The following is a 103,488-nucleotide window of genomic DNA, read 5'->3' on the forward strand; positions in this document are numbered from 1 at the left end:
GGACTCATAGCTCAGCTGGATAGAGTACTCGGCTACGAACCGAGCGGTCGCAGGTTCGAATCCTGCTGAGTCCGCCACTTTCTTGAAGTGGTTCTGCTTGCAAAGCCATTTCAGTCAACCAGTGGTAACCTGGTCTAAAACTACCATCACGGACTCATAGCTCAGCTGGATAGAGTACTCGGCTACGAACCGAGCGGTCGCAGGTTCGAATCCTGCTGAGTCCGCCATACCCCATCAAAAAGCCCGCTCAATAGAGCGGGCTTTTTGTTTGTGCGCCAATGAATTCTTGAGCCTGTCGATCTACGCTCTTCTGTAATGATTGCGGTGTAGTCTTGAGCCGCTGAGCGGCCTCAAAAATCAAATGTGCTTTCTCATCCACAACAACCGTCGCACTGATAGCTTCGAGCGTTGTCCCAGCTTTATCACGCAAACGATTGTTCTGGCCAAAAATTTAAGCGATCTGACAGCTTTAGCAGTGTATGATTGCGCCCGTCAGCCCCGCCGGGGCTTGTGGAAAACCACCATGGACTTACCCAGTAGTTACTCGCTAACACGATTCATACAGAAAGATCTGACCGATTGATTCCCTCGGCGTGCTCCGCTGCTGGGAGTGGAGTTCGCCTATGACCGAAGTAGAAGTTAAAAAAGCGCAAGAAAGCCTGCAGGATCGCCTGGCCCAGGTGGTTGAACTGCTGCAGCGTCAGCGCATGGTCGAAGACCTGACCCATCGCCAGGAAGGCGCGCACAATGACCTGGTGGAAAACCTGGTCCACCGCCAGAACCTCGTCGAGCTGCAGCGCAAGCTCGATGACCTGCACCCCGCCGACATCGCCTACATCCTCGAAGCCTTGCCCCTGGAAGATCGCCTGACGGTCTGGCAGCTGGTGCGCTCGGAGCGCGATGGCGACATCCTGCTGGAAGTTTCCGATTCGGTTCGCCAATCGCTGATCGCCGACATGGACGATCACGAGCTGCTGGCTGCCGCCAAGGAGATGGACGCCGACGAACTGGCCGACCTCGCCCCAGAGCTGCCGCGTGACGTTGTTCACGAGCTGATGGAAACCCTCGATGCCCAGCAACGCGAGCGAGTGCGTTCGGCGCTGAGCTACGACGAGGAGCAGGTCGGTGCGCTGATGGACTTCGAGATGGTCACCATCCGCGAAGATGTCAGCCTGGAAGTGGTGCTGCGCTACCTGCGCCGCCTGAAAGAATTGCCGAACCACACCGACAAATTGTTCGTGGTCGATTACGACGGCATCCTCAAGGGGGTATTGCCGATCAAGCGCCTGCTGGTCAACGACCCGGAGAAGAAGGTGGCGGAGGTCATGGCGACCGACCCTGTCTCCTTCCAGCCCGAGGAAGATGCCTACGATGCAGCGCAGGCTTTCGAGCGTTATGACCTGGTATCCGCCCCGGTGGTGGACAAGAGCGAACGCCTGATCGGCCGTCTGACCATCGACGAAATGGTTGACCTGATCCGTGAGGAAAGCGAGAGCGAAGTCCTCAACATGGCGGGTCTGCGTGAAGAGGAAGATATTTTCGCCTCGGTCTGGCGTTCGTTCCGCAACCGTTGGGCGTGGCTGGCCATCAATCTGATTACCGCGTTCGTTGCTTCGCGAGTGATCGGGTTGTTCGAAGGTTCGATTGAAAAGCTGGTGGCGTTGGCTGCGTTGATGCCGATCGTTGCGGGTATTGGTGGCAACTCTGGTAACCAGACCATCACCATGATCGTCCGCGCCATGGCCCTGGACCAAGTGTCGCCAGGCAATACCAGCCGCTTGATGCGCAAGGAGTTGGCGGTGTCGCTGATCAACGGCCTGGTTTGGGGCGGCGTGATTGGTGCGGTGGCTTTCTGGCTGTATGGCAGCTGGTCGCTGGGGGTGGTGATGACCGCAGCGATGACCTTGAACTTGTTGTTGGCAGCGCTGATGGGCGTGCTGATCCCGATGACATTGGCTCGCCTGGGGCGCGACCCTGCGATGGGGGCGAGCGTGATGATCACTGCTGTGACCGACAGCGGTGGTTTCTTCATCTTCCTTGGGCTGGCGACGCTGTTCCTGTTGTAAGCCGATCCTCCCTGTGGGAACGTCCCGCAGGGAAATGCCTTTGCTGCCAATCAGTCATCCACAAAAAAGCCAGCTTACGCTGGCTTTTTTGTGTTCGCTGCAGGCCTCAGGAAGCGTCTGCGGCCATTTCCACATCGTGAGCGATGAGGGCGACCAAGGCGTTCTGCTGGCGGTGGGACAGTTGGCGGAAACGCTGCAGCAACTCGCGCTCATGCAGGGACAGCTCGGGGCTGTCCAGGCGCATGCTCAGTTCGTCACCCAGCGCACCTTCCTGGATAAGGCTCTGTTCCAGGCGTGCAATGATCTCGGAGTTCATGCTGCGGTGGTGGTTGCGTGCTACCTCGGCAATGCGCTCACGCATTCCGTCTGGCAGGCGGACGACGAACTTGTCAGCGGTGCGGCTCGAATAAATAGCCTGTTTCATTGGGCGCATATAAATTGACCAGAGTTTGGTTCAGGGGAAGCGGTTCTCAAATTGGCCGCACGGGATGGAAGTACGACCGTGGCGACGACAAAATGTTCAACCGCCAGTGAAAAATGGATGCTCATCTTGCCTCATGGTCGCCGTTTGCTTGGCGTCAATTATGTGACAAATAGTGAGCCGGATAAAGGCTTTATGCCAGTACCAATTATCAGAAATGAGCACTGGTTTGAAAAGTTTTACATGCTCTGGCTAGCCTGGCCGTCAGTCTTTTGCCGTCAATAATCGGTAAAACGCAGAAAAATGCCCAGAAAAGCCCTAGAATGCGCCGGTTCTCTCCATAGAGCATAGTGGCTATGCAACATGACGCAAGCGACCGCCGATCAGGGACGGGCCGGTTGATATTTCTGGTGGGGCCGTCGGGTTCCGGGAAAGACTCCCTGATCGACGCTTCGCGTGAGCAACTGGCCCTCGCCGGGGTAGAAATTGCCCGCCGGGTCATCACCCGTTCGGCCGAAGCCAAAGGCGAAGCTGCCCAAGGGGTCACGCCTGAGCAGTTTGAGACCTTGCGTGCGCAGGGTGCGTTTGCCATGCACTGGCGGGCCAATGGCCTTGACTATGGCATACCCCGGCAGGTGGACCAGTGGTTGGCGGCGGGGAGGGCAGTGCTGGTGAATGGCTCGCGGGCTTATCTGCCAGAAGCCCGTCAGCGCTACCCGGATTTGTTGGCCGTGTTGGTCAAGGTCAAGCCTGAGGTGCTGCGCCAGCGCTTGCTGGCCCGGGGCCGGGAAACTGCAGAAGAAGTGGAGCAGCGCCTGGTGCGCAGCGCACGCTTGCAAGCTGCAGCCGACCCGTCGGTGCATGTGCTGGATAATTCTTCCACACTGGAGGCGGCGGTCGCCGCATTCGTTTCGCTGCTTCGCCATCAGGGCGTGCTACCGCGGGGATAGCAGCCGCAGAAAAGGATTACGCGAAAAAGCCCAGTTGAGGCATGACAAACGCCAGCATGCTGGTTAACATGCTGGCCATCCCGCTGTGCAGCGCTCGCTGCCGGTCGTAGCGTCTCAGTAGCTCAATTGGATAGAGCATCCCCCTCCTAAGGGGAAGGTTGCAGGTTCAATTCCTGCCTGGGACGCCATATATTTCAGTGCTTTAGGTGCTCTGCAGAGGGCTCGGTTTACTTCTGCGGGTGCAGGATGAATGCAGTAGAGCATTCTCTATCACTACACCAGCCAGCATGGATTGCTCGGATTTCTCTCCAGCAAGGCTGCCTGTGCAACCAATACGCATTTCCTAAACGACCCTACTTAATTCGTTCACGCACTTCTTTGCGCAGGCGATGGCCAGCGGTGCCTACGATGACGATTACTGGGCGCATTTTGGTGCCGCTCTCTACCGCAGCGTGGATCAGATGCGGGGGGAAGATCTGTACGTTTCATCGTTCAGTGAAAGGCCGGATTTGTTGAGCCAGTGGCGGGGGTACTGTCCTGGTGGAAGTGGCTACTGCATTGGTTTTGATCAAGCGCTATTGGCGGAATACTGCGAGGAGCAGGGTATTAGGCTGGAGAAATCTCTCTTCAAGCATGACGACCAGCTAGGTGCCGTAGCGAGAATAATCTCAGCTGCTAGAGACGCGTTTCCGTCGATCCCTTACACCGAGGATGTGTTTCACTCCCTCCCACCCAAGGAAAAGGTCGAGTCGATGTTCGAGCTACAACGCCGGCTCGACGGCGAGCTCAAACCTGAAGCGGACGTAGTAATTGAAAGAGCTTGCGAACTGCTGTTGGGCCTTGCCTCATTGTTCAAGCACGAAGGATTTCACGAGGAGGCGGCGAATAATCGCCAGTAAGCCGACACAGGAGGTCTGCTTCCGACCAGGGCCGTCATATGTCATACCTTTCATCTCGTTGGATATGCTCAAGGCTAAGCCTGCGGCACTCAAGAAAGTGATAGTAGGACCAAACCCAAACCTGCGGCGAGCCGTCAAGGCTGCGGAGATCTTAGTGGGGAAATATGGGTATGACGCCGACATCGTGACCTCTTCAGCCATACCGTTCAATAATTGGTAATGTAGACGAATCTCGTATCTGCAGCAGGGTCGTGGTGGAGCAGTTAGCGTGCCGTCGCTCGGACACCCATGCCGGTCGCCAGCAATTTCTTCACACGCTTGTGCAGGCCGGCGTCTACAGGAAGCCCTTGGGATCTGCCCTGAGCCTTCGCTTTCTCAATGTCCTGCGCCTGACGCTCCCGGCGCTGCTCATAAACCTTCTTGGGGATGTCAAGATTTGAGCCCGCGCCTTGAAAACCGTGTGGTGTTATTGGCAAAATTCCACCAGTACCCCCGTGATTCCCCCCATCTAGGCGCTATCGCGCAGGTCGGGGCTCTGCCACGTTGCGGGTTCGCCTCCCGGCTGCCCCCTCATGGAGCGTGAGAGGCGCTAGTCAGCCAGATAGCCGCATACGCCTTTCAGCCCTGTAAGCATGCATGGAGCAAGCAGTGAGTGATTTCATCAGTAACAATTGGCTATCAATTGCATCCATCCTCATTGGTGTACTTGTAGCTTATGTTTTTTATCGGCTTCAACAGAAAGACTCGGCTTCAGCTGCTTCTGAGAGGACTAAGCACGCCACCTCAGATCTACTCGATGTGGTTGAAAGCTATGTCATCAATAAACAAGACCTGTCGCGCACCTTGATCGACAACCTCATTCAAGCCGCTGAGCGGTTTCACAAAGTTTCACTCAGCTCCTCGTGTACACCTATCACACTGCTCCAGGATGTTTCCCTACGGCTTCAAAGAAGCCGACATCTTGACATCCCCCAGAAATCGAACTATTCAACTAAAATCGAAGAACTTATCAGCGATGTAAGAACTGAGCTGGAGCCTTTAACCTGGGAGCGTATGAGGTTCGATAGTTCTGAGATCATCACAGAGGTGCTCGCCGTCGTTCCCGTAGAACACAGGCAACAAGTTGAAGAGGATCTAAATAAACTAGGTATGATTGGGGAGATTGCCAAAAATGAAGGTGCATTAACCCAGTACAGCGAGAGGCTGGGCAAAATGAGTTGGTTATCTGTCGCAACCACCGCCCTGTCGGGTGTTGCAGCAGCGATGGTTGTGGCCACTATAGGGAATAAACTATTTTTCGATAGCGTAATAGTGACCCCTGGTCAGGGCAGGCTCATTTCTACATTGACCATCACGTCAGCTCTTATTATCACCACATTTTTTGTTTCGTACGCGCTGCGTTGGCTTGGTAGATATCGCGCGGCTGCAGAAAACAACTGACTCTCAGTTTCAATTGACGACTTGAAGACTATCATTTTCTCGGTAGACGGCCTGCACTAGCTCGTCAAAAGCCTAGCGGCGCCGCGACATGGATTGGGTTGGAAAGGGGAACCTGCTACAGCTCCTGTACGACTTCCCCGGCCAAGTGCCTGAGATTAACCGCGAATGGCGGTGCACGCTCACGGGGTGACACCACCGCCAATAAATTCTGCTTGATCCTCACAGGTTGGATCGGCGTTTCAGGCTTCAATTGAATTGAGACTTTCGCCGTTCAAGGACGTGATTAAGAATTTAATCTGTTTCATCGCTTACTGCTTTTTTCATTAAACAGTCTCCTTTCGCTTGTAGTGTCTCCGATGCTTTAAATACTTCTTTCAAACTCTCATGCCACAGCCAAAGAAACTTGGTATTTACAGGTGTCTCTTCATCTGGAAGTGCTAAGATAAGCGCAGTTGTGGCGTTAATTAGCGATAGGCAGGGTGCACTGCATTGGTTCCAACAATCTTTCGTTTGATGGTCCAGTCAGTAACAGATCTTCTCCTGATATCGAGGTTCCTAGTTTGAAACCAATACTATCGATTCCAGTATGTACATACTGGTGGGCAAACCCAAAGTGATTCCTCAGATAGCCAAGCCCAACAAAATCCTAAGTTTCGTTAAGTTTGATTTCCGATTTGTGTTTTTCAAGCTTTCCCAAGGCTTTGTTTGCCCAGTCGAAAGTTTTTGCAAAAGCAGGCTTTTACCTCAAGCATCTGTTTTGCTCAAGTTCAAATCGCTCTATCTGTTGAGGCGTGATCGCCTCGAGCTGGAGATCATTATTCGCATTATAATGGATCGCCCTTTTCAATTGCAGAACGCTTTGGTAGTCGGTGAATCTGGTCGAAAGGTCCTCATCACCTTCGCATATAAACTTAGTTATTAAAGAGGTCTCATGAAGCGTCCGCCACCTGTCGTCAGTTCCGCCAGAGACTGTGGCGCTACCGCATGTGCCGCCGAGGCAGCTGCTGGGATAATGCGCCGATGGAGCGAGTATTTCGTAGATTGAAATCAGAGTGGATACCGACCACTGGCTACCTGACCGGGCAGCAAGCTCAACGAGACATTAGCCAGTACCTGATGGGCCACTACAACTGGATCCGACCCCATCACTTCAACAATGGACTGGCTCCGGCGAAAGCTGAAGAAAAACTCAAAACCGTGTCCGGGATGAGTTGACCACTACACTGCATCCACAAGGCCAAGAATATAGCCTTCCGCTTTGCCTCCGGTTTCGCGAAAATCTTGCTCAGTGGTGCTGCTGTGGATGTCGTCTACTAGTCGCTTCCAGCATGCGGCCTGGCGCTTACCGATAGCATCGTTAGAGAATGACCTGAGAAAGCATCGAATTTATGAGGTTTTGAGGGGCCGTGATTATAAGCCACAGCCCAGTCTTCCTTTAGGCAGAGATAGAGCTGCTAGTCTTTTTCTTTTTGGATCGTGAGTTTGAACTTTTTATTGAAAGGTAGTTTCGTTCGTAGGTGTCCAGTAGGGAGTTCATTTGTTTGTCCACGGCATCATGTTTTTCGGGGTTTCGAAGCTTTAGCAGTAGTTTGCAAAGGTACTTTGCTGGGAGTTTTATGATCAAAGATTGATGCCCGTGGAAGATTTCTTTGACCCAATCAAGGTCTTTCCCGTTGTGAAGGTTCTCATCTAGGTCTCTATTAATTATGAAGCCAAGCTTGCCATAGCTACCGGTTAGGTATGATTGAAGCTGGCGATATTCGTCGGGGCCAAGCTCGCCGTAATTTTTTGCGTCGAATACTACTTGTCTGCACTTGTAGTCTGAGTAAACGCGTCGCCAAAAATCAGAGCTCTCATTGTTTGTTCCTACTATATCTCTTCGCTGGACGGCAGCCCCATTCGGATGAAGTTGCAAGTTTATGAGGTGTGCAGCGAATACAATCCGTAGACTTTCCAGGCACCATGCTTCAAATGCCCTGTCACCTTCTCGGCCACTAGGAATCTTGTCAAGTTGGGATATAACTTGCCCGATTTTCGTGCTGCGGATTTCAGGGGTCGAGGACTGAACCGTGATATCGTACTCATCATTGATTTCCTCAGCCTCTCCCTCGGTGAGGGCATTCTTACTCAAGTTCAACCCTAACCAGTAGCATGGGTGTATCAAAATCTTATCTTGGTCTGAAAATCCCTTGTCTGGAGTTCGACCGTCATGGCAGAAGGAATATGAGGATGAGTTGCTGTCATGCACGCCAATGAAGCCTACACTATATAGTGACTGAAGGACTCCGCTGGGCTGTAAAATACGTGCTTCAGCTAGTGCAGCATGCTCGCCCGAATCTTCAAGCTGTTCGAAGGCAGAGCTTAAGGTGAGTAAGGCATGACTTGCTGATAATTCAGGCTCACCATCTTTAAAGCAAGACGTTGCGCTTTGTATGGCAGGGAATATTTTTTGATATTCCTTCCAGAGATCTTCTAGTCTAGCTAGTGATATGGATTGGGCAGCATACTCTAGATCCGAGATGATTGCGGTGTCCCGGTTCTGGCGGGCAGCGCAAAAGAACGCCTCATTGAGAAGCGACAACAAGTCTCTCGGTCTGTACAAAGTGAATTGGAGGCACTTTTTGAATCCTTCTCTTCCTTGAAGTTCACCCGCTGTACACCTATCCCATACTCGTTGATCCTTCTCAATATTGAGATTGAAGGATATTTTTAACCTGCCAGTCGCCAGCATTAGCAGCTGCGCCCAATCCCAGTGGAGGCGTATAACTTGGCCTTCAATATTGCGCGAATAATCTGGGTCTTCTTTGGCTAAAGCCCGATAAATGTTGTCTCTTAAAAAGACAATGGGGCGAATTTGATCGGATTTTTTGTTGAGTTCAATTGCTGCGTACGCCAGCCCAGCAATTATTCCTATTCCGACCGCATCTGGCTCATATCCTTCGTCAAGGCGATCCATAAGTATGACGATACGTTTCTTGGCTTTGCCTAAGAGATCGATGACCTTTTCTTCAACGGATTCAAGTTCTAAATTGCCAGATAAGTCGCCGACAGCTTCTTCGCATGAATTAGCAGTTAAGAATTCTTTTGCGATTTTGCGGCACTTCGTAAGAAAGCTACCTTTAACAGAGTTCCATCGGTCTATGTGTGCTCTTAGTTCGTTGTCTTTGTCGACGAGACTTGACGTTTTATAGTTGCTCGCAATGTAAGATGCCATTTCCATTAATAGAGAGTAACGCCATAGAAGCCTTGTAGCTGCACGGGATAGGTTAAAAGATTCTGAGAAAGGCTTCATAAGAGACCGAAATCCGATAATTTCGCTGTCCTCTGGAGCGAAGCTAAGAACTACAATCTGTTTGTCTCGCTCCCAGTGCTTCTTTAGTTGCAAAAATAAAGCACTCTTGCCTGTTCCTCTTCGACCTACCACAACTGTCCGATCATCCGATTCGATCAGAGTACGAAAATCACCTGTAGCAACAAAAGCGCCGTTTAACATTTTGTTGTCGTTCTCGGCAGTTATGTCGCCGAGAGGGTTGGATCTAAGCACATGCTGCATATCAAGCTTTCCTTGCCTGCTATCTCTTGTTGGCTCACATAATGGAGGATTGGTTTTATGATTCACAGTTGTACCTCCATCGTACGTCTGACAGAGGTTACGTCAGAATCGCAAGTGTTTGCTATATAACATTGATTGTAAGAATATGTTTCTTATAGCGATCGGGTATAGCGGGCTGAGGTGATTTATGGCGCCATGGGAGCCTTGAGTAGTGCCGTCTTAGTCAACCCTATGTGGTATGCGAGGGCTGCGGTATGCCTACGCGAGATGGCGAAGGCAAGATTCAATACGGGGCGATGCATGTGTTTTGGTGCAGGCTGTCATGTCACAGCGGGGAAGAATATGAGCTTCATCTCTGTGAAAGCTGCTTTTTCGCTCAGGCGGCGGAAATGATGCGGGTGCGGTGGCTCGCTGCTATGGATTCTCCGATCAAGTCAGCACAGGCCATCTGACCTGTGCTGAAATAGCCCTCCGTCCAACTGCCCTCTACAAGCCCGTCATCCCATGAGTCAGATGAGCTTTTCCGATTTCGAGTACGCCGGTAAGCGCAAGCAAACCCGCCGTGAGCGTTTTCTGGCCGAGATGGAGCAAGTCGTACCGTGGAGAGTTTTGCTTGCATTGATCGAACCGCATTACCCAAAGGCTGGCGGTGGCCGCAAGCTGTAGCCACTGGAAACCATGCTGCGTATCCACTTACTGCAAAACTGGTTTTCGCTGAGCGATCCGGCCATGGAAGAAGCACTGTACGAAATCACTTCGATACGCCACTTTGCTCGACTGACGCTCAGCGCGCCGATTCCCGAAGATACGACGATCATGAATTTCCGGCACCTGCTGGAGAAGCATCAGCTGGCGTCGGGCATTCTGGAAACCATCAACAATTATCTGCGAGACAAGGGCCAGTCGTTGCGCCAGGGCAACATTGTCGATGCCACCATCATCCACGCACCCAGTTCGACCAAGAACAAGGAAGGCAAGCGCGATCCTGAAATGCATCAAACGAAGAAGGGTGGCCAGTACTTCTTTGGCATGAAGGCGCATATCGGTGCCGAGGCGGAGTCGGGCCTGGTGCATCACGTTCACGGCACTGCAGCGAACGTAGCTAACGTGACAGAGGTCGCTCAACTATTGCATGGCGAAGAGAATGTCGTGTGTGCGGATGCGGGCTATACAGGCGTGGAAAAGCGACCAGAACACGAGGGACGGCAGGTGATCTGGCAGGTCGCTGCCCGCCTTAGCACCTACAAACACTTGAACAAACGCAGCGTGCTCTACAAAGCCAAGCGCAAGATCGAAAAGGCCAGGGCGCAAGTACGTGCGAAAGTGGAGCACCCGTTCTGGCTGATCAAACGCCAGTTCGGCTATGTAAAGACTCGCTTTCGTGGCTTGGCCAAAAACACGGCGCAACTGACCACGCTATTTGCGCTGTCGAATCTGTGGATGGTGCGCCGGCAATTATTGGCCACTGCAGGAGAGCTGCGCCTGTAGCGCGCAAAGAGCTAGGGCAAAGCCCTGGTTTTAAGCCGACTGAGGACTGAAAAATTGGTTGGGCGGCGTCAAAACGTCGCTCACTGCGCGTTCAAGGCAACTTGTTCGGAGTTTCCCTAGGCCATGTATGAAAGAGATGTCGTAAACACCGCATAGGACAGGCGAGCGAGATCATAGCTGTATAGCGTTTTGCGAGTTTGTGGAAACGTGTCATGAATCCTCCGATTCTTACTTCAGCGGCAGGCTCCTCAGGCCCTATTTTTTCCGGCGTCAGAAGAGGATTGAATTGCAGACACTGCGGTCGAGTCCATCTATCCGGGTTTGCAAATAGATCAAGCCTTCCTCATTCCGTTTGAGGTGCAGGGTTTGAGCATCCGATCGAATGCCCCCTGACTTCCCCAGCCCCAGAAACCGTTGATCCCAAGTCGACGTGCGCTGGCATGTCTCGCCACGCAGTTTCCTGGCAGAGAACTGGGAGCACACGATCGAGCATCAGGCGTTTGGGCGTGGCAGCCCCAGCCCTAGGGCTTAATGAAGAGATCCGAAGCCACAACCCTGGTCTCGTCCGAAAGTTCGTAATGCAATGTCGATAGTTCAGGTTGAGTCTTGCGTTCAGCGGGATGTTAAACGCATGAGGGCAACGTGCAATGGCATTTCAGAGGGGGGCTCCAACCTAGCAGGGCGTTTCCGATGACGCCATACAATTGCCTTGCGATGTTCATGAGCCGAACCATTGCGAAGGCTGTGAGGAATGCGTTCACACTCCCCAATAGATGATTGCTCCAGTTTCCGGTGCCTCAGGGGCTGTTTGTAGCTTCAACAGGCGTCTAGCCTCATGTTCAGGTGTGAGGCTAGACGCAGGAATTATTTCTAAAAATCAACAAGCTAGAGTGGGATGAATGGCGCTAGATAGGGTACCACCCCGGATAATGGTTCAATTCCAGCCTGGGACGCCATTCTTGTCATTCCTATTATTGTCTCCGTCGCCTTTGTCGCCGTCGTGCTGCTGTTGACAGCACCTGCGCTTGGCCAGCGCTGTCATGCATCACGTTCGTGGCATAACGCCGCGCTTGGGGCCAGCCGCTGACGCATCAGGAAGTACCCCGCCACCACCAGCAGTACCGTCAGCACCGTGAACCAGAATTGGAAACGCGATGCCGGGTCGAACGCCTGGGTGCCGATGACTGCCAGCAAGGCGAACAGCGCAATGATATTGGTGTAGGGGAACAGCCAGGCACGGAAGGCGTTTGGGGCGACCGCTTCGTGGCGGGTTTTCCTGCGCATCGCCACGTGGGCGATGATGATGAAGATCCATACGACCATGACCAGGCTGCCGGTACTCTTGGCCAAGGTCATGAACAGGTCGCCGCCACTGACAAAGTGTACGGTCAGGATCATCGTGCAGATCGACAGGCTCAGCAGCAGTGCATTGATCGGTACGCCCTTGGCACTGGTGCGTGAGAACAGCTTGGGCGCGTGACCGCGCTGGCTCAGCGAGAACAGCATGCGCGAGTTGGAGAACATGAACGAGTTCATCACCGACATGAACGAGACGAACAGCACCAGTTTCATGGCCACTGCAGCACCACCGAACCCGGCCAGGCTGAACAGCGAAACATAGGGCGAGGCCAGGTTGGCCTTGTCGGTCCAGGGCAGGCAAAGGATCAGGATCGACACAGAGCCTACGTAGAACAGCATCACCCGCAGGATCACGCTCTTGATCGCGCGGATCACGTTCTGTCGCGGGTTCTCTGACTCACCCGCGGCCACAGCGGCAATTTCGCTGCCGCCCAGGGAGAAAATCACCACGATAACGCCGGCCATCACCGGTGACAGGCCGTTGGGCATGAAGCCGTCATGGGCGGTGAGGTTGATCAGGCCGGGGGCGGGAATCTCACTGTGCAGGCCGAGCAGGATCGAGACGCCCAGCACCATGAAGATGAGGATGGTGGCGACCTTCATCGCGGCCAGCCAATACTCGACTTCGGCAAACGAACGCACCGAGTAGGCGTTGCTGGCCATGAGTGTCACCAGCATCAGGAAGGCACCTGCCCAGATCGGCAGCCAGGGTAGGAAGTCATGCAGGATGGCGCCCAGCAGTACCGCTTCCAGGGTGATGGTCATCATCGACTTGAACCAGTACAGCCAGCCGACCGTAAACCCTGCCCAGTCCCCGAGGTAGGTGTTGGCGTAGGTCGAGAACGACCCTGCATCCGGGTTGCGGCAGGCCATTTCGCCCAGCATGAACATGACCAGGGTGACCACCAGGCCACCAATGAAATACGACAGTATGGCCGCGGGCCCTGCCGATGCGATCAGTGAGCCCGAGCCCATGAACAGCCCTGCACCGATCACCCCACCCAGCGCGATCATGGTGATATGCCGCTGCTTGAGGCTTTGCTTCAAACCGTGTGATTGCATTTCCTTGTCCTCTCTTATTTTAGGGGGGATCCGACATCGTTCCCCTACGCAGGCATCGTCATGCGCCTGCGTCCACGCGTGGCAAATAGCTACCAGCCTGCCACCCTGGACAATAAGGCCAAGGATCTCAAACGAATTCTCTGCACAACATCCTGCCGATTTTTCCTGAGACCGGTGATGGCGCCGGTAGCGGTGCAGTTGACGAAGCCATGCACCACCTGACCATCGACGCCACCGGACACCGGTCAGGCTGAAGCGCCTTGGACGAACTGCGGCGCTCTCCTTACCGGCCGCTTCCACTGCTTCATATCGGGCTTGCCGCTTGTTGCTCTTCATCCAGGCCGCCGTCCGCTTTGGCGATCTGCTCTTGCGCTTTCTCCTCGATCTTGCGCTTGATGTCTTCTTTCATGCGCTGGGCGATCAACTCGTCGACCTTTGCTTTCATTTCGGGCGGCAGGGCGTCGTACTCTTCTTCGGTCAAGCCTATTTCACGCAGCAGTTTTTCCTTGATCATCTCGCCGGGCGACTTGGACATGAAGTCGTGAAATTCCTGCCGGGCAGTCTTGGGCGGCAGAGGTTCTCCGATGACCGGCTCGGTGGTCGCAGAACTCAGGTTTTGCAGCATCACCTTGAATTTGGCAAAGGCTTCTGCACGAGCATCCTCTGCATTTTGCTGAGCGGTGCTGCCTCCATTCTGCTGTTGGCTCGCCGTGTTGGCGGTGGATATTGGCGTGCGGACAGGCGCAATCTGGGCCACTGCCTGCTCATCGCTGGTGGACCGAGGCTGATGGAGCGTGGGCTGCCAGCTCACGCCGTTAGCGGCGATTATCATGTTTCCTCCTTGGAAATCTCGTTGGCAGGTACCCAGCGCAAAAGCCATGCCAGCGCTGTGCCGGTCGAAATCAGGGCGTTGGCGCTATTTCGGTTGCACACGGGTGGGCATATGCTTGCCCGTGATAGGCATCATCTTGCCGCTCGCGGCAATCAACACCACTGTCGGCAGCCCCTTGATCGGAGCGCAGTTGCTGGGCATCAGGGAGAGCGTCCATGAGTCAAGAAACCCGGCCGGTACCTGCCGGCTTCAGTGAACAGCAATTGCACACCTTGTTCGACTTGATCAGCGATGGCATCTGGGACTGGAATGCCAATACCGGTTACGTTTATCGCAACCCGGGCTGGTACAGCATGCTGGGTTATGCCAGTCACTCCATGGCCAACTCGGTATTTACCTGGGAAAGCGTGATCCATCCCGAAGACTACCCCCGGGTAATGGCCCATTTCGAGGCCTATATCAATCAGCGCAACGAGCGCTACCGCATTGAATACCGTTGCCGTTGTCAGGACGGCAGCTACATCTGGATCGAAGACAGCGGCTACGTCATCGCGCATAACGAGGACGGTTCCGTGGCACGCATGCTGGGTGCGCATCGCAATATCGACGCTGGCAAGCGCTTGGTGACACAACTGGAACAGAAGAACCAGTCGCTGGAATTTCAGGTGGCCGAACGCACCCGTGAGTTGTCCTGGGTGAATCAGCAGTTGCAGCGGCAACTGGACGAAAACCGTGAATTGGCCGAACGCGATGCGTTGACCCGTGTTGCCAACCGTTACCGGCTGGAGAGCGCGTTGCAGCGGGAGTGCCAGCGCGCCCAGCGCTTCCGCCAGCCGTTGTCGCTGATCGCCATGGACATGGATGATTTCAAACCGATCAATGACCGCTACGGTCACGCCCGTGGCGATGCGGCGCTGGTTCGGGTGGCCGAAAGCCTGCGCACCTGCTTGCGCGAACTGGACCTGCTGGCGCGCTGGGGCGGCGACGAGTTCGTCATCGTGCTGCCGCAGACCGCGTTGGGGGAGGCGCTGGATGTGGCGGCGCGCTTGCGCCAGGTGCTGGAGCAGGTGGAGCCGGTGGGTGATTGCCGGCTGACCATGAGTTATGGCGTGGTGCAATGGCTGGAAGGGGAGGACCCGCACGCGCTGCTGGCGCGTGCCGACAAGGCGCTCTACAGGGCCAAGGGTACAGGCAAGAATGCAATTGCCGAGTAGCTAGTGTGGTGTTTCACAAATAACGACCATAACTCGCGGCGCTTTTTGCGCTCATGCGGCGTTGTCGCTCCTCGCCGTTGCTGGGCTACGCCTCGTCGCGACGCCTTGCCTGAGCGCAAAAAACGCTCGCGGTTTATTGGCCGTATTTGCAAAACACCACACTAGCCCCTTAAAGAGCGTGCAGTTTTCTGAAGGCTTGGATGGCCTGAATGAAAAAAGACCCGCAGCGCCTCTCGGCGCAGCGGGCCAAATCGGCCTCGGCCGCTTCAGTGTCAGATATGCAAGGCGTGGCCCAACGCGCGCAGGGCGGCTTCTTGCACCGCTTCACCCAACGTGGGGTGGGCATGAATGGTGCCGGCCACATCTTCCAGGCACGCGCCCATCTCCAGCGATTGGGCAAACGCGGTGGACAGCTCGGAGACCGCCACGCCAACCGCCTGCCAACCCACGATCAGGTGGTTGTCACGGCGCGCCACCACCCGCACGAAACCGCTTTTCGACTCCAGGCTCATGGCCCGGCCATTGGCGGCAAACGGGAACTGCGCGACGATGCAGTCCAGGCCCTGCTGGCTGGCTTGTTCCGGGGTCTTGCCGACCACCACCACTTCCGGGTCGGTAAAGCACACGGCGGCAATCGCTGCCGGCTCGAAGCGTCGGGCCTTGCCGGCGATGATTTCGGCGACCATCTCGCCTTGGGCCATGGCCCGGTGCGCCAGCATCGGTTCGCCAGCGACGTCGCCAATGGCCCAGACGTTGTGCATGCTGGTATGACAGCGCTCGTCGATGGCAATGGCGGTGCCGTTCATCTTCAGGTCCAGGCATTCCAGGTTGAAGCCCTTGGTGCGTGGCCGGCGGCCCACGGCCACCAGTACCTGATCGGCTTCAAGACGCAGTTGCCCACCCTTGCCGTCGCTGGCCAGCAGGCAGCCATTTTCGTAGCCCTCGACGCTGTGGCCCAGGTGCAACGCGATGCCCAGTTTCTTCAGCGACTCGGCCACCGGGGCGGTCAATTCGCTGTCGTAGGTCGGCAGGATGCGTTCGCGCGCTTCCACCACACTCACCTGTGCACCCAGCTTGCGATAGGCAATGCCCAGCTCCAGGCCGATATAGCCACCGCCGACCACCACCAGGTGTTGCGGCAGGGCTTTCGGCGCCAGGGCTTCGGTCGAGGAAATCACCGGGCCACCCAGCGGCAGCATCGGCAGTTCGACACTGGTGGAACCGGTCGCCAGCAACAGATGCTCGCACTGGATACGCTGGCCATCGACCTCGACCTGCTTGCCGTCCAGTACCTTGGCCCAGCCATGCACCACTTTCACCCCGTGCTTTTTCAGCAAGGCGGCAACACCGGTGGTCAGACGGTCGACAATGCCGTCCTTCCAGGTGACGCTCTGGCCGATGTCCAGGCGCGGCGAAGCCACGCTGATGCCCAGCGGCGAGGGTTCGGTAAAGCGCGAGGCTTGGTGAAACTGCTCGGCCACGTGGATCAGCGCCTTGGACGGGATGCAGCCGATGTTCAGGCAGGTGCCGCCCAGTGCCTGGCCTTCCACCAGTACGGTAGGAATGCCCAGTTGCCCGGCGCGGATGGCTGCTACATAGCCGCCAGGGCCGCCGCCGATGATCAACAGGGTAGTCTGGATAATCTGTTGCATGCTCACTCCACGAACAGGCAGGCGGGTTGTTCGAGCAGGCCACGCACGGCCTGGATGAACAGGGCGGCGTCCATGCCATCGACCACGCGGTGGTCGAACGAGCTGGACAGGTTCATCATCTTGCGCACGACGATCTGGCCATCAATCACCACCGGTCGTTCGACCATGCGGTTGACCCCGACGATTGCCACTTCCGGGGTGTTGACCACCGGCGTGCTGACAATGCCACCCAAGGCGCCGAGGCTGGTCAGGGTGATGGTCGAGCCGGACAGCTCCTCGCGGCTGGCCTTGTTGTTACGTGCAGCGTTGGCCAGGCGCGAAATCTCGCCGGCATTGGCCCACAGGCTGCCCGCTTCGGCGTGGCGCAGCACGGGTACCATCAGGCCGTTGTCACCCTGGGTGGCAATGCCCACATGCACCGCGCCATGGCGGGTGATGATCTGCGCTTCGTCGTCGTAGGTCGCGTTGATCTGCGGGAAGTCACGCAGCGCCACGACGAGGGCGCGCACCAGGAATGGCAGCAAGGTCAGTTTGCCGCGGCTGTCGCCGTGCTTGCTGTTGAGTTGCTGGCGCAGGGCTTCCAGGGCGGTGACGTCGATTTCCTCGACATAACTGAAGTGCGCGACCCGGCGTTTGGCGTCCTGCATGCGCTGGGCGATCTTGCGGCGCAGGCCGATCACCGGCACCTGCTCGCTGTCGGTGCGCTTGGCATAACCATCAGGTGCTTGCCCGGCATTGCTTTGCGGCTTGCTCATGAAGGCGTCGAGGTCTTCGTGCAGAATGCGCCCGGCCGGGCCGCTACCATGCACATAACGCAGTTCGATACCGGCGTCCAGGGCGCGTTTGCGCACGGCCGGCGAGGCCAGCGGCTTGTCGCCCGGCTGGCGCGGCACGATGGGCGCAGCTTCGTGGTTGGCGGGCGCCTGGTACACGGCGGGTTTTACGTCTTTCTGCGGTTCCGGCTTGGCTGCAATCGGGGCGGCCGGGGCCTCTACCGGTTTTGGCTGAGGCACGTCCACATGGTTGCCGCTGCCTTCCACTTCGATGCGGATCAGTTCGCTACCGACCGCCATCACTTCCCCGGGCTGGCCACCCAGGGCCAACACCTTGCCGCTGACCGGCGAGGGGATTTCCACGGTGGCCTTGTCGGTCATGACGTCGGCCACCACCTGATCCTCGGCGATGATGTCACCGACCTTGACGAACCATTCCACCAACTCGACCTGCGCGATGCCTTCGCCAATGTCCGGCATCTTGATGACGTGCGTGCCCATTCAGACCTCCATGACCTTTTTCAGTGCCGCACCTACCCGCGAAGGGCCGGGGAAGTAAGCCCATTCCTGTGCGTGAGGGTAGGGGGTGTCCCAGCCGGTGACGCGCTCGATCGGCGCCTCCAGGTGGTGGAAGCAGTGCTCCTGCACCAGCGACACCAGCTCGGCACCGAAGCCGCAGGTGCGGGTGGCCTCGTGCACCACCACGCAACGGCCAGTCTTTTTCACCGACTCGACGATAGTGTCCAGGTCCAGCGGCCACAGGCTGCGCAGGTCGATCACTTCGGCATCGACGCCGCTTTCTTCGGCGGCCACCTGGGCCACGTACACCGTGGTGCCGTAAGTCAGTACGGTCACGTCATTGCCAGGGCGGGTAATGGCGGCCTTGTCCAGCGGTACGGTGTAATAGCCGTCGGGCACGGCGCTGTGCGGGTGCTTCGACCATGGGGTTACAGGGCGGTCGTGGTGGCCATCGAACGGGCCGTTGTACAGACGTTTGGGCTCCAGGAAGATTACCGGGTCGTCGCATTCGATCGAGGCAATCAGCAGGCCTTTGGCGTCATAAGGGTTGGACGGCATCACGGTGCGCAGGCCGCAGACCTGGGTGAACATCGCTTCCGGGCTCTGGCTGTGAGTCTGGCCGCCATAGATGCCGCCGCCGCAAGGCATGCGCAGGGTCAGCGGGGCAATGAACTCGCCGGCCGACCGGTAACGCAGGCGGGCCAGCTCGGAGACGATCTGGTCGGAGGCCGGGTAGAAGTAGTCGGCGAACTGGATCTCCACCACCGGGCGCAGGCCATAGGCGCCCATGCCTACGGCGGTACCGACGATGCCGCTCTCGGAGATGGGCGCGTCGAACACGCGCGATTTGCCGTACTTGTTCTGCAGGCCTTCGGTGCAGCGGAACACGCCGCCGAAGTAACCGACGTCCTGGCCGTACACCACCACATTGTCGTCGCGCTCAAGCATGACATCCATGGCCGAGCGCAGGGCCTGGATCATGGTCATGGTAGTGGTGGCCATGGCGGTTTCCGGGTTGATGCTGTTGTTGTGGTCGTTCATCTCAAACCCCCAGTTCCTGGCGTTGACGGCGCAGGTGTTCGGGCATCTCCTTGTACACATCCTCGAACATCGAGGCGGCGCTCGGGATGTGCCCGTTAGCCAGGGTGCCGTACTGCTCGGCTTCTTTCTGTGCGGCAATCACCGCAGCTTCGAGCTCGGCCGTGACGGCTTGGTGTTCTTCTTCGGACCAGTGGCCGATCTTGATCAGGTGCTGCTTCAGGCGGGCGATCGGGTCACCCAGCGGGAAGTGGCTCCAGTCATCGGCAGGGCGGTACTTGGAGGGGTCGTCCGACGTCGAGTGCGGGCCGGCACGGTAGGTGACCCACTCGATCAGGCTTGGGCCCAGGCCGCGGCGGGCGCGCTCGGCAGCCCAGCGCGAGGCGGCGTACACGGCGACGAAGTCGTTGCCGTCAACCCGCAGCGAAGCAATACCGCAACCCACGCCACGGCCGGCAAAGGTGGTCGACTCGCCACCGGCGATGGCCTGGAAGGTGGAAATGGCCCACTGGTTGTTGACCACGTTGAGGATGACCGGGGCGCGGTATACGTGGGCAAAGGTGAGGGCGGTGTGGAAGTCTGACTCGGCAGTAGCGCCGTCACCGATCCACGCCGAGGCGATCTTGGTATCGCCCTTGATCGCCGATGCCATGGCCCAGCCGACCGCCTGCACGAACTGGGTCGCCAGGTTGCCGCTGATGGTGAAGAAGCCGGCTTCGCGCACCGAGTACATGATCGGCAACTGGCGGCCCTTGAGGGGGTCGCGCTCGTTGGACAGCAGTTGGCAGATCATCTCGACCAGCGATACGTCGCGGGCCATCAGGATGCTTTGCTGGCGGTAGGTCGGGAAGCACATGTCGGTGCGGTTCAGCGCCAGCGCCTGGCCACTGCCGATGGCTTCTTCGCCCAGGCTTTGCATGTAGAAGGACATCTTCTTCTGGCGCTGGGCAACCACCATGCGGCTGTCGAAGATCCGCGTCTTGAGCATGGCGCGCATGCCTTGACGAAGGATCTGTGGGTCGATGTCTTCGGCCCAGGGGCCTTGCGCATCACCTTGCTCGTCGAGCACGCGGACCAGGCTGTAGGACAGGTCGGCAGTGTCGGCAGCATCGACATCGATCGCGGGTTTACGGGCTTGACCTGCATCGTTGAGGCGCAGGTAGGAAAAATCGGTCTGGCAGCCTGGCCGGCCGGTGGGCTCGGGCACATGCAAACGCAGGGGGGCGTACTCGTTCATGCTTTTTACGCTCGCTCGGGTATTTGTTTTTGTGAGCTCTGAAGCGGCCGCCGCTGAGTACCGGCTTGTGACTGGTAAGTCAGCGTCACCTACATCTTAGTGGGCCGGCAGGAGAATTTTTCTCTCAAGTTGATTGCCTTTGCTGAGCGGGGCAGATAAAAATTCCGCATAAACACAAAAAACCGGTGATTTTGTCTTATGCGCAAACTCGATCGTACTGATATCGGCATTCTCAACAGCCTGCAAGAGAACGCCCGCATCACCAATGCCGAGCTGGCACGCTCGGTGAACCTGTCGCCCACGCCGTGTTTCAACCGGGTGCGGGCCATGGAAGAACTGGGGGTGATCCGCCAGCAGGTGACCTTGCTGTCGCCTGAGGTGCTGGGGCTGGATGTGAATGTGTTTATCCATGTCAGCCTGGAAAAACAGGTGGAGCAGTCGTTGCATCGGTTTGAAGAAGAGATCGCCGAGCGGCCCGAGGTGATGGAGTGCTACCTGATGACCGGGGACCCGGATTACCTGTTGCGGGTGCTGCTGCCGAGCATCCAGGCGCTGGAGCGGTTTCTCGATTACCTGACGCGCTTGCCGGGGGTGGCCAATATTCGATCGAGTTTTGCCCTGAAGCAGGTGCGCTACAAAACGGCGTTGCCGTTGCCAGCCAATGGCATGACCTTGCGGGAGTAGGGGGGGCTGTGCCGGCCTGTTCTCGGGTGAACCCGCTCCTACACGGGTCGCACCCACCTGTAGGCGCGGGTTCACCCGCGAAGAGGCCGGCACAGGCACCTCTATAGGCTGCTTGATATTTTAAACACCCGCAGCCTATGTTGTTGTCAGCCTACAACAACAAGGACAAGCGTCATGAGCACCGCTCAGCTCCAGGGCATCGATGAAATCGAATGCGTCACCCCCGACCTCAACGGCGTCCCGCGCGGCAAGGTGATGACCGCCGACGGCTTCCTCGAAGGCCGTCGCCTGCAGATGGCCCGGGGTGTGCTGCTGCAGTGCATCATGGGCGGCTACCCAGCAGCGAAATTCTACGGCAGTGATGACGGCGACCTGGCACTGGTGGCCGAACCCAGTCAGGTCCACCGCCTGCCCTGGAGCGATGACGGCCGCGCCTTGGCCATCTGCGATGCCAACGAGCTGGATGGCCGGCCCTCGGCACTGTCCACCCGGGGCCAGCTGAAGGCCGTGATAGCCCGCTATGCGGCACTGGGCCTGGCGCCGGTAGTGGCAACCGAGCTGGAGTTCTTCGTCTTTGCCCCCAACACAGACCCGCAGCAACCCTTCCTGCCGCCTGTAGGCAGCGATGGCCGCCGCGAGCTGGGCCATTCGGCGTTCAGTGTCAGTTCCAACAACGGCCTGCGCCCGTTCTTCAAGGAGGTGTACCACTGCATGGCCGCGCTCGGCCTGCCACGTGACACCTTCATGCACGAAATGGGTGTCAGCCAGTTCGAGATCAACCTCCTGCACGGCGACCCGCTGCTGTTGGCCGACCAGACCTTCCTGTTCAAGCACCTGCTCAAGGAAGTGGCGCTCAAGCATGGGCTGACCGTGGTCTGCATGGCCAAGCCGCTGGCGCGTGCGCCCGGCAGTTCCATGCACATTCACCAGAGCCTGGTCGAGGCCGGCAGCGGGCGTAACGTGTTCAGTGACGAGCAGGGCCTGGCGACAGACACCTTCCACCATTTCATCGGCGGGTTGCAGGCGTGCATGGCCGACTTCACCGCCCTGTTCGCGCCCAACGTCAATTCCTACCAGCGCCTGTGCCACCCCTATGCCTCGCCGAACAATGCGTGCTGGTCCGAGGACAATCGCGCCGCTGGCTTGCGCATTCCGGCCAGTGCACCGGTCGCGCGACGGGTGGAAAACCGCCTGCCTGGGGCCGATGCCAACCCGTACCTGGCCATTGCTGCCAGCCTGGCCGCCGGGCTGCATGGCATCGAACAGCGCTTGCAGCCATCGCCAGCCATCCAGGGCGAATTCGAAGTGCCCGAGCACCTGAGCCTGCCGTGCACGCTGCACGCGGCCCTTGAAAGGCTCAAGCGCAGCACGCTGGCGCGGGAACTGTTCGGCAGCGAGTTCATCGAAGGCTACATTGCCAGCAAGACGCTTGAGCTGAGCGATTTCTTCGACGAGATCACGCCGTGGGAGCGCCGGGTCCTGGCGGCACAGGCCTGAGCGCGACACAACCTGCACCGGGCACGCCCCCGCAATGCCAAATAGCTGTCGGGGGGCCTGCGCCAGGCGGTTTTTGCCTTTATGCTGCTAGCACCCAAAACTGCCACCTGACCAGGGAGCTCCACGGGACGTATGCGAAATGTATGGAAGCCGTTTCAGTCGTTGTATTTCGCCGCGCTGATGATGTTGATCGGCTCGGGCCTGCTCAGCACCTACCTGGCCCTGCGCCTGGCTGCCGACCACGTCGACAGCCTGTGGGTGGGTGCGTTGATGGCGGCCAACTACTTTGGTCTGGCGGTTGGCGGCAAGGTTGGCCACCGGCTGATCGGACGGGTAGGGCACATACGCGCCTATGCCACCTGTGCCGGTATCGTCGGCGCTGCGGTGCTCGGTCATGGCCTGACCAGCTGGCTGCCGGCCTGGGTCGGGCTGCGCGTGATCGTCGGCCTGGGGATGATGTGCCAATACATGGTCATCGAGAGCTGGCTCAATGAGCAGGCCGATGTGAAACACCGGGGCGCGGTGTTCAGCGGCTACATGATTGCCTCGTACCTGGGGCTGGTGCTTGGCCAGTTGATTCTGGTGGTGCACCCGCAGCTCGGCCCTGAGCTGCTGATGCTGGTGGCGATGTGCTTTGCCCTGTGCCTGGTGCCCGTGGCGATGACCCGGCGTATTCACCCGGCGCCCTTGCGCCCGGCACCGATGGAGCCGAAGTTTTTCATCAAGCGCGTGCCGCAGTCGCTCAGTACGGTTTTGGGCTCGGGGCTGATTGTCGGCTCGTTCTACGGTTTGGCGCCTTTATATGCGTCAAGCCAGGGGATGAGTACCGAGCAGATCGGTCTGTTCATGGGTAGCTGCATTTTTGCCGGCCTGCTGGTGCAGTGGCCGCTGGGCTGGTTGTCTGACCGTTATGACCGGGCGGTGCTGATTCGGAGTGTGGCAGTGGGGCTGGCGCTGGCGGCTGCGCCATTGGCAATACTGCCCAGTGTGCCGCTGGAGTTGCTGTTCGGTATCGGCTTCCTGATCTCGTTGCTGCAGTTCTGCCTGTACCCGCTGGCGGTTGCCTTTTCCAATGACCACGTGGAAAGCGAGCGCCGGGTATCGCTGACGGCGATGCTGTTGGTGACCTACGGTGTGGGTGCATGCGTCGGCCCGCTGGCGGCAGGGGTTCTGATGAAAGTGCTGGGCGCGCAGATGCTGTATGCCTTCTTCGTATTCTTTGCCTTGGTGCTGGTGTGGCGTATTCGGCCGAAAGCGGTTACCGGCCTGCATCAGGTGCAGGACGCACCGCTGGGCCACGTGGCGATGCCGGCGGCCGGTTCGCCGTTGTCGGCGGCGCTGGACCCGCGGGTGGATGAGCAGACGGTGCAGGACGTGATGCAGGCGCCGGTGGCGGCTGAAGATACCGAGGATGAAGAGAAGGGCGCGCAGCAACAGGCGCCTGAGTCGGAAGAGGTCAGCAAGTCGGTGTAGGAGCGGGTTTACCCGCGAAAAGGCCAGCCCAGCAGAAACACAAATGAAAACGCCACCTCAGCAGGTGGCGTTTTCTGTTTTACCGACCGACGATCAATAATCGTCCTTGTCGAACCGCCGCGCTTCACGCTGCAGCTGGTACACGAAACTCTCGATCTTGCGCTGCGCCTGGCCGCTCAGGTTGTGGAAGCGTACGCCGGCAAAAGTGGTGTTGATGCGCTCTTCATAGTGCAGATGACGCAGCTCGACCATGGTGTCCACCAGGCCCAGTGGGTTGCCCGCCTTGAAACGCTCATACACCTGGCCCAGTTGCAGGCGGTCTTCGACATTGCCTTCAAAGCGCAGTTTGCAGCCAGTGGCCGAGATATCCAGCAGTTTGCCTCGCATGGCGCCGTTGCCCTTGAGGTGAGCACCGTCGAGGATGATGTCGACCAGCTGCGATAGCTTCAGCGCGGCGCGGAAGGCGTTGCGGCGCTGGTGATAGGTCATCTCTTGCGGCAGGGCGCCGCTGTAGCAGCGGTGGCCGTCAACTTCGCTGATTTTCAGGGCGTGATCGCATTCCCAGGCGATGCGTACACCATCGTGGAAGCCTTCGACACGGAAGTGCTCGCCGTTTTCGATGAATTTCTCGCCGTCACGGGGGATCATCTCATCCAGTGCCAGGGTGTTGCTTTCGCGGTCCACGTGCACCACATAGCTCTGGAAGCGCTGGCTGCGGTCATGGAAGGTGATGATCAGGGGGTCGTGGCTTTCCTGCAGCTGCCGCAAGTTGGCCGCAATCTCCAAGGGGGTGCTCAACACCTTGGGTGGTTGCGGGGCATCGGATTCATTGAACACAGCTTATCGTTCTCCAGGCAAAAGCGACACACGCAAGTAACGGCATTTTGCCACTATGTTCTGTGCCTTGATAGAAAAATCACACTTGGCTGAGCGCGCGCGGCTTGGCCAGCGGCGAGGTGCTGCCACGGCTGTCGTAGAGCGAAGGCGAGTCGCCGCCCATGAGGATCCGGATCTGGTTGTTGGTGACGTGTTGCTGCACCTGGATGATCCGGCCATTGGTTTCGTTAAGCTGTTGGCAGGCTTGCATCAACTGGCTGATCACGTCCAGTTGTTGCAGGATCAATTCACCGTTAGGCGATTGGGCCGCCACAGCCTCCACGCCGGCGCGATCTGCGCTCAGGCCAAGGCTGGTGAGCAGGTTGTTGCGCCGCAGGCCTTGCTGCTCCAGCAACACGATCAAAGACTGCTTGCGGGCCAGGATATTTTCCAGTGGCGCCATATCGCGGCCATGCAGGGCTACAGACTCCTTCTGCAGAAGGTCGAGCAGTTCCTGCATCGGGGCAATGTCATCTTCGATCAGTTGCAGCAAGGTGGTGTCGTGCATGGCTAACTCTTGGCTTTTCAGGCGTCCGTGAAGTCAGCGCGCCGTACGGTCAGCGCTGGGCTTCGAAATCAAGCAGTTTGCTGGCGACCCGGCCGGCATCGACCTGGTAGCTGCCGTCGGCGATTGCCTGCTTCAACTGGGCCACACGGGCGCTGTTGACCACGGGCTCGTCGCGCAGCTTGTCGCTGATTTTCTGCAACTGCTGTGCCTCCTGGCTGAGGTGTACCGCCTCTCCGCTGGCGCTGGTGTCTTTCACCGTTTCCTGGCTGGCTGCCGGTTTTTCGGCGCTGCCGGACGCGGTGTTGCCGCGCACGCCGCCCGTGACGGACGGAGAGTTATTCAAACGACTGAAGTCGATGACCATGATCAGAAACCTCTGGGTATTTGGACGCTTGCCTTGTTTTCGGCCAACCCGATATAAACTTTAGGCACAAATGCATTGCCGCCTGTCGGCAAGCCCGCGAACCCGTGTTCTGACACAGTTTAGGAAAAGCGGTTCCTCACTGCCAGCGCAATCTGGTAGCCAGCCTACATACTGACCTCGACCTGGCCCGGGCCGGTCACCCTGGCCTTGACCACGCGTTTTGAATTGAGGTTGCGTACCCGGATCTGCTCGCTCAGGCCGCCCTTGCTCAGGGCTTCGCCCGGCATGCGCACACTCAGGCTGCCACTGCGGGCGATGATCACCACCTGGTCACCCTTGCGCACCACCTCGGCCTGTTCCAGGTGTTGCGGGGTGAGCACCTGGTCGATCACCGTGGGACGCAGCATCTTCATGCCCACCGCCTGGTCCAGCTCGGTCAGAAAGCCCTGGCCCAAGGTGCCGACATCGCGCTCGCGCAGGGCCACGTCACCTTCGCCGACCGTGTTGTCGCGCTTGAGCGGGCGGGTCACCACCACCACGTCGCGGAAAAGTCGCACGGTGGCCGGCACAAAGACTGTCCACGGTGCTGCGCCGTTGCAACGTATCCGTACCGTCACCCGGCCCAGCGGCTGGGCCGGGCTTTCCAGTGAGGCGTCCAGCTGCTGGCTGCACAGCGGCATGCGCAGGCGTGGGTCCAGCGGGTTGACCTGGATTTCATAGCGGCCGGTAGTCTGGGTGGTGGACAGATAATCTTCAACGGTGAATTCAAGAAACCCTTGGGTGACACCGATAAGCTGTTCAGGCAAGGTGAACGCGTTCGCCACCGTGCGAACGCCGGGCATCAGCAGGCACAGCGTGGCCAGCGGGCCAGTCAGCAGGCGTGTCAATCGTCGGGAAAATGTCGTTTTCGTGTGCATGACACTCAAAAAAGCAAAGCCCGTGCCGACTCGCTACCTGAGTTGCAACGAAAGGCTGAAACGTTAAGGAGTCTGGCATGGCGGGTGTTATGGATTCGGTCAACCAGCGCACGCAGCTGGTGGGGCAGAATCGCCTGGAATTGCTGCTGTTCCGCCTCAATGGCGAACAGCTTTACGGCATCAATGTGTTCAAGGTCAGGGAAGTACTGCAATGCCCTGCGCTGACCCTGCTGCCCAAGGCGCACCCTGTGGTGCGTGGCGTTGCCAATATTCGCGGGGCGACCATCCCGATCCTCGACTTGTCGATGGCCACCGGGTTGCGGCCGCTGCAGGAAGACACACGCAACAGCTTCGTGATCATCACCGAGTACAACACCAAGACCCAAGGTTTCCTGGTGCATTCGGTGGAGCGCATCGTCAACATGAACTGGGAAGAGATCCATCCGCCACCCAAGGGTACCGGCCGTGATCACTACCTCACCGCGGTCACCCGGGTTGACAACCGCATGGTCGAGATCATCGACGTGGAGAAGGTGCTGGCCGAAGTGTCGCCGTCGTCCGAGTCGGTATCGGCCGGTGTGATCGATGCCGAAGTGCAGGACAAGGCGGTGTTGATGCGAGTGCTGACCGTCGACGACTCGTCAGTGGCGCGCAAGCAGGTCAGCCGGTGCCTGCAGACCGTTGGGGTCGAGGTGGTGGCGCTCAATGATGGCCGTCAGGCGCTGAACTACCTGCGCCAGCTGGTGGATGAGGGCAAAAAGCCGGAAGAAGAGTTCCTGATGATGATCTCGGACATTGAAATGCCGGAAATGGACGGATATACGCTAACCGCGGAGATTCGCAGCGATCCGCGCATGCAAAAATTGCACATCTGCCTGCATACTTCGCTTTCCGGGGTGTTCAACCAGGCAATGGTCAAGAAGGTCGGCGCCGATGACTTCCTGGCCAAGTTCAAGCCGGACGACCTGGCCCAACGGGTGGTCGACCGGATCAAGGCAGCGCATTGAAGCAGCCGGGGGCATGCCCCCCGGCACCAGTGATTGAAAAGAGGCGGCAGTAGTGTCTACGGGTAATTTGGATTTCGAACAGTTCCGGGTCTTCCTGGAGAAAGCCTGTGGCATCCTGCTGGGCGAGAATAAGCAGTACCTGGTTTCCAGCCGTCTCAACAAGCTGATGGAACAACAGGGCATCAAGAGCCTGGGTGAGCTGGTGCAGCGCATTCAGGCCCAGCCGCGCGGCGGTTTGCGCGAGCAGGTGGTCGATGCCATGACCACCAACGAGACCCTGTGGTTTCGCGACACCTACCCCTTTGAGGTGTTGAAGAACAAGGTGATCCCCGAGTTCATCCGCAACAACCCCGGCCAGCGCCTGCGCATGTGGTCGGCGGCCTGTTCGTCGGGGCAGGAGCCGTATTCCATCTCGATGGCGATCGACGAGTTCGAGCGCAGCAACCTCGGTCAGTTGAAGATGGGGGCGCAGATCGTCGCCACCGACCTCTCCGGCACCATGCTGACCAACTGCAAGACCGGCGAATACGACAGCCTGGCGATTGCCCGTGGGCTGTCCCAGGAGCGCCTGCAGCGCTACTTCGACCCCAAGGGGCCGGGGCGTTGGGCGGTCAAGCCAGCGATTCGCAGCCGTGTCGAGTTCCGCTCGTTCAACCTGCTCGACAGCTATGCCAGTCTGGGCAAGTTCGACATCGTGTTCTGCCGCAATGTGCTGATCTATTTCTCGGCGCAGGTGAAGAAGGACATCCTGCTGCGCATTCACAGTACCCTCAAGCCAGGTGGCTACCTGTTCCTCGGCGCCTCGGAAGCGCTGAACGGCTTGCCGGACCATTACCAGATGGTGCAGTGCAGCCCGGGGATCATCTACCAGGCCAAGTAAGCACGAAGGCCGGTATCGAGAGGTGCCGGTCTTTTTGTTTGCCTATCCACTGTTCCTGCCGAGCTCCCCGTAGGAGCGGGTTTACCCGCGAAGAGGCCGGCCCTGCTGGTCAATCTCCACCCGCCGTTCACCGTTGCTGCCGCTACCGTATTCGCGGGTAAACCCGCTCCTACGACGGATCGGGGGTGGACATCGGGCGGTGGTTGGGCACAGGCCGCGTGTAGGAGCGGGTTTACCCGCGAAGAGGCCCGCACAGGAAAACACTGACGTCAATTTTTTGTTTTGCCGCTTTTGCCGCCCATCAATTGCCGCTTTTGTCACCTCAGGCGGAAGGCCTTTGCCGCTTTTCTGGCATCAACCTGACAGTACTGCGCCGCAATCCCCCCTAAACACGGGCTTTTCAGTGGTTGGCACAGCCCTTGCTATACCTTGCTCAACGAAATTCCGGTCAACCTCTGAAGGTTTCCCCGACATGAGCATCAGTTTCGACAAGGCGCTTGGTATCCACGAAAAGGCCCTGGGCTTCCGCGCCCAGCGCGCCGAGGTGTTGGCCAACAATATCGCCAACGCCGACACGCCCAATTACAAGGCGCGTGACATGGATTTTTCTTCGGTGCTCGCCGCCGAGACCAGCAAGCAGCAAGGCGGCCGCTTCGCCATGGACCGTACCAACAGCCGGCACATCGAAGCCGAAGGCCTCGCCATCGCGGCTGACGATACCCTCAAGTACCGTACACCGTTGCAGCCCTCGATCGACCAGAACACCGTGGACGCGCAGATCGAGCAATCGAACTACACCGAAAACGCGATTGGCTTCCAGGCCAGCTTCACCTTGCTCAACAGTAAATTCAAAGGGCTGGTTTCCGCCCTGCGGGGAGAATGACCATGTCCCTTTCCAGTGTCTTCAACATTGCCGGTAGCGGCATGAGCGCACAGAACACGCGTCTGAACACCGTGGCGTCCAACATCGCCAACGCCGAGACCGTGTCTTCGAGTATCGACCAGACGTACCGCGCCCGTCACCCGGTGTTCGCCACCACTTTCCAGAATGCACAGGCCGGCAGCAGCCAGTCGCTGTTCGAAGACCAGGGCGAGGCAGGGCAGGGCGTGCAGGTAAAAGGCATCGTCGAAGACCAGAGCACCCTTGAAGCACGCTACGAGCCGAACCACCCTGCGGCGAACAAGGACGGCTACGTCTACTACCCGAACGTCAATGTGGTCGAGGAGATGGCGGACATGATCTCCGCCAGTCGCGCGTTTCAGACCAACGCCGAACTGATGAATACGGCCAAGAGCATGATGCAGAAAGTGCTGACCCTGGGGCAGTGATAAGGAATTCAGACCATGGCAATCGATACTAACGGTGTAAACCTCAATGACGTGCTGTCGGCGTCGGGCGTGGGCACCAGCACCAAAAAGACCACGGACACTGCATCCAAAACCGGCAACGATTCGCTCGGCAAAGATGCCTTTCTGCAGCTGCTGGTCACCCAGATGCAACACCAGAACCCGCTGGACCCGCAGGATAACAGCGAGTTCGTTGCCCAGTTGGCGCAGTTCAGCAGCCTGGAAGGTATTACCTCGCTGAACGATTCGGTCAGCTCCATCACCAGTGCCATGGCCTCGTCCCAGGCGCTTCAGGCGTCGTCGCTGGTAGGGCGCTCGGTGGTGGTTCAGAACGACAAGGCTGTGGTTGATACCGCTGAAAGCTTCAATGCCCAGTTCGTTGTGCCTCAGGCAATCAGTGAAGCGAAGATCACTATCAAGGACAAGGATGGCAACACGGTCAAGACCATCGAGTTGGGTGAGCAGAAAGCCGGTTACGCCGACTTCATCTGGGACGGTACCAACAACAGTGGCGAGAAAGTGGACCCGGGCACTTACACCTTCACCGCTAGCACCACAGTCGATGGCGAGGCGGTGCAAATGAGCACGCTGTTGCCGGCCAAGGTAACCAGCGTCAGCTTCAGTGCCTCAGGAGAAATGGTGCTCAACCTTGCCGGTGTAGGCAAGGTCTCCCTCTCCGACGTGCAAACCATCGGTATCTAAGGCCCGCTAGAGCGGCAAAAGGAGCGAATTCATGTCTTTCAATATCGGCCTTAGCGGTCTGTACGCAGCCAACAAACAACTGGATGTCACCGGCAACAACATCGCCAACGTCAATACCACGGGGTTCAAGGCCTCGCGTGCCGAGTTCGCGGATGTTTACGCGGGCGCCAACCGTCTGGGTGTGGGCAAGAACCAGGTGGGCAATGGTGTGCGGCTGGCAGCCATTTCCCAGCAATTCACCCAGGGTGATGTAAACACCACGGGCAACGCGCTGGACATGGGTATCCAGGGTCAGGGCTTCTTCGTGCTGTCTGACAACGGCTCGAAGGTTTACACGCGGGCGGGTTCTTTCCAGCCCAGCAAGGACAACTTCGTCGAGACCTCCGATGGCCTGCGCCTGCAAGGTTACATGGCGGATGCCACCGGCAAGATCCAGAAAAGCGGCCTGACCGACCTGAAAATCGACACATCGGCATTGCAGCCCAAGCCGACCTCGTTGATCGATCAGGGTATCAACCTGAACTCCTCGGCGGCCTCGATTCCTTTCCAGGTGTATGACAACACCAAGCCGCCAGCCATGGCTGCATTCGACCCTGCGGACCCAAGCACTTATCAGCGCTCTAGCACCAGTACCGTGCTGGATGCTGACGGCGTAGAGCACGAAGTGCAGCAGTACTACCGCAAGACCGATACCAATGAATGGACCATGTACACGCTGGTCGATGGTCGAAACCCGTTCGATCCAGCCAGTACCACCCCGCTGGCCGGCACCATCAACTACAACAGTGATGGCACCATCAGCTCCATGCTGGCCGACACCACGGGTGTGCCAAGTGGGGCGTCGTTCACTGTCAGCAATGGTGCATTTGCCATGACCGGCTGGGTGCCGGCCGCTCAGGATGCGAATGGCGACTGGGTTGCCAGTGGCGCGGCAGGTACTGACCAGGCGCTGGGTGTTACCTCGCCTGCCTTGGTGGCGAACAAGCCGTTCGACCCTTCTGACGATTCGACCTATACCCGCTCGTTCCCGACCAAGGTGTATGACAGCCAGGGCAACGAACACACCATGGAGCAGTTCTACCGTAAGACGGGCACCAACGAGTGGACCATGTACACGCTCGTTGATGGGCGCAACCCGTTCAATCCGGGGAGTACGGAGCCACTGGTGGGCACGATCGCATTCAACAGTGATGGTTCGGTCAACTCGATGACAGCCGACAATACGGGGCATCCGGTGGGCACCTCGTTCACGGTCGTCAACAATACCTTCAGCATGATTGGCTGGGTGCCGGCAGCCGAAGATGCTTCAGGTAACTGGAGTGCCAATGGCGCGGTGGGCGATGCTGCCGGCATGAAAATGTCGATGGCCAGCACCACCTCCTACAACACTGAAACTGCGCGCATGTCCCAGTCTCAGGACGGTTATGCCACGGGCATCCTGTCCAACCTGAGCATCGACGCGACAGGTGTATTGTTCGCCTCCTTCAGCAATGGCCAGTCGCGCGCCATTGGCCAGGTAGCGCTGGCGAGTTTCGCCAACGAGCAGGGGCTGCAGCAAATCGGCAGTACCCGTTGGACCGAGACCTACAACTCTGGCATTCCGGGTATCGATTCGCCGAAAACCGGTACTTTGGGTGCGATCGAGTCCAACTCCCTGGAAGGTTCCAACGTCAACCTGACGCAGGAACTGGTTGATCTGATCAAGGCGCAAAGCTACTACCAGGCGAATGCCAAGACCATTTCGACCGAAAGCACCGTGATGCAGACCATCATTCAGATGACTTGATCGTCATCGTTCGAGTGAGTGCAGGCGAACCCCTTTCTCGTGAAGGGGTTCGTTGTTTTTGCAGGAGGGGTGATGAAAAGGCTGTTTGTCGGAATGCTGCTCGCCTGCTGTCTTGGGCAGGTGCAGGCGGCGCCAGCGCCATACTGGCGATGGGAAAGCCTGGTAGATGGGCGTCTGGTGTGTTCGCAGTGGTCGCCAGGTGAAGGCTGGAGACGCTTTGCCGGGCCCTACAACAATGCGCGTTGCCGTGACCTGCCGTAGGCACAGGTTTGCCTGCAAATGAAACCTTTTTGCCGCCAACGGCAAAACAGCGCCGGATAACCGGCGGCCGTCGCTGCGCGGGCTTTCTCAACTGCCCGTATTCATGGGCTTTTTCCTGCTTTTGGCAAGTTGGTTCGGAACTTGCTTTAGCCCCTGTAGAGCAACGGCGAACGGCAAACGGCCGCCAGTGCAATGGAGGATGATTGTGGACAAGATGCTTTATGTGGCCATGACCGGGGCCAGCCAGAACGCGCTGGCGCAGAAGGCTCATGCCAACAACCTGGCCAACATTTCGACCAATGGTTTTCAGCGTGACCTGGAGCAGGCGCGCTCGATGCCGGTGTTCGGTGACAGCTTTCCGGCGCGTGCCTTTGCCATGACCGAACGCCCAGGCACCGACTTCAGTGAAGGCCCGATGGTGGAAACCGGCCGTGACCTGGATGTGACTGTGAGCGGTAACGGTTTTATCGCCGTGCAGGCGCCAGATGGCAGCGAAGCGTATGTGCGTACCGGTAGTCTGAACATCGACGCTCTCGGGGTATTGCGTACCGGCAACGGTATGCCTGTGCTTGGCAACGGCGGCCCGATTGCCATCCCCCCCGAGCAGAAGGTCGAAGTCGGCTCCGATGGCACCATCAGCATCCGTTCCATGGGTGAAGACCCGCGCGTGATGGCGGAAGTCGACCGCATCAAGCTGGTCAACCCCGACACCAAAGGCCTGACCAAGGGCCAGGACGGGCTGATTCACACCTCGTCCGGCCAACCCGCGGATGCCGACGTCAACGTGCGGGTGGTTTCAGGTTTTCTGCAGGGCAGCAACGTCAATGCTGTCGAGGAAATGACCTCTGTACTGGCGCTGTCCCGCCAGTTCGAACTGCACGTCAAGATGATGAACGCAGCCAAGGAAGGCGACGAAGCCATGGCGCGTGTTTTGCAACTCGGCTAACCACATTTGAACGGGTGCCGTAATTCAGGCGCACGAGGAGAACACTAAATGCTTCCGGCTCTCTGGGTCGCTAAAACCGGCCTGTCCGCACAGGACACCAACCTGACGGTCATCTCCAACAACCTGGCCAACGTCTCGACCACCGGCTTCAAGCGTGATCGTGCCGAGTTCCAGGACCTGCTGTACCAGATCAAGCGTCAGCCAGGCGCGCAGTCTACCCAGGACAGCGAATTGCCGTCGGGCCTGCAGGTCGGTACCGGTGTGCGCATTGTCGGCACGCAGAAAAACTTCCAGACCGGTAGCTTGCAGACCACGGAAAACCCGCTGGATATGGCTGTCAATGGCCGTGGTTTCTTCCAGATCCTGCAGCCTGACGGCACCGTCTCCTACACCCGCGACGGTACGTTCCACCTGAACTCCGATGGCCAGATCGTCAACGCCGATGGCTTGGCGCTGGAGCCTGCCATCGTGGTGCCGAACGATGCCCAGACCTTCACCGTCGGGCAGGACGGCACCGTGTCGATTACCACCGCCGGCAACCCGGCTGCGCAGGTTATCGGCAACATTCAGACCGCCGACTTCATCAACCCGGCTGGCCTGCAGGCGATGGGTAACAACCTGTTCCTGGAAACCGCTGCCAGTGGTGCACCGCAGGTCGGCACTCCGGGCCTCAATGGCTTTGGCACTACCCTTCAGCAGACGCTGGAAAACTCCAACGTCAGCACGGTGGAAGAGCTGGTGAACATGATCACCACCCAGCGCGCCTACGAGATGAACTCCAAGGTCATCTCCACCGCCGACCAGATGCTGTCGTTCGTTACTCAGCAGCTCTAAGCCCTGTCGCTTTGTTACACCCGTGAGGTTTGCATCATGAATCGTCTGTTGTCCGTGTTCGCCCTGGGGGGGGCGGTGTTGCTGGCAGGTTGCGTCGCACCGACGCCCAAGCCCAACGACCCGTACTATGCGCCGGTGTTGCCGCGCACCCCGTTGCCGGCAGCGGCCAACAACGGTTCGATCTACCAGGCCGGTTTCGAGCAGAACCTGTACAGCGACCGCAAGGCGTTCCGGGTGGGTGACATCATCACCATCACGCTCAATGAGCGCACGTCCGCCAGCAAGAACGCGGGCTCGCAGATCGCCAAGACCAGCAAGACCGACATCGGCCTGACTTCGCTGTTTGGTACCACGCCCAACACCAATAATCCGTTCGGTGGCGGCGACCTTTCGCTGGAGGCCGGTTACAGCGGCGATCGCGCCACCAAGGGCGACAGCAAGGCCACCCAAGGCAACACGCTGACCGGTTCGATCACCGTCACCGTGGCCGAGGTGCTGCCCAACGGCATTATCGCCGTGCGCGGCGAGAAGTGGCTGACCCTGAACACCGGCGAAGAGCTGGTGCGCATTGCCGGCATGATCCGCGCTGACGATATCGCCACCGACAACACCGTGCCGTCCACCCGTGTGGCCGACGCGCGCATCACCTACTCCGGCACCGGTTCGTTCGCCGATGCCAGCCAGCCCGGGTGGCTGGACCGCTTCTTCATCAGCCCGCTTTGGCCTTTCTGAGTACGGATGACCATGTTCAACGTAAGGCAGCTGATTGCCACAACCCTGCTTTTGTCCTGCGCCTTCGCTGCCCAGGCCGAGCGTCTGAAGGACATTGCCAGCATCTCTGGCGTACGTTCCAACCAGTTGATTGGTTACGGCCTGGTGGTGGGCCTCAATGGCACGGGTGACCAGACCACCCAAACGCCGTTCACCCTGCAAACCTTCAACAATATGCTGTCGCAATTCGGCATCAAGGTGCCGGCCGGTTCCGGCAACGTGCAGCTGAAGAACGTTGCCGCAGTGTCGGTGCATGCCGACCTGCCACCGTTCGCCAAGCCGGGCCAGGTGGTGGACATCACCGTGTCGTCGATCGGTAACTCGAAGAGCCTGCGCGGCGGCAGCCTGTTGATGACCCCGCTCAAGGGTATCGACGGCAATGTCTACGCCATTGCCCAAGGCAACCTGGTCGTGGGCGGCTTTGATGCCGAAGGTCGTGACGGCTCGAAGATCACTGTCAACGTGCCGTCGGCCGGTCGTATTCCGGGTGGTGCCAGTGTCGAGCGTGCGGTGCCGAGCGGCTTCAACCAGGGCAATACCCTGACCCTGAACCTCAATCGCCCCGACTTCACGACCGCCAAGCGCATCGTGGACAAGGTCAACGACCTGCTTGGCCCCGGCGTGGCCCAGGCCGTGGATGGTGGTTCGGTGCGAGTCAGTGCGCCGATGGACCCAAGCCAGCGCGTGGATTATCTGTCGATCCTCGAAAACCTCGAAATCGACCCGGGCCAGGCGGTGGCCAAGGTCATCATCAACTCGCGTACCGGCACCATCGTCATCGGCCAGAACGTCAAGGTGTCGCCGGCGGCGGTGACCCACGGCAGCCTGACCGTGACCATCACCGAAGACCCGATCGTCAGCCAGCCGGGTGCCTTCTCCAATGGCCAGACTGCCGTGGTGCCACGCTCGCGGGTCAATGCCGAGCAGGAAGCCAAGCCGATGTTCAAGTTCGGCCCAGGCACCACGCTGGATGAAATCGTCCGCGCGGTGAACCAGGTGGGCGCAGCGCCCGGCGACCTGATGGCGATCCTCGAAGCCTTGAAACAGGCCGGCGCCTTGCAGGCCGACCTGATCGTGATCTGAGGACGGCGCGGATGAACAGCAAAAGCCTGGTTTCCGGCAGTGCCGACAGCGGTGCCTACACCGATCTCAATCGCCTGAGTTCGCTCAAGCATGGCGACCGCGACAGCGATGCCAACGTACGCAAGGTAGCCCAGGAGTTCGAGTCGCTGTTCATCAGCGAAATGCTCAAGGCCTCGCGCAAGGCAAGCGACGTACTGGCCGACGACAACCCGATGAACACCGAAACGGTCAAACAGTACCGTGACATGTATGACCAGCAACTGGCTGTGAGCATGTCACGCGAAGGTGGTGGTATCGGGCTGCAGGATGTGCTGGTGCGCCAGCTGTCGAAGAACAAGGCCAGCCAGGCCAGCACCAGCCCGTTTCCACGTACCGAGGGCAACGCCCCGGCGCTGTGGGGCAACAAGGTGGCCGAGCCCGTGCATGCCACCCAGTCGACCGCCACCCGCAACGACGTCGCTGCACTCAACGCGCGTCGTCTGGCGCTGCCGAGCAAACTCACCGATCGCCTGCTGGCCGGCATTGTGCCATCGGCGGCCACCGCAAATACCGCCACTGTGCCTGCCCGTGACGGCCAGCAAGTGGCCAAGGCCTTCGCCGTGCCGGACAACGGCCTGCGCATTGTCGGCCGCGCCGTGGCCCAGCCGCCGCTGGCACCGAACAAGGCCTTTGGCGACAGCGATGAATTCGTCGCCACCATGCTGCCGATGGCCGAACAGGCGGCCAAGCGCATTGGTATCGATCCACGCTACCTGGTGGCCCAGGCTGCACTGGAAACCGGGTGGGGCAAGTCGGTCATGCGCAACACCGATGGCAGCAGCAGCCACAACCTGTTCGGCATCAAAGCCACTGGCAACTGGGACGGCGGTGAGGCGAGGGCGATTACCAGCGAGTACCGTGATGGCCAGTTCGTCAAGGAGACGGCAGCGTTCCGTTCGTACGATTCCTACCAGGACAGCTTCCACGACCTGGTGAGCCTGTTGCAGAACAATTCGCGCTATCAAGATGCGGTGAAGGCCGCCGATAAACCAGAGCAGTTCGTGCAAGAGTTGCAAAAGGCCGGGTACGCCACCGACCCGAATTACGCCAGCAAGATCTCGCAGATCGCAAGACAGATGAAGTCGTACGAGCACTACGCAATGCTCGGTACTGCAACGAAACTTTAAGGGCATGGAACCATGGCGAGTCTGATCAACATTGGTATGTCGGGGCTGGGTGCCGCGCAATCGGGGATGTACACCCTCGGTAACAACATCGCCAACGCCGATGTCGAAAGCTACTCGCGCCAGCAGAACGTGCAGAAGACCAAGGGCGGCCAGCAGGTCGGTCAGGTTTTCATCGGCAGTGGCACCACGCTGGCGGACGTGCGCCGGGTGTACAACGCGTTCATCGAGAACCAGCTGCGCACGACCACCTCGCTGAGCAGTGAGGCGTCCTCGTACCTGGATCAGATCACGCCGCTGGATACCTCGCTGTCCAGTAGCGATACCGGTATTACCGCCGCGCTGCAGAGCTTTTTCACCTCCATGCAGGATGCGGCGGCCAAGCCAACCGAAGATGCTTCGCGCCAGCTGTTGCTGACCAGCGCACAGTCTCTGGCCAAGCGTTTCAATACCTTGTCGTCGCAGTTGAATCAGCAGTTGAGCAATATCAACAGCAACATGACGGCGATTACCGACCAGGTCAACAACCTGACCAAGACCATCGCCGGGTTGAACGAGCAAATCGCCCGCGTGGGTGCTGTTTCCGGCCAGCCCAACGACTTGCTGGACCAGCGTGACGGCGCAGTGCGTGAACTGAACAAGCTGATCGGCACGGACGTGGTCGAGCGTGACGGCACCTACGATGTCTACCTCAAGAACGGTCAGGCGCTGGTGCTGGGTAATACTACCCAGACGGTGGGTGTGGAGCCTACGGCGAGCGACCCGGGCCGTTTGAGCCTGGTGCTCAACCGTGGCTCGACCAAGATGGATATCACCAGCAGCGCTACCGGAGGCGAGCTGGGTGGGTTGATCCGTTACCGCAGCGAAACCCTCGACCCTGCGCTTAACGAGCTTGGGCGTGTGGCCTTGGTGGTGGCAGACCAGATCAATAGCCAGTTGGCCCAGGGTATCGACAAGGATGGCAATTTTGGCGCCACCCTGTTCGGTGACATCAACAGCGCCAAGGCCATGAGCGAGCGTAGCGTCGCCAAACTGGGCAACAGCATCGGCTCCGGTAACCTGGATGTCAGCATCAAGGACACCGGTAAACTGACCACCAGCGACTACCAGGTGACTTTCACCAGCGCGACCGGCTACAGCGTGCGCAAGTTGCCGGAAGGCACCGAAATGGGCAGTTATGACCTCAATGACACGCCACCGCCGGTCATCGATGGCTTTACCCTGTCGCTCAATGGCGGCGGTTTGAGTGCTGGCGACAGCTTCAAGATCACCCCCACTCGCAACGCGGCCGCCAATATCGAGACGGTCCTCACCGACCCCAAGCGCCTGGCGCTGGCGTCACCACTGACGGCCACCAATGGTGCCGGCAACAAGGGCACCGGGGTGATCACCCAGCCGACCCTGACCTCGCAACTGGATATCTACGACGCCACGCAGCGTTCGCAGCTGCAGTCAGGCCTGAAAAACTCCACCCCGGTCAAGCTGGTGTTCGGTGACGAAACCACTTCGCCCCAGGCTTACAAACTGTACGACGCCAAGGGTACGGAAATAGGCAGCGGCACCATCGTGCCGGGCCAGGCGAACAAGCTGCAGCTGTCGGTGCCGATGGTCGATGGCAGCGGCAATGCGACCGGTAGCAGCTTTACCTTCGAAATGAGCGTTTCCGGCGCGCCGCAGAACGGCGACAGCTACACCGTAGCGCTGACGGGGGCAGGCTCGGCCGATAACCGCAATGCCCAGTCGGTGATCGACCTTCAGACTAAATCCACGGTTGAAGTGGGGGCCAACGGCAAGGGCATCAGCTTTACCGATGCCTATGCCAAGCTGGTTTCAAACGTTGGCGGCAAGGCTGGCCAGGCGGAAATGGACAGTGATGCCACCAATGCGCTGCACAGTTCTGCGCTGGATAGCCGCAACAGCCTTTCCGGCGTGTCGGTCGATGAAGAGGTCGGCAACCTGGTCAAGTTCCAGCAGTACTACACCGCGTCGTCGCAGATTATCAAGGCGGCACAAGAAACCTTCACCACCTTGATCAATGCTCTTTAAGGAGGCGTAGACCATGCGCATTTCCACTTCGCAGTTCTACAACAGCAACAGCGCCAACTACCAGCGCAGCTTCTCCAACCTCGACAAGACTCGGCAAGAGGCTTCTGACGGCATTCGGGTGCGTCGGGGGGCTGACGACCCGGTAGGTGCGGCACGTCTGCTGCAACTCCAGCAGCAACAGAACATGCTCGACCAGTACACCCGCAACGTTACCAATGTGCGCAACGCCCTGGGCACCGCAGAAAGCACGCTGAATGCGATTGGCACCATCCTGCAGCGCGTCAATGAGCTGGCCATCAGTTCGGGCAACGCCGGTTTCACCGATGCAGACCGCAAGGCCAATGCGACCGAGCTGGCGTCGCTGGAGGATCAGCTGTTCTCGTTGATGAACAGCAAGGATGAAAGCGGTGCGTACCTGTTCTCGGGGTCCAAAGGTGATACACCGCCTTATGTGCGAAACGCTGATGGTACTTATACCTATCAGGGCGACCAGGGCAAACTGAACCTGCAAGTCGGTGACATGCTTACCCTGGCAGCTAACGAGACAGGCTACGATGCCTTCGAGCAAGCGCTCAATACTAGCCGTAGCGAAACCAGCCTGGTGTCGCCGGCCACCGACGATGGCCGGGTCAATTTGTCCAATGGCCAGGTGAGCGGTAGCGCGACGTATAACGACCGCTTCCGCAGCGGCGAGCCGTACACCATCGAGTTCACCAGCAGCACGCAGTTCAAGATCACCGATGCCGAAGGCAAGGACGTGACGCTGGAAGCCAGCCAGGGGGGCACCTTCGACCCCAATGGCAAGAACACTACGATCAATTTCCGAGGTGTTGACCTGCGCCTGGACATCACCCTCCAGGAGGGCGATGCAGCCGACCCTGATGCGGCCATTGCCGGTCATGTCTTTAGCCTGAGCTCGAAGGCAGATGAAATCAGCGGCACCCGTAGTGCAGGCAACAGCTCGTCGGCCCAAGTGACGGGCGCGACCATCACCGATGCGCAAAAGTACAAGTCCGCATTCCCTGAGGGTGCTGTACTGAAGTTCACCAGCGCTACCGAGTTCGAGCTTTACGCCTCCCCCGTGAGCGCCGACAGCAAACCGATTTCCAAGGGCACGCTCAGTGGCAACACGGCGACCGCCATGGGGGTCGAGTTCACGCTTTCGGACACGCCGAGCGCGGGCGACAGCTTTGGCATCAAGGTCGACACGCATCAAACTCAGAACGTCCTCGATACCATCAGCCAGTTGCGTGCGGCACTGGCCACCCCGGTCGATAACGACCCTGCGGCCAGGCAGAGTTTCCTGGCATCGCTGGACTCGGCGATTGGCAACATCGCCAGCGCCACCAACCAGGTCAGTTCCTCAATATCGTCGATTGGCGGCCGTGGCCAGGCGATCGATGTACAGGTGGAAACCAATGAGGCACTGAGTGGCGAAAACGCCAAGACCCAGAGCTCGATTCGTGAGAGCGATCCGGCCGAGGTGATGATTCGTCTTCAGATGCAGTCCAACATGTTGCAGGCCTCGTTGCAGGCGTATGCCAAGATTGCCGGTCTCTCGCTGGTCAATTACATCTGATGTTCGCGGGCATTTGCCCGTCATGACGCAAGGACAGGCCGGCCAGGGCTGATAACGACCGGCCGGTTCGCCCTTCTGAACGCCTGCTTGTTCCCAAGCGCACCGCCCCTCCATCAAGGTCGTCATCGTGTCAGAGCAGCCACTCGTCAGCATCGCCATTCCTGCCTTCAATGCCGATTTCTTTCAAGCGACCTTGGTCAGTGCGCTTGGCCAAGACTACCCCAACCTGGAAGTCGTCATTTGCGATGACAGTGCTGGTGTGGAAATCGAGGCTATCTGCCAGGCGCTCGGCAAGGGTACGGCGGTGCCCGTGCGCTATACCCGCAACCCGGTTCGGTTGGGTTTTGCACGTAACCTGCAAGCATGCCTGGAGCAGGCCAACGGGGCGTTGGTGAAGTTTCTGTGTGATGACGACCTGTTGCTCGACAGTTGCATCAGCCGGCAAGCACAAGTGCTGACGCAGTGGCCCCAGCTCAGCATGGTGATCGGGCAGCGCCTGCTCTGGTCTGCTGATGACATCCTCCTGCCTTCCCGTGCGCTCAACAGCGTGATTGCGCCGCAAAGTGCCGTGCTTGTGGGTACGGACTTGCTGGCCAGCATCGCCGAGAATGTCCCGAATCTGTTCGGCGGTATCAGCCATGTGCTGTTCCGTCGGGCCCAGGTGCTGGAGTACCTGCCGCAACTGGTCCAGGGTGGCCAGGGGTTCGCCGCACGACTGGACCTGGCCTTGTATGCATGTCTGTTGCGCCGCGGGCATCTGGCGAGCCTGGAGCGCATACTGAGTGTGGAGCGCATCCACCCAGGCCGGCTCAGTCATCACTCCAGCATGACCGAGGCCTACAGGCATGAAACCGAATGGCTGCAGCAGATGCTGGCGGCGCGCACCGGCGAGTCGGCGCCGGCCAATGGCTGGGTCCGTTACCTGCCGCTGGAGGCTTACGACCCTGAGGCCGACCAGGCCTGGGAGGAGTTGGACATCCGCCGCTTCCATGCCGGCCAGGTCGCCAATTTCTCGCAGCAGGTAGGCACTCACGCACTCAGCTTCACCGAGCTCTATGCCGAATGGCTGGCCTGCCGCAACCTGTCTGACGGGCAGTTGCGGTTGCTGCCAAAGCGGATCGAACAGTGGCCAGCACAGCCCGGCATCGTTCCGATCGTAACCTGTCGCGAGGGCGATGAAAGCGCACTGCGTGCCACCCTGGACTGCCTGGCTGCACAATCCTATGCCGCCAGCCAGGTGTTGGTGCTGGTGCCTGATTGCTTCGACAGGGTTGACGCGCCAGGCGTGCACTACCTGGCCTTGAGCGGTAGTGGGTACGCTCAACTCAACCAGTGGCTGGCAGATACGCGCGTAGCCGACTGGGTGCTGCTGTTGCGTGCCGGTGATCGCCTACGGCCGCATGCGCTGGTCGTCATGGCCGAGCGTATGGCGCTGCGCGCCGAGAGCATGTGCCTGTACACTGATGAAGATACCTTTGGAGCCCTGGCACCCGGCAACCCGATTTTCAAGCCGGACTTCAACCTCGATTTGATGCGCAGCGTGCCCTACGTGGGCCGTACCCTGGCATTCAAGCGTACGGCGCTGCTGGCACTGGAAGGGTTCGACACCCAGTTCGAGAGCCTGGCGCCACAGGACCTGCTATGGCGAATGGTCGAGGCTCATGGCTTGCACGTGGTAGAGCATGTCGCGCAGATGCTGGTGCAGTGCCAGTGGGGGTACACAGACTGGATGGGCGAGCCGGCAGGGCAGGCTGAGGCGGCGCGCGTGGTCGAGGCGCACTTGCGTCGCATAGGCGTCGACGCTTTGGTTGAGGGGGCTGCCGGCAGCTTGGTTACGCGTGTGACCTATCGGCATGAGCAGCAGGCTAGTGTTTCGATCCTGATCCCCGCAGGGGCCAACCTGAATGCGCTCAGGCGTTGCGTCGAGTCGCTGTTCCAGTACACCGAATACAGCCAGTTCGAAGTGCTGGTCATCGCCAATGGCGACGAGCCGCAGGCTGTCACCGAGTGGTTGGCGGCGATGCGTGGCCTGGGCAGTGACCAGTTGCGCGTCATCGATGTTCAGGCGCAGGGCAGGGCGGCGATCCTCAATCAGGCCAGTCAGCATGCTCATGGAGCTTACTTACTGTTGCTCGCACCGGAGTGTGCGCTGTTTGAACCGCGCTGGCTCACTACCTTGATGAGTCAGGCGCAGCGTCCCGAGGTCGGCCTGGTGGGGCCGGCGCTATGCGGCAGCAACGGCGAGCTGGTTTCTTCCGGCCTGGTGCTCGGTCTTGGCGGCGGTACAGCAGGTAGCCCATTCTCGGGCAGCTTCCTGACAGCCGAGGGTTACATGGGGCGCCAGCAGTTGGTACAGAACTGGAGCGCACTAAGCCTGGATTGCCTGCTCATTCGCCGGACACTGTTCGAGGAGCTTGAGGGGCTGGACACCTCGGCCTTCCAGGTCGCGTTGTTTGACGTTGACCTCTGCCTGCGTGCGCGTGAAAAAGGCTTCCTGTCGGTGGGGACACCCTTTGCTCGCGTCATGAGGCTAGCGGGTGCTGCTGCTGTCGGGCTGGCTGACGAGCTTGCCAGAGCCGACCGGGACGTTGCTTACGACCGTTGGCTGAGCCGCATTGCCCGGGACCCGGCCTACAACGACAACCTGAGCCTCAAGTTCGCCAACTTCAACCTCGAACCAGGCCTGCGCAGTGGCTGGGACCCCTTCATTGCCCGTGCCATGCCGTCAGTGCTGGCGTTGCCGATCAATACAACGGCAGTAGGGCATTACCGGGTAATTCAGCCATTCACCGAACTTGAGCGGGCGGGCTGGATTCAGGGGCGGGTCAACCATGTCTCACCAGGCATTATCGAGCTTGAGCGTGAAAAACCCGATGTGATGATCCTGCAATGTCGTTACATGCCGGGCAACATCAGGGAAATGGCGCAGTTCAAACGCTTTTCGCATGCGCGGATGATCTACGAGCTGGACGACTACATCATCGATCCGCCGAAAAAGAACGACCATGCCCGCAACCTGCCCAGCAATCTTGCGGAGTTGGTGGCCCAAGGCATCGGGCAGTGTGATCGCTTGGTGTGTTCGACCGAGCCGCTGGCTGATGCGTTATCCAGCATGCATCAGGACATACGCGTAGTGCCCAACATGTTGTCCGCCGCGCTGTGGGCTGGCCTTTCCAGTCAGCGTCAGACCAGTATCCGGCCGCGAGTCGGATGGGCGGGTGGCACTAGCCATCGTGGTGACCTGGAGCTGTTGCAAGAGGTAGTGAAGGCGCTTGCCAACGAGGTTGACTGGATCTTCTTCGGCATGTGTCCGGACCCCTTGCGCCCCTATGTGAAGGAGTTTCACAAGGCGGTTCAATTGGCGGACTACCCGCGTAAGCTCGCCAGCCTCAACCTCGACCTGGCGTTGGCACCGTTGGAGCAGAACCTGTTCAACGACTGCAAGAGCAACCTGCGCTTGCTGGAGTACGGTGCGTGTGGTTTCCCGGTGATCTGCAGCGACACCAAGGCCTACGCCGGCTACCTGCCATGTACCCGGGTCAAGGACAACACCACCGAGCAATGGCTGGACGCGATTCGCATGCACCTGGCTGACCCGCAGGCCAGTTACCGTCAGGGTGATGCGCTGCGCGAGGAAGTGCTGCGTGACTACATGCTGATGCCGCACCATTTGCAGCATTGGGCCAACGCCTGGTTGGCAGACTGAACGTTGGCGTGGGGTGATGCCCGCGCCTGATTGACAATTGGACAGGTGCAATATGATCGATACCGCAATCGGCTCGCGCAATGATGTGACCGTTGTTTTGCTGGGCGAGGATCAGGCGCACAGCCGCGTCCGCGCGCAGCACTACTACCAGCAGGCTCAGGTGCCCTGTGTGGCGTTTGACTTGCCGCCTGGGTCGAGTTCGGCTGGGTTCGTTCAGGCCCTCGCGGAATGTCTGGCGGGGCTCGCCACGGCTTATGTGGTGCTGGCGCTGGATACCGACTTCGTGCTGGCCTCGTCTCTGGACAATGCAGCGGCGTGTCTGCACGCGCAACCTGGGGTGGTGGCTGCGCAAGGCCAGTTGTTGGGCTACAGGCCTGCGAGTGGCAAGGTCGAGTACTACCGGGTAGGTTCGGCATTTGCACCTGCCCTTGCCGAAACCGCTACAGCCAGGCTTTTGCAGTACGCCCAGTCTGGGCAGCAAGCCTGGCGTGCGGTCATGCGTGTGTCGACTTTGCAAGCCGTGTTGATGGCTTTGCCAGACAGCCTGGATGCGCCTGCCGTGCGTGTGGCGATGTCCCTTGCAGTGTTGGCTCAAGGGCCGGTTGCACACCTGGCCCAGACCGATGTGGTGAGTGAGCATGAGCCCGCCGGCTACAGTCCGGTAGAGCGTGAAGAGCGCCTGACTCAGCTGGTACGCGGCCTACGCCAGTGGGACGCTGAGCTGTATCGGCTATGTGGTGACGAACAAGGCTTCACGGCCCTCAACCGGTTTGTGCGCAGCACCTACGATCTGAGTGCGGCGTCGTTGATCTTCACGTCCAGCTGGCGCAGTGTTATCGATGACCCTGAGCGGTTGTTCGAGCCACATCAGGACGTACAGCTGCCCTATTACAATGGCGCCCTGTTTGCACGGTTGACCGAGCTTGAGTTTCTCTGCCACGCATGGCCGACCAGCCCGCAGCAGCAACGTGCGCTGGAAGGGATCTGGGTGCAGCAGCGTGACTTGCTGCAAGCGCACCCCAACGATACTGCTGAAAGCCTGAGCCACCGCTATTGGCAGGCCTTGGCGTTGAGCCTGTTCAACCGCGAGGTCTGCCATCTGCTGTTGTCCACGCTGGACAGGGCAGAGGAAGCTGCGCATGTTCGTGAGCTGACGGATTGGCTGGCACGCCTCGAACAGGTCCCGGGTATCCATGAGCAATGCCGTTTGCAAGGTACTCCGTCGGGTCAGGTGATCGATGCCATCGCTGCCGCTACACCGGATGAGGCGGGGCGCCAGCGCGTGCTCCGGTACCTGGCAAAGCACCCGGCCGAGCAGATCGCCTTCGTGGTTCTCGATCTTGAAAACGACGATCAAGCGCTTCAGGCTACGTTCGACAGCCTGCTTGCCAGCGGCATACGCAATTTCAAGCTGCTAGTGCTCAAGGCTGGCAAGCCACCGGCCATCACCACGCCGCGCGACACGCTGCATTTCATTCAGGTCAGTGACAGCAATTGGGTGAATCACCTGAATCAGGCGGTACGACAGTTGCCGAGTGCCTGGCTGATGCTGCTGAGTGCTGGTGATGTGCTGCTTACCGGAGGTCTGTTGCGCCTGTCGGTGGAGCTTGTCGACGCCCCGGCCTGCCATGCCATCGCCGCCAATGAAGTCCAGCGTGACAGTCAAGGGCGTTTGCACAGCGTCGAGCGCCCAGGTGCGGACCTCGATCTGCTGCGCAGTCAGCCTGGGTTGATGTCTCGGCATTGGCTGGTACGTCGCCAGGCGGTACTGGACCTGGGTGGGTACAGTGAAACCTGCCGCGAGGCGCTGGAGCTCGACCTGCTGTTGCGACTGGTAGAGGCCCAGGGCTTGAGCAGCCTGGCGCACATGGCCGACTATCTGGTAATCGGTGAGCAGGGCGGTAGTGCACTGGATGAGGAAGCTGCCAAGGTGGTTGGTCGGCATCTGACGCAATTGGGTTATCGCGCGCAGGTGAAGATACAGGCAAATGAAGGGTTGTCTATCGACTACCGCCATTCGTCCACGCCGTTGGTAAGCGTGCTCGTCGCGAGTGAAGGCGATGCCTCGCAGCTGCAGGCTTGCCTGCGGAGCGTGCTGCAGCGTACCCGTTACCCACGCTATGAAGTGCTGGTGGTGTGTGCCGAGCACGAGGTTGCGGCGCTGCAGCCGTTCGCCGGCAAGGTGCATGTTCTGGTCGGTCAGCCGGGCGGGTCGCGCAGCCAATGGCTGAACCTGGCGGCGAGCCAGGCACGAGGGGCTTATCTGGTCCTGGTGTCTGAGCGCAGTCAGGTCATTACCCCTGCCTGGATCGAGGCGCTGCTCAATGAGGCTCAGCGCCCGGAAGTGGGTGTGGTCGGTGCTTGCCTCGAGGGGGGCGATACTGCGCTTCTGCATGCAGGTTATGCCTTGCTGCAGGGGCCGCAGGTGGCTTCGCCCTGGCAGGGCATGAAGCCGCTAGCGAGTGCTGAAGCCCGGTGGCCATTGGCAGTGCGCGGTTGTCAGGCGGTCAGTGCCGACTGCCTGATGGTGAGCAAGGAGGTGTTCGAGCATTGCGCGGGTTTGCAGGTTGCCCAAGGTGCCGATATCGACTTGTGCCGGGCCGTTGTCGAGGCCGGGCAACTGGTGGTCTGGACGCCGCAAGCCAGGCTGCTGCTCAGCGCCCTGCCTGAAGCGGATCGTGCGTTGGCGCAGGCGCTGTTCGATCGCTGGCCCTCGGCCTTCAGCGAGCAGGCTGCGTCGTCCTTAGGCTGGCTGGAACAGGTCGAATAGGTCGAGGCGGATTATTGACAGGGCTGCAAGCTGACATCGCAGCCCTGTGGTGCCTGTTTCGACACTACCCGCGAGCCCGGCCGTTCAAGGCCGGCTCCACGCTTGAGCGGTATCTCCCGCTGCACGCGCATTTACCTTGCCCGGTCAGGCTGATTGGCAATCTTTTTGCTAGACAACGGCAACGTACTGAATTGGTCAGTATTTTGTCAGCCCGCTATGGGCGTCAGCCTGTCAAGGTGTGTCGACAATGAAAGCAGTCATCCTGGCCGGTGGCCTGGGTACCCGTATCAGTGAAGAGTCGCATCTGCGCCCGAAACCGATGATCGAAATTGGTGGCAAGCCCATCATTTGGCACATCATGAAAATCTACTCCCACCACGGGATCAACGATTTCGTGATTTGCCTCGGTTACAAGGGCTATGTGATCAAGGAGTACTTCGCGAACTATTTCCTGCACATGTCAGATGTCACCTTCGACATGTCGGAAAACCAGATGCATATCCACAACCGTCATGCCGAGCCTTGGCGAGTCACGCTGGTGGACACTGGCGAGAATACGGCAACTGGCGGGCGCCTCAAGCGGGTACGCGATTACGTTGGCGACGAAACCTTCTGCCTGACTTACGGCGACGGCGTTGCCGATGTGGACCTGCCAGCCCTGATCGATTTCCACAACCGCCATGGCAAGCTGGCGACCGTCACTGCCGTTCAGCCGCCCGGGCGTTACGGTGCACTGGATGTGCGGGGTGAGCAGGTGCATGGCTTCCAGGAAAAGCCACTGGGCGACGGCGGCTGGATCAATGGTGGCTTCTTCGTGCTCGAACCTGGGATCTTCGACTATATCGAGGGCGACGCTACCACTTGGGAATATGAGCCGATGCGTGCCTTGGCGCAGGATGGCCAACTGATGACCCACGTGCACCGTGGCTTCTGGCAGGCCATGGACACGCTGCGCGATCGCAGTTACCTGGAAGAGCGCTGGAAGGCCGATGAAGCACAATGGCGCATCTGGTCATGAGCCGTAGCTTCTGGTCGGGGCGTCGGGTTTTCCTGACAGGGCACAGCGGCTTCAAAGGCGGCTGGCTAGCCCTTTGTCTGCGGGAGATGGGCGCCGAAGTGTATGGCTACTCGCTGGCCCCCGATACCTCGCCCTCGCTTTATGGCAGCGCCAGGCTGGCTGAGTGCGTGGCTGGCGAGTTTGCCGATGTTCGTGATGCTGACCGGTTGCTGCGCAGCGTTGCGGCATTTCGCCCCGAGATTGTCCTGCACCTGGCCGCGCAGCCGTTGGTGCGCGAGTCCTATCGCAGCCCGGCGCAAACATACGCCACCAACGTTATCGGCACGCTCAACCTGCTTGAAGCCGTACGGAAGTGCGACGCGGTGCGTGCCGTACTGGTTGTCACCAGTGACAAGTGCTACGAGAACCGCGAGTGGCAATGGCCATACCGCGAGCAGGATGCCTTGGGGGGGCATGACCCCTACAGCAGCAGCAAGGCGTGCGTCGAGCTGCTTTGCGCCTCATGGCGCGAGTCATTCCTGCGCGAGCGCGGTGTGGCGCTTGCGACAGCGCGTGCGGGCAACGTGATCGGTGGTGGCGACTGGTCAGCAGACCGGTTGCTGCCCGATATCCTGCGTGCCTGGGAAGCCGGGGAGTCGGTGACCTTGCGCTATCCCGATGCCGTGCGCCCGTGGCAGCACGTACTCGACCCGCTTGAGGGCTACCTGCTGCTGGCCCAGGCGTTGATCGAGCGTGGTCAGGACGTGGCAGAGGCCTGGAATTTCGGCCCTGACAGCGGTGGGACGGCAACCGTGGGTGAGTTGGTCCATGCCATGGCGCAGTTGTGGCCAGGCGAAGCGGGTTGGTCTGTCGACCCGTACGTGCAGCCCCATGAAGCAGGCTTGTTGACCCTTGACTCCTCCAGAGCTCGCCAACGCTTGGGCTGGCGGCCCAAGTGGGGCCTGAAGCAATCGTTGCGTCACACCCTTGAATGGCATCGCGCCTGGCGCGATGGCCAAGACATGCAGCAATACTGCCGCACGCAAATAGCGGCACACGAAGGTGAGTTCAATGACTGATCAAACGGCGCAGCAGTTGCGCCAGCAAATTACCGAGCTCGTTGGCCGTTATGCCGAGTTGGAGCTGGCCGCGCCCGTTTTTGTACCTGGCCAGCATGCGGTTCCGCCCTCTGGCAAAGTCATTGGCGCACCCGAACTGCAAGCCATGACCGAAGCGGTACTGGACGGCTGGTTGACCACCGGGCGCTTCAACCAGGCATTCGAAAAACGCCTGGCACGCTACCTGGGGCGGCGTGGCGTACTCACCGCCAACTCCGGCTCTTCGGCGAACCTGTTGGCGTTTTCCGCCTTGACTTCGCCACGCCTGGGGGATCGTGCCATTCGTAAGGGGGACGAGGTGATTGGCGTGGCGGCGGGTTTTCCTACCACCGTCAACCCGATCCTGCAATTTGGTGCCGTGCCGGTCTTCGTCGATATCGAGATGGGTACGTATAACGTCGACCCGGCCTTGATCGAGGCGGCAATCAGCCCGCGGACCAAGGCGATCATGCTGGCCCACACGCTGGGCAACCCGTTCAACCTGGCCGTGGTACGAGAATTGTGCGACCGCTACGGTTTATGGTTGATCGAGGACTGCTGCGATGCGCTCGGCGCCACCTACGATGGCCGCCAGGTAGGCAGCTTCGGCGACCTCGGTACGCTCAGCTTCTATCCGGCCCACCATATCACCATGGGCGAGGGCGGGGCGGTTTTCACCGATTCTCCGCTGCTCAAGCGTATCGTCGAATCGTTCCGTGACTGGGGGCGTGACTGCTATTGCGGACCAGGCGAAGACAATACCTGCAGCAAGCGTTTCTGCTGGCAGCTGGGCGACCTGCCGCAAGGTTATGACCACAAGTACACCTATTCCCACCTGGGCTACAACCTCAAGATCACCGACATGCAGGCTGCCTGTGCGTTGGCACAGATGGACCGGGTGGACGATTTCATCGCTGCACGCAAGCGTAACTTTGCCTGGCTCAGCGAGCGCTTGTCCGGGTGTGTGGAGCAGCTGATCCTGCCACATGCCACCCCCAACAGCGACCCGTCCTGGTTCGGCTTCCCGCTGACGCTGCGGGATGGTTGTGGCGTCGAGCGGCTGGATCTTTTGCGTCATCTCGATGCGCAGAAGGTGGGTACTCGCCTGCTGTTCGCTGGCAATCTTACACGACAGCCCTACATGAAAGACCAGCAATACCGGGTAGCCAGTGACCTGACGGTGACAGACAAGATCATGAAGGACACCTTCTGGGTCGGTCTGTGGCCAGGGCTTGGCGAAGACCATCTTGAGCATGTGGCCGACAGCATCGAAGCCTATGTACGGAGGCTGCGTTGATGGGCGTATTCGCGTGTGAACGGTTTGCCGGGCGCGGCCGCAGGTTGTTCGCCCGAGCCAGCGTCGCACGCCCGTCGTTGCCACATCCAGGATGCAGCTTGTGAGCACTCAGCACTATCCGCCATTGCACGTTGTGTCGCCGCGCCCGTATTACATCGTTGCGCCCGCCTACCGGCATAACTCGGCCGGTATCCGGGTGATGCACATGTTGTGTCACCTGCTGAACCGGTGCGGCCAGGATGCCTACCTGTACAGCTCCACGACCAACCCGATGTGGCACACCCCGCTGCTCACCAATGAGCTGAGGCAGCAGCATGAGCAGGCCGGGCGCCAGCCTATCGTGGTGTACCCGGAGGTGGTCTCGGGGAACCCGACCAACGCACGGTCGGTAGTGCGTTACTTGCTCAACGTGCCAGGGTTGATCGCAGGGGATACGGAGTTTGCCGACTCGGAAATGATCTTTGCCTACGGTGAGCATCTGCTGCCCAAGGGGGCAGGGGCTGAGCGCATACTGTTTCTGCCGCCGATCGACACGTCGCTGTTCAACAACCATGGCAACCCCTATGACGGCCATCGCAAAGGTTGGCTGATCTATCCGGGGCGCCATACCCATGCACTTCAGGAACACCCCGAGCTGGCGGCGAGGTGCACGCTCATTACCAACGAATGGCCAGCCACCCCTCGGGAAATGGCTGAGCTGTTCCGGCGCAGTGAGGGCATTTATTGCTTCTCTTCCACCGCAACTGCGCTGGAAGCGATGTTGTGTGGTTGCCCGGCCGTGGTGCTCAAATCGCCCTTTTTCGATGGTACGCCGCTTGGTATTGGCGAGTTCGGCACACACGGGCTGGCCTTCGAAGACACGCCTGAGGCTATCGAGCATGCCCGATCGGGTTTGGCCATCGTTCAGCAAAAGTACGCTGACTTGCAGGGCCGGTTCTGGGAACAATTGGCCAGTTTCATCGAACAGACCCAGGCCATGCCTTGCACAGACCTGCAACCAGATGCCATGCAGGGGGCAGGTCGGCCAGATGCACAGGTTGCCCAGTGGCTGCGGTCCCGTCGCCCTACTGATGCCCAGGCAGAGCTGATCGCCCGGCGTCTGGAAGACAGGCGCGTGGATTTGCCCTGGTTCGATTTCGTCATCATCCCGGACGGCCAGCCAGCTGCGGTCGAGGCGACGCGCAAAAGCCTGCAGGGGCAGATGTATCAGCAGGTCGCCGTCCACTTGCCAGCTGATTGCGAGCTTGCCACGCTTAACCAGTTGGTCCTGCAACAAGGGACCGGACAGTGGCTCTGCTTTGTGCGTGCGGGTACCACGTTCACACCGTTCGGGTTGTTGATGCTCGCACTGGAATTGCTTGAGGGCGACCAAGTGCGTGCGGTGTATGCCGATGAACTGGTTACCACCCCGCAGGGCACCCAACAGGCGCTGCTGCGCCCCGACTTCAATCTCGACATGCTGCTGGCCAGCCCGGCCCAACTGGCGCGGCATTGGTTCTATCGCCGCGAGGTATTCCTTGAGGCAGGCGGTTTCGACCTGGCCTGCGCGGGGGCGGCCGAGCTCGCGTTGCTGTTGCACTTGATCGAAGATGCCGATGGCCTCGACGGGCTGGCTCATGTCAGCGAGCCTGTGTGCATTTCGCCGGGCGAGGCGCCTGTTCACAGCCCTCAGGAACAGGCGGTGCTGCTGCGCCATTTGCAACGGCGCGGCTACACCCAGGCGCAGGTGCGCATGCACCGCCCAGGCATTCATCGCATCGATTATGGTCACGCCGAGCAGCCATTGGTTTCGCTGGTTGTGCCATGCGGCGGGCGTCTCGATCACGTACAACGCTGCGTGCATGCGTTGCTTGAAAAGACCCGTTACCCCCACTTCGAGATTTTGCTGGTAAACGATGGCAGCGGGAGCCCGGCTACCCGAGCCTGGCTGGCTGGCCTTGTGGCGCGGGAGCAAAACCGGGTCAGCGTGCTGAGTGACGCGTCGGTACGTGACCATGCCTCGGCCTGTAATCTGGCGGCCAGGCATGCGCGGGGCGAGTACTTGGTGCTGCTGCACGAGGATACTGTGGTTGTGCACGATGACTGGCTGGATGCTTTGCTCAACCACGGCCAGCGCCCGGAAGTAGGCATTGTCGGCGCCAGGTTGATGCATCCCAATGGCATGGTCGAACAGGCTGTGCAGGTCCTGGGCTTGAACGGCCCTGGCAACTCGGCGTTTTCCGGGCTTGTGCAGGATGAGGGGTACATGCGCCGGCTTGAGCTGGATCAGAACCTGAGTGCCGTGTCTGGCGCTTGTCTGCTGATTCGCCGGGCGCTTTACCAGGGTGTGGGTGGAATGGACGAGCGCCTGACGCAGCGCACGGGTGCCAGCCTTGATCTATGCCTGAAGGCGCGGCAGGCTGGTTATCTTACGGTGTGGACCCCCCATGCTGTGTTGGTGTGCGAAGGGCAGGGTGGGTGTCTGCCTGCCGAAGCGGTCGAGGCCGAACAGGAAACGGTGTATGGCAGGTGGCTGCCTGTCATCGCCCGCGATCCGGCCTACAACCGCAACCTGTCTTTGCAGGGGGCGGGTTTTGAGCTCGAGACTGACCCGGGCCTGACATGGAACCCCCTGAGCTGGCGTCCGTTGCCCGTACTGTTGAGCATGCCGGGCGAACTTGCCGGCGCCGCTCGTAGCCGGATCGTCGATCCTGCCTTGTCCATGAGTATTGCCGGCCTGGCTGATGTCCGACTGGCCTTGCGGCCTTATCTGCCCGCCGAGGTGGAGCGGTTGCAGCCCGACAGTTGGGTCATGGGGCGGCCGGCAAACGACGCGCAAATTCAGGCGTTACGTTGCAACGCCCGGTTCTCCCGCGCATTCAAGGTGGGTGATGTGAATGCCGACTTACCTGGCCTGGCTGAAGACGATATTGCAGGTGCGCTGCGGTGGTCTGTCGGCGTTGTGGACCGGCTGGTAGTGCCAACCCAGGCTTTGGCTGAAGCGCTGCAAGGCTTCTGCGCCGATATTCGTGTCGTGCCGGATCGTCTGCACCCGGCCCGCTGGGGGGCGTTGGCCACTCGACGGCAGCCAGGTAGTCGCCCTCGTATAGGGTGGGTGGGTGAGCAGTTCGACGCCCGCGTTCAGCGCCTGATGCTGGAGATCGTTCAGGCCATGCGTGCTGATGTGGACTGGGTCTGTCTGGGTGAATGCCCGCCCCAGTTGCAGCCCTACCTGCGCGAGTTACATGGCCCGGTGCCCTACGATGACTACCCGCAAAAGCTCATGTCGCTGGGGCTCGACCTGGCGCTGGCACCTCTAGGCGATGGCTGGCTTGACGCGTGTCGCAGCAATGTGCGGCTTCTGGAATATGCCGCGTGCGGCTATCCGCTGGTTTGCAGTGACGTGTTGCCCTATCAAGGGTTGCCCGTGACCCGGGTCAGGAACACGGCCGGTGACTGGGTCAGTGCTATCCAGGCGCACCTTGCCGAGCCTGCTGCCAGCGCAAGGGGCGCGCAAGCACTGCGCGAGCAGGTGCTGGCACGGCACATGCTGGATGAAGGCTATGCACGCCAATGGCTTGACGCCTGGCTGCCAGGTTGAGGGCAGACCACACACTGAGAGCGAACAGTCAACCATTCCAACAGCCGCCGGGCACGTCCCAAGGCGGCGTGTACTGCCGGCATCAGCCGCACATAAAACACAGCATGCCTTGGGGTCAAATCGACCTGGCCCACGGCAACCAGGGGAGTATCCGGTGAAAACCATTAGTCAGCGTGACAAAGATCTGTTTGAAAACCTGTTCGTACTGGAGCTCGCCAACAATCATTGGGGCAAGCTGGAGCGCGGGCTGAAAATTGTCCGCGACCACGGAACGATCGCGCGTTACAACAACGTCAAGGCTGCCATCAAGCTGCAGTTTCGCGATGTCGATGAGTTCATTCATCCTGATTTCAAGGGTACCGCAGACCTTCGCTATGTGAAGAAGACCGAGGACACTCGCCTGACCAAGGCAGAGTTTGCCCGCATGGTGGAAGAAGTCCGCAACCTGAGCTGCATTCCCATGGCGACCCCATTCGACGAAGCCTCGGTCGACCTGTGCGTCGAATTCGACATGCCGATCATCAAGATCGCCAGTTCCGACATGAACGACTGGCCGCTTATCGAGAAAATCGCGTCCACCCGCCGGCCAACCATCATTTCCACGGGCGGCGCATCGGAAAAAGACCTGGACGATATCGTTCGCTACTTTGAAAAGCGTGATATCCCGCTGGCCATCAACCATTGTGTTTCGCTGTACCCCAGCGAGGACGACGAGCTGCAGCTCGACCAGATCGACTACCTGCGCAACCGTTACCCTGGGCATGTCATTGGCTTGTCTACCCATGAGTACCACGACTGGCACTCGTCCATGCTCATTTCCTACGGTAAAGGTGTACGTACCTGGGAAAGGCACATTGATATCCAATACCAAGGTGTGCCGGTTTCCAACTACTGCTCGCTCCCTGAGCAATGCGATACCTGGTACAAGGCCTTCCACAAGGCCAAGGAAATGTGCGGGGGTGTCAGCGGCACTCGACGCATCATTTCGCGTAAAGAAACCGAGTACCTCAATGCACTCGTGCGCGGTGCCTATGCACGTCGGGACCTGTCGCCGGGCTACGTGCTGAACCGGGACGAGTTCGAAAAGGACTTCTACCTTGCAATCCCGCTGCACAAAGGGCAGCTGTCCTGCCGGGAAGTGATGAACGGTGAAACGCTGCTGCAGCCGATCAAGGCAAACGAACGCCTGACCATCGACCACATTGACGGGCCTTACAGTGAAACCCCGGCACTGAAAGAACTGATCCTGGGCCGGGGGCTGTGATGATGGCGACAGTATCCCAGCAAATTGCGCAATGGCTGGTTCAGCAAGGGGTCGAACAGGTTTTCACCGTCACCGGCGGCGGTGCCATGTTCCTCAACCAGGCCTTGGGTGGCCATGAGCAGCTGCGTTGCACGTTCATGCACCACGAGCAGGCTTGTGCCATGGCCGCCGAAGGTTATGCGCGCATCACCGGCAAGCCGGCCGTGGTGATGTTGACGACCGGTCCGGGCTCTATCAACGCGCTCAACGGCGTGCATGGGGCGTTCACCGACTCCATCCCCATGATCGTGCTGTCCGGCCAGATCAAGCGCGAAACCTGTGTGTCTTTCCAGGATGTGCCAGGCCTGCGTCAGTTGGGTGACCAGGAGGGGCCGACCATCGCCATGGCCAGCCCGGTCTGCAAGTACGCGCAGATCGTGCGTTCGGAGCAGGATGTGGAGGTCATGCTGCCCAAGGCGTTCGCCGAAGCAGTAGGCGGTCGCCCCGGGCCTGTCTGGCTCGATATCCCACTGGATATCCAGCAATCCAAAGCACAGCTCGATATCCCCGCGCCATCGCTGATCCAGCCGCCTCGAGCCGAGGATTTGCGCGCCGCCTGCCGTGATATCGTCGGCAAGCTGTTGCAATCGCACCGCCCAGTGGTGCTGGGCGGCACTGGCGTGCGCCTTTCACGCACCGAGCAACGGCTGCTGGCGCTGGTGGAGCGCTACGGCATCCCCCTGGCGACCGCCTGGACCCATGATCTGATCGCGTCTGATCACCCATTGTTCGCCGGTCGCCCTGGCACTATCGGTACCCGTGCCGGCAACTTCTGCTTGCAGGCGGCTGACTTTGTGCTGGTGCTTGGGTCGCGTCTGAATGTGCGGCAGACCAGCTACAACTGGCAGGCATTCGCCAAGCACGCCTGGGTGGCTCAGGTCGATATCGACGCCGCTGAGCTGAACAAGCCCACCGTGCGCCCGGACTTCGGCGTTGCCGCCGACCTGGCAGACTTCCTCGATGTCTTCGAGCAAGAGCTGGCAAAGGCCACCCTGCAGAGTTTTGCGCCGTGGGTGCAATGGTGCCAGCACATCGGGCGTACCTATCCGGCATCGGCGGAGCACACGCAAAAAGCCGATGGGCCTTTGAACCCGTACCTGATGGTGCAGCGCATCTTTGCGCAGATGCGTGCGGATGACATCGTGGTGTGTGGCAATGCGTCAGCCTGCATCCTGCCATTCCAGATAGGCGCCTTGCAGAGGGATCAGCGCCTGTTCAGCAACTCGGGCTCCGCGTCGATGGGCTATGACCTGCCTGCGGCCATTGGTGCGGCGACGGCAGCCAAAGCGGAAGGTGCACGCCGGGTGATCTGTTTTGCCGGTGACGGCAGCCTGCAGATGAACATCCAGGAACTGCAAACGCTCAAGACCATCGGCGTCAATGTGATCGTGATTGTGCTCAACAATCGGGGTTACCTCTCGATCTGGCAAACACACGAAAACTTCTTTGGCCGGGTGATCGGCGCCACGCCTGAATCAGGCGTGGAATTCCCGAACTTCACTGCCGTGGCCAGCGCTTATGGCCTGCGCGCCGAAAGCATCGCTACACAGGGCGACCTGGCGCGGCTTGATGCACTTCTGGAAAGTGATGGCCCGATGTTGATCGACCTGCACGTCGACCCTCGGCAGGAGTTCGTGCCGCGTATCAAGTCGCGGGTCGATGCCAACGGGGCGTTCGTCACTCCGGAACTGGATGACATGCACCCGTTCCTCGAGCCGGAAACGATGGCGCAAATTCGGGCAGAAGCTGCAGCGCTGCGTTCCGTCCCCAACACCGATAAAGGTGGTATGTGATGGCTGAGAAGAAAAATCGCTTTCAAGACTTCATTGCTCTGCGTGACCGGGCAACTGATGTCGTACCTGCGCGCATCGACACAAAGCGGCCGTTGTGGATCTTCGGCGCGGGGAACTTCGGTCGTAGCCTGGCCGCCGCCGCACAGCAGCAAGGTATTGCTGTTGGCGGCTTTGTAGAGACATCGCCACGCATCGATTCGGCCCTAGGGTTGCCCGTATTGAACTGGCACGCACTGGCCCTTCAGGCGCCCGAAGCGCAACTTGCACTCGGTATTTTCAACCGCGATGCGCCTTACGATGAGTTGTTGTCGATCGTTGCCGAGGCAGGCTTTGCCAAGCCATTGATGCCTTGGGAGTTGTACGAACAGTTCGCTTCGGCCCTGGGGTGGCGGTTCTGGCTGAGCAGCCGTAGCTACCTGCTGGACGCCATGGAGCGTATCGGGCGCGTGGCAGACAAGCTGGCTGATGATGAAAGCCAGCAGCTTCTTTATCGGATGTGTGCATTCCGGCTCGGGTTAGACCTGGAGTACGCCAGCTTCCTGTCGGAGGAGGAACGGTACATCAATGCGCTGACGTTGCCGGCCTTGCAGGGGCGCGATATCACGTACGTCGATTGTGGTGCCTACGACGGTGACAGCTACGAAGAGTTGATTGCCTGGCCCGAAATTTCCTGCAACCGAGCGTTTCTACTTGAGCCTGACCCTGAAAACTTCGCTCGGTTGGTGCAGCGAGTGGGGGCTGAAGATACCCGCGCAATTTGTTTGCCATTGGCGGCCGCTGAGCATTACGGCATTCTCACTTTCAACGCTGGCCAGGGTGAGGCTTGCTCTATCAGCCAGCACGGTGGGGGCGTATCGATTGCTGCCGTCGCCTTGGATCAGATGCTGCCAAGCGCGCCGGTCGACCTGATCAAACTGGATGTCGAGGGCGCTGAAGCACAGGTGTTGCGTGGTGCTGAACAGATCATCCGGCGTTGCCGTCCGGTACTGATCGTGTCGCTGTACCATAACCCTCAGGATGTGTGGGAACTGCCGGAATTGCTGTTCGAGTTTTGCTCCGATTACCGGTTCCATATTCGGCAACACTGCCCGAACACGTTCGAGTCGGTATTGTACGCAGTGCCGAACTGATGAACCTGCTATTGACCGGCGGTACCGGCTTTTTTGGCAAGGCGCTGTTGCGCCACTGGCTGGAAATCGCCGATGCAGGTTTGCAGGTGCCATCGGTAACGGTATTGAGCCGGTCGCCAGAGGCGTTTCTGACCCGGCATCCTGAGTTTTCCGGCCTGGCGTGGCTGCATCTGCACTGTGGGGACATACTGCAGCCCGCGTCCTTTCCTGAAGCAGCAGGCTTCACGCATGTGTTGCACGCGGCAGCCGATTCGACTGCCGGCGCGCAGCTCACGCCATTGCAGCGCTATATCCAGATCGTCGATGGCACCCGTCATGTGCTGGATTATTCCGTCAGGCAACGTATCCCGCGCTTGTTGATGACCAGTTCCGGTGGCGTGTACGGCCCCCAGCCGCAGGGCATGGAGCAGATTCCCGAGGATTACCATGGCTTGCCCGACCCGTTGGAGCCTGCCCATGCCTATAGCGTTGCCAAGCGCTGCGCCGAGCATCTGGGCATTTTGTACCAGCAGCAGTTTGGCCTGGAGGTGGTCATCGCCCGCTGTTTCGCCTTCGTCGGCAGGGACCTGCCGCGCGATGTGCACTTCGCGATAGGCAATTTCATTCGCGACGCCCTTGAATCGAACGCCATACGCGTCAGCGGGGATGGAACGCCTGTGCGGTCTTACATGGACCAGCGTGACCTGGCTCACTGGCTGGATGTGATGCTGCGTCAAGGTCGCGCGGGCACTGCTTACAACGTCGGGTCGGATAAGGCGGTGACGATCGCTGAGCTCGCTCATCAGGTGCGTGACGTGCTGTCACCACAAAAACCTGTGCACATCGCAGCTGCACAGGCTGCCGTGGGGAGTTTCCGGAACCGGTATGTGCCGTGCATCGACAAGGCGCGCTCGGAGCTCGGGTTGCAGTTGCGTCATGGCTTGCAGCAGTCGATCAAGGACGCGGCGATTTAGAGGGCTGCCCGGTTGAACTGGCCGCGGCGCAATAACCCCATTTTTACCTGGACATGCTAGGTCTGACTTCATGATCAACGATGTGTTTCCCGCCAGTGCACGCGAACGCGTTGCTACCCGGTGCGTTTGCTGTGGGTCGGCGCAGTTGTCGCGGTCTCCTGCGGTGCTGATGCCTTTTGTGTCGCATCGGGCGCTTGGTTGGGCGCCTGCCGTCATCGACGACAGTTGGGGGTTGAACAGTATCCCTCAGGGAACGGCCTACTGCGTGTGCAATACCCTTCACTGCGCGCGGTGTGAGTTCCTGTTTCTGGATATCCGGTTTTCGGAACGGGAGATGCAGCGCCTCTATGACGGTTACTACGGCAAGGCTTATGAAGATTTGCGAGAACACTATGAGCCAGGCTTCAGGGAGCGCAACAAAGCACTGAGCGCGCCCAGCGAGCTGCTTGGCCTGACCCGTTCATACATTCTTCGGCATATCGCGCCCACGCAGGTTCTGGATTGGGGTGGAGGGGATGGCTCCAATACACCTTTCAAAGGGCAGGGCTATTCGACCGATATCTACGATATCGACAAAAAGCCCACCGTGCCCGGTACCAGCAGCGTGACCAAGGACGAGGTGCGAGGCCGCTCCTACGACTTGATCGTGTGCCGGCATGTGCTTGAGCATGTTCCTTATCCAACGGACACACTTGCGCAGATAAGCGCCTGCATGCACGACGATACGTTGTTGTACGTTGAGTTACCCCACGAGGTGTTGATGGTTGGCAACAATCAGGTTTCGGCTGAGAAAAAGCGGCACTGGCATGAACATATCAACTTCTTTTCGGTGGCAGCGCTTACCCATCTGTTCGCACTTGGCGGTTTCACCGTCCTGGATATTCAGTCAACCGCGTTTGCCAGCGATGCCAAGCTGGGTTCGGCAGGGCACCTGCTTCAGGCGGTTGTGAAAAAGGCACCTGGAGGCGCGTGACCTTAGGGGGATGAGGCGCTCGGGCTGCGTGAAAATCATGCAAAAGCGGCCCCGGCATTGCGGCATTTGCAGCTTTGGTCGTATAACCGTGACTTGGCAGTCGAAACGTGCATCTTTAATCTATCAAGTCAGCGGGCAGCTACGTCGATGGCCTGACGAGGCCAGTTTCAGGCCCGATCCCGCACTATCCGCCATGTCAACCGGGAAGCCACAATGATTGGCATTAAAAGCATCGCCAGTTACGTACCTGTGAATGGTGTAGACAACTACGCCCAAGGTGCGAAATTCGGCAAGGATCAAGAGTTCATTTTCGGCAAGATCGGTTCCACCTTCTTGCCGCGCAAGGATGCCAACCAGGAAACATCCGATCTTTGCGTCGAGGCAGCCAATGCATTGTTTGCCGCCAACCCGTCGCTGAATCCAGCTGCCATTGACGCAGTGATAGTGGTCACTCAGAACGGCGATGCCGAAGGTCTGCCGCATACCGCGGCGATTGTTCAGCACAAGCTCGGGCTTTCGACCGCCGTTGCGGCCTTCGATATTTCACTGGGCTGCTCGGGCTATGTCTACGGCTTGTATGCGATGAAGGGTTTCATGGAGGCCGCGGGCCTCAAAAACGGCCTGCTGATCACTGCCGACCCTTACTCGAAGATTGTCGACCCGGAAGATCGCAATACCACCATGCTGTTTGGTGACGCCGCCACCGCCACCTGGATGGGTGAGGACGCTGCCTGGCAATTGGGCAAGTCGTTGTTCGGCAGCGATGGCGCGGGTGCCGAGCACTTGCGTACCACCGATGGCAAGTTCTTCATGAATGGTCGCCAAGTCTATAACTTTGCCTTGGTCAAGGTGCCGGCGCACTTGCAACAGTTGCTTGAAGCCAGCTCACTGCAGGCCGACGACATCGATCTTTACTGCCTGCATCAGGGCAGCGCGGCGATCGTGGATGCCGTTTCGTCGCGCTTCGATGAAGGCGAGCACAAGCAGAAGTTCGTCAAGGATATGGTCGAAACGGGCAATACCGTGTCCTCGAGCATACCGCTGCTGCTGGAAAAGCACGTGCTTGGCTCCGGCTGCAAGCGCGTGGCGCTGAGTGGCTTCGGGGTGGGCTTGTCGTGGGGCTCGGCCATTATCGAACGCTGCGACTGACCGTTCGTCGCCTTCAACAACGCCGTCATCGTCTGACGGCGTTTTACTTTCTATCCTGCATCAAAATGGCGCCTGTAAATTGGCGTCAACTCCTTGATTTCATTGGGCTGGCACGGTGCCAGCAATTTTTTTTGAAATTGCGCTAAAGCAAGACGCCCTGACGACGATAACTATTACGAAGGTTCTCTGTGCCACCTCCGGCGAATTGCCAAGGCCGGAAGCCGTAGTACCCAATCCAACGAGGAATTCGTCATGGCTTTGACTGTAAACACCAACACCACCTCCCTGGGCGTTCAGAAGAACCTGAACCGGGCTTCCGATGCACTGGGCACCTCGATGACCCGTCTGTCTTCCGGCCTGAAAATCAACAGCGCCAAAGACGACGCTGCCGGCCTGCAGATCGCTACCCGCATGACTTCGCAGATCCGCGGCCAGACCATGGCGATCAAAAACGCCAACGACGCTATCTCCATCGCCCAGACTGCTGAAGGCGCGATGCAAGAGCAGACCAACATCCTGCAACGTATGCGTGAATTGGCTGTTCAGTCGCGAAACGACAACAACAGCGAAGCAGACCGTGATGCACTGGATAAAGAATTCCAGTCGATGCTCAAAGAGATCGACCGTATCGCCGGTTCGACCCAGCTGAACGGCAAGAACCTGCTGGACGGTAGCGCCAGCGACATGACCTTCCAGGTTGGCTCCAACACCGGCAGCGACAACCAGATCACCATCAGCCTGAGCGATGCCATGAACACCACTGGCGCGCTGAGCGGCCTGAGTGGCCAGAGCATCACCGGTGCTGACAGCGCCGCTGCCGAAGCGACCTTCACCGCCGCCCTGAGCGCTATTGATGACGCGCTGAACGCGATCAACAGCACCCGTGCCGATCTGGGTGCCGTTCAGAACCGTCTGACCAGCACCATCAACAACCTGCAGAACATCAACGAAAACGCCGAAGCCGCCCGTGGCCGTGTACAAGACACCGACTTCGCCGCCGAAACTGCTCAGCTGACCAAGCAGCAGACCCTGCAGCAAGCTTCCACTTCGATTCTGGCCCAGGCCAACCAACTGCCATCCGCCGTACTGAAGCTGCTTCAGTAATCGCTGATGGTGATCGGCGGGGGAGTGCATTCTAAGGCACTTCCCCGCCTTTTCGTTATGAGGTGGTAGACATGGACATGAGCGTCAAGCTGAATCTGTCCTACCCGGCATCCCGCCCCGCCGAACAGGCTGGCGAAAAACCGGTTGCTCGCGCTGAGGAGGCTTCGCGCGGCGGCAGTGACACGCTGGTACCCAATGCCATCAGTGCTGCCGAGCACAGCAATGATGCCGAAAAAGTGAAAAGCGCTGTTTCGGAAATTGAAAAGTTTCTCAGCGCCACCCGACGCAACCTGGAATTCTCCACGGACGAAGAATCCGGAAAGATCGTAGTTAAGGTCATCGCCAGTGAAACCGGCGAGTTGATCCGCCAGTTGCCTTCTGAAGAGGCATTGCGGATTGCGCATAACCTGAGCGATGTAAACAGTATTTTGTTCGACGCCAAGGTTTGATCGGCGGAGAATGTGCTAAAGCAGGAATCACGTCGGGCTTGCAGGAGCAGGCCCTGACGGTCAACAAAGAGGGATAACTGTATGGCGAGCACCCTGGTTTCCAGTATCGGTCAAGGTACGGGTCTGAATATCACCGAAATGGTCGCGGCGCTGGTCAATGCCGACACGGCGGCCAAGAAGGCGCAGATCACTCGGCAGACCAGCAACAATACCGCGATGATTTCCGGTGTGGGCTCGCTTCGCAGTGCCCTGACGGCGTTTCAGGACGCCATGGCAAAGCTGAACAGCTCCACCAGCCCCGCTTTCAATGCGTATGCCGCCAAGTCGGCCAATGAGTCGGTGGTCAAGGTGACGGCTGGCAATACGGCAGTGGCAGGCAGCTATGACATTGTGGTCAACAAGCTGGCGACCGGTTCGAAAGTGGCCAGTGCCCCGATTGCTGGTGGTGCGGCTGCAACGGTTACCGGGGGGACGCTGACCATTGAGCAGAATGGCAATACCTATGAGCTCGAAGTTGAAGATGGCGCCTCGTTGCAGTCCGTGCGCGACCAGATCAACAAAGAGCTGGCCGTTCAAGGCATCTCCGCCAACATCGTGAACGGCAAGGACGGTGCGCGGCTGGTGTTCAGTTCAACCACCACCGGTGCCGATACCGACCTCATGGTCAGTGGCGTCCCTGAGCTTGAGATCGACGGTACTCAGCAGATGTCGGATACCGGCGCCGGGTTCATTACCGCCATGGCGCAGGATGCCGAGCTGACCATCGACGGCCTGGTGGTCACCAACAAGAAGAACACCATTACCGACGCCATCAGTGGCATCACGCTGGAGTTGACGGGCGTCAGCGCCAGGTCGGGCGCCGACGGTGTGCCCACCAATGTCTCGGTGTCGCAGGACAATGATGGCCTGAGGAAGTCGGTTCAGTCGTTCGTCGATGCCTATAACACGTTGCAGAAAACCATTACTGCGCTGACAACGTCCACGCGTGATGAGGATGACAACCTGTCGCTCGGCCCGTTGAGCAACGACCCGACCACCCGTTCGCTGGTCAACGATATTCGCAAGGTGCTGTCGGAGGTTGGGGCGGGTGACCAGCTGACGACCCTGAGCCAGTTGGGTATCAACACCACGAAAGATGGCACCCTCGAGTTCAACTCGACCAAGTTCACCGCGGCGATGAACGACAAGAAGCTGGGCTCCGAAGTTCAGGAGTTGTTCACCGGTTCCAATGGGCTGATCGAGCGCATGAACAAGGCCATCGATCCGTACAACTCCACGGACGGCAGCTTGGCCACACGCAAGAGCAACCTGGATAAGGTGGCGAAGAACCTGGCAGACCAGCAGACTGCGCTGGATCGTCGCACCGAGGCTTTGACCGAGTCGCTGACCAAGAAGTGGGTGGCAATGGACACCGCCGTGGCCAAGCTGAATGCCCAGGCCGACCAGATCAAATCGGTTTTCGACGCTATCAACGCTCAGGCCAAGAACTCCTGATCGTTCTCGCCTTTTGCCATGTAAAAGCCCGGCAGCGACCCTTGTCGCTCCGGGCTTTTTGCGTTGGCACTAAAGTTTTTTGACGCTCAGGCGATACACAGGTACAAGCAACCTTTTTCGCTGCAACGAGGTAGATCCATGAACCCGATGTTGGCCCTTCGGCAATACCAGAAAGTCAACGGCGTGGCGCAGACGTCCGAAGCCAGTCCACACCGCCTGGTACAGATGCTTATGCAGGGCGGCCTGGATCGTATGGCCCAGGCCAAAGGTGCCATCGCGCGCAATGACATTGCGCAGCGAGGTATTCTGCTCGGCAAGGCCATCGACATCATCGGTGGGCTGCGTGAGGGGCTGGACCTGGAAAACCATGGTGACAACCTGGCTGAACTGGATAGCCTGTATATCTACATGAGTCGCCGCCTGACCGAAGCCAATCTCAAAGGCGACCCGACCATCATCGACGAGGTCGCGCGCCTGCTGATCACTGTAAAGGAAGGCTGGGACGCAATCGGCGACCAGTCGTCGGCCTCCTGATAAAGGAGCAAGACATGAGCGAAGTAATCACCCGAATCGAACAGACCCGCGACATGCTGTTGGCGGCGTTGGCCGACCGCGACTGGGAGGCGGTGGGGGAGTTGGACCTGGAATGCCGTTTGCGCATCGGTGACATGGTGTCCGAAGCCAAAGGAAATGAGGCGGACGTGAGTGCCAGTCTCGAGGAATTGCTGGTCGTTTACCGCCAACTAATCGAGGTTGCAAGTGGCGAGCGTCAATCCTTGGTCAATGAAATGACGAAAATCCGTCAGGCGAAGAACGCGGCAAAGGTATACCATTTGTTCACCTGACCACCGATGTTGCAAAAAGCCGTGCGCCATTAATTTGACTGATCGGTGTTTTTTGACTTTACTAGTGGCTGTTTTCGAATTTCAGACGTCCGAACACTGACCATTCAGTCGGAATGATGTCGAGCACGCCCCTGCAGGGCGCCGATATGACTAGGGAAGTTGCTATTGCATGTGGCGTGAAACCAAGATTCTGCTGATCGATGACGACAGCGCGCGCCGCCGCGACCTTGCGGTGGTGCTGAACTTCCTCGGCGAAGAAAACCTCGCATGTGCCAGCCATGACTGGCAGCAGGCGGTCGAGCCATTGTCCTCGAGCCGCGAAGTGCTGTGCGTGCTCATCGGCACCGTGAATGCTCCGGGCAATCTGCTTGGGCTGCTTAAGACAGTGGCTACCTGGGATGAGTTCCTTCCGGTTCTGCTTTTAGGTGAAATTTCTTCTGCCGAGCTGCCGGAAGACCTTCGCCGCCGGGTGCTTTCCAACCTGGAAATGCCGCCAAGCTACAGCCAGCTGCTGGATTCGCTGCACCGTGCTCAGGTTTACCGCGAAATGTACGACCAGGCGCGCGAGCGCGGTCGCCAGCGCGAGCCCAATCTGTTCCGTAGCCTGGTGGGCACCAGCCGTGCCATTCAGCACGTGCGGCAAATGATGCAGCAAGTGGCGGATACCGACGCCAGCGTGCTGATCCTGGGTGAGTCCGGCACCGGCAAGGAAGTGGTGGCGCGCAACCTGCACTACCATTCCAAGCGCCGTGAAGCGCCGTTCGTGCCGGTCAACTGTGGCGCGATCCCGGCCGAGCTGCTGGAGAGCGAACTGTTCGGCCACGAGAAGGGCGCCTTTACCGGGGCCATCACCAGCCGTGCCGGGCGTTTCGAGCTGGCCAACGGCGGTACCCTGTTCCTCGATGAAATCGGCGACATGCCGTTACCGATGCAGGTCAAGCTGCTGCGTGTGCTGCAGGAGCGTACCTTCGAGCGCGTGGGTAGCAACAAGACCCAAAGCATCGACGTGCGCATCATCGCTGCGACGCACAAGAACCTCGAAACCATGATCGAGGACGGCACCTTCCGCGAAGACCTGTACTACCGCCTGAACGTGTTCCCTATCGAAATGGCACCGTTGCGTGAGCGGGTGGAAGACATCCCGTTGCTGATGAACGAGCTGATTTCGCGCATGGAGCACGAGAAGCGCGGTTCCATTCGCTTCAATTCCGCCTCGATCATGTCGCTGTGTCGTCACGGCTGGCCGGGTAACGTGCGCGAGCTGGCCAACCTGGTCGAGCGCATGGCGATCATGCACCCGTACGGGGTCATTGGCGTGTCGGAACTGCCGAAGAAATTCCGCTATGTCGATGACGAAGACGAGCAGATGGTCGACAGCCTGCGCAGCGACCTGGAAGAGCGCGTGGCGATCAATGGCCACACACCCAACTTCAGCAATCACGCCATGCTGCCGCCCGAAGGCCTGGACCTCAAGGACTACCTGGGTAGCCTGGAGCAGGGCCTGATCCAGCAGGCGCTGGACGATGCCAACGGTATCGTTGCGCGCGCGGCTGAACGTTTGCGTATTCGCCGTACCACCCTGGTCGAGAAAATGCGCAAGTACGGCATGAGCCGCCAGGGTGGCGAGGAACAGGCCGAGGATTGACGCCTGGCGGTTGCCTGTGCCGGCTTCTTCGCGGGCACGCCCGCTCCCACAGGATCGATACACATCTTCAATTCGGTGATATCCCTGTGGAAGCGGGCGTGCCCGCGAAGAGGCCGGCATAAATCCCTATCTCCGGCACGGCTATTGCTACATCGCTGGCAACACACCGTTTTTATGACGGTCAGCCACGCGAGAGAGCACGATGCCCCAGGCCGCCCACGTATCCCGAGCCCCCGAACAGCAGGGGCAAACCCCGGTCGCGCAGGACAACGGCCAGGGTATCGCGCAGGCCTTCGCCCTGTTCAATCAGGTGTCCAGCCAACTGAGCCAGTCCTACAGCCTGCTCGAAGCCCGGGTCAGCGAGCTCAAGGGCGAGCTGGCCGTGGTCAGCGCCCAGCGCATTGACGAACTGAGTGAAAAGGAACGCCTGGCCAACCGCCTGCAGAACTTGCTGGATTTGCTGCCCGGCGGGGTGATCGTGATTGATGGCCAGGGCCTTGTGCGCGAAGCCAACCCGGCTGCTTGCGAGTTGCTCGGCGAGCCTCTGATCGGTCAATTGTGGCGTCAGGTAATCGCCCGTAGCTTTGCCCCGCGCAAGGACGACGGCCACGAAGTCTCGCTGCGCGACGGTCGCCGCCTGTCGATCGCCACCCGCTCACTGGATGCCGAGCCTGGCCAATTGGTGCTGCTCAACGACCTGACTGAAACCCGTCGCCTCCAGGACCAGCTGGCTCGCCACGAGCGGCTGTCGTCGTTGGGGCGCATGGTTGCCTCGCTGGCCCACCAGATCCGCACGCCGCTGTCGGCAGCCATGCTGTATGCCGGCCACCTGGCCGACAACGAGCAAGCGCTGAGCGCGCAAACCCGTCAGCGCTTCGCCGCGACCTTGAAGGAGCGCCTGCACGAACTGGAACACCAGGTGCGCGACATGCTGGTGTTTGCCCGTGGCGAGTTGCCGCTGGGGGATCGGGTGACCCCGAAAGCGCTGTTCCAGGCCCTGCAGCAGGCGGCCCAGGCGCATGTGCAGGGGCACGCCGTGCGCTGGCAGTGCGACAGTCATCTGGGTGAGCTGCTGTGCAACCGCGACACCCTGGTGGGCGCCTTGCTCAACCTGATTGAAAATGCCCTGCAGGCCAGCGATGGCCCGGCACGGCTGAAGGTGCACCTGTACCGCCGCGAACGAAGCTTGCACCTGTGCGTCAGCGATGCTGGCAGCGGCATCGATGCAGGCTTGCTCGGCCGTTTGGGCGAGCCGTTCCTTACCACCAAGGCCACCGGCACCGGCCTGGGCCTGGCCGTGGTCAAGGCGGTGGTGCGTGCGCACCAGGGCACGATCAACCTGCGCTCGAAAGTCGGCCGTGGTACCTGCGTACGGGTAGAGCTGCCGTTGATCGACGGGCAATTGGCGGAGGGGGTGTAATGGCAATCAAGGTGCTGCTGGTCGAGGATGACCGCGTATTGCGCCAGGCGCTGGGCGATACCCTGGAAATCGGCGGTTTCGCCTACCAGGCCGTGGGCAGTGCCGAAGAAGCGCTGGAGGCCGTAGTGGATGACGCGTTCAGCCTGGTGGTCAGTGACGTCAACATGCCCGGTATGGACGGGCACCAGTTGCTCAGCCAGCTGCGCCGCCAGCAGCCACAGTTGCCGGTACTGTTGATGACGGCGCACGCTGCCGTCGAGCGTGCGGTCGAGGCCATGCGCCAAGGCGCCGTCGACTACCTGGTCAAACCGTTCGAGCCCAAGGCGCTGCTCAGCCTCGTGGAGCGGCATGCCGCCGGGCGTGTGACCGGCGAAGAGGGGCCGGTGGCCTGCGAGCCGGCCAGCCGCCAATTGCTGGAACTGGCGGCCCGTGTGGCGCGCAGTGACTCGACCGTGCTGATTTCCGGCGAGTCCGGTACTGGCAAGGAAGTGCTGGCGCGCTACATTCACCAGCAGTCGCCGCGTGCGGCGCAGCCCTTCGTGGCGATCAACTGCGCGGCGATCCCCGATAACATGCTCGAGGCCACCCTGTTCGGCCACGAGAAGGGTGCCTTCACCGGCGCTATTGCGGCTCAGGCGGGCAAGTTCGAGCAGGCCGAAGGCGGCACCCTGCTGCTCGACGAAATCTCGGAAATGCCCATGGCCTTGCAGGCCAAGCTGCTGCGTGTGCTGCAGGAGCGCGAGGTGGAGCGGGTAGGCGGGCGCAAGCCGATCAGCCTGGACATTCGGGTGCTGGCCACCACCAACCGCGACCTGGCCGGCGAAGTGGCAGCCGGGCGCTTCCGCGAAGACCTGTACTACCGCCTGTCAGTGTTTCCGCTGGCCTGGCGCCCGCTGCGTGAGCGGCCGGGCGATATCCTGCAGCTGGCTGAGCGCTTGCTGGCGCGCCATGTGGCCAAGATGAAGCACACCCCGGTGCGCCTCTCGCCAGCGGCTCGGGCCTGCCTGCAAGCCTATGCCTGGCCGGGCAACGTGCGCGAACTGGACAACGCCCTGCAGCGGGCGTTGATTCTGCAGCAGGGTGGCGTGATCGAGGCGGCGGATTTTTGTCTGGCAGGCGCCATTCCATTGTCAGCTAGCACCGAGCCATCTCTCCAGGTGGTTGCTGATGCCGGCGGCTTGGGGGATGACATGCGTCGTCACGAGTACCAGATGATCATCGACACCCTGCGCGCCGAGCGCGGCCGCCGCAAAGAGGCGGCCGAACGCCTGGGGATCAGTCCACGTACGTTGCGCTACAAGCTGGCGCAGATGCGCGATGCCGGGTTTGACGTCGAGGCCAGTCTGTTCGGCTGACTGGCCAATCATCTGCAACTGGCGCGGACCTCTGTGGGGGCGGCCTTGCGTCGCGATAGGGTCGCAAAGCAGCCCCGGCGATCTTTGCGGCGGAGCTGAAGTCCTGGGGCCGCTCCGCGCCCCTATCGCGACGCAAGGCCGCTCCCACAGGAATTGTGTGATCCCTGGGAAATGAGTTGCGAAGGCTGGCACCTTTGTTGCTTTAGGTAGGTCATTCGCCGCATGACTGTCAAAAAAATGCGGCCGCAGGAGAGAGAAGGGTCATGAGCCAAGGTGTTGAATTCAATCGTCTGATGTTGGACATGCGGGCCATGCAGGCCGATGCCATGTCGCTGCCCAAGGTAACGGCCGCCCCCGAGCTGGCGCCAGGGCAAAGCACCTTCGCCGACATGCTCGGCCAGGCCATCGGCAAGGTGCATGAGACGCAGCAGGCCTCGACCCAACTGGCCAACGCGTTCGAAATCGGCAAAAGCGGCGTCGACCTGACTGACGTGATGATCGCTTCGCAAAAGGCCAGCGTGTCGATGCAAGCCATGACCCAGGTACGCAACAAGCTGGTCCAGGCGTACCAGGACATCATGCAGATGCCGGTTTGAGGACGGATGTAACCCATGGCTGAAGCAGTCGTCGAAAACGCCCCCGCCAAAGCTGGCTCGCCAGCGGCCAAGCCGCCGCTGTTTGGCATGGCGTTTCTGGAAAACATCTCGCAGATGCCCATGCTGCGCCAGATCGGCCTCATGGTCGGCCTGGCGGCCAGCGTGGCCATCGGCTTTGCCGTGGTGCTGTGGTCGCAACAACCCGATTACCGTCCGTTGTACGGCAGCCTGTCGGGCATGGACACCAAGCAGGTCATGGACACCCTGGCCGCTGCTGACATCCCCTATAACGTGGAGCCCAACTCGGGGGCCCTGCTGGTCAAGGCCGACGACCTCTCCCGTGCGCGCCTGAAACTGGCAGCCGCCGGCGTGGCGCCGAGCGACGGCAATGTCGGCTTCGAGCTGCTCGACAAGGAGCAGGGCCTGGGCACCAGCCAGTTCATGGAAGCTACCCGCTACCGCCGCAGCCTTGAAGGCGAACTGGCCCGTACCGTTTCCAGCCTCAACAACGTCAAAGCCGCGCGCGTGCACCTGGCCATCCCGAAAAGTTCGGTGTTCGTGCGTGATGAACGCAAGCCCAGCGCCTCGGTACTGGTCGAGCTGTACCCAGGCCGTGCACTGGAAGCCGGGCAGGTGATGGCCATCGTCAACCTGGTCGCCACCAGCGTGCCGGAACTGGACAAATCCCAGGTCACCGTCGTCGACCAGAAAGGCAACCTGCTGTCCGAACAGATTCAGGATTCCGCGCTGACCCAGGCCGGCAAGCAGTTCGACTACAGCCGCCGGGTGGAAGGCATGCTCACCCAGCGTGTGCACAACATTCTGCAGCCGGTGTTGGGCAACGACCGCTACAAGGCCGAAGTGTCCGCCGACCTCGACTTCAGCGCGGTCGAGTCCACCTCCGAACAGTTCAACCCCGACCAGCCGGCGTTGCGCAGCGAGCAGTCGGTCGACGAACAACGTGCCAGCAGCCAAGGCCCGCAAGGCGTGCCTGGCGCGCTGAGCAACCAGCCGCCAGGCGCCGCTTCTGCACCGCAGACCACTGGTGGCGCGGCTACCCCGGCTGCTGCCATTCAGCCTGGCCAACCGCTGGTGGATGCCAACGGCCAGCAGATCATGGACCCGGCCACCGGTCAGCCGATGCTCGCGCCGTACCCGTCAGACAAACGTCAGCAAAGCACCAAGAACTTCGAGCTGGACCGTTCCATCAGCCACACCCGCCAGCAGCAGGGGCGCATGACCCGCCTGTCGGTAGCGGTGGTGGTGGACGACCAGGTCAAGATCGACCCGGCCACTGGCGATACCACGCGGGCGCCATGGGGTGCCGAGGACCTGGCGCGCTTTACCCGCCTGGTGCAGGACGCAGTCGGCTTCGATGCCAGCCGTGGCGACAGCGTGACAGTGATCAACGTGCCGTTCGCCGCCGACCGTGGCGAGGAAATCGCCGATATCGCCTTCTACCAGCAGCCGTGGTTCTGGGATATCGTCAAACAGGTGCTGGGCGTGGTGTTCATCCTGGTGCTGGTGTTCGGCGTGCTGCGGCCAGTGCTGAACAACATTACCGGGGGCGGCAAGCAGGCTGCCCCGGACAGCGACATGGAGCTGGGCGGCATGATGGGGCTGGATGGCGAACTGGCCAACGACCGCGTCAGCCTGGGTGGCCCGACAAGCATTCTGCTGCCTAGCCCGAGCGAGGGTTACGAGGCACAGCTCAACGCAATCAAAGGCCTGGTGGCCGAAGACCCGGGCCGTGTGGCTCAGGTCGTGAAAGACTGGATCAACGCCGATGAGTGATAACCGAGCCGTTACCGCCAAGCTGAGCCGCGTCGACAAGGCGGCGATCCTCCTGCTCTCGCTGGGCGAGACCGATGCGGCCCAGGTGCTGCGGCACATGGGCCCGAAGGAAGTGCAGCGGGTGGGTGTGGCCATGGCGCAGATGGGCAATGTGCACCGTGACCAGGTTGAACAGGTGATGAGCGAGTTCGTCGACATCGTCGGCGACCAGACCAGCCTGGGCGTCGGTTCTGATGCGTACATCCGCAAGATGCTCAACCAGGCCCTGGGCGAGGACAAGGCCAACGGCCTGGTCGACCGCATCCTGCTCGGCGGCAATACCAGCGGCCTGGACAGCCTAAAGTGGATGGAGCCGCGTGCCGTGGCCGACGTGATCCGCTATGAGCACCCACAGATCCAGGCCATCGTGGTCGCCTACCTCGACCCGGACCAGGCCGGTGAAGTGCTGAGCAACTTCGACCACAAGGTGCGCCTGGACATCGTCCTGCGCGTGTCATCGCTGAACACCGTGCAACCCGCGGCGCTGAAGGAGCTGAACCAGATTCTCGAGAAGCAGTTCTCGGGCAACTCCAACGCCGCGCGTACCACCCTGGGTGGCATCAAGCGGGCGGCCGACATCATGAACTTCCTCGACAGCTCGGTGGAAGGCGCACTGATGGACGCGATCCGCGAAATCGACAGCGACCTGTCGGAGCAGATCGAAGACCTGATGTTCGTCTTCAACAACCTGGCCGACGTCGACGACCGGGGCATCCAGGCGCTGTTGCGCGAAGTGTCCTCCGACGTGTTGGTGGTGTCGCTCAAGGGCGCCGACGAGCGGGTCAAGGACAAGATCTTCAAGAACATGTCCAAACGTGCTTCGGAGTTGCTGCGCGACGATCTGGAGGCCAAAGGGCCGGTACGGGTCAGCGACGTGGAAACCGCGCAGAAAGAAATCCTCACCATTGCCCGGCGTATGGCCGAGGCCGGCGAGATCGTGCTTGGCGGCAAGGGCGCCGAGGAAATGATCTAAGGTATTCGCGATCCCATGGCCGACGCCGCCTTTTGTAGGCGCGGGTTTACCCGCGAAGGCGTCGGCCCTGGCAATCGAGGTTGTCGCTGCCGACGCATTCGCGGGTGAACCCGCTCCTACAAGGGACCGTGTCGGCCGAACATGGTTTGAGAACATGACAGCATGCCCACCAAAGAACACCACCCCAGCGACCTGATCCGCGCCCGCGACCTCGAGGGCGTGGACGTGTGGACGCTGCCCAGCTTCGACCCGGAACCGGAGCCTGCGCCCGAGCCAGAGCCGGAACCCGAGGTCATCGCGGAAGAAGTCGAGGAAGTGCCGCTGGAAGAAGTCCAGCCACTGACCCTGGAAGAGCTCGAAGCCATCCGTCAGGAGGCCTACAACGAGGGCTTCGCCACCGGGGAGCGCGAGGGCTTCCACAGCACTCAGCTCAAAGTCCGCCAGGAGGCCGAAGAGGCCCTGAAGGCCAAGCTGGACAGCCTCGAGCGGCTGATGGCCAACCTGATGGAGCCGATCGCCGAGCAGGATACGCAGATCGAGAAAAGCCTGGTGCACCTGATCGCGCACATGAGCCGTCAGGTGATTGGCCGCGAGCTGCGCAACGATTCCAGCCAGATCACTCAGGTGCTGCGCGAAGCGCTCAAGCTGCTGCCCATGGGCGCGGACAATATCCGCATCCACCTCAACCCGCAGGATTTCGAGCTGGCCAAGGCCCTGCGCGAACGCCATGAGGAGAACTGGCGGCTGCTGGAAGACAGCGCGCTGCTACCGGGTGGTTGCCGCATCGAGACGGCCCACAGCCGTATCGATGCCACCATGGAAACGCGTATCGAAAAAGCGGTGGCGCAGCTGTTCGACCAGTTGCACGACCATTCCCTGCACCCGGCGGCGCCAGACATGACGATAGACCTGGACGCGCCGGCCGAGCGTGCCGTGGACAGCCCAGATGCACCTTGAACGCACCAGTTTCGGCAAGCGCCTAGGCTCTTACGCTGAGGCCATCGCGCTGCCGGCCCAGCCCATCGTCGAAGGCCGCTTGCTGCGTATGGTTGGCCTCACCCTGGAAGCCGAAGGCCTGCGCGCAGCAGTCGGCAGCCGCTGTTTGGTGATCAACGATGACAGTTATCACCCGGTGCAGGTCGAAGCCGAAGTCATGGGCTTTGCCGGGCCCAAGGTGTTTCTGATGCCGGTGGGCAGTATCGTCGGCATCGCGCCGGGGGCCCGGGTAGTGCCGCTGGATGACGGCGGCCGCCTGCCCATGGGTATGAGCATGCTGGGCCGGGTGCTCGACGGCGCCGGCCGTGCGCTGGATGGCAAGGGCGGGATGAAGGCCGAGGACTGGGTGCCGATGGACGGCCCGGTGATCAACCCGCTCAACCGCGACCCTATCAGCAAGCCGTTGGATGTGGGCATTCGCAGTATCAACGGCCTGCTTACCGTCGGCCGTGGCCAGCGGCTAGGCCTGTTTGCCGGTACCGGGGTGGGTAAATCGGTGCTGCTGGGCATGATGACCCGTTTCACCGAGGCCGAAATCATCGTGGTCGGCCTGATCGGTGAGCGGGGGCGCGAGGTGAAGGAGTTCATCGAGCACATCCTCGGTGAGGAGGGCCTCAAGCGCTCGGTGGTGGTGGCTTCGCCGGCCGACGATGCGCCGCTGATGCGCCTGCGCGCCGCCATGTATTGCACACGCATTGCCGAGTACTTCCGCGACAAAGGCAAGAATGTGCTGTTGCTGATGGACTCGTTGACCCGTTTCGCCCAGGCCCAGCGGGAAATTGCCCTGGCCATCGGCGAGCCACCGGCCACCCGGGGTTACCCGCCCTCGGTGTTCGCCAAGCTGCCCAAGCTAGTGGAGCGGGCAGGCAATGGCGAACCTGGCGGTGGTTCGATCACTGCGTTCTATACCGTGCTGTCTGAAGGCGACGATCAGCAAGACCCGATCGCCGACTCGGCGCGGGGCGTGCTTGACGGCCACTTTGTGCTGTCGCGTCGGCTGGCTGAGGAGGGCCATTACCCGGCCATCGACATCGAAGCGTCGATCAGCCGGGTCATGCCCCAAGTGGTCGATGCCGACCACTTGCGCCAGGCGCAGAAGTTCAAGCAACTGTGGTCGCGTCTGTCGCAAAGCCGCGACCTGATCAGCGTGGGTGCCTATGTGGCCGGCGGTGATCCGGAGACCGACCTGGCCATTGCCTTGCAATCGAAGCTGGTTGAGTTCCTGCGCCAAGGCCTGGGCGAGAATGTGGGCATGGCGCAGAGCCGCGAACAGCTGGGGGCAATTTTCACGCCCCCGGCAGGTTGATAAGCCATGGCGCTGCCCGGACGTGCCGCGCGCCTGGCGCCGGTGGTGGACATGGCCGAAGAGGCCGAGCGCAAGGCGGCTCAGCGCCTTGGCCATTTCCAGCAGCAGGTGGCCACGGCCCAGGCCAAGCTGGCTGAGCTGGAGCGCTTTCGCGAGGATTACCAGTTGCAGTGGATCAACCGCGGCGGGCAAGGGGTCAATGGCAGCTGGCTGGTCAATTATCAGCGTTTTCTGGGGCAGCTGGAAACGGCCATGACCCAGCAGCGGCAAAGCCTGGTCTGGCACCAGAACAACCTCAATAATGCCCGTGGTGCCTGGCAGCAGGCCTATGCCCGGGTGGAAGGTTTGCGCAAGCTGGTACAGCGCTACCAGGACGAGGCCCGGCGCGCTGAAGACAAGCGCGAGCAGCGCTTGCTGGATGAGCTGTCGCAGCGCCTACCGCGGCAAAACCCTCTATAGGTGTTCGCCGCAGGCCTTGCAGCGGAATAATTGGCCCGAAACAAATGCGATGTCTTGCCCGCGAATGCGGTGGCGGCTGCGACGGTGTATGACCGGGTATATTGGCTGGCAGGTCCGGCCTATTCGCGGGTGAACCCGCTCCTACCACGGTATTGGGCGACACCACCGATTGATGTAGGAGCGGGTTTACCCGCGAAGAGGCCGTACAGGCCATCAAAGCCACGAGCCTGCATCCGCTTGCCACCCCCACCATCGCCTGCTAAACCTTAGAGCAGTTGCATCCGCCATCATCGAAGGAATCGCTAGCATGGCAGTCGAGACTGATTTTTCGCAGGACGGGAAAAAGCTGACCATCAAGATCAAGGGGCGCTTCGATTTCGGCAAGCATCAGGAGTTTCGCGACGCCTACGAACGCCAGCCCAGGCGCCCGGATTCGGTGGTCGTCGACCTGAAGGACACCACCTACCTCGACAGCTCCGCGCTGGGCATGCTGCTGTTGCTGCGCGACCACGCGGGCGGCGACGAGTCGGATGTGCGGGTAGTGCATGCCAGCTCCGACGTGCGCAAGATTCTCGCTATCTCCAATTTCGAAAAACTCTTCGATATCAGTTGAGCGCCGACATGCCGGCCGAACAGGCGTTGACCGTGCTGGTCGCCGAAGACAGTGCTGTCGATCGCCTTCTGCTTGCGCAGATCGTGCGCCGCCAGGGGCATCAGGTATTCACTGCGGAAAACGGCGAGCAGGCGGTAGCGCTGTACCTCGAGCGGCGCCCGCAACTGGTGCTGCTGGACGCCCTGATGCCGGTCATGGATGGCTTCGAGGCGGCGCGGCAGATCAAGGCATTGGCTGGCGAGGCGCTGGTGCCGATCATTTTCCTGACGTCGCTGAATGAAGAAGAAGGCCTGGTGCGTTGCCTGGAGGCGGGGGGCGATGATTTCATGGCCAAGCCCTACAGTGCGGTGATCCTCGCTGCCAAGATTCGCGCCATGGACCGTCTGCGTCGCTTGCAGGCAACGGTACTGGAACAGCGTGACCAGATCACCCGGCATCACCATCACCTGCTTAACGAGCAGCGGGTCGCCAAGGCGGTGTTCGACAAGGTGGCCCACTCGGGTTGCCTTTCTGCACCCAACATTCGCTACCTGCAATCGCCTTACGCGCTGTTCAATGGCGACCTGATGCTGGCGGCATTTACCCCGGCCGGCGACATGCGTGTGCTGCTTGGCGATTTCACCGGTCATGGCCTGCCGGCGGCGGTCGGCGCCATGCCGATGGCTGAGGTGTTCTACGGCATGACCGCCAAGGGCTACGGCATGGCGCAGATCCTGCGCGAGATGAATGCCAAGCTCAAGCGCATCCTGCCGGTGGACATGTTCTGCTGTGCGCTGCTGCTCAACCTCAGCATGCAGCGCGGCTCGGTGGAGGTATGGAATGGCGGTATGCCTGATGGCTATCGCCTGTCGGTGGATGGCCAAGTGCTGTCGGCACTGAGTTCGCGGCACCTGCCGCTGGGCATTCTGGCCGCTGAGCGCTTCGATGACAGCACAGAGGTGTTGCCGCTGGCACCGGGCGAGCGCCTGTTGCTGCTGTCAGACGGTGTGCTCGATACCGCCGACGACCAGGAGCGCCTGTTTGGCGTACAGCGCCTGCGAGCGGTGCTGGCCGACAACCGCGACCCTGTGCAGTTGTTCGATGAGCTGATGCTGGCCCTGGAGCGTTTTGGTGGGCAGCCACGCGATGACATCAGCTTGTGCGATATTCGCATGTTCACTGCCGAGGAGCGGGTGCCGGCACCGATGATCTACTCTGATAGTGGCCGCTCCAGCCCGCTGGACTGGTCGCTGAGCTTCGAAGTGCGTGGCGAAAGCCTTAAGCGCTTCAACCCTGTGCCTTACCTGGTGCAGTTGTTGCAAGAAATTCATGGCCTGCGCGCGCGTACCGGCAACTTGCACAGTGTGCTTAGCGAGTTGTATGCCAATGCGCTTGAGCATGGTGTGCTGGGCCTGGACTCACAGCTCAAGCGCGATGTGCAGGGCTTTACCGACTATTACCAGGAGCGCGCCCGGCGCCTGGGCTCGCTGACCGAAGGCTTTGTAAGCATCGATTTCAAGGTTGAACCGCATGGCGGCGGTGGGCGTCTGATGATCGAGGTGCGCGACAGCGGTGCCGGCTTCGACGTGCAGCAAGTGCTTGCGCGGCCTTCGCTGGATCAGGGGCTGAGCGGTCGCGGTCTGAATCTGGTGCGGCAGTTGGCCAGTGACGCGCGCTGGAGTGAAGGCGGGCGTTGCGCGCATGTGGAGTTCGTATGGTGAGCCACGGGTTGGCTCGGGCATAATCTGGCTTGATCAAGGAGTGAACAAGTGACTGACATGCATATTGACCACAAGGTACTCAGTGACCTGCGTGAGGTCATGGAAGATGGCTACCTGCAGTTGGTGCAGACTTTTCTCGACGACTCAGAGCGGCGTCTTGGCCAGCTGCACGCGGCCAAAAGCGCCGAGGAGCTTGGCGCGGCAGCCCACAGTTTCAAGGGCAGCAGCAGCAACATGGGCGCGGTGGCCTTGGCCAGCCTGTGCCAGCAGCTCGAAGAGCGCGCACGGCGGCCCCCGTTATATGGAATTGAAGACTTGATCAGCCGCATCGACATGGAATTCGTCGTGGTGCAGCACTTTTACCGCGGTGAGCAGCAACGTATTTCCGCAGGCTGATACGCGAGTTGGCGCGAGTCTTGCCTGTCTCTGCCCCGATGATTTTTGTTTCTGGCGCGGAGACCGCTCGATGCCTGTCGCACCCAACCCTTTGTTGCAAGCCAATGCCATTGCCAAGACCTCGCGTTCGGCCGCCGTGCAGGCGGACAAGCCGCTGCAGGCGCTGGGCGACAAGGGCGATGCCTTTGGCCAGGTGATGGCCAGGCAGGGCCGCGACAAGGTTACCGGGCAGGACGACAAGGTTGCTCAAGCCAAGCCCAAGGACAAACCTGATGCGGCAGCCGGCGGCAAGAAAGACCCGGCTGGCAAAGCTGCAGTTGCCGATGACGGCAACAAGTTGCCAAAAGAGGATTCGGCCCAGGCCGATACGGGTGTGCGTGATGCCAGCCTGGTGGCCGGTCAGGTCACTGATGCCCAGCCCGGCGCACAACTGATCCAGGCGCAGGCCGAGGCGGTGGCGCCCGTGCTGCAGGCGGCCACGGCGCAAACCCAGGTCGCCGCGGCACTGCCTGAAGAGCCGTCCGGCGAGGAGGCCTTCGATCCGGATGCTGACCCTCTGGCCAACCTGCCAACCCTGCGCTTCGCGCTGGAGCACAGTGCCCAGGCCAAGGGTGGCACCTCGGCACATGCCCTCGATGCTGCCCAGGCTCAGGGCGAGGAAGGGCAGGCGGCCGTCAATACCTTGGCGAATTTGGTCGAGAATGCCGATGGCGAAAGCACCGAATCCGGTGACAAGGCTTTTGGCAGCTTGCTTGAGGACGGCCTGAAAGACACCAAGAGTGCCAGCAGCGACACCCGCATCGATGATTTTGCCAACCGCCTGGCCAGCCTGACCCAGGCGGCCACGGCCAAGACCGCCAATGCCGTGCCGGCCAATGCGAACCCGCTGCATCAGCCATTGCCAATGAACCAGAACGCTTGGGCAGAAGGCCTGGTCAACCGGGTCATGTACCTGTCCAGCCAGAACCTCAAGTCGGCTGATATCCAGCTGGAGCCAGCAGAACTCGGTCGCCTCGACATTCGCGTCAATGTTGCGGCGGACCAGGCGACCCAGGTCACCTTCATCAGCGGCCACGCCGGCGTACGTGATGCCCTCGACAGCCAGGTGCACCGCCTGCGCGAACTGTTTGCCCAGCAGGGGTTGGCGCAGCCGGATGTCAACGTGGCTGACCAGTCGCGCGGGCAGCAACAACAGCAGGGGCAGGCGCAGGGCAGCAACTTTTCCGGGGTGGCGGCGCGCCGCTCCGAGCAGGGTGGGGTCGAGGCGGTCGATAGCGCCCGGCCTTTGGAGCAGCAGGTGGTTGTCGGCGACAGTGCGGTCGATTACTACGCCTGATAACGGTTGGCCTGGGCTGGCTTCTTCGCGGGCGAGCCCGCTCCAACAGGCGTTTCGTTGATTTCGAACCCTGTGCGGTAGCTGTGGGAGCGGGCGTGGCCGCGAAGCAGCCAGCACCGCAAAACCTGCTGGAATCCATCCCCTGCAAAATCTGGCATAACACTTGCTCAAGCCAAGCCATCCTCCCTTGAACCCCCCGATGGACGACGGATTATTGGCATGGCGAAGAGCGAAGCAGTCAAAGACCCCGCCACTAAAGGCAAACTCAAGCTGATCCTGCTGGCTGTCGTCGGCCTTTTGCTGGCGATCGGCCTTTCGGTGGGCGCTACCTGGTTCATCATGCACAAGAGCGAGCCGGCTCCGGCCGCCGAGGCCACGGCCAGCAACGTCAAGCCAGGGGCGATCTACGAGGCGCTGACCCCGGCCTTCGTGGTCAACTTCAACCAGAACGGCCGCCAGCGCTACATGCAGCTGAGCATCACTCTGCAGGCGCGTAACCAGGCCGACCTGGATGCCCTCAAGGTGCACATGCCGGTGATCCGCAACAACCTGGTGATGATGTTCTCCGGGCAAGGGTTCGACACCCTCGCCAGCAGCCCGGTAGGGCAGGAGATGCTGCGCCAGAAGGCCACCGCGGTGGTCCAGGAAGTGGCGCAGAAGGAAGTCGGCAAGCCGGTCATCGACCAGTTGCTGTTCACCAATTTCGTATTGCAGTAGGAGTCCGCAATGGCCGTACAGGACCTGCTGTCCCAGGATGAAATCGATGCCCTGTTGCACGGTGTCGACGACGGGCTGGTGCAGACCGAGAGTGCATCCGAGCCTGGCAGTATCAAAAGCTACGACCTGACCAGTCAGGACCGTATCGTGCGGGGTCGCATGCCGACCCTGGAAATGATCAACGAGCGCTTCGCCCGCTACACCCGTATCAGCATGTTCAACCTGCTACGCCGCTCCGCGGACGTGGCCGTGGGTGGCGTGCAGGTCATGAAGTTCGGCGAATACGTGCATTCGCTGTACGTGCCCACCAGCCTCAACCTGGTCAAGATCAAGCCGCTGCGCGGCACATCGCTGTTCATCCTCGACGCCAAGCTGGTGTTCAAGCTGGTGGACAACTTTTTTGGCGGCGATGGCCGCCACGCCAAGATCGAAGGGCGTGAGTTCACCCCGACCGAACTGCGTGTGGTGCGCATGGTGCTGGACCAGTGTTTCGTCGACCTCAAGGAAGCCTGGCAGGCGATCATGCCGGTCAGCTTCGAGTACATGAACTCCGAGGTCAACCCGGCCATGGCCAACATTGTCGGCCCCAGCGAGGCGGTGGTGGTGTCCACCTTCCACATCGAACTGGACGGCGGCGGCGGCGATCTGCACGTGACCATGCCGTACTCGATGATCGAGCCGGTGCGGGAAATGCTCGACGCCGGTTTCCAGTCGGACCTGGACGACCAGGACGAGCGCTGGGTCAAGGCCCTGCGCGAGGACGTGCTGGACGTGGCCGTGCCAATGACCGCCACGGTCGCCCGACGCCAGCTGAAGCTGCGCGACATCCTGCACATGCAGCCGGGTGACGTGATCCCGGTGGAACTGCCCGAGCACCTGGTGCTGCGCGCTAACGGGGTGCCAGCGTTCAAGGCGCGGCTGGGCTCGCACAAGGGCAACCTGGCCCTGCAGATCATTGACCCGATCGAACGCCGCTGACGGTGTGCCGGTCGCTTACAACGAATTGAATGCCTGTCGAGGAAATCATGGCTAACGAAAACGAGATCACCTCCCCAGAGGACCAGGCACTGGCCGATGAGTGGGCCGCAGCGTTGGAAGAAACCGGTTCTGCCGGCCAGGCCGACATCGATGCACTGCTGGGCGGGGACACCGGCAGCAGCGGCCCGGGCCGCCTGCCGATGGAAGAATTCGCCAGCTCGCCGAAGCCGAACGAAAATGTCAGCCTCGAAGGCCCGAACCTGGACGTGATCCTGGACATCCCGGTGAACATTTCCATGGAGGTGGGCAGCACCGAGATCAACATCCGCAACTTGCTGCAGCTCAACCAGGGCTCGGTGATCGAGCTCGACCGTCTGGCCGGCGAGCCGCTCGACGTGCTGGTCAACGGCACGCTGATCGCCCATGGCGAAGTGGTCGTGGTCAACGAAAAGTTCGGCATCCGCCTGACCGACGTGATCAGCCCCAGCGAACGTATCAAGAAGCTGCGCTGAGTGAAGGGCACGATGCGCGCCATCGCTGCGGCAGCGGTGCTTTTCGCCAGCCACGCCTGCCTGGCGGCGGCCTCGCCAGCGGCCACCCCGGTGGCTCAACCTGGCAGTCTCGGCGGGCAGTTGGCGCAGATGGTCTTGGGCCTGCTGCTGGTGGTGGGCCTGATCTTCTTCCTGGCCTGGCTGCTGCGGCGCCTGCAGAGCACCGCTGTGAAGGGTGGGCAGGTGATCGAGATTGTCGGCAGCCGTGCCATCGGCCCGCGTGACCGCCTGCTGCTGGTGCAGGTAGGCAAGGAGCAGATCCTGATAGGCCATACCCCCGGCACCATCGAGGCCCTGCATGTACTGGCCGAACCCGTGGAAGTACCGGCAAGCGTCCGTCAGGCGACGCCGGAGTTTGCCCAGCGGCTGATGGAGCTCATGGGCAAGGACCCTAAGGACAACAAGTGATGAGCGGCGCGCTGCGTACGTTGTTGACTCTGGCGCTGCTGCTGGCTGCGCCGCTGGCCCTGGCCGCCGACCCGCTGTCGATTCCGGCCATCACCCTGTCCAACACCCCGGACGGGCAACAGGAATATTCGGTCAGCCTGCAAATCCTGCTGATCATGACCGCGCTGAGCTTCATCCCGGCGTTCGTCATTCTGATGACCAGCTTTACCCGCATCATCATCGTGTTTTCGATTTTGCGCCAGGCCCTGGGCCTGCAGCAGACGCCCTCGAACCAGTTGCTCAACGGCATGGCGCTTTTCCTGACCATGTTCATCATGGCCCCGGTGTTCGAGCGAGTGAACCAGGATGCCCTGCAGCCGTACCTGAAGGAGCAGATGACTGCCCAGCAGGCGATCGACAAAGCCCAGGGCCCGCTCAAGGACTTCATGCTGGCGCAAACCCGGCAGAGCGACCTTGACTTGTTCATGCGCCTGTCCAAGCGCACCGACATCGCCGGCCCCGACCAGGTGCCGCTGACGATCCTGGTGCCGGCATTCGTCACGTCGGAGCTCAAGACCGCGTTCCAGATCGGGTTCATGATCTTCATCCCGTTCCTGATCATCGACATGGTCGTGGCCAGTGTGCTGATGGCCATGGGTATGATGATGCTGTCGCCGCTGATCATCTCGCTGCCGTTCAAGATCATGCTGTTCGTGCTGGTCGACGGCTGGGCGCTGATCATGGGCACCCTGGCCAGCAGTTTCGGCGGCGTCTGACGCCGTCAAGGAGAGCCGCCGATGACACCTGAAGTTGCTGTCGACCTGTTCCGTGACGCCCTGTGGCTGACCACCCTGCTGGTCGCCGTGCTGGTTGTGCCAAGCCTGTTGGTGGGTCTGGTGGTGGCGATGTTCCAGGCAGCCACGCAGATCAACGAGCAGACCCTGAGCTTTCTGCCGCGCCTGCTGGTGATGCTGATCACGCTGATCATTGCCGGGCCGTGGCTGGTGCAGAAGTTCATGGAGTACATCACCAGCCTATACACCAGCATCCCGCAGCTGATTGGTTGACGCGACAATGCTGGAACTGACCGATACGCAGATCGGCACCTGGGTCGCCACCTTCATCCTGCCGTTGTTCAGAGTAACGGCGGTGCTGATGACCATGCCGATTTTCGGTACCCGCATGTTGCCGGCGCGGGTGCGCCTCTACGTGGCAGTGGCGATTACTGTGGTGATCGTGCCTGCACTGCCACCGCTGCCTGAATTCGACCCGCTGAGCCTGCGCGGTTTGCTACTGTGCGCCGAGCAGATCATCGTTGGCGCGCTGTTTGGCCTGGCCTTGCAGTTGTTGTTCCAGGCTTTCGTGATTGCCGGGCAGATTGTTGCGGTGCAGATGGGCATGGCCTTCGCCTCGATGGTTGACCCCGCCAACGGGGTCAACGTCACGGTAATCAGCCAGTTCATGACCATGTTGGTGAGCGTGCTGTTCCTGTTGATGAACGGGCACCTGGTGGTGTTCGAGGTGCTGACCGAGAGCTTTACCACCTTGCCGGTGGGGAGTGCGCTGGTGGTCAATCACTTCTGGGAGCTGGCCGGACGCATGGGTTGGGTGTTCGGTGCTGGGCTTTTGTTGATCCTGCCGGTAATCGCTGCGCTGCTGGTTGTGAACATCGCCTTTGGCGTGATGACCCGTGCGGCACCGCAGTTGAATATCTTCTCGATCGGTTTCCCGTTGACCCTGGTCATGGGCATGGCCATTTTCTGGATCGGCCTGGCCGATATCCTCTCCCACTACCAGGCATTGGCCAGCGAAGCGCTGCAATGGTTGCGTGAATTGGCAAGGGCGCGCTGATCATGGCGGAAAGCGAGAGCGGTCAGGACAAGACAGAAGAGCCCACCGAGAAGCGCAAGCGCACTGCCCGCGAGAAGGGAGAGATCGCGCGCTCCAAAGAGTTGAACACCGTGGCGGTGACGTTGGCCGGCGCGGGTGGCTTGCTGGCGTTTGGTGGGCACCTGGCCGAGACCTTGCTTGCCATGATGCGCATGAATTTCAGCCTGACCCGCGACATCATCGTCGACGAGCGCGCCATGGGGGCCTTTCTTCTGGCTTCGGGCAAGATGGCCATCTGGGCGGTACAGCCGATACTGATCCTGTTGTTCGTGATCGCCTTTGTCGCACCCATCGCCCTGGGCGGTTTCCTGTTTTCCGGCAGCCTGTTGCAGCCGAAATTCAGCCGCATGAACCCGTTGTCGGGGATCAAGCGCATGTTCTCGATGAATGCCCTGACCGAGTTGTTGAAGGCGCTCGCCAAGTTTTTCGTGATTCTGGTAGTGGCGATAGTGGTGCTGGTCAACGACCGCCAGGCGTTGCTCTCCATTGCCAACGAGCCTTTGGATCAAGCGATCATACACAGTGTTCAGGTGGTTGGCTGGAGTGCGCTGTGGATGGCGGCAGGGTTGTTGCTGATTGCGGCGGCGGATGTACCATTCCAGCTGTGGCAGGCACACAGCAAGCTGAAGATGACCAAGCAGGAGGTGCGTGACGAGTACAAGGACTCCGAAGGCAAACCCGAGGTCAAACAGCGTATTCGCCAGCTGCAGCGCGAGGCTTCGCAGCGGCGCATGATGGCGGCGGTGCCTGATGCAGACGTGATCATCACCAACCCGACGCACTATGCGGTGGCCTTGCAATACGACCCGGAGAAGGGTGGGGTGGCGCCACTGTTGCTGGCCAAGGGGACCGACTTCATTGCCTTGAAGATCCGCGAGATTGGCGTGGAGCACAAGGTCCAGATTCTCGAGTCGCCAGCGCTGGCGCGGGCGATCTATTACTCCACCGAAATTGAGCAGGAAATCCCTGCTGGCCTGTACCTGGCGGTGGCCCAGGTGTTGGCATATGTGTTCCAGATTCGCCAATACCGATCCGGCAAAGGCAAGCGCCCAGAGCCGCTGAAAGACGACCTGCCGATCCCGCCGGACCTGCGCCGCGACAGTTGACCTTGTATCACGGCTTCTGGCCCTTTCGCGGGCGCGCCGGCTCCCATACGGTGGTGGACACCTGTCGGTGGTTGGGCGCAGGCCGTCGTGTAGGAGCGGGTTCACCCGCGAAAGGGCCGGTACCAGCCACATAAATCCCTCGCCGAGCAAAGTTGGAAAGCTTCTTGCAAAGCCACGCCCAGGCGCCCCCTGGGCGTCAAAGTTTTGCATCAAGAGGACTCGCGGTGGATCGCACTCAGTTAATCAGCAACGCCCGCAACAACCTGGCCGGGCTCGGCCGGGGCAACCTGGGGGTGCCGCTGTTGCTGCTGGTGATGTTGGCAATGATGATGTTGCCGATACCGCCGTTCCTGCTCGACGTGTTCTTCACCTTCAACATCGCCCTGTCGATCGTTGTGCTGCTGGTCTGTGTATACGCCCTGCGCCCCCTCGACTTCGCCGCGTTCCCGACCATCCTGCTGGTGGCCACGTTGTTGCGCCTGGCCCTGAACGTCGCGTCCACCCGTGTGGTCATGCTGCATGGCCAGGAGGGCCATGGCGCTGCCGGTAAAGTGATCCAGGCCTTCGGTGAGGTGGTGATCGGCGGTAACTACGTGGTCGGTGCCGTGGTGTTCGCCATCCTCATGATCATCAACTTCGTGGTGGTGACCAAGGGTGCCGGGCGTATCTCGGAAGTGAGTGCGCGTTTCACCCTCGACGCCATGCCCGGCAAGCAGATGGCCATCGACGCCGACCTCAATGCCGGCCTGATCGACCAGGCTCAGGCCAAGCACCGCCGTGCCGAGGTGGCGCAGGAGGCCGAGTTCTACGGTTCGATGGACGGTGCCAGCAAGTTCGTGCGCGGCGACGCCATCGCCGGCTTGCTGATCCTGTTCATCAACCTGATCGGTGGCATGCTCATCGGCATGCTGCAGCACAATATGTCGTTCAGCGAGGCCGGCAAGGTCTACGCCCTGCTGACCATTGGTGACGGTTTGGTGGCGCAATTGCCATCACTGCTGCTGTCCACCGCCGCCGCGATCATGGTCACCCGTGCTTCAGGCTCTGAAGACATGGGCAAGCTGATCAATCGGCAGATGTTCGATTCGCCCAAGGCGCTGGCGGTGTCGGCGGGGCTGATGATCGTCATGGGCCTGGTGCCGGGCATGCCGCACATTGCCTTCCTCAGCCTCGGCCTGATGGCGGCCGGCGGCGCCTACCTGGTGTGGAAGAAGCAGCAACAGGCCAAGGTCAAAGCCCAGCAAGAGGCGCAGCGTCAGCAGGACCTGCTGCCCTCGCCACAGCGTGCGCTGGAAACCAAGGAGCTGGGTTGGGACGACGTCACTCCCATCGACATGATCGGCCTGGAGGTCGGCTATCGGCTGATCCCGCTGGTCGATCGCAACCAGGGCGGCCAGTTGCTGGCGCGGATCAAGGGCGTGCGCAAGAAGCTGTCGCAGGACCTGGGCTTCCTGATGCCCACCGTGCACATTCGTGACAACCTCGACCTGCAACCCAGCGCCTATCGCCTGACCTTGATGGGGGTGATTCTGGCCGAGGCGGAGATCTACCCGGACCGCGAACTGGCGATCAACCCTGGGCAGGTGTTTGGCACCCTCAACGGTATTGCCGCGCGCGACCCTGCGTTTGGCCTGGAAGCGGTGTGGATCGACGTCGGCCAGCGCTCACAGGCGCAGTCGCTGGGTTACACCGTGGTCGATGCCAGCACCGTGGTGGCCACCCACCTCAACCAGATCCTGCAGAAACATTGCCACGAGCTGATCGGCCACGAAGAGGTTCAGCAACTGCTGCAGGTGCTTGCCAAGGCATCGCCTAAACTTGCAGAAGAGCTGGTGCCGGGTGTCATTTCCTTGTCGGGGCTGCTCAAGGTGCTGCAAGCCCTGTTGTCGGAACAGGTGCCAGTGCGCGATATTCGCAGTATTGCCGAGGCCATCGCGAACAACGCCGGCAAGAGTCAAGATACCGCCGCACTGGTGGCGGCGGTGCGCGTCGGATTGTGTCGCGCCATCGTGCAAAGCATTGTCGGCGTTGAGTCGGAGCTGCCAGTGATTACCCTGGAGCCAAGGTTGGAACAGATTTTGCTGAATAGTCTGCAAAGGGCCGGGCAAGGTCAGGAAGACGGTGTTCTTCTGGAACCTAGCATGGCCGAGAAGCTGCAACGTTCGCTGATCGAGGCGGCCCAGCGCCAGGAAATGCAGGGTCAGCCGGCCATCCTGCTGGTCGCCGGCCCGATCCGCGCCATGTTGTCGCGTTTCGGTCGCCTGGCTGTACCGAATTTGCATGTTCTGGCGTATCAGGAAATACCTGACAACAAGCAAGTCACCATCGTTGCCACCGTGGGCCCTAACGGCTGAGGTAGGGGATAATGCAAGTTAAGCGATTTTTCGCCGCCGATATGCGTCAGGCCATGAAACTGGTCCGTGACGAGCTGGGCGCCGATGCCGCAATCATTGGCAACCGCCGCATTGCCGGTGGTGTCGAGCTGACGGCCGCGCTGGACTACAAGCTGTCCGCCCTGGCCCCGCGTGTGCCCAACGCCGAGCTGGAAGAAGAGCTGCGCAAGACCCACACGCGCATTGCCACTGCCCAGGCCGAGCTGGACCAGCGTCAGGACAGCAGCGACAACAACCGCCAATTGTTCGCCGGGCAATCTTTGACCGCTGCCGAACCGTTGATCGAGCCGCACGTCGATGCCCCTGAGGCCGCTGCCGTACCGGCTGCTGCGCCGGTTGACCCGCGCCTGTTCGATGCCATGCGCTCGGAGCTGTCGGGCCTGCGCGAGCTGCTGGAAGTGCAACTCGGTTCGCTGGCCTGGAATCAGCTGCAGGGCAGCAAGCCGCAGCAGGCCAACCTTTGGCGCCGCCTGCAGCGCATCGGCCTGTCCGGGCCGATCGCCCGCGAGCTGCTGGACCTGACCGCCGAGATCGAGGAACCGCGCCAGGCTTGGCGCATGCTGCTGGCTCACTTGGCGCGGATGATCGAAGTACCTGAAATCGAGCCGATCGAAGAGGGCGGGGTGATCGCCATGGTCGGCCCGGCGGGTATGGGCAAGACCACCACCCTGGCCAAGCTGGCCGCGCGCTACGTGCTCAAGTACGGCGCGCAGAACCTGGCGCTGGTGAGCATGGACAGCTTCCGTATCGGCGCCCAGGAGCAGCTCAAGACCCTGGGCCGCATCCTCAACGTGCCGGTGACTTACGTCGACCCGGGCCAGTCGCTGGCAGCAGCGCTGGAGCCACTGCTGCGCAAGCGCGTGGTGCTGATCGATACTGCCGGCCTGCAAGCCAGCGACCCTGCGCTGCGCATGCAGCTGGAAACCTTGGCCGGGCGTGGCATTGCCGCGAAGAACTACCTGGTGCTGGCCACCACCAGCCAGAAGCAGGTGCTGACCGCCGCCTACCACAGCTACAAGCGCTGTGGCCTGGCCGGCTGCATCCTGACCAAACTCGATGAAACGGCAAGCCTTGGCGATGTGTTGAGCCTTGCCATCAGTCATGAACTGCCAGTGGCCTATCTTACCGATGGCCCACGCATTCCTGACGACCTGCACCTGCCAAGGGGCCACCAGTTGGTCACGCGGGCGGTGAATGTGCAGCAGCAGGACGAGCCCAGCGAAGAGGCCATGGCCGACATGTTCGCTGATCTCTATCACAACCCACGGCGAGCGGGTTGACCATGAAGCGTGTGCAAAGTCGCTATGCCAAGGGGCACGCAGAATTGCCCTACGTGTGGCCTGAGTCCCAGCGAGACAAGGTAAAGAACAGACATGGGTAGCATGCATCCCGTACAGGTGATCGCCGTGACCGGTGGCAAAGGTGGCGTCGGCAAGACTAACGTTTCAGTGAACTTGTCCCTGGCGCTGGCCGAGCTTGGCCGCAGGGTCATGCTGCTGGACGCCGACCTGGGCCTGGCCAATGTCGACGTGTTGCTGGGCCTTACCCCCAAACGTACCCTCGCCGATGTGATTGAAGGGCGTTGCGAGCTGCGTGACGTGATGCTGCAGGGCCCCGGCGGTGTGCGCATCGTACCGGCAGCCTCGGGTACCCAGAGCATGGTGCATCTGGCCCCGGCCCAGCATGCCGGGCTGATCCAGGCGTTCAGCGAAATCGGCGACAACCTCGATGTGTTGGTGATCGATACCGCTGCGGGTATCGGTGACTCGGTGGTCAGCTTCGTTCGCGCCGCCCAGGAAGTGCTGCTGGTGGTGTGTGATGAACCTACCTCGATTACCGACGCCTACGCGTTGATCAAGCTGCTCAATCGCGACTATGGCATGAACCGTTTCCGTGTGTTGGCCAACATGGCGCAGAGCCCGCAGGAAGGGCGCAACCTGTTTGCCAAGCTGACCAAGGTCACCGACCGCTTCCTTGACGTTGCCCTGCAGTACGTGGGTGCCGTGCCGTACGACGAGTGCGTGCGCAAGGCGGTGCAGAAGCAGCGTGCCGTCTACGAAGCCTTCCCTCGCTCCAAGTGCGCGCTGGCCTTCAAGGCGATTGCCCAGAAGGTCGACAGCTGGCCGCTGCCGGCCAATCCGCGCGGCCATCTGGAGTTCTTTGTCGAGCGCTTGGTGCAACCCACCAGCGCGGGACCCGTACTATGAACGCCAGTGGCTTCAAGATGTACAGCCGGGCGGCGAAGGACGCCCAGTACGAGCTGATCGAACGCTACGCCCCGCTGGTCAAGCGCATCGCGTACCACCTGTTGGCGCGGTTGCCGGCCAATGTGCAAGTCGAGGACCTGATCCAGGCCGGCATGATCGGCCTGCTGGAAGTGGCCAACAAATACGACGCCAGCAAGGGCGCCAGCTTTGAGACCTACGCCGGCATCCGCATCCGCGGGGCCATGCTGGACGAAGTGCGCAAAGGCGATTGGGCACCGCGTTCGGTACACCGCAACACCCGTATGGTCAGTGATGCCATGCGTGCAGTTGAGGCCAGAACAGGCCGTGACGCTAAAGATCATGAAGTTGCTGCCGAACTCCAATTGAGTCTCGATGATTACTACGGGATCTTGAACGATACCCTGGGCAGCCGCCTGTTCAGCTTTGACGACCTGTTGCAGGACGGCGAGCACGAAGGGCTGCATGAGGATGGCGCCAGTGGCCAGGTCGAACCTGCGCGCGGCCTGGAGGAGGAGCGCTTCCAGGCTGCCCTGACCGAGGCTATCGCCAACCTGCCGGAGCGTGAGCGCCTGGTGCTGGCGCTGTACTACGACGAAGAGCTGAACCTCAAGGAAATCGGTGAGGTGCTGGGTGTCAGCGAGTCGCGGGTCAGCCAGTTGCACAGCCAATGTGCCGCGCGCCTGCGCAGCCGCCTGGGGGAATGGCGGGTGCGTTGAGCCCACTGTCGTTGCAGTCGTTTTCCACGTTGTACCGAATTGAATGAGTGCGTGCTCGGTAGGCCGAGCGCGTTTGAGACTGCTTGGAGGTCTAATTGGACAAGAACATGAAAATCCTCATCGTTGACGACTTTTCGACGATGCGGCGGATCATCAAGAACCTGTTGCGTGACCTGGGTTTCACCAACACCGACGAAGCCGATGACGGCACCACGGCGTTGCCGATGCTGGAAAACGGTCACTACGACTTCCTGGTGACCGACTGGAACATGCCGGGCATGTCCGGCATCGACCTGCTGCGTAAAGTGCGTGCCAGCGACAAGCTGAAAAGCATGCCGGTCTTGATGGTGACCGCTGAAGCCAAGCGCGACCAGATCATTGAAGCGGCACAGGCCGGCGTCAATGGTTACGTGGTCAAACCGTTCACCGCTCAGGTGCTCAAAGAGAAGATCGAGAAGATCTTCGAACGCGTCAACGGCTGAGTCACGTCAGGGGGGCGCGTCATGGATTCATCACAAACGTCTTTGGGCGAGTTCGAGTCGACCCTGAAGAAGCATGCCCAGGAGTTGGTCGAAAGCCTGGAGCGGGGCCGTTTCGGCGAGGCGGTGCAGTTGATTCACGAACTGAACCAGACCCGCGACCGCGGCCTGTACCAGGAAGTCGGCAAGCTGACTCGCGAGCTGCACAGTGCCATCGTCAGTTTCCAGATCGACCCCACCATGCCGCAGGCAGAAGAGGTGTCGCAAATTACCGACGCCACCGAGCGCCTGTCGTATGTGGTCAAGCTGACCGAGGGCGCGGCCAACCGCACCATGGACCTGGTCGAGGAAAGCACACCGGTGCTCAATGAGCTGGCCAGCGAGGCCAAGGCCCTGAGCACCGACTGGCAGCGCTTTATGCGCCGCGAAGTGGCTGCGCCGGAATTCCGTGATCTGGTCAAGCGCGTCGACAGTTTCCTGACGCACAGCGCCGAGGGTAACCGCAAGGTTTCCGGGCACCTCAATGACATTTTGCTGGCCCAGGACTATCAGGACCTGACCGGCCAGGTGATCAAGCGCGTCACCGCACTGGTGACCGAGGTGGAAAGCAACCTGCTCAAGCTGGTGCTGATGGCCAGCCAGGTCGACCGCTTTGCCGGTATAAAACATGACCACGATCAATTGCGTGCAGAAAAAGATCGAGAAAAACATCCGACTCGGGGTGAAGGTCCGCAGATTCATGCCGATAAGCGTGAAGACGTCGTGTCCGGTCAGGACGATGTCGATGATCTGCTGTCCAGCCTTGGTTTTTAAGGAGCACGTTTGATGAGCTTCGGCGCCGATGAAGAAATCCTCCAGGATTTCCTGGTAGAAGCCGGCGAAATACTTGAGCAATTGTCCGAGCAACTGGTCGAGCTGGAAAGCCGACCTGACGATGCCGACCTGCTCAATGCGATCTTTCGCGGTTTCCACACTGTAAAAGGGGGCGCCGGCTTCCTCCAGCTGAACGAGCTGGTGGAGTGCTGCCATATCGCCGAGAACGTGTTCGACGTCCTGCGCAAAGGTGAGCGCCGGGTCGATGCGGAACTGATGGATGTGGTGCTCGAGGCACTGGATACGGTCAACAGCATGTTTGGCCAGGTGCGCGAGCGTGCCGAAGTGACACCGGCCACCCCTGCACTGCTGGCAGCGTTGTCGCGCCTGGCCGAACCTGGCGCAGCCGAAACTGTTGCAGCGCCTGCACCGGCACCGGTTGCCGACGTGTCGGTTGCCGCGCCGGCCGAGGCCGAGGAGCAACACCAGGACATCACTGACAGCGAATTCGAGCAGTTGCTCGATTCGCTCGATGCGGTCAAGGCGCAAGCGGCGGCCGACGAGCAGATGCAGGGCGAGACTGTCAGCGGTGCGGGTGATGAAATCACCGACGCCGAGTTCGAATCACTGCTCGACCAGTTGCACGGCAAGGGCCAGTTCAATGCCGAGGTTGCCGCGCCGCCGGTGGCCGTCAGCAGCGAAGCGGTCAGTGATGAGATCACCGACGCCGAATTCGAATCGCTGCTCGACCAGCTGCATGGCAAGGGCACCTTCCAGGCTGGCGCCTTGCCAGCCGCCCAGGCACCAGCGCCTGCCGCACCCGACAACAGTGCCGCCAGCGATGAAATCAGCGAGCACGAGTTCGAAGCCCTGCTGGACCAGTTGCACGGCAAGGGCAAGTTCGGTGGCGATGTTGCCGCTGTAGAGGCCCCGGCTGCTGTCCAGGCGCAAGCGCCGGCTGCCGCCAAGGCCGAAAGCCCGCCGGTGGCCAAGCCCGCTGCCGCGCCAGCGCCTTCGCCGGCCAGCAAACCTGCCGCGGCGCCTCGCGCGCCGGCCCCGGCCGCCGAAAAGCATGCCGCCAGCGAAGCGGAAACCACGGTACGCGTCGATACCGCGCGCCTGGACGAGATCATGAACATGGTCGGCGAACTGGTGCTGGTGCGTAACCGCCTGGTGCGCCTGGGCCTGAACAGCGGCGACGAGGCCATGTCCAAGGCCGTGTCCAACCTTGACGTGGTCACCGCCGACCTGCAGACCGCGGTGATGAAAACCCGTATGCAGCCGATCAAGAAAGTCTTCGGCCGCTTCCCGCGCCTGGTCCGCGACCTGGCGCGCCAGTTGAAGAAAGAGATCAATCTGGAGCTGGTCGGCGAAGAGACCGACCTTGACAAGAACCTCGTAGAAGCCTTGGCCGACCCGCTGGTGCACTTGGTGCGCAATGCGGTCGACCACGGTATCGAGATGCCCGAGGAGCGTGAAACGTCTGGCAAGGCACGTACCGGCCGCGTAGTGCTGTCGGCCGAACAGGAAGGCGACCACATCCTGCTGTCGATCTCGGACGACGGCAAGGGCATGGACCCGAACATCCTGCGCGCCAAGGCCGTGGAAAAGGGCCTGATGGACAAGGACGCCGCCGAGCGCCTGAGCGAGTCGGACTGCTACAACCTGATCTTCGCCCCTGGCTTCTCGACCAAGACCGAGATTTCCGATGTGTCCGGGCGTGGCGTGGGCATGGACGTGGTGAAAACCAAGATCTCCCAGCTCAACGGCTCGATCAACATTTTCTCGGCCAAGGGCCAAGGCTCCAAAATCGTCATCAAGGTGCCGCTGACCCTGGCGATCATGCCCACCCTGATGGTGATGTTGGGCAACCAGGCGTTCGCCTTCCCGCTGGTCAACGTCAACGAGATCTTCCACCTCGACCTGTCGCGCACCAACGTGGTGGACGGCCAGGAAGTGGTGATCGTGCGCGACAAGGCGCTGCCGCTGTTCTACCTCAAGCGCTGGCTGGTCCAGGGCCAGGTGCACGAAGAGCAGCACGAGGGCCACGTGGTCATTCTGTCGGTCGGCACCCAGCGCATCGGTTTTGTCGTTGACCAACTGGTGGGCCAGGAAGAAGTGGTCATCAAGCCGCTGGGCAAGATGCTGCAAGGCACCCCGGGCATGTCCGGGGCCACCATTACCGGCGACGGTCGCATCGCGTTGATTCTCGACGTCCCGAGCATGCTCAAGCGTTACGCCGCGCGGCGTATTTGATTTCGGTGGCGCGCCCTGGCGGGTTGCGCCGCCTAATGGAGTGTTTATGGCAGTCAAGGTCCTGGTGGTGGATGATTCTGGTTTCTTCCGCCGCCGTGTCTCGGAAATCCTCTCGGCGGATCCAACGATCCAGGTAGTGGGTACCGCGACCAACGGCAAGGAAGCAATCGACCAGGCGCTGGCGCTCAAGCCCGATGTGATCACCATGGACTACGAAATGCCCATGATGGATGGCATTACCGCCGTGCGGCACATCATGCAGCGCTGCCCGACGCCCGTATTGATGTTCTCGTCGCTGACCCATGAAGGCGCCCGCGTCACCCTTGACGCGCTGGATGCCGGCGCAGTGGACTACCTGCCGAAAAACTTCGAGGACATCTCGCGCAACCCTGACAAGGTCAAGCAGTTGCTGTGCGAGAAGGTGCACACCATTTCGCGCAGCAACCGCAGGATCGGCAGCTATGCCAGAACGGCGCCGGTCGCCACTCCAGCGCCGGCCAGCACCTTCGCCAGCCAGGCGCAGACGCGCCCGGCAGCGCCTGCCCGTGCAGCGGCCCCGACACCGGCGGCCTCGCAGTCGCCGGCACCCAAGCGCAAACCCTACAAACTGGTGGCCATCGGTACCTCCACGGGGGGGCCGGTGGCGCTGCAGCGGGTACTGACCCAGCTGCCGGCCAATTTCCCGGCGCCGATCGTGTTGATCCAGCACATGCCGGCGGCGTTCACCAAAGCGTTTGCCGAACGCCTGGACAAGCTGTGCCGCATCAGCGTCAAGGAAGCCGAAGACGGCGACATGCTGCGCCCGGGCCTGGCCCTGCTGGCCCCCGGTGGCAAGCAGATGATGATCGATGGCCGTGGCACGGTGAAGATCCTGCCCGGCGACGAGCGCCTGAACTACAAACCGTGCGTGGACATCACCTTCGGGTCGGCGGCCAAGTCGTACGGCGACAAGGTGTTGTCGGTGGTGCTCACCGGCATGGGCGCCGATGGCCGCGAGGGCGCGCGCCTGCTCAAGCAGGGGGGCAGCACGGTGTGGGCCCAGGATGAAGCCAGCTGCGTGATTTATGGCATGCCCATGGCCATCGTCAAGGCCAACCTGGCGGATGCCGTGTACAGCCTTGACGAAATCGGCAAGCACCTGGTGGAGGCGTGCATCTGATGGACGTCCTTAGCCTGATCGGTCTGATCCTGGCTTTCGTTGCCATCGTCGGTGGCAACTTCCTTGAAGGCGGTCATGTCGGTGCTCTGGTCAATGGCCCGGCGGCTCTGATCGTGCTGGGAGGCACCCTGGCGGCGGCGTTGTTGCAGTCGCCGCTGTCGTCGTTCAAGCGTGCCTTGCAGATTTTGCGTTGGATCCTGTTTCCACCGCGGGTCGATCTGGCGGGCGGCATCGACCGAGTGGTGAACTGGAGCCTGACCGCTCGCAAAGAAGGCCTGCTGGGCCTGGAAGGGGTAGCGGACAGCGAGCCCGACCCCTATGCGCGCAAGGGCCTGCAACTGCTGGTGGATGGCGCCGAGCCGGAAGCAATCCGCAGCATCCTTGAGGTCGACTTCCTTACCCAGGAAGGCCGTGACATCCAGGCAGCCAAGGTATTCGAAAGCATGGGCGGCTATGCGCCGACCATCGGCATCATCGGGGCGGTCATGGGCCTTATCCATGTGATGGGCAATCTGGCCGACCCGTCGCAACTGGGCAATGGCATTGCCGTGGCCTTTGTCGCCACCATTTACGGTGTGGCCAGTGCCAACCTTGTGCTATTGCCGGTCGCCAGCAAGCTCAAGGCCATCGTCATGCGCCAGTCGCGCTACCGTGAAATGCTGCTCGAAGGCCTGCTGTCGATTGCCGAAGGTGAAAACCCGCGCTCGATCGAGCTGAAGCTGCAAGGCTTCATGGAGTAACCCATGCGTCGCCGTCGTCATACCGAGGAACACGAAAACCACGAGCGCTGGCTGGTGTCGTACGCCGACTTCATCACGTTGCTGTTCGCCTTCTTCGTGGTGATGTATTCCATTTCCTCGATCAACGAGGGTAAGTACAAGGTTATTTCCCAGGCCTTGCTTGGGGTATTCAACGACCCCGAGCGCAGCATGAAGCCGATCCCGATTGGCGATGAGCAGCCGCTGAGCGTGCGCCCGGCCGAACCGCTGGTCAAAGACAGCGAGCAGACCGAAGCGGGCCTGGCGGCGACCAATGTCGACCCGTTGAAAACCATCAGCGATGACGTGCGCGATGCCTTCGGCGACCTGATCAACAGCGACCAGATGACCGTGCGCGGCAACGAGCTGTGGATCGAGATCGAGCTCAACTCGTCGCTGCTGTTTGGCAGTGGTGACGCGATGCCCAGTGACAAGGCGTTTGCGATCATCGAGAAGGTGGCCAACATCCTCAAGCCGTTCGCCAACCCGGTGCACGTCGAAGGCTTCACCGACAACCTGCCGATCCGCACCGCTCAGTACCCCACCAACTGGGAGTTGTCCTCGGCGCGCGCGGCCAGCATCGTGCGCCTGCTGGCCATGGAGGGCGTCAACCCGGCACGCATGGCTTCGGTGGGCTACGGCGAGTACCAGCCGGTGGCCAGCAACGATACCGCCGAAGGGCGCGCACGCAACCGCCGGGTGGTGCTGGTGATTTCCCGTAATCTGGAAGTGCGCCGCAGCCTGACAGGCTCGGGCAGCGCCAATGCCACACCGGATGCCGCATTGCGCCGGGCTGGCACACAAAGTGCACCGGCAATACAAGCAACGGTAGCGAGGCCGTGATACGTCAATTCCCCGTCGCTGATACGAACACGATTTTGAATGTGCCGCCGCCCCCTGTGGGAGCGGGCATGCCCGCGAAGCCAGCGACTCGGTGAATGGCACCGGCTACGCCGGTGTTCGCGGGCTTGCCCGCTCCCCCAGAGGAGAGTGCGAGCTTTGAAGTTTTGCGCATGACGGTTGTTTCTACAGTGTCCCTGCCAAATCAATAGATAGAGTTTGCTTGATGAGAGTCTGGGCAGTAGCCAATCAAAAAGGTGGTGTCGGCAAGACCACCACTACCATTGCCCTGGCCGGCCTGCTGGCCGAGGCCGGCAAGCGCGTGGTCGTCGTCGACCTCGACCCGCACGGCTCGATGACCAGCTACTTCGGGCACAACCCGGATGCCCTGGAACACAGCTGCTACGACCTGTTCCTGCACAAGGGCACGGTGCCCGAAGGCTTGCCCGGGCAACTGCTGCTGCCCACCAGCGATGAGCGCATTTCGCTGCTGCCGTCGAGTACCGCCCTGGCGGTGCTGGAGCGCCAGTCGCCAGGGCAGAATGGCCTGGGCCTGGTAATCGCCAAGAGTCTGGCGCAGCTGTGGCAGGATTTCGACTATGCCCTGATCGACAGCCCACCCTTGCTGGGGGTGCTGATGGTCAATGCCCTGGCCGCCAGCCAGCAGCTTGTGATCCCGGTACAAACCGAGTTCCTCGCCGTGAAGGGCCTGGAGCGCATGGTCGGCACCTTGGCCATGGTCAACCGTTCGCGCAAGCAGGCGCTGCCGTACCAGATCGTACCGACCCTGTTCGACCGTCGTACCCAGGCGTCGCTTGGCACCCTCAAGTTGCTGCGTGACACCTACGGGCAGCATGTGTGGCAGGGCTACATCCCGGTGGATACGCGCCTGCGTGATGCCAGTCGCAAGGGCGTCACGCCTTCGCAGTTCGACAGCAAGAGCCGTGGGTTGATCGCCTACCGGGCGCTGCTCAAGCACCTGCTCACCTACAAGACCGCAGTGCAGGTGGCCTGATGACTCAAACCCGGCAAACCAGCACCCGGCCCCAGATGGCCCTGCAATCGTACCTGGACGGCCTGCTGCAGGAGGCCACCGAGGCCGAAGACCTGAGCGAGCAGCCGGCAGTGGCGGATGAGTTCGCCGAGGCGATGCGCGAGGAGCAGGCACGCGATGCCCGTCAGCCAGCCCGGCCTGAGCCCGCCGAAGCCGCCGCCGCCAGCTTTGCCCCGCGGCCGTTCGCCGAACCCCGTCTGGCGGTACTGCCCAGCGTGATGCCGGTGGAAGCCCCGGTGGTGACGGTGGTCGATCAGGAGGTCGTGGCCGAAGCCAGCATCCCGGTACTGGTCGAAGAACAAACCGTGGAACCGGCTGTGCCGCTGGTCGATGTGCATCTGCCGGCACCCAACCTGCCCGTACCCCCGGCCACTGTCGACGGTCGTCCGGTGTGGGCGGCCGAGCCGTTCGAATGCCTGCTGTTCGACGTTGCCGGCCTGACCCTGGCGGTGCCGTTGGTGTGCCTGGGCTCGATCTACACCCTGGCTGGCCAGGAGCTGACGCCACTGTTCGGCCAGCCCGACTGGTTCCTCGGCATCCTGACCTGCCAGGCCGGCAACCTGAAGGTGCTGGACACTGCGCGTTGGGTAATGCCCGACCGCTACCGCGATGATTTTCGCCAGGGCCTGCAATACGTGATTTCGGTACAGGGCTACGAATGGGGGCTGGCGGTGCATCAGGTCAGCCGCTCGCTGCGCCTGGACCCGTCGGAGATCAAGTGGCGCAGCCAGCGTGGCCAGCGCCCCTGGCTGGCCGGCACCGTAATCGAACACATGTGCGCACTGCTCGACGTCGCCGCACTGGCCGAGCTGATCGCCAGCGGTGCGGTCAAGCAGATGCACGCCAAACAGAAATGACACAGAACATACCGCCAACGGCGGATTTTGAGGGTAGGGGAATGAAAAAGTCGTCTGCACAAGGTTCCGAAGATCCGATCCTGCAGTGGGTTACCTTCCGTCTGGACAACGAGTCCTACGGCATCAATGTGATGCAGGTGCAGGAAGTCCTGCGCTACACCGAGATTGCCCCGGTGCCGGGTGCGCCGAGCTACGTGCTGGGCATCATCAACTTGCGCGGTAACGTGGTGACGGTGATCGACACGCGTCAGCGTTTTGGCCTGATGCCTACCGAAGTGACCGACAACACCCGTATCGTCATCATCGAAGCCGACAAGCAAGTGGTCGGCATTCTGGTCGACAGCGTGGCCGAAGTGGTTTACTTGCGCCAGTCCGAAATCGAGACTGCGCCGAACGTGGGTAACGAAGAGTCGGCCAAGTTCATTCAGGGCGTGTGCAACAAGAATGGCGAACTGCTGATCCTGGTCGAACTGGACAAGATGATGACCGAGGAAGAGTGGTCCGAGCTGGAGAACATCTGAGTTGATCCTAGAGGTTGCTGTCATCTTCCTGGCGCTGGCCTGGGCGCTGAGCCTGTGGTTTTTCCTCAACTACAGCAAGCGCCAGCGCGAGCTGGCTGCGCAGCAGGCCGAGGGCGATGCGCTGCGTGACCAGCGCATCAAGGACTTGGCCAAGCGTCTGGATGACTACCAGAACGGCACGGTGCGCATGGGGGAGGCCATCCATGAGCTGCGTGCGACGGTGGCTACCCTGCCAGACCGGCTGGAGCGCCTGGAGCAGCGCGACCCCAGCAACGTTACCTTTAGCCAGGCGGCCAAGCTGGTGGGGATGGGGGCGAGTATCGATGAGTTGACCCAGAGCTGCGGCCTGACCCAGGCCGAGGCGGAGTTGATGAGCAAGGTGTATCGGGCTCCTTGACGGGGGTACCCTCGGCAGCAGGTGCGTCGCCTGGGAAATCGAGCGCCGCCCATGCGTCGCTCGATTTGAAAGGTGTCGCCAGGCCCGTTCAGTAACCGCTGTTCATTTCAGTTGCGAACCCAGGAGTGATTGCCGCCCACGCCGGCGAACCGGTTCAGGGGCAGCAGTTGCTTCAGGGCTGTATTGGCTTGCGAAGGGTTGATGAATGGATAGGTGTTGACACGTGGCATGGTGTGCAGGTTGATGATCTGGCGCAGGGTCCGCAACCCGGGTAGATGGCGATCGACCACTTCAGTGAGCAGCGCCGGCCCGGTGAGATAGCTGAGCGTGTTGGCATAGCGATAGAAACCGCTCGGGTCCTGTTCCAGGCTCGGTCGGCTTTCGTAGAAGTCTGCATGGGTCTGGAAACGTGCGAGCATTTCATCGGAGATCGCATCCAGCAGTGGGTTGCCTGGGTGGCTACCAATGAGGCTGGTGTTGTACAGGCAATTCATGCTCATCTTCTCGTTGGACATCGGCGGTGGCAGCAGCAGCCCATCGGGTGGGGTGCGCAGCTCGACCTGATCGATCGTTTCGCCCTTGCCGTCCGGCAGCAGGAAGTCGTCCACGTCCATGTACAGCCCACCCTCATGGTGCAGCATCCGGTAGCGCAGCACATCGGTCGCAGACGCGTAATTGGTGGCGATGCCACCGTTGCCATCCAGCGCTGCCTCGTACTGCGGGTAATAGCGGCTCTGGCGGAAGGCCCGGAAGAAGCCTTGCTCTTCAAGCGGCAATACCTGCAGCCCTGGCGCCCGGGCTGCCAATAGCCTTGCGTTCTGTTCGTAGGCGGTAGGCGAAGCCTTCGACAGAAACAGGCGCATGCTGTATTCACTGTCGCTCAGGCGCGCGGCGTTGGCGGCAAGGTTGGCCAGCAATGGCTCGCTTATGACTTTGTCGCCGACCCAGAGGCTGGAGATAAGTTTGGGGATGGGGGCGCTGTCCGGGGCCGGTGTCGGAATGGTGACTGGCAGTGGCAGGTCGACACCCAGCGCGCGCAAGGTGCGGGTGCGCATGGCGTCGGTGACTGGGCGCTGCCTGTCGAGCGCCACAAGGTCACGGCTGCCAGGCACTGCGATGTAGGCTTGCGGCTCGACCTCGTTGACGGTTTCCTTGATGATGAATGCGTCGTGCTCCAGGTCATAGACCACGCGTGCATTGTAGGTTTCGATGCTGCATTCCAGGTCGTCCAGTTCGCCATCGTAGTGTGGCAAGCGTATCACCGCGCCGGCAACAGCCGGGTCGCCTTCGTCAAGCGGTGTAATCGGCTCGTGGTGGTGGAAGTACTCTGCGCCTTCTGGCTCGGGAAGCCGTGGTGGACTGGTCGGGCTTAGCGGATAGCCGAGCTGCCCGTTGACCTCGCGCGGCATGACAAAACCATCGCTTTTGAACTCGAACAGGGCCTTGATGCCTGCTGTGCCCTCCGTTGCCAGCGGTACGGCGTTGAACAGCCCCCAGGCGATGTCGCCCACCCCGTCCTGTTTGGCTTTCAGGCTGTGGCCGTTGATCACCTGATCCAGGCCCAGGCCCAACTGGGCAATGCCACCGAGCGCCAGCAGTGGCGCCAGCCCCGGCACCACCAGGCACAGTGGCGCTAGCAGGTTGAGCGTATTGGTGAGGTAGCCTCGCCATTTGGCTTTGGTAACCTGGCTATCGGTGGTGATGACAAAATCGGCATCGTCGTAGCTGCGCTGGCGCTGGCGCTCGGTCAGGGCTGCGAACATATCCCCGGTCAGTTTGGGGTTGTACTTGCCAGGTTTGTAGTTCACGTAGGTTCTGGGGGGCCAGACGCCATCATCGTTGAAATAACCATGTTCAGGTGGCAACCGGTGCCGGTCCGGATAGTCGCCAAGGCCCTCGAGCGCGGTGTCCAGGCCGCTGAAATCGAGGCCCTGAGGGCGGTCGGCGAGCCTGAAGTGTTGTTTGAGTGCCTCGCGTCGGGCGGGGTCCTTGCACTGATCGCCCACCCAGTCCTTGAGCAGGTTCTCGCTGGCGAATTCGAGCAAGGGCGAGCTGTTACCTGGCATGTACAGCAGGGTCAGATCGCTGTGGGGGGCATTGATGTACAGCAGGTCGGTGGCCGCATAGCCATAGATGCTCAGCGTGCTCACCCGTATCTTGAAGCGCTGCGGCATCATGCCGGCGGCTTGCCATGCCAGCTCCCTGGCGGCATCACTCAGGCGCCCCTGGCTGACCTGGGCGTTGCAGGCGGCGATGAAATTGAGCTTGCTGGCCAGGCGGTGAGTGTCCTGATGCTCCTGCCAGTAAGCGTCGAGCATGGCTTTGAACGGCTGGTGAAAGTCCAGCGCTTCGATGAACCGCTGGAAGGCTTCAGCCGGAACCTGAATGTGGGTCGAGGCATCGTAACGGGCGGGGGACGATCGCTGGAACAGGCCGTTATACACCTCGAAGGCGGCGCCCTGATGGCCAAAGCCCAGCGCTGGCAGGCGATCGACCAGCTTCAACGGCCCTTGGGGGAAGGTGCCTGCCCAAGGGTTGGCGAACAGCGCGCCGATGAGGTTGTTATCGGACTCCCCTTGCCAGTTGCCCAGCAGCGCCTGGGTCATGCTCTGGGTCTGCTGGATCTCTGCCACATACCCTTGGTCATCCGGCCGGTAGTGCAGGGTGACCACATCGACGCGATCGGGGTCGATATGCACACCTTGCCCGGCAAGCCACTGCCGGATCAAGCGATTGGCTTCGCGGTCCGGGCGTGGGATGTTGGCCAGATGGTCTACTACGAACTGCACGCCTTTGGCGTTGATTCTGCTGTCGATCATGACGGTCACCTTGTACGTGGGAGGCCGACAAGGTTGAGCGCATGGTGGGGGAGGGGGTGGTAGATAGTTACTTG

Annotated in this window: 90 protein-coding genes, 3 tRNA genes and 3 pseudogenes; 80 read left to right on the top strand and 16 right to left on the bottom strand. The window is 60.6% G+C overall.

Annotation, left to right across the window (positions count from 1 at the left end):
* Both AC3WLP_RS11145 and AC3WLP_RS11150 read left to right on the top strand, forming a co-directional pair.
* Positions 1-77, top strand: a tRNA-Arg gene (locus AC3WLP_RS11145).
* A 73-nt stretch (positions 78-150) separates the two neighbouring features.
* Positions 151-227: transfer RNA gene (locus AC3WLP_RS11150), tRNA-Arg, on the top strand.
* Positions 228-247: 20 nt separating this feature from the next.
* Here the strand turns inward: AC3WLP_RS11150 and AC3WLP_RS11155 are convergent.
* Positions 248-430, bottom strand: a complete 183-nt coding sequence (locus tag AC3WLP_RS11155; RefSeq protein ID WP_127644222.1) for a hypothetical protein — start codon at positions 428-430, stop codon at positions 248-250.
* A 193-nt stretch (positions 431-623) separates the two neighbouring features.
* Between AC3WLP_RS11155 and mgtE the strand changes: the two genes are divergently transcribed.
* Positions 624-2,066, top strand: a complete 1,443-nt coding sequence (mgtE, locus tag AC3WLP_RS11160) for a magnesium transporter (RefSeq protein ID WP_003254500.1) — start codon at positions 624-626, stop codon at positions 2,064-2,066.
* Between the two features lie 106 nt (positions 2,067-2,172).
* On the opposite strand, the gene AC3WLP_RS11165 is transcribed toward mgtE, so the two are convergent.
* Complete coding sequence (locus tag AC3WLP_RS11165; RefSeq protein WP_003254499.1) at positions 2,173-2,499, bottom strand: Arc family DNA-binding protein; 327 nt, start codon at positions 2,497-2,499, stop codon at positions 2,173-2,175.
* 69 nt (positions 2,500-2,568) lie between these two features.
* On the opposite strand from AC3WLP_RS11165, the gene AC3WLP_RS11170 reads away from it, so the two are divergent.
* From AC3WLP_RS11170 to AC3WLP_RS11185, 4 genes are all read left to right on the top strand, one after another.
* Positions 2,569-2,772, top strand: a complete 204-nt coding sequence (locus tag AC3WLP_RS11170) for a hypothetical protein (RefSeq protein ID WP_014755754.1) — start codon at positions 2,569-2,571, stop codon at positions 2,770-2,772.
* A 71-nt stretch (positions 2,773-2,843) separates the two neighbouring features.
* On the top strand, positions 2,844-3,437 hold the full coding sequence (gene phnN, locus AC3WLP_RS11175; protein ID WP_012051583.1) for a phosphonate metabolism protein/1,5-bisphosphokinase (PRPP-forming) PhnN: 594 nt from the start codon (positions 2,844-2,846) through the stop codon (positions 3,435-3,437).
* A gap of 111 nt (positions 3,438-3,548) precedes the next feature.
* Positions 3,549-3,625 (top strand) — tRNA-Arg (locus AC3WLP_RS11180).
* A 201-nt stretch (positions 3,626-3,826) separates the two neighbouring features.
* Positions 3,827-4,336 carry a DUF2971 domain-containing protein gene (locus tag AC3WLP_RS11185; protein ID WP_088513391.1) on the top strand — a complete coding sequence of 170 codons (510 nt, stop codon included), beginning with the start codon at positions 3,827-3,829 and terminating at the stop codon, positions 4,334-4,336.
* Between the two features lie 193 nt (positions 4,337-4,529).
* Here AC3WLP_RS11185 and AC3WLP_RS11190 read toward each other — a convergent pair.
* A pseudogene (locus tag AC3WLP_RS11190) lies at positions 4,530-4,764 on the bottom strand (recombinase family protein); the annotation flags it as partial.
* Positions 4,765-4,984: 220 nt separating this feature from the next.
* Between AC3WLP_RS11190 and AC3WLP_RS11195 the strand changes: the two are divergent.
* Positions 4,985-5,776, top strand: a complete 792-nt coding sequence (locus tag AC3WLP_RS11195; protein ID WP_088513390.1) for a hypothetical protein — start codon at positions 4,985-4,987, stop codon at positions 5,774-5,776.
* 739 nt (positions 5,777-6,515) lie between these two features.
* Here AC3WLP_RS11195 and AC3WLP_RS11200 read toward each other — a convergent pair.
* A complete protein-coding gene (locus AC3WLP_RS11200) occupies positions 6,516-6,827 on the bottom strand; it encodes a DUF5677 domain-containing protein (protein ID WP_219732826.1) in 312 nt (103 codons plus the stop codon).
* Between AC3WLP_RS11200 and AC3WLP_RS11205 the strand changes: the two are divergent.
* Positions 6,728-6,991, top strand: a pseudogene (locus tag AC3WLP_RS11205) (integrase core domain-containing protein); the annotation flags it as partial. The gene AC3WLP_RS11200 and the pseudogene AC3WLP_RS11205 overlap by 100 nt on opposite strands.
* Before the next feature lie 220 nt (positions 6,992-7,211).
* Here the strand turns inward: AC3WLP_RS11205 and AC3WLP_RS11210 are convergent.
* A complete protein-coding gene (locus AC3WLP_RS11210; RefSeq protein ID WP_256596059.1) occupies positions 7,212-9,395 on the bottom strand; it encodes a P-loop ATPase, Sll1717 family in 2,184 nt (727 codons plus the stop codon).
* 438 nt (positions 9,396-9,833) lie between these two features.
* Between AC3WLP_RS11210 and AC3WLP_RS11215 the strand changes: the two are divergent.
* A pseudogene (locus AC3WLP_RS11215) lies at positions 9,834-10,817 on the top strand (IS5 family transposase).
* Between the two features lie 1,038 nt (positions 10,818-11,855).
* Here AC3WLP_RS11215 and AC3WLP_RS11220 read toward each other — a convergent pair.
* Positions 11,856-13,238 (bottom strand): amino acid permease, encoded by a 1,383-nt coding sequence (locus AC3WLP_RS11220; protein ID WP_012051584.1) that lies wholly within the window; start codon positions 13,236-13,238, stop codon positions 11,856-11,858.
* Positions 13,239-13,542: 304 nt separating this feature from the next.
* Positions 13,543-14,070 carry a hypothetical protein gene (locus AC3WLP_RS11225; protein WP_012051585.1) on the bottom strand — a complete coding sequence of 176 codons (528 nt, stop codon included), beginning with the start codon at positions 14,068-14,070 and terminating at the stop codon, positions 13,543-13,545.
* Positions 14,071-14,285: 215 nt separating this feature from the next.
* Between AC3WLP_RS11225 and AC3WLP_RS11230 the strand changes: the two genes are divergently transcribed.
* Positions 14,286-15,284 (top strand): sensor domain-containing diguanylate cyclase, encoded by a 999-nt coding sequence (locus tag AC3WLP_RS11230; RefSeq protein WP_014755759.1) that lies wholly within the window; start codon positions 14,286-14,288, stop codon positions 15,282-15,284.
* Between the two features lie 272 nt (positions 15,285-15,556).
* On the opposite strand, the gene lpdA is transcribed toward AC3WLP_RS11230, so the two are convergent.
* Genes lpdA through AC3WLP_RS11250 form a run of 4 tightly spaced genes read right to left on the bottom strand, consistent with a single transcriptional unit; the run spans position 15,557 to position 20,503 of the window.
* Positions 15,557-16,936, bottom strand: a complete 1,380-nt coding sequence (gene lpdA / locus AC3WLP_RS11235; RefSeq protein ID WP_014755760.1) for a dihydrolipoyl dehydrogenase — start codon at positions 16,934-16,936, stop codon at positions 15,557-15,559.
* A gap of 2 nt (positions 16,937-16,938) precedes the next feature.
* Positions 16,939-18,210, bottom strand: a complete 1,272-nt coding sequence (locus tag AC3WLP_RS11240) for a dihydrolipoamide acetyltransferase family protein (protein WP_010955112.1) — start codon at positions 18,208-18,210, stop codon at positions 16,939-16,941.
* Complete coding sequence (locus AC3WLP_RS11245; protein WP_012051588.1) at positions 18,211-19,269, bottom strand: alpha-ketoacid dehydrogenase subunit beta; 1,059 nt, start codon at positions 19,267-19,269, stop codon at positions 18,211-18,213. It abuts the gene before it with no gap.
* A 1-nt stretch (position 19,270) separates the two neighbouring features.
* Positions 19,271-20,503: a 3-methyl-2-oxobutanoate dehydrogenase (2-methylpropanoyl-transferring) subunit alpha gene (locus tag AC3WLP_RS11250; RefSeq protein ID WP_003254486.1), complete on the bottom strand. Its 1,233-nt coding sequence runs from the start codon at positions 20,501-20,503 to the stop codon at positions 19,271-19,273.
* 198 nt (positions 20,504-20,701) lie between these two features.
* Here AC3WLP_RS11250 and bkdR point away from each other — a divergent pair, with 198 nt between their 5' ends.
* From bkdR to AC3WLP_RS11265, 3 genes are all read left to right on the top strand, one after another.
* Positions 20,702-21,187, top strand: coding sequence for a Bkd operon transcriptional regulator BkdR (gene bkdR, locus AC3WLP_RS11255; RefSeq protein WP_003254485.1), 486 nt, complete (start codon positions 20,702-20,704; stop codon positions 21,185-21,187).
* Positions 21,188-21,442: 255 nt separating this feature from the next.
* Positions 21,443-22,684, top strand: coding sequence for a glutamine synthetase family protein (locus AC3WLP_RS11260; protein ID WP_178085900.1), 1,242 nt, complete (start codon positions 21,443-21,445; stop codon positions 22,682-22,684).
* 132 nt (positions 22,685-22,816) lie between these two features.
* Positions 22,817-24,157 carry an MFS transporter gene (locus tag AC3WLP_RS11265; RefSeq protein ID WP_012051590.1) on the top strand — a complete coding sequence of 447 codons (1,341 nt, stop codon included), beginning with the start codon at positions 22,817-22,819 and terminating at the stop codon, positions 24,155-24,157.
* Positions 24,158-24,250: 93 nt separating this feature from the next.
* Here the strand turns inward: AC3WLP_RS11265 and AC3WLP_RS11270 are convergent, their stop codons facing one another.
* The 4 genes from AC3WLP_RS11270 to flgA all read right to left on the bottom strand — a co-directional run bounded on the left by AC3WLP_RS11270 (position 24,251) and on the right by flgA (position 26,822).
* Positions 24,251-24,994: a flagellar brake protein gene (locus AC3WLP_RS11270; protein ID WP_012051591.1), complete on the bottom strand. Its 744-nt coding sequence runs from the start codon at positions 24,992-24,994 to the stop codon at positions 24,251-24,253.
* A 79-nt stretch (positions 24,995-25,073) separates the two neighbouring features.
* On the bottom strand, positions 25,074-25,541 hold the full coding sequence (locus tag AC3WLP_RS11275; RefSeq protein WP_012051592.1) for a flagella synthesis protein FlgN: 468 nt from the start codon (positions 25,539-25,541) through the stop codon (positions 25,074-25,076).
* A 49-nt stretch (positions 25,542-25,590) separates the two neighbouring features.
* Positions 25,591-25,905, bottom strand: coding sequence for a flagellar biosynthesis anti-sigma factor FlgM (gene flgM, locus AC3WLP_RS11280; protein WP_088513385.1), 315 nt, complete (start codon positions 25,903-25,905; stop codon positions 25,591-25,593).
* Positions 25,906-26,069: 164 nt separating this feature from the next.
* Complete coding sequence (gene flgA, locus AC3WLP_RS11285) at positions 26,070-26,822, bottom strand: flagellar basal body P-ring formation chaperone FlgA (protein ID WP_088513384.1); 753 nt, start codon at positions 26,820-26,822, stop codon at positions 26,070-26,072.
* Positions 26,823-26,899: 77 nt separating this feature from the next.
* Here flgA and AC3WLP_RS11290 point away from each other — a divergent pair, with 77 nt between their 5' ends.
* The 66 genes from AC3WLP_RS11290 to AC3WLP_RS11615 all read left to right on the top strand — a co-directional run bounded on the left by AC3WLP_RS11290 (position 26,900) and on the right by AC3WLP_RS11615 (position 100,595).
* Positions 26,900-27,829, top strand: coding sequence for a chemotaxis protein CheV (locus tag AC3WLP_RS11290; RefSeq protein ID WP_010955104.1), 930 nt, complete (start codon positions 26,900-26,902; stop codon positions 27,827-27,829).
* 52 nt (positions 27,830-27,881) lie between these two features.
* The gene (gene cheR, locus AC3WLP_RS11295) at positions 27,882-28,709 is read left to right on the top strand and encodes a protein-glutamate O-methyltransferase CheR (protein ID WP_004575768.1); all 828 of its coding nucleotides are present in this window, start codon (positions 27,882-27,884) and stop codon (positions 28,707-28,709) included.
* A 472-nt stretch (positions 28,710-29,181) separates the two neighbouring features.
* Positions 29,182-29,592, top strand: coding sequence for a flagellar basal body rod protein FlgB (flgB, locus tag AC3WLP_RS11300; RefSeq protein ID WP_012051595.1), 411 nt, complete (start codon positions 29,182-29,184; stop codon positions 29,590-29,592).
* Between the two features lie 2 nt (positions 29,593-29,594).
* Positions 29,595-30,038 carry a flagellar basal body rod protein FlgC gene (flgC, locus tag AC3WLP_RS11305; RefSeq protein WP_012051596.1) on the top strand — a complete coding sequence of 148 codons (444 nt, stop codon included), beginning with the start codon at positions 29,595-29,597 and terminating at the stop codon, positions 30,036-30,038.
* A gap of 15 nt (positions 30,039-30,053) precedes the next feature.
* Positions 30,054-30,758, top strand: coding sequence for a flagellar hook assembly protein FlgD (gene flgD, locus AC3WLP_RS11310; protein WP_012051597.1), 705 nt, complete (start codon positions 30,054-30,056; stop codon positions 30,756-30,758).
* A gap of 31 nt (positions 30,759-30,789) precedes the next feature.
* Complete coding sequence (locus tag AC3WLP_RS11315; RefSeq protein ID WP_014860309.1) at positions 30,790-32,544, top strand: flagellar hook-basal body complex protein; 1,755 nt, start codon at positions 30,790-30,792, stop codon at positions 32,542-32,544.
* A 72-nt stretch (positions 32,545-32,616) separates the two neighbouring features.
* A complete protein-coding gene (locus AC3WLP_RS11320) occupies positions 32,617-32,805 on the top strand; it encodes a hypothetical protein (protein ID WP_012051599.1) in 189 nt (62 codons plus the stop codon).
* A 205-nt stretch (positions 32,806-33,010) separates the two neighbouring features.
* Positions 33,011-33,751: a flagellar basal body rod protein FlgF gene (locus tag AC3WLP_RS11325; protein ID WP_012051600.1), complete on the top strand. Its 741-nt coding sequence runs from the start codon at positions 33,011-33,013 to the stop codon at positions 33,749-33,751.
* 48 nt (positions 33,752-33,799) lie between these two features.
* Positions 33,800-34,585 (top strand): flagellar basal-body rod protein FlgG, encoded by a 786-nt coding sequence (gene flgG, locus AC3WLP_RS11330; protein WP_012051601.1) that lies wholly within the window; start codon positions 33,800-33,802, stop codon positions 34,583-34,585.
* A 36-nt stretch (positions 34,586-34,621) separates the two neighbouring features.
* Positions 34,622-35,317: a flagellar basal body L-ring protein FlgH gene (gene flgH, locus AC3WLP_RS11335; protein ID WP_012051602.1), complete on the top strand. Its 696-nt coding sequence runs from the start codon at positions 34,622-34,624 to the stop codon at positions 35,315-35,317.
* Positions 35,318-35,329: 12 nt separating this feature from the next.
* Entirely contained in the window at positions 35,330-36,439 is a 1,110-nt protein-coding gene (locus AC3WLP_RS11340) for a flagellar basal body P-ring protein FlgI (RefSeq protein ID WP_004575771.1), read from the top strand.
* Positions 36,440-36,450: 11 nt separating this feature from the next.
* Positions 36,451-37,605 carry a flagellar assembly peptidoglycan hydrolase FlgJ gene (flgJ, locus tag AC3WLP_RS11345; RefSeq protein ID WP_047604194.1) on the top strand — a complete coding sequence of 385 codons (1,155 nt, stop codon included), beginning with the start codon at positions 36,451-36,453 and terminating at the stop codon, positions 37,603-37,605.
* Between the two features lie 12 nt (positions 37,606-37,617).
* On the top strand, positions 37,618-39,648 hold the full coding sequence (gene flgK, locus AC3WLP_RS11350) for a flagellar hook-associated protein FlgK (protein WP_012051604.1): 2,031 nt from the start codon (positions 37,618-37,620) through the stop codon (positions 39,646-39,648).
* Positions 39,649-39,661: 13 nt separating this feature from the next.
* Positions 39,662-41,227, top strand: coding sequence for a flagellar hook-associated protein 3 (locus AC3WLP_RS11355; protein ID WP_014755767.1), 1,566 nt, complete (start codon positions 39,662-39,664; stop codon positions 41,225-41,227).
* A gap of 127 nt (positions 41,228-41,354) precedes the next feature.
* Positions 41,355-44,933, top strand: coding sequence for a glycosyltransferase (locus AC3WLP_RS11360; RefSeq protein WP_014755768.1), 3,579 nt, complete (start codon positions 41,355-41,357; stop codon positions 44,931-44,933).
* Between the two features lie 52 nt (positions 44,934-44,985).
* Entirely contained in the window at positions 44,986-47,703 is a 2,718-nt protein-coding gene (locus AC3WLP_RS11365) for a glycosyltransferase (RefSeq protein ID WP_012051607.1), read from the top strand.
* A gap of 247 nt (positions 47,704-47,950) precedes the next feature.
* Positions 47,951-48,721 (top strand): glucose-1-phosphate cytidylyltransferase, encoded by a 771-nt coding sequence (gene rfbF, locus AC3WLP_RS11370; protein ID WP_012051609.1) that lies wholly within the window; start codon positions 47,951-47,953, stop codon positions 48,719-48,721.
* A complete protein-coding gene (gene rfbG / locus AC3WLP_RS11375; protein ID WP_041168359.1) occupies positions 48,703-49,779 on the top strand; it encodes a CDP-glucose 4,6-dehydratase in 1,077 nt (358 codons plus the stop codon). Before rfbF ends, rfbG begins: the two co-directional genes overlap by 19 nt.
* On the top strand, positions 49,772-51,094 hold the full coding sequence (rfbH, locus tag AC3WLP_RS11380) for a lipopolysaccharide biosynthesis protein RfbH (protein ID WP_012051611.1): 1,323 nt from the start codon (positions 49,772-49,774) through the stop codon (positions 51,092-51,094). The genes rfbG and rfbH overlap by 8 nt, the downstream gene beginning before the upstream one ends.
* A 91-nt stretch (positions 51,095-51,185) precedes the next feature.
* Positions 51,186-54,674 (top strand): glycosyltransferase, encoded by a 3,489-nt coding sequence (locus AC3WLP_RS11385; protein WP_088513383.1) that lies wholly within the window; start codon positions 51,186-51,188, stop codon positions 54,672-54,674.
* Between the two features lie 154 nt (positions 54,675-54,828).
* Entirely contained in the window at positions 54,829-55,938 is a 1,110-nt protein-coding gene (locus AC3WLP_RS11390) for an N-acetylneuraminate synthase family protein (protein ID WP_012051613.1), read from the top strand.
* A gap of 2 nt (positions 55,939-55,940) precedes the next feature.
* Positions 55,941-57,770: a thiamine pyrophosphate-binding protein gene (locus AC3WLP_RS11395; protein WP_256596058.1), complete on the top strand. Its 1,830-nt coding sequence runs from the start codon at positions 55,941-55,943 to the stop codon at positions 57,768-57,770.
* Positions 57,770-58,900, top strand: a complete 1,131-nt coding sequence (locus AC3WLP_RS11400) for an FkbM family methyltransferase (RefSeq protein ID WP_012051615.1) — start codon at positions 57,770-57,772, stop codon at positions 58,898-58,900. Before AC3WLP_RS11395 ends, AC3WLP_RS11400 begins: the two co-directional genes overlap by 1 nt.
* Positions 58,900-59,853 carry an NAD-dependent epimerase/dehydratase family protein gene (locus AC3WLP_RS11405; RefSeq protein WP_012051616.1) on the top strand — a complete coding sequence of 318 codons (954 nt, stop codon included), beginning with the start codon at positions 58,900-58,902 and terminating at the stop codon, positions 59,851-59,853. Before AC3WLP_RS11400 ends, AC3WLP_RS11405 begins: the two co-directional genes overlap by 1 nt.
* 70 nt (positions 59,854-59,923) lie before the next feature.
* On the top strand, positions 59,924-60,826 hold the full coding sequence (locus tag AC3WLP_RS11410) for a class I SAM-dependent methyltransferase (RefSeq protein WP_256596057.1): 903 nt from the start codon (positions 59,924-59,926) through the stop codon (positions 60,824-60,826).
* Positions 60,827-61,039: 213 nt separating this feature from the next.
* Positions 61,040-61,975 carry a ketoacyl-ACP synthase III gene (locus AC3WLP_RS11415; RefSeq protein WP_014755773.1) on the top strand — a complete coding sequence of 312 codons (936 nt, stop codon included), beginning with the start codon at positions 61,040-61,042 and terminating at the stop codon, positions 61,973-61,975.
* A 252-nt stretch (positions 61,976-62,227) separates the two neighbouring features.
* Positions 62,228-63,079 carry a flagellin domain-containing protein gene (locus AC3WLP_RS11420; protein WP_012051619.1) on the top strand — a complete coding sequence of 284 codons (852 nt, stop codon included), beginning with the start codon at positions 62,228-62,230 and terminating at the stop codon, positions 63,077-63,079.
* Between the two features lie 71 nt (positions 63,080-63,150).
* Positions 63,151-63,528: a flagellar protein FlaG gene (locus AC3WLP_RS11425; RefSeq protein ID WP_017148167.1), complete on the top strand. Its 378-nt coding sequence runs from the start codon at positions 63,151-63,153 to the stop codon at positions 63,526-63,528.
* A gap of 81 nt (positions 63,529-63,609) precedes the next feature.
* Complete coding sequence (gene fliD / locus AC3WLP_RS11430) at positions 63,610-65,022, top strand: flagellar filament capping protein FliD (protein WP_012051621.1); 1,413 nt, start codon at positions 63,610-63,612, stop codon at positions 65,020-65,022.
* Between the two features lie 138 nt (positions 65,023-65,160).
* Complete coding sequence (gene fliS / locus AC3WLP_RS11435; protein WP_012051622.1) at positions 65,161-65,556, top strand: flagellar export chaperone FliS; 396 nt, start codon at positions 65,161-65,163, stop codon at positions 65,554-65,556.
* 14 nt (positions 65,557-65,570) lie between these two features.
* Positions 65,571-65,867: a flagellar protein FliT gene (fliT, locus tag AC3WLP_RS11440; RefSeq protein ID WP_012051623.1), complete on the top strand. Its 297-nt coding sequence runs from the start codon at positions 65,571-65,573 to the stop codon at positions 65,865-65,867.
* 169 nt (positions 65,868-66,036) lie between these two features.
* Positions 66,037-67,512, top strand: a complete 1,476-nt coding sequence (gene fleQ, locus AC3WLP_RS11445; protein WP_003254443.1) for a transcriptional regulator FleQ — start codon at positions 66,037-66,039, stop codon at positions 67,510-67,512.
* A 202-nt stretch (positions 67,513-67,714) separates the two neighbouring features.
* Positions 67,715-68,932 (top strand): sensor histidine kinase, encoded by a 1,218-nt coding sequence (locus tag AC3WLP_RS11450; RefSeq protein WP_088513380.1) that lies wholly within the window; start codon positions 67,715-67,717, stop codon positions 68,930-68,932.
* Positions 68,932-70,287, top strand: a complete 1,356-nt coding sequence (locus AC3WLP_RS11455) for a sigma-54-dependent transcriptional regulator (protein WP_088513379.1) — start codon at positions 68,932-68,934, stop codon at positions 70,285-70,287. Before AC3WLP_RS11450 ends, AC3WLP_RS11455 begins: the two co-directional genes overlap by 1 nt.
* Before the next feature lie 263 nt (positions 70,288-70,550).
* Positions 70,551-70,883: a flagellar hook-basal body complex protein FliE gene (gene fliE, locus AC3WLP_RS11460; protein ID WP_003254438.1), complete on the top strand. Its 333-nt coding sequence runs from the start codon at positions 70,551-70,553 to the stop codon at positions 70,881-70,883.
* Between the two features lie 15 nt (positions 70,884-70,898).
* Positions 70,899-72,677, top strand: a complete 1,779-nt coding sequence (gene fliF, locus AC3WLP_RS11465) for a flagellar basal-body MS-ring/collar protein FliF (RefSeq protein WP_004577671.1) — start codon at positions 70,899-70,901, stop codon at positions 72,675-72,677.
* A complete protein-coding gene (gene fliG, locus AC3WLP_RS11470; RefSeq protein ID WP_003254434.1) occupies positions 72,670-73,689 on the top strand; it encodes a flagellar motor switch protein FliG in 1,020 nt (339 codons plus the stop codon). The genes fliF and fliG overlap by 8 nt, the downstream gene beginning before the upstream one ends.
* A gap of 162 nt (positions 73,690-73,851) precedes the next feature.
* Positions 73,852-74,646 carry a flagellar assembly protein FliH gene (fliH, locus tag AC3WLP_RS11475; protein WP_003254431.1) on the top strand — a complete coding sequence of 265 codons (795 nt, stop codon included), beginning with the start codon at positions 73,852-73,854 and terminating at the stop codon, positions 74,644-74,646.
* Positions 74,636-75,991 (top strand): flagellar protein export ATPase FliI, encoded by a 1,356-nt coding sequence (gene fliI / locus AC3WLP_RS11480; RefSeq protein WP_012051628.1) that lies wholly within the window; start codon positions 74,636-74,638, stop codon positions 75,989-75,991. The genes fliH and fliI overlap by 11 nt, the downstream gene beginning before the upstream one ends.
* 6 nt (positions 75,992-75,997) lie before the next feature.
* Complete coding sequence (fliJ, locus tag AC3WLP_RS11485; protein WP_012051629.1) at positions 75,998-76,450, top strand: flagellar export protein FliJ; 453 nt, start codon at positions 75,998-76,000, stop codon at positions 76,448-76,450.
* 307 nt (positions 76,451-76,757) lie between these two features.
* Entirely contained in the window at positions 76,758-77,063 is a 306-nt protein-coding gene (locus AC3WLP_RS11490) for an STAS domain-containing protein (protein WP_003254426.1), read from the top strand.
* 8 nt (positions 77,064-77,071) lie between these two features.
* Positions 77,072-78,763: a fused response regulator/phosphatase gene (locus tag AC3WLP_RS11495; RefSeq protein WP_003254425.1), complete on the top strand. Its 1,692-nt coding sequence runs from the start codon at positions 77,072-77,074 to the stop codon at positions 78,761-78,763.
* Between the two features lie 48 nt (positions 78,764-78,811).
* Positions 78,812-79,159 carry an Hpt domain-containing protein gene (locus AC3WLP_RS11500; protein WP_004577674.1) on the top strand — a complete coding sequence of 116 codons (348 nt, stop codon included), beginning with the start codon at positions 78,812-78,814 and terminating at the stop codon, positions 79,157-79,159.
* A gap of 70 nt (positions 79,160-79,229) precedes the next feature.
* Entirely contained in the window at positions 79,230-80,495 is a 1,266-nt protein-coding gene (locus tag AC3WLP_RS11505) for a flagellar hook-length control protein FliK (RefSeq protein WP_088513378.1), read from the top strand.
* A gap of 219 nt (positions 80,496-80,714) precedes the next feature.
* Positions 80,715-81,212 (top strand): flagellar basal body-associated protein FliL, encoded by a 498-nt coding sequence (gene fliL, locus AC3WLP_RS11510; RefSeq protein WP_010955083.1) that lies wholly within the window; start codon positions 80,715-80,717, stop codon positions 81,210-81,212.
* Between the two features lie 9 nt (positions 81,213-81,221).
* The gene (fliM, locus tag AC3WLP_RS11515) at positions 81,222-82,190 is read left to right on the top strand and encodes a flagellar motor switch protein FliM (RefSeq protein WP_003254418.1); all 969 of its coding nucleotides are present in this window, start codon (positions 81,222-81,224) and stop codon (positions 82,188-82,190) included.
* 47 nt (positions 82,191-82,237) lie between these two features.
* Positions 82,238-82,702, top strand: coding sequence for a flagellar motor switch protein FliN (gene fliN / locus AC3WLP_RS11520; protein WP_003254417.1), 465 nt, complete (start codon positions 82,238-82,240; stop codon positions 82,700-82,702).
* Between the two features lie 12 nt (positions 82,703-82,714).
* Positions 82,715-83,149: a flagellar biosynthetic protein FliO gene (fliO, locus tag AC3WLP_RS11525; protein WP_178085899.1), complete on the top strand. Its 435-nt coding sequence runs from the start codon at positions 82,715-82,717 to the stop codon at positions 83,147-83,149.
* Positions 83,149-83,904 (top strand): flagellar type III secretion system pore protein FliP, encoded by a 756-nt coding sequence (gene fliP, locus AC3WLP_RS11530; protein WP_012051633.1) that lies wholly within the window; start codon positions 83,149-83,151, stop codon positions 83,902-83,904. The genes fliO and fliP overlap by 1 nt, the downstream gene beginning before the upstream one ends.
* 21 nt (positions 83,905-83,925) lie before the next feature.
* Positions 83,926-84,195: a flagellar biosynthesis protein FliQ gene (gene fliQ, locus AC3WLP_RS11535; RefSeq protein ID WP_012051634.1), complete on the top strand. Its 270-nt coding sequence runs from the start codon at positions 83,926-83,928 to the stop codon at positions 84,193-84,195.
* A gap of 7 nt (positions 84,196-84,202) precedes the next feature.
* The gene (gene fliR, locus AC3WLP_RS11540) at positions 84,203-84,979 is read left to right on the top strand and encodes a flagellar biosynthetic protein FliR (protein WP_012051635.1); all 777 of its coding nucleotides are present in this window, start codon (positions 84,203-84,205) and stop codon (positions 84,977-84,979) included.
* 2 nt (positions 84,980-84,981) lie between these two features.
* Positions 84,982-86,124, top strand: a complete 1,143-nt coding sequence (gene flhB / locus AC3WLP_RS11545) for a flagellar biosynthesis protein FlhB (RefSeq protein WP_088513376.1) — start codon at positions 84,982-84,984, stop codon at positions 86,122-86,124.
* 224 nt (positions 86,125-86,348) lie between these two features.
* Positions 86,349-88,478, top strand: coding sequence for a flagellar biosynthesis protein FlhA (gene flhA, locus AC3WLP_RS11550; protein ID WP_088513375.1), 2,130 nt, complete (start codon positions 86,349-86,351; stop codon positions 88,476-88,478).
* 11 nt (positions 88,479-88,489) lie between these two features.
* Positions 88,490-89,797 carry a flagellar biosynthesis GTPase FlhF gene (gene flhF, locus AC3WLP_RS11555; protein ID WP_003254409.1) on the top strand — a complete coding sequence of 436 codons (1,308 nt, stop codon included), beginning with the start codon at positions 88,490-88,492 and terminating at the stop codon, positions 89,795-89,797.
* A gap of 93 nt (positions 89,798-89,890) precedes the next feature.
* Positions 89,891-90,724 carry a flagellar synthesis regulator FleN gene (gene fleN, locus AC3WLP_RS11560; RefSeq protein WP_003254408.1) on the top strand — a complete coding sequence of 278 codons (834 nt, stop codon included), beginning with the start codon at positions 89,891-89,893 and terminating at the stop codon, positions 90,722-90,724.
* The gene (gene fliA / locus AC3WLP_RS11565) at positions 90,721-91,461 is read left to right on the top strand and encodes an RNA polymerase sigma factor FliA (RefSeq protein ID WP_088513374.1); all 741 of its coding nucleotides are present in this window, start codon (positions 90,721-90,723) and stop codon (positions 91,459-91,461) included. The genes fleN and fliA overlap by 4 nt, the downstream gene beginning before the upstream one ends.
* Before the next feature lie 107 nt (positions 91,462-91,568).
* Positions 91,569-91,943, top strand: a complete 375-nt coding sequence (locus tag AC3WLP_RS11570) for a chemotaxis response regulator CheY (RefSeq protein WP_010955070.1) — start codon at positions 91,569-91,571, stop codon at positions 91,941-91,943.
* Between the two features lie 21 nt (positions 91,944-91,964).
* Complete coding sequence (locus tag AC3WLP_RS11575) at positions 91,965-92,753, top strand: protein phosphatase CheZ (protein ID WP_003254403.1); 789 nt, start codon at positions 91,965-91,967, stop codon at positions 92,751-92,753.
* 12 nt (positions 92,754-92,765) lie between these two features.
* On the top strand, positions 92,766-95,009 hold the full coding sequence (locus AC3WLP_RS11580; RefSeq protein WP_012051646.1) for a chemotaxis protein CheA: 2,244 nt from the start codon (positions 92,766-92,768) through the stop codon (positions 95,007-95,009).
* 46 nt (positions 95,010-95,055) lie between these two features.
* Positions 95,056-96,168, top strand: a complete 1,113-nt coding sequence (locus tag AC3WLP_RS11585; protein ID WP_017148173.1) for a protein-glutamate methylesterase/protein-glutamine glutaminase — start codon at positions 95,056-95,058, stop codon at positions 96,166-96,168.
* A complete protein-coding gene (locus tag AC3WLP_RS11590) occupies positions 96,168-96,908 on the top strand; it encodes a flagellar motor protein (RefSeq protein ID WP_003254399.1) in 741 nt (246 codons plus the stop codon). The genes AC3WLP_RS11585 and AC3WLP_RS11590 overlap by 1 nt, the downstream gene beginning before the upstream one ends.
* Positions 96,909-96,911: 3 nt before the next feature.
* A complete protein-coding gene (gene motD, locus AC3WLP_RS11595; RefSeq protein ID WP_014755793.1) occupies positions 96,912-97,769 on the top strand; it encodes a flagellar motor protein MotD in 858 nt (285 codons plus the stop codon).
* 223 nt (positions 97,770-97,992) lie between these two features.
* Positions 97,993-98,781, top strand: coding sequence for a ParA family protein (locus AC3WLP_RS11600; RefSeq protein ID WP_003254396.1), 789 nt, complete (start codon positions 97,993-97,995; stop codon positions 98,779-98,781).
* Positions 98,781-99,677, top strand: a complete 897-nt coding sequence (locus tag AC3WLP_RS11605; protein ID WP_088513373.1) for a CheW domain-containing protein — start codon at positions 98,781-98,783, stop codon at positions 99,675-99,677. The genes AC3WLP_RS11600 and AC3WLP_RS11605 overlap by 1 nt, the downstream gene beginning before the upstream one ends.
* A 41-nt stretch (positions 99,678-99,718) precedes the next feature.
* Positions 99,719-100,198, top strand: a complete 480-nt coding sequence (locus tag AC3WLP_RS11610; RefSeq protein WP_003254393.1) for a chemotaxis protein CheW — start codon at positions 99,719-99,721, stop codon at positions 100,196-100,198.
* Position 100,199: 1 nt separating this feature from the next.
* Complete coding sequence (locus tag AC3WLP_RS11615; protein WP_012051649.1) at positions 100,200-100,595, top strand: DUF2802 domain-containing protein; 396 nt, start codon at positions 100,200-100,202, stop codon at positions 100,593-100,595.
* A 107-nt stretch (positions 100,596-100,702) separates the two neighbouring features.
* Here the strand turns inward: AC3WLP_RS11615 and AC3WLP_RS11620 are convergent, their stop codons facing one another.
* Positions 100,703-103,414 carry a dermonecrotic toxin domain-containing protein gene (locus AC3WLP_RS11620; RefSeq protein ID WP_012051650.1) on the bottom strand — a complete coding sequence of 904 codons (2,712 nt, stop codon included), beginning with the start codon at positions 103,412-103,414 and terminating at the stop codon, positions 100,703-100,705.
* Positions 103,415-103,488: the final 74 nt, after the last annotated feature.

The organism is Pseudomonas sp. FW305-E2, from assembly GCF_058782925.1.

Bases quoted from the DNA above. Each gene is read 5' to 3' on its own strand.
- AC3WLP_RS11315 (WP_014860309.1), top strand. From the start codon at position 30,790: ATGTCTTTCAATATCGGCCTTAGCGGTCTGTACGCAGCCAACAAACAA.
- flgD (WP_012051597.1), top strand. From the start codon at position 30,054: ATGGCAATCGATACTAACGGTGTAAACCTCAATGACGTGCTGTCGGCG.
- mgtE (WP_003254500.1), top strand. From the start codon at position 624: ATGACCGAAGTAGAAGTTAAAAAAGCGCAAGAAAGCCTGCAGGATCGC.
- AC3WLP_RS11365 (WP_012051607.1), top strand. From the start codon at position 44,986: ATGATCGATACCGCAATCGGCTCGCGCAATGATGTGACCGTTGTTTTG.
- AC3WLP_RS11385 (WP_088513383.1), top strand. From the start codon at position 51,186: ATGCAGCTTGTGAGCACTCAGCACTATCCGCCATTGCACGTTGTGTCG.
- flgB (WP_012051595.1), top strand. From the start codon at position 29,182: ATGAGCATCAGTTTCGACAAGGCGCTTGGTATCCACGAAAAGGCCCTG.
- lpdA (WP_014755760.1), bottom strand. From the start codon at position 16,936: ATGCAACAGATTATCCAGACTACCCTGTTGATCATCGGCGGCGGCCCT.
- rfbG (WP_041168359.1), top strand. From the start codon at position 48,703: ATGGCGCATCTGGTCATGAGCCGTAGCTTCTGGTCGGGGCGTCGGGTT.
- flhB (WP_088513376.1), top strand. From the start codon at position 84,982: ATGGCGGAAAGCGAGAGCGGTCAGGACAAGACAGAAGAGCCCACCGAG.
- flgG (WP_012051601.1), top strand. From the start codon at position 33,800: ATGCTTCCGGCTCTCTGGGTCGCTAAAACCGGCCTGTCCGCACAGGAC.
- AC3WLP_RS11245 (WP_012051588.1), bottom strand. From the start codon at position 19,269: ATGAACGACCACAACAACAGCATCAACCCGGAAACCGCCATGGCCACC.
- fliD (WP_012051621.1), top strand. From the start codon at position 63,610: ATGGCGAGCACCCTGGTTTCCAGTATCGGTCAAGGTACGGGTCTGAAT.
- flgK (WP_012051604.1), top strand. From the start codon at position 37,618: ATGGCGAGTCTGATCAACATTGGTATGTCGGGGCTGGGTGCCGCGCAA.
- AC3WLP_RS11410 (WP_256596057.1), top strand. From the start codon at position 59,924: ATGATCAACGATGTGTTTCCCGCCAGTGCACGCGAACGCGTTGCTACC.
- AC3WLP_RS11225 (WP_012051585.1), bottom strand. From the start codon at position 14,070: ATGATAATCGCCGCTAACGGCGTGAGCTGGCAGCCCACGCTCCATCAG.
- AC3WLP_RS11420 (WP_012051619.1), top strand. From the start codon at position 62,228: ATGGCTTTGACTGTAAACACCAACACCACCTCCCTGGGCGTTCAGAAG.
- AC3WLP_RS11585 (WP_017148173.1), top strand. From the start codon at position 95,056: ATGGCAGTCAAGGTCCTGGTGGTGGATGATTCTGGTTTCTTCCGCCGC.
- AC3WLP_RS11425 (WP_017148167.1), top strand. From the start codon at position 63,151: ATGGACATGAGCGTCAAGCTGAATCTGTCCTACCCGGCATCCCGCCCC.
- AC3WLP_RS11490 (WP_003254426.1), top strand. From the start codon at position 76,758: ATGGCAGTCGAGACTGATTTTTCGCAGGACGGGAAAAAGCTGACCATC.
- fliI (WP_012051628.1), top strand. From the start codon at position 74,636: ATGCACCTTGAACGCACCAGTTTCGGCAAGCGCCTAGGCTCTTACGCT.
- AC3WLP_RS11230 (WP_014755759.1), top strand. From the start codon at position 14,286: ATGAGTCAAGAAACCCGGCCGGTACCTGCCGGCTTCAGTGAACAGCAA.
- AC3WLP_RS11320 (WP_012051599.1), top strand. From the start codon at position 32,617: ATGAAAAGGCTGTTTGTCGGAATGCTGCTCGCCTGCTGTCTTGGGCAG.
- flgC (WP_012051596.1), top strand. From the start codon at position 29,595: ATGTCCCTTTCCAGTGTCTTCAACATTGCCGGTAGCGGCATGAGCGCA.
- AC3WLP_RS11600 (WP_003254396.1), top strand. From the start codon at position 97,993: ATGAGAGTCTGGGCAGTAGCCAATCAAAAAGGTGGTGTCGGCAAGACC.
- fliS (WP_012051622.1), top strand. From the start codon at position 65,161: ATGAACCCGATGTTGGCCCTTCGGCAATACCAGAAAGTCAACGGCGTG.
- flhF (WP_003254409.1), top strand. From the start codon at position 88,490: ATGCAAGTTAAGCGATTTTTCGCCGCCGATATGCGTCAGGCCATGAAA.
- AC3WLP_RS11605 (WP_088513373.1), top strand. From the start codon at position 98,781: ATGACTCAAACCCGGCAAACCAGCACCCGGCCCCAGATGGCCCTGCAA.
- bkdR (WP_003254485.1), top strand. From the start codon at position 20,702: ATGCGCAAACTCGATCGTACTGATATCGGCATTCTCAACAGCCTGCAA.
- fliN (WP_003254417.1), top strand. From the start codon at position 82,238: ATGGCTAACGAAAACGAGATCACCTCCCCAGAGGACCAGGCACTGGCC.
- fliJ (WP_012051629.1), top strand. From the start codon at position 75,998: ATGGCGCTGCCCGGACGTGCCGCGCGCCTGGCGCCGGTGGTGGACATG.
- rfbH (WP_012051611.1), top strand. From the start codon at position 49,772: ATGACTGATCAAACGGCGCAGCAGTTGCGCCAGCAAATTACCGAGCTC.
- fliH (WP_003254431.1), top strand. From the start codon at position 73,852: ATGCCCACCAAAGAACACCACCCCAGCGACCTGATCCGCGCCCGCGAC.
- fleQ (WP_003254443.1), top strand. From the start codon at position 66,037: ATGTGGCGTGAAACCAAGATTCTGCTGATCGATGACGACAGCGCGCGC.
- AC3WLP_RS11290 (WP_010955104.1), top strand. From the start codon at position 26,900: ATGGCGGGTGTTATGGATTCGGTCAACCAGCGCACGCAGCTGGTGGGG.
- phnN (WP_012051583.1), top strand. From the start codon at position 2,844: ATGCAACATGACGCAAGCGACCGCCGATCAGGGACGGGCCGGTTGATA.
- AC3WLP_RS11610 (WP_003254393.1), top strand. From the start codon at position 99,719: ATGAAAAAGTCGTCTGCACAAGGTTCCGAAGATCCGATCCTGCAGTGG.
- AC3WLP_RS11185 (WP_088513391.1), top strand. From the start codon at position 3,827: ATGGCCAGCGGTGCCTACGATGACGATTACTGGGCGCATTTTGGTGCC.
- AC3WLP_RS11260 (WP_178085900.1), top strand. From the start codon at position 21,443: ATGACCGCCGACGGCTTCCTCGAAGGCCGTCGCCTGCAGATGGCCCGG.
- AC3WLP_RS11455 (WP_088513379.1), top strand. From the start codon at position 68,932: ATGGCAATCAAGGTGCTGCTGGTCGAGGATGACCGCGTATTGCGCCAG.
- AC3WLP_RS11355 (WP_014755767.1), top strand. From the start codon at position 39,662: ATGCGCATTTCCACTTCGCAGTTCTACAACAGCAACAGCGCCAACTAC.
- fliA (WP_088513374.1), top strand. From the start codon at position 90,721: ATGAACGCCAGTGGCTTCAAGATGTACAGCCGGGCGGCGAAGGACGCC.
- fliR (WP_012051635.1), top strand. From the start codon at position 84,203: ATGCTGGAACTGACCGATACGCAGATCGGCACCTGGGTCGCCACCTTC.
- AC3WLP_RS11220 (WP_012051584.1), bottom strand. From the start codon at position 13,238: ATGCAATCACACGGTTTGAAGCAAAGCCTCAAGCAGCGGCATATCACC.
- AC3WLP_RS11250 (WP_003254486.1), bottom strand. From the start codon at position 20,503: ATGAACGAGTACGCCCCCCTGCGTTTGCATGTGCCCGAGCCCACCGGC.
- fliM (WP_003254418.1), top strand. From the start codon at position 81,222: ATGGCCGTACAGGACCTGCTGTCCCAGGATGAAATCGATGCCCTGTTG.
- fliL (WP_010955083.1), top strand. From the start codon at position 80,715: ATGGCGAAGAGCGAAGCAGTCAAAGACCCCGCCACTAAAGGCAAACTC.
- fliT (WP_012051623.1), top strand. From the start codon at position 65,571: ATGAGCGAAGTAATCACCCGAATCGAACAGACCCGCGACATGCTGTTG.
- AC3WLP_RS11405 (WP_012051616.1), top strand. From the start codon at position 58,900: ATGAACCTGCTATTGACCGGCGGTACCGGCTTTTTTGGCAAGGCGCTG.
- AC3WLP_RS11165 (WP_003254499.1), bottom strand. From the start codon at position 2,499: ATGCGCCCAATGAAACAGGCTATTTATTCGAGCCGCACCGCTGACAAG.
- flgH (WP_012051602.1), top strand. From the start codon at position 34,622: ATGAATCGTCTGTTGTCCGTGTTCGCCCTGGGGGGGGCGGTGTTGCTG.
- AC3WLP_RS11240 (WP_010955112.1), bottom strand. From the start codon at position 18,210: ATGGGCACGCACGTCATCAAGATGCCGGACATTGGCGAAGGCATCGCG.
- AC3WLP_RS11340 (WP_004575771.1), top strand. From the start codon at position 35,330: ATGTTCAACGTAAGGCAGCTGATTGCCACAACCCTGCTTTTGTCCTGC.
- AC3WLP_RS11620 (WP_012051650.1), bottom strand. From the start codon at position 103,414: ATGATCGACAGCAGAATCAACGCCAAAGGCGTGCAGTTCGTAGTAGAC.
- rfbF (WP_012051609.1), top strand. From the start codon at position 47,951: ATGAAAGCAGTCATCCTGGCCGGTGGCCTGGGTACCCGTATCAGTGAA.
- AC3WLP_RS11590 (WP_003254399.1), top strand. From the start codon at position 96,168: ATGGACGTCCTTAGCCTGATCGGTCTGATCCTGGCTTTCGTTGCCATC.
- fliQ (WP_012051634.1), top strand. From the start codon at position 83,926: ATGACACCTGAAGTTGCTGTCGACCTGTTCCGTGACGCCCTGTGGCTG.
- AC3WLP_RS11400 (WP_012051615.1), top strand. From the start codon at position 57,770: ATGGCTGAGAAGAAAAATCGCTTTCAAGACTTCATTGCTCTGCGTGAC.
- fliF (WP_004577671.1), top strand. From the start codon at position 70,899: ATGGCTGAAGCAGTCGTCGAAAACGCCCCCGCCAAAGCTGGCTCGCCA.
- AC3WLP_RS11505 (WP_088513378.1), top strand. From the start codon at position 79,230: ATGCCTGTCGCACCCAACCCTTTGTTGCAAGCCAATGCCATTGCCAAG.
- AC3WLP_RS11570 (WP_010955070.1), top strand. From the start codon at position 91,569: ATGAAAATCCTCATCGTTGACGACTTTTCGACGATGCGGCGGATCATC.
- AC3WLP_RS11275 (WP_012051592.1), bottom strand. From the start codon at position 25,541: ATGCACGACACCACCTTGCTGCAACTGATCGAAGATGACATTGCCCCG.
- fleN (WP_003254408.1), top strand. From the start codon at position 89,891: ATGGGTAGCATGCATCCCGTACAGGTGATCGCCGTGACCGGTGGCAAA.
- AC3WLP_RS11580 (WP_012051646.1), top strand. From the start codon at position 92,766: ATGAGCTTCGGCGCCGATGAAGAAATCCTCCAGGATTTCCTGGTAGAA.
- AC3WLP_RS11395 (WP_256596058.1), top strand. From the start codon at position 55,941: ATGGCGACAGTATCCCAGCAAATTGCGCAATGGCTGGTTCAGCAAGGG.
- fliE (WP_003254438.1), top strand. From the start codon at position 70,551: ATGAGCCAAGGTGTTGAATTCAATCGTCTGATGTTGGACATGCGGGCC.
- AC3WLP_RS11265 (WP_012051590.1), top strand. From the start codon at position 22,817: ATGCGAAATGTATGGAAGCCGTTTCAGTCGTTGTATTTCGCCGCGCTG.
- fliO (WP_178085899.1), top strand. From the start codon at position 82,715: ATGCGCGCCATCGCTGCGGCAGCGGTGCTTTTCGCCAGCCACGCCTGC.
- AC3WLP_RS11450 (WP_088513380.1), top strand. From the start codon at position 67,715: ATGCCCCAGGCCGCCCACGTATCCCGAGCCCCCGAACAGCAGGGGCAA.
- fliG (WP_003254434.1), top strand. From the start codon at position 72,670: ATGAGTGATAACCGAGCCGTTACCGCCAAGCTGAGCCGCGTCGACAAG.
- motD (WP_014755793.1), top strand. From the start codon at position 96,912: ATGCGTCGCCGTCGTCATACCGAGGAACACGAAAACCACGAGCGCTGG.
- flgM (WP_088513385.1), bottom strand. From the start codon at position 25,905: ATGGTCATCGACTTCAGTCGTTTGAATAACTCTCCGTCCGTCACGGGC.
- fliP (WP_012051633.1), top strand. From the start codon at position 83,149: ATGAGCGGCGCGCTGCGTACGTTGTTGACTCTGGCGCTGCTGCTGGCT.
- AC3WLP_RS11495 (WP_003254425.1), top strand. From the start codon at position 77,072: ATGCCGGCCGAACAGGCGTTGACCGTGCTGGTCGCCGAAGACAGTGCT.
- AC3WLP_RS11415 (WP_014755773.1), top strand. From the start codon at position 61,040: ATGATTGGCATTAAAAGCATCGCCAGTTACGTACCTGTGAATGGTGTA.
- flgJ (WP_047604194.1), top strand. From the start codon at position 36,451: ATGAACAGCAAAAGCCTGGTTTCCGGCAGTGCCGACAGCGGTGCCTAC.
- flgA (WP_088513384.1), bottom strand. From the start codon at position 26,822: ATGCACACGAAAACGACATTTTCCCGACGATTGACACGCCTGCTGACT.
- AC3WLP_RS11575 (WP_003254403.1), top strand. From the start codon at position 91,965: ATGGATTCATCACAAACGTCTTTGGGCGAGTTCGAGTCGACCCTGAAG.